This window comes from Shewanella sp. 10N.286.52.A9, from assembly GCF_041468985.1.
Taxonomy (GTDB): domain Bacteria; phylum Pseudomonadota; class Gammaproteobacteria; order Enterobacterales; family Shewanellaceae; genus Shewanella; species Shewanella japonica.
Window position 1 is genome coordinate 1 of the sequence record NZ_JBFRJQ010000025.1, and the last position, 97,237, is coordinate 97,237.

Consider the following 97,237-nt stretch of genomic DNA (forward strand, 5'->3'; position numbering starts at 1 on the left):
CCTATTTTAGGACTAGACAAATTTGAATCTACGTCTAGGGCAAAAGATAAATCCCTCGTCGCTTTAAGATAGGACTAGCTGGGCCAGTCTTTAATGTGCCGCTATGGATAAAATATCAAAAGTTCTGTAAGACGCATTTGAGCGCGCGTTTGCAAGATTTGAAAATGACGTGAGACAGGATGTGAAAGCCTCCTATCATCCCAAATAGGAGGCTTTAATTTGTCGTTTGACGCTACTTTTTTATGGATTAATGTATTTTTTAAAGGCTGGAGCTGGTTTAAAGCTAGGTTGATTAAAACCTGGGATTTCGATGCTTTCACCCGTTTGCGGGTTCCGTCCATTCTTAGCCAAATGATACCTTAATTCAAAGGTGCCAAATTGCGGTAAATACACTTTTTCGCCTTCTGCTAACGCTTTATGAAGTTGGATAAGAATTTGCTCTAACTGTGGCTTTAATTGAGATTGAGAAACGCCGATATCAGACGCCATGACTTGTAATAATTGCTTCTTGTTCATAAATGCTGCAGTGAATAAATATTGAAAAAATTTTTGCGGGGCATGTTTATAACAGTTCTTATAATCCTTTCCTAGTTTCTTTAGTTCAATTAGCTGCTTAGTAGTCAGCGGTTAAGTTTTTTGTTCTATTTTTATCCTTCTTTCGTAGTAACTTGTAACTGAACGTCACAGTCTGTAACACAAGGTTGATATTTTTTTGCCATACTTAATTGTCTATGGCGTTAAGACGGGAGAGAAATGAATGAGAATTTTGTATTATCTACGTGTCTCTTTCACTTTTATTAGTTTGTTATCAATTGCTTTTGCAGGCCAAACTCATGCAGTGCAGTCTCAAAGGCTGTCACAAGATCAAATTCAGCCAGCAACATACAAAACACTTGCTCAGCATGTGACTTTACTTTCATTAGTGGAATCTTCCGTTATTTGGCAAGATTACTTAACTATCTTGCAAAAGGGCAGTGAGGCGGAAAAACTCGAGTACATAGACAAAATTCAACAAGAGATCGCTCGCTTCTGGCATGATCGAAATGTACGCTTGCCTTATGATTCGCTGACTTCTTCTATGTCCGAAAAACGACAGGTTTATGCCTTAGAGCCTGCGGTTGAAGACTATCTTAGTGTTCAAAATCACATTAGGCGCTTATTGTGGCTGAATCAACGCCATGAATGGCCTCAAATACAACCTGGTGGCTTATTAAGGCCAGGTGACAGCCATAAGACCATCAGTTTGATTTCTCAAAGACTCTGGTTATTGGGAGATTTATCTTCTCGATCTGAAACCCAATACACTTATGACAATACAATTGCGATGGCGGTGGCGAGATTTCAGCAGCGTCATGGTTTGAAAGCTGATTCTGTTATTGGCCCCAAAACGTTACATTGGATTAATCAAACGCCACTGCAACGCGCTGAATTATTAGCCAGCAATTTTGTTGAAAAAACCAGTTATTTGTCTGACTTAGGTGAGCGCTACTTGTTAGTGAATATACCTGCATTTGAAATGGTATTAGTTAATGAAAGCCAAATCGCATTGAGCTCTAGAGTGATCGTAGGCAAAGCCTACAGACGAACACCTGTGATGCAGGGGCAAATCTCTAACATCGTCATCAACCCTACTTGGACCGTTCCTAAAAAACTAATGCGACGAGATATTCTGCCAAAGGTTGCCCAAGATGGACATTACATTACTGACAGACAGTTTGATGTGTTTGATATCACTGGCACTAAAGTGAATAAAACAGCTTCAGAGTGGCAAGATATTGTTTCAACAGGCCCGTTTCCTTATCGGTTAGTGCAGAGGCCTGGTAAGATAAATGCGCTTGGACGCTACAAATTTCACTTTAAAAATGATCTCAATATCTATTTACATGACACGCCAGATAAAGCCTTGTTTGATGAAGATGACCGAGCATTATCATCTGGCTGCATTCGAATCGAAAAAGTACAAGAACTAGCGGAGTGGTTTGCCGAAAATGTGGTGATTGATAAACGCACTTGGCATCGAATGCAGGAGCAAGGCGAGCAAACGCAATGGTTTTCACTTTCTCAAACAGTGCCAGTCCACCTGGTTTACTGGAATGCGTGGGTTGATGAAACTAACCTCGCTCAGTTTCGTAATGACATTTATCATTTAAATAACATTAAACAAACCGAAGTGGCCAATAATGCAGCAACTTCGTTACAAGTGTCTTCTCGTTAAGTTATTGACCAGATTAACACTTGCCGTTTTGTTCATAATTTAAGCTGATTTTATCGGCTTGAATGCTTGCTATTGTCTCACTTTCCGTTTAACTTCGCTTTCAATTGTGCAAAAAATGCACATGTTTTTGATTATTTGAAAGTGGTGAGTGAATGTCTTTAGTGTGTCCTGCCCGTCGGCAATTAGTGTTAGGTTTAAGTGGTGTTGCTGTCGCTTCAATGTTTTCCAATCCAGTTCAAGCAAGCCGTTCTACTCAAGGTGTTAGAGAACTCAGTTTTTACAATCGTCATACCGGAGAGCGTCAAAAAGGCCAGTTTTGGGCTGAAGGTGAGTATGATCAAGATACTTTGTCATTATTTAGCGAAGTACTACGTGATCATCGTCAGAACCAATCAGCGCCTATGGATAAGCGTTTATACGAATTTGTTTATCAGCTACAACAGGCTTTAGGTAATACTGATGAAGTTCATGTCATTTCCGGTTACCGCTCACCAAAAACTAACAATATGTTAGCTGCTAAGAGTAATGGAGTCGCAAAGAAAAGCTACCACATGAAAGGAATGGCGATGGATCTTGCAATCCCTGGCGTTGAGCTTAAAAGCCTTCGTGATGCTGCAAAGTCATTAAAATTGGGTGGCGTAGGTTATTATCCACGTTCGGGTTTTATTCATGTGGATTGTGGCCCTGTAAGAAGTTGGTAGTGTTTTCATATTGACACTATTAATGATGTGACTGCTTGATACTATCTTGAGAAGCATGAGTGAATGGTATGATTTTTACTTAATAACTTGTTGAGTCAAGGTGGCTATGATAGAATCCGCGCGCTTTGTTAAAGAACAAGCACGAGTTGTTATTGGTCGAAAATAACAACATCAATTTATTTTTTATAAGTGAGAAACACATGTCTTACACTATTCAAGCTGAAATCCGTACTGAAATCGGGAAAGGTTCGAGCCGCCGCCTACGTCATGCGAATTTAGTTCCTGCTGTTATCTACGGTCCAGGTAAAGAGCCAATGTCAATCAAAATGGCTCAAAAAGATATCGTAAACATTCAATTGAATGATGACTTCTACAACACTGACTTAACACTAGTTATCGACGGTAAAGAAGTTAAAGTACGTGTACAAGCAATGCAACGTCACGCGTACAAAACGCTAATTGAACACATTGATTTCAAATTTGCTTAATTGCTAGTTTGAGTGAAAAAAGCGCCTTAATGGCGCTTTTTTTGTGTCTGTAAATTGGCGGTATTGAAGTAACGGTAGTTCACTGTGAAATGACAAGCTGTATTAGGTTTATAGCAATAGCGGTTGCTATCGTTTTAGCGGATTAATCGACGTTAAAACTATAGTAAATATCAAGAGACTGATTGATCGTCCCTGAGACGGTTTCTAAATATAACTGTGACAAAATATAGTATCGAACTGTCATCTCATATCCTGGGTTAAATACACCAATACCGTATTTCACCATTAAGTCTTCGCCAATGTAGCCACTAATGGCAAATCGTCCTTCATCGTTCGCATCAAGCTGGACGTTAGAAAAACCAAATTTTTCAATCAATCCTGTGGCTGTTGAGCCAATATTATTGATTGCTCCACCACCTAATTGCGAGCCTAAGCTTAATGCGGCTCCCATCATTAAGGCATTATTTTGCTCGTTGCTGGAGTTACTAAATCCTGCGCCAGTAATAATATAAGAGAGAATTTCTGCTTGCTCTTTTGCTGGACTTGAAAACAAGGTGACCTCAGGTTGCATTGCTGTACCTGTCACTCGTACGCCTGCAGTTAAGTCTTCATCTTTAATTTCTCTGACTGCTTCAATATTTAGATTAGGGACTTCGGTAGGGCCGGAGAATTGTACTTCGCCCGTACTAATCGTCAGTGTTTGTCCCATGAATTTATAAGAGCCATTAGTGACCTTAATATCACCAAATAGTAGCGGAGGCTTGAATGCTTGTTGTTGCAGCAAAAGGGTGCCACGTAATTTTCCACTAAGGCCCATACCGTCAATCAGTAACTCATTACCAACTTTAATATTTAAATCCGAGACCACGGCGTAAGGGCTTGTTTGTTGTTCTTTTTCAGAAATAGAATCGTTAAATACGACATCTGAGGAAACGGCAACGCCGCCTTCTGCAAGCTGAACAACTGTAATTTCACCCGTTGGAATGTCGACATTGCCTTTTATCGCCAGTTGCGTTGTGTCGAAAGTAATATTGATGTCGGGAGAGATATCTAATATCGCAATTGGAGGTTGAATAAATGCGAGCTTGTCGCCCAGAATATCAATATCACCGCTAAATCGACCATCAGGCCAAGCCAACGTACCCGCAACACTAGCTTTACCATCTCCCATTGCTAACGTGCCATCAACTTTTGCCTGTTGACCTTTTAACTGCATTGCTAGAGTAATATCGTCAATTAACGTTGGGTTGTTCGTTGTGGCTAAAGCCCCGTTTTCTAGGCTTAAGCTTCCTTGCACCTCAGGCTGAGTTAGGTTACCTAATATACTCAGGTCCGCTGCGAACAAGCCTTCTAATGTTGCGAGTTTAGGGAAAAAGCCCCTTAGAGGCCCTATATTAATCGTATCGGCTTTGATAAAGCCTGTTAATGCGCGTTCTTCATCATTACTAATACTGATTTGACTGTTAATTTCTGCAATATTCTCAGCGCTAACAATAAGGCTGCTTTTGAGCTGTGTTTCATCAATCACAGCATCCAGCTTGATGGTATCGTAGTGTAGGTTGATTCGATCGTTTTCAGTGCGGCGTAATGCTATATCCCCACCATTAAGCAATAGTGCAATGTTGGCTTTAAGTTTGTCAGTTTCTGACCACTGAGCTGTTGCTTCTAAGTCGGACTCACCAGTCCAGTTTAGACGAGGAGGTAGCAGCGGCTGTAACAAGTTACCTGGTTGGCCATTGATACTTAGCGAAAGATCGCCTTGAGTACCAAATCGACCTTGCTGGTTTAAGCACAGACTACTATGGGTTTGAATTAAGCAAAAAGGCGTAATCTGTCCATCTTGATTGAGCTGATCCCATTGGATATTAACAGGGTTATTTATTTGCCAAGCACCTAATAAATTTGAAATAACAAGTGAGTTAATGTCGGTATTAAAGGTTTGCTTTTGTTCATTAAACTGATTATTGATTTGAGTGTTTAATGCGATGTCACCTTGCGTATTGAGTTTAATTTTTTGTTCAGCAAGGGTTCCTTCGGCGCTAAGCGTTAATTCTGTTAAATCAATCTGTTGCCATGAAAGCTGGTTATTATTGATGTTAAGCGTAAATTGATGTTCATTTAACGGTAGGTAATGGCCTTTAAGAGTTAACTGTTCAATATCAATATCAGCAAATTTAACATTACTCACTCGGCCACTTACGTCAACTATTGGTTGCGTATCATCCCCTGTCACATCAATTTTTGCATAAATCTCGCCTTTAGCATTAGGTAACCACTGGCTAACATCAGGTACGGAGAGCTCAGCATCGACATCCCAAAAACGGCTAGCTTGACCATTAATTAATAGTTCTGCTCCTAAAGCACTTGCCTGTAAATTGTCGGCATTGATGGCGAACTTATCATTGAAATCGATATTCCCTTTCACCGTTAACGGAAAATCATTTAATGTGCCACTGAGATCGGCATCTTCTACGGTTATTTGCCATTGTTCATCATCAATAACGCCAGCGGATAGCAGTGAACCATCAATATTGCTTGCAAGTTCCGTTAATTCATAAAGATAGGGGATTTTGTCTAGTTGAAGCGAAGATGTCGCTAATTGTGCTGACCAACTGACCTTATCATCAAAGTTGAGGTTGCCGTCTGCTACTAGGTTTCCAGCTTCTGACTCGACATCAAGATGCGAGATAATGAGCTCATTTTGACTAAGCTCAATATTGGCATCAAGCACTAAAAGAGGGTGATACGGGCTTAAAAACTCACCACTAAAAATGGCAGACTGTTGATGTATGTTTCCTTTACTGGTGAGCTTACTTAATCTCGCGGTGTAATCGGGCTTATCAAGTGGCCAGTTAATATTTGCTTGAGCAATTTCAATTTGATAATCCATTTCTGGCTTACTTAACTCAATAATTGCTTCAAAGTCGATGTCTACATCGCCAGTTGCAGACACTAATAACGATAAATTGTCGAAACCATTTTCGGCCTCAATCGCTATTTTTTGTTGAGTTAACTCAGGTACTTCAGTCACCTTACTAAGGTTAAACTTGGCATCAATATTCATTGGATAGTCATGATTAAGACTAATATCACCAACGAGAGAAGCCTCGCCATAATCATGAGAGACCGATAATGCTTGCACATCAATTAAGTATTCAACATAGCTACCAGTTAGTGAAATATGAGAAAAATTATCAGTTCTATTTCCTAATGTCATTACGCTGTCATGGGTAATGAGCTCATCAACATAAATAGGAAAAGTCATGTAAACGGCAGGCAAGTTGGCCATGGCCCAGGTTTCTAATTCTGATGATGAAACGTTTTTATCTTGATTATCTGGGCTTGAGGTTGCTTGCGCATCGGCTGTATCTTGTTGGGAAGATTCACCTAATGGTATATCGACTAATAAGCCTTCACTATGTAAGTAATTTACTCTGAGTCCACTCTTATTCCATAACGCTTTACCTTGCAGGCGACCTGCGTTGTAACGCATGTCATTCACTGTGACTTTTACGCCGTTCAGATCTAATTGATTGAGTCCAATAGTGACGGGTAAAATCAACGGTGAAGGGGATTGCTGCTCAGCGGCATCCTCATTATTGGTGTCTTTAGCGTTGTCATTTTCTGATGGCTTAGAAGGTTCATCATCTGCAAACTGATCGGTTTGTACTATGACAGTAACATCATCAGCAAATAAGTTATCAACACAAATCTGTTTGTTAAAAAGACAAGTTGGAACCCATGATAGGCTTAGGCCTTCAACCTCTACAGCGACGCCGTCCATTGACCAACGAGCGGTAGTAAATTCAAGTTGATTGTTTATAGTGCCTGATTTTAAGTTTAACGCTAAGTTAGGAACAAATTGGTTGGCTAGCATCACACTGATTTGGGCACCAATCGGAGTGCCAATCAGTATTGCTATCAGCATCAATAACAGTAAAGGGATATAAATAGCAGTACGAGTACAGAGTTTAAACGCTTGCCAACAACGACCTAAAAATGATTTTGGTGGTTTTGATGCAGGTATATGCGCTAACGATGAACTGTCGTGTTGATTGCTATCTTCTGTTTTAGGGGGCATAGAATCAGTCATTATAAGTCTGTCCCCATGGTTAAATGAATTCGCCAAGAACGGTCAATGGTTTCAGTTTCTTTTAGGCCTACACCTAAGTCAAACTTAATAGGACCAATAGGTGAAATCCAATGAATACCGCCGCCAACAGAGACTACAGGCTCAAATTGTTCAGTATCAAAAGCATTACCAGCATCGACAAAAGTGGCGACTCGCCAAGTGTCAGTGAGATAATATTGATACTCTAAACTACCAACGACTAAATAGCGTCCACCGACAACCTGCCTCGATAAGCCGCCTTCAGAGTTAACATACTCGATATAAGGGCCTAACTCTTGAAAGCCGTAACCACGAATCGATTGATCGCCACCGGCAAAATAACGAAGTGAAGGCGAGATTTGATCAATTTGATCACTATCGGCAATATTTGCGCCTAAATCCAGACGTGATACAAAACGATGACGTTCAAAAAAAGTATCAATCCATTTTAATTTTGCTTCGATTTTCGTTAAGCGAATTTCAGAGCCTAAATTAGGATCGCCATACTCGAGACTGTAAGTTTGTCTAAAGCCTGACTTAGGGTCTAAGGTGTTGTCTCCACGCGTTGTTTTACTTAATCCAAAACCAGCCAATACAAATTGCGGGTCATAGTCAGTATCAGATTGATTATAAAACTCATGGTTATATTCTAAGGAGTAGCCAAATAACCAACCGCTGTCTAATCGTTGTTGCCTGATTATCCCAATCAAGCGTTTTTCAGATTCCAGTTGCCCCGTATAATCGTAGTTTCTGTCATCTTCATTGTAATCTTGCGTCACCCCGTATTTATCACGTAATAAACCAACCCTAAATTTAAGCTGATCATCAAGAGGATGAGTTAACGGAATGGTATAAGTGGTTAAAAACTTCGGTCTGTCAGGCGACCATTCCATTGTGGTTTCTTGGGTATGACCATAACTGTTAATTTCTGGCATACGCCAAGTAAGCCGAACTCTTGGCTCAACGGTTTTTTCTGCATTGGTTCCAATATCGGCGCCCAAACCCACTTCAAAAGAGTGAGTGGGTCTTGGGGCTAAATCAACTTTAATCGGTACTTTAGTCTCAGACATGTTATCAATTTGAGGTAACACTTTAATATTACTGAAATAACCGGTATCAATTAAATTCCGATTAAGCCGATTTAGCCGTTGGGTTGAGTAATTCGCATTTGGGTCAAATGGAATGAGTTTTTCAAGCAAATCATCATTTATGGTCTGGCCTGAAAACGTGACATCACCCATTTTGTATCGTCTTCCAGATTCAAAATAGAGGTGGATTTTAGCGGTATTTAAATCACGATTTATTTCAATTTCAGAGCGAGTAAAAGCCCCATCAAAATAGCCTCTGGCCAGTGCTAGTGTTACTAGATTTGATTTTAATTCTGAATAAACACCATGGTTAAGGGTATCACCTGGTTTAATTGTTAACTGATCCATCCAGCGATTAAAACTATTATCATCGAGCATTTCATCACTGAATTTGATGTCAATCCATTGAATGATAGTCGGTTCGCCTTCATCAATATTAATAGTGAGTTTCCAAGGGGAGTTTTTGGACTCGGTAACATTAATATCCACTTTTGCGTGATATCGGCCCATTGATTCAAGTGCAGCAGTAACATTATCTTCTACGGTAAACAAAAATGCGCGGCGCTGAACTTGAGAAGTGGGTGATTCACCTAAGTGAGCACGTACGTTTTTGGCCAAACTGCCAGAAACACCCTGCAGTTCAATCGTTAGCCATTCATCTTTTTTAGCCCAAGCAAAATTTGATGCCAATGAAACAAGGGCAACGCAAATGACTAGGCAATATTGTAAAGACTTGGATAACAATGACTGAATGCTTATCAACAAATAAAGATGGTTTACCTATTGTCGCCAGATTACCGCAATCAGGCAAGGTTATGATTGAAATTACCGCCTGAAATGGTTACAAAGATACAAACTGATCAAGGACTTGCTTAAAATGAAAACAATAACACTAGCACTGATAGCATCAATGGCTTTATTTTCTGGTTTAGCGAACGCAAAAACTAAACCTTTTGCGATAGCCATTCATGGTGGAGCAGGGACCATTCAGCAAAGTAGCTTTACCCCTGAGCAAGAAAAAGCCTATCGAGCGAAGCTAAAAGAAGCGGTAGATGCAGGCTATGCTGTTTTAGATAAAGGCGGCTCTAGTTTAAGTGCCGTAACCACTGCAATTAATGTATTAGAAAACTCACCGTATTTTAATGCAGGTAAAGGTGCGGTATACACTCATAATGAACAGCATGAAATGGATGCATCTATTATGGATGGCAATACCATGAACGCAGGTGCGGTTGCTGGCGTTAAACACATTAAAAATCCGATTGATTTAGCGCGCTTGGTAATGGATGAGTCTGTCCATGTCATGCTTTATGGAGAAGGGGCTGAAGAGTTTGCTTTAACTCAGGGGATCCAATTGGTGGCTAACGAAACCTTTAATACCCAAAAACGTTATCAAGGTTTACAGCGTGCAAAAGCAAAAATGGCTGAAGCGAAAACCAGTGCAGATTACCAAGCTGCGCACCAACAGTTAGACACAGAATATAAAGTTGGTACCGTTGGCGCTGTTGCATTAGATAAACAAGGTAATATTAGTGCAGGTACCTCAACCGGCGGAATGACGAATAAACGCTATGGTCGTATTGGCGATGCGCCCGTTATTGGTGCTGGAACTTATGCTGAGAATGGAGTGTGCGCAGTGTCAGCGACTGGACATGGTGAATATTTTATTCGCTACCAAGTCGCAGGTGATATTTGCGCAAAGGTGAAATACCAAAGTAAATCTATCATCCAGGCTGCGGATGAGGTGATTAATCAAAGATTGATTACCGCTGGTGGTACAGGTGGCGTGATAGCAATTGATCATCGCGGCAATATTGCGACCCCATTTAATACAGAAGGGATGTACCGCGCAACCCGTAAGAGTGGGGAAGAAGCACAAGTGATGATTTGGCGTGATAAGTAAGCCTTAACTTTCCTTGTTATTGTTATCAATCACGATTGAGATTTAAAAAAGCATCAAGTATTCGCTTGGTGCTTTTTTAGTTCAGCCTATGTTGAGTTTGAGGTTGTAGCTTATTTGTGTTCCAAACCTTGTTTACTATTTTGAAAACTCTACGTCTTGGTACTTAGTTAATATCAGTTATAGACATATGGATTTCGCACTGGATTTCCAAACCCCGTTTGGATTAACGTCGTGGCGCTTCATCCACATCAGAGTAAGAAGGGTGAAACTGCTCACCCCTCTTGATTCTTTATAAACCATAGTCCCAGCAGCTCCGGCGAAATTTAAACAGCAAAATTTCCAACGGAGAATCATCCAGCTTTAAACTTCGTTTGTAGTTCTAACGTTTTTGTGCCCCAAAACGAGTTAGAACGATAATACGCCTCATTCTGCTTGTCGGTTTTTTTCATACTAAAAATAATGGACAAGCAAAAGATCTGCCCGACCTGCGCTTTTTTGATGAATCCCTATGAACACACCTTTTTCTATTCAATAGATTCATTAACAGGTTTATAGTTGTCGGATTACCATTCTGTTTTGTTAGGAAATTTGCAAACATGTCAATTGAATTAGTTAAAGAGCAAGTACGAAGGTTCCTTTCCACCGATACTCCCGAAGTACTTGCTATCAAAGGTGATTGGGGGGTCGGTAAAACTTATAGTTGGGAGCAGTACATCGAAGAGTTCAAAATAGAATGCGCTTTAAAATCATATTCCTACGTTTCATTGTTTGGGATTAATTCTATTGCTGAGCTAAGGCAAACTACGTTCTTAAACATGATTGATACCAAGAGAATTGGAGAAGCGCCAAACATCAAAGGCTATTCAAAGAAAGTTGCTGACTTGGTGAAGGATACAAAGATTCCCTATGTTAGTAAGTATGTCGGGGGTATTGGCAGTCTTATTAATTCAGTTTCTCAGCTGGCGATGAACAAGACAATAATTTGCTTTGATGATTTAGAGCGTCATAGCAAGGGAATCACTATCAAAGACTTCATGGGGTTAGTTTCTTTCTTCAAGGAACAAAAAGGTTGCAAGGTTGTCTTGTTGCTTAATGAGGAAGCTGGTGATGATACTTTCAAAGATTACAGGAAATACAAAGAGAAAATCGTAGATAGGCAACTTCATTTCGAACCAACCGCTGAACAGTGCTTCGATATTATGTTTGCTGAAGATTTCGAGTTTAGAGACTATGTTCGTGATTGCTGTATTGGATTGAACATCAAAAACAAACGAGTCATCAGAAAGATAGTCGAGCACACAAATGAGTTTTTGGAGCTTGTTGATGGCTTCGATGAAAGTATCAAGAAGCAAGTTATTCACTCCACTATAGTGCTCAGCTGGTGTTACTACTGCCATGGTGCTGATGAGGTGCACATTCCAGAGTTTGCGTTTGTAAACCAATCAGGGAGTAGAAAGGAAAACGAAGAATCGGGATGGACGAAAGAAATAACCATTCGTTGGAATATGACGTTAAATCGATATGGTTACGGATATACCGACGAAATCGACTTGGCTGTTGCTCGTGGTATTGAGCAAGGTTTTCTTGACAAAGAAAAGTTGATTCCTCTTTGTAGGCATAAGCAGAGAGAGGTTGAAATTCAACATGCTAGTGCTAAATGGGATGAGGCTTGGAAATTGTTTCATGGTTCGTTCGATGCAAATGAAGTAGAAGTTGCAAGGGCAATGGAGTACGGGATGAGGGATATAGCTGATTCAACCTCTTGCTCACAATACTCCAGTGGATTGAAGGTGTTACGGGGGGTAGGTCAAGACCAGAAAGCCGATGAGTTGATTGATGTTTTTGTTGAAGCAAGGAAAGGGAATCCAGAGATCTTTAATGTAGACAGCATTACAGCTAACCCTCTCAGTATCGATGATGAAAAGTTCAAAGAGAAGTTAAGGGAGGCTTATTTAGAGTTTAAGCCTAAACCTACGGTGGAGGCCATTCTTAAAAAGAGAGAAGGGTCTAACTCTTACAATATGTCTGAGGTTGAGATTTTAAATGAGTTATCAACAGATCAAATTGAAGAAATGTTCAGAGACTTTAAGGGAGAAGAACTTACTTCTAACATAAGGACGTTCATGCTGTTGTCTTCGAGTAATGCAGATCTTGGAAAGAAAGTTGGTGAAGCGTTAGATAGAATCGCTTCAACTGAGTTGAACAAATCTCGAATGGCAAAATTTAGAAATTGACATGTGGTTCTGCATTATTAAATAGATCGTTATTACTGTTTCTAGGACACGTGTGATATAAGATGCTTGAAAAGCGATTGACTTACTAGACACACCGAAACAGCTTTTTCAGTTTAATCTGCCCAAGCTCAGCTTGTTCTGCACAACTAATACAGGACACTTAATTTAATAATTTTAGATATTTGTAGTTATCCTTGAACTGCTAATTTAGAAAAAATCACTGATACAAAAATGTCCGAAATGGGTTAGGGCTAAAAATCCATTGATGCCCTAGACGTGTTAAAGTCGACACATAGTTTAATAATACTTCCAACCAAGTGACCAACTTTAGTCAAGCACTACAATCCCTAGATTTAGCATGGAGTTTGAGACTTTTAATAGGTTATACATGGCATGTACAATTGCCAATTTAAGGGAGAAAATGTTAACAATTTAACAAATCTAACTAAGAATCTTTAATGATAAAGTTTACACGTTGTAATGGTAGTTGGAGTTACTTATTTTGAAATGATAATTAAAAAATAGTAACGTATTTATCTGTTAATAATTGGTTATGATTATAATTAGTTTCTTCTTTCCCTAAAATATTCCATGTTCAATATTTAGGGTGAGTTAATATTGCCCTGCAATGACCTGTAGTATGTCAAGTTTATAATTTAAAATCAGTAAGTAACTTTAAGGCCATGATTATCTTTTAACATTTGAACAAAAGGGTTCATTAATTTGCCATTCAAACTAATCTGTGGCTCTTTACCTTTATTGTTAAGAGGTTTGTGAAGACCTTTTTTGACATTCCAGTTGTCAGTTTTTCTGGGGATGTAATATGGGCGATTCAACCATATTTGCCACTGAGATGTTGATAACCTTTTTTGTATTTTAAAATTTAAAATAGAACGTTCTTCAGGCAATAATCGGTAATTAAGCAGTCTAACAATCTCTTGTATTGTGCAAGAATACAACTCTTTACAGTATCCTCGTTTACCTTCAAAGTATCGATGTACATTGAACTTTTGTAATGAACAAGCTAACTGCGTTTCTATAATCCCAGTAATATTTTCCCCTAAATTTACTTCAGCTAAATATTGCCAATCCGAACTTCCGTCAGGTTTGTGAATGTTTAATGCTTTTATTCTTTCAGATATGTGTTTAGTAATTCCTATTTTAAACAAATGAGAAGTAGGTGAGTAAGCAATGTAAAGATGAGTTGCTTCTCGGTACGCTATTGAAAAGCTTTCATTAGAGTTTCTTTTATTCATAATTTGGCCTCTTATCGCTCTGGTTATTTAGAATACTTCCTTAACAACATCAGAAGTTATCATTTAGTGCCAAATTATATTTTTTAATTGCTAATTCTATATGTGGGTAGCTTTCCCTTTCAGAATCTTCAAAATAAGTGGTGTCGGAGTAAACTTAATTATTAGTTAGCAATGCTCGTAATATCCTTCTACTACCTCACCCACTACTCGCTTATGAGTGGTAGCAAAAGTGTGCCAAAAAACTTGAAACCTACTCTATTAAGCGGGTATCAATTGAGGATATGTGGGGTCAGTGTAAACTTTATTTGAGCCCCATAAATTTATTAATCCCAACAACCACTTTTAGACCTTTTGCACTAACAAACTTCTGTCCGTAAATGAGCTCGGTATGTTCTAAAGTAGTGGCCAGACTCCTTACTACTACAAATGTTCATTTTTAGATTTAATTACTTTCTATCAAACGCTTATGTTCCAAGGCTAATTAAAAACTTGATTCCTCTTGGTTAGGATTAATAAATAACCGCGCCGAATCCCTATTTACTTACTTATACTAAACCTCCACGCTTTTTCCTTAATGCTTACGAAAATTCACACTATTCAAAAGTATAATCAATGCATATTTACAATTTAGGTGCACATTTTCTTATGTTTAAGGGAAAAATGAAAAAAATATTATCCGCAACCTTATTTGTTGGAATATCGTTAACGTTAGCAGCGTGTGATTGGGAAACGATATTACTTGAGGAAAGTAGTGACTCTAGTTCAATGGGCTACTATCAATTTGTTAATTTAGTCGCGCAATCACCAGCCATTGAGATTATGGTTGAAGATGAGTCTATAGGTGAACTCGCGTTCGGTGATGCAAGCAGTATCGAACAAGTCAGTAATGACAGCTACGACTTAGAATTTAATCAAATTTTACCTAACTCCACGAATGACGAATTTACAAGTGGCGATAGTATTAGTGTATCCAAAAATAAAACGAGCACATATATTATTTATGGTGATACAGATGCGCCGTCATCGTTAACATTGACGACTGACATTTCGGATTTATACGATGAAGATTTTGATGAAGACTATGATGCAATCATTCAATTTATCAATCTATCGAACTCAGCCGCTGATATTGACGTTTACTGGTTAAACGAAGGTGAAGATTTATTAAATAAAGTCGCCGATTATACATTGGCATATGAAGCGTCAAGTGATGAAATAGAAATTGAATCAGGTAGTTACAAACTGGTACTGACTGAATCTGGCACAGATATCATTATTGCATCGACAGACGGCATAACGATAGCAGACGGGGATGCTCAAATATTTGCATTCACTAGCTATCAGATTGCTGGTTCAGACGATCAAGTCAATACCATCGTCAACATTGAATCTGATGGTGGCCGTAAACTCACCAATGAAGCACAAGCGGCAAACGTGCGCTTTTTACATGGTATTTCTGCGCCTGATTACTTAGACGTTTATCTTGATATTTATTTAACTGATGCCAATAACGATGACGAAGCTAGCTTAATCGCCATCGCCCTAGAATTTGGTACTTTGTCTGACTCAGTTGATATTGACATAGAAAATATTGATTCGGGTGATACTCGAAATTTTTACTTACTGGATAATACGACTGAAGATAAAATTGATACATTTAGTGTTGATATGCAACCAAGTAGTCGTACTCTTATCTTAACGTCTGGTGACACATCATCAGCTATTACTGTCAATGATAATGAAGAAGATCTGCGCGTTATAGATACTCATGCGAAAATTTTAGTTAGTCACAATATTAGCGACATAAAAAGTGATGCGATTGACGTTTTAATTTTAAATGAAGGCGCTAACCCTGATTCTTATTCTGCTCAAGTCGAACTAAGTTATATGAATAATGAAGATTATGAATTGGAAAGTGGTGATTACGATATTTATATCTACAACGCATCGACTAATGAGTTAATCATTGAAACATCATTACGCGGTATTGAAAAAGGTGATGTGATTAATTTAATTGCAACTGACTATACCTACGGTGGCACGCCTTACGAACTGCAAACACATATCAACAATTAAGCGTGAACGTGGTGTTTTTATGCTTTATTACTTTTTGAGTAAATAAGACCAGTAGCGAATCTGGATGGGGCTATCAACCCCATCTAGATCTAGCGTTAGCCTTGTTTGGTACTTAAATATGTAGCGGGGATAAATAAGTGACGACAGAATAAACGCCATTATTTTCTATCAAATGCTTATGTGCCAAGGTTTAACCTTTAACTCCTAACTCCTAACTCCTAACTTCTAGCTTCTTTTGTCTATTGGCGATAGGACATTAACTCATTTATTTTAGGTGCATTTTTTAGGTGCATTTTTGCCACCGAAAGCGCTGCCAAGTTACTCCTTTTTTAGCCGCTCTAGCTCTTGAATTTGTTTTACAATGTTTTCAGCTTCTGCGGTTATCATTGAATAAGATTTTATATCGCCATTTCTTTGTGCATACATGGCTTGTTCAAGTTTAGCTTCATAAGCTTTATTGAGTTTTTTGATGGGGTCTTGCTTGAATATAGAAAACATACCAATCACTTTTAAATAGCTTTTGTATTAGTACGTTTGTAAACAGGTTTTAGTTTTTATATTTTTCAATTAATTACTATGAAGAGTTTAACTGTTGGCTTTTTAATCAGTCCCCGTTGCTTGTGTCTTGCTGCTAATGTTCTGAATTCAGCGAGCATGCTGGTTTCACGCATGTCGAGCTTGAGCACTAACAGTACCAATATTAACGGCTGCTGATATGTTATTGGCCTTTATTTGATGCAGATGAATAACGGCTACAAATATGTAAGCGGTTATGACTCATCTTTATGAGGCAAGTCTGTTACTCATCACTCTTTTTTCCATCCCCTAAAACTCAGTTACGACAATCGAGTTATTCAATCAACGTATTTTGCTAAATTTGACTACACTAATATTAGTACAACTATTAGTACAATTATTAGTACGGTTATTAGCACGATAATTAAACCAAAGATGAGATGTCGTCGATACTGAAAATTTAGAGTATTGATTTTTAATGACTAAACATTAATCGTCGATTGAACACGAGCGCTGACGTTAAAATTAAAGGGGTAATATATGGATTCAATTCAAATTTCAGAATATATGGACCGCCAACCTGTGTTGTTAAAAGCCAATATGTCGTTAGCAACGGCTGTAGAGCATTTACTAACGAAGAATAAAGCAGGTGCCGCTGTGATTGATAATGACGGTCAGCTGGTGGGTTTTTTATCTCAACAGGATTGCTTATCTGTGATGCTAAAAAGCAGTTATCACTGCGATATGACAGAAACCGTTAAAGACTGCATGAAAACGGATGTACTGACAGCAACACCTGATGGCAGTATCTTACAGTTGGCTGAACAGATGTTAGGGGCAAAACCTAAAATTTATCCAGTAGTAGAAGGCAGTAAAGTTGTTGGTACGATTAATCGAACTGATGTGCTAAAGGCAATGAATATCTATATGCAGCAATGTTATTTAACGCCAGCCTAAGTTGCCAGCAAAGCTGTTTATCAAAGAGAATTTTGGCCTGAGTCAACGAGGGCTTTTTGTTTTGATTCCTTTAAACTAATACCATTCAGTCTAGTTCCTTGCTAGGATCGCAGTTTTTGAAATACTTGCTAGGAATTAGATTTGAATTCGGACCAACACCCGCTCTCTAAAGCATACCTAAACTCTTGTTATCAAACCGATGCGGCAAGAATTCGTCGTCGTTTGTATCAATTAAACAAAGAGCCGCAGTCTGAAAAGAAAGTTCAAGTCTTAGCCAAGTTAGCTGAACAAGCCACTCAAGCCTATGAAAAGGCTCAACTAAGGCTAAAAAATAGCCCTAAAGTCACTTATCCAGATGCCTTACCTGTCTCTCAAAAACGCGATGACATAGCCTCAGCTATTGCGAATAACCAGGTCGTCATTGTTGCGGGTGAAACAGGATCTGGTAAAACAACCCAGCTACCCAAGATATGTTTAGAGCTAGGCCTTGGTACACGTGGTTTAATTGGCCACACTCAACCAAGGCGTCTTGCAGCAAGAAGCGTTGCTAATCGCGTTGCTGAAGAAATTAACAGCCCGCTAGGCGAGGTTGTTGGTTTTAAAGTGCGTTTTGCAGATGCCATAAGTCCAGACAGTTACGTTAAATTAATGACTGATGGTATTTTACTGGCAGAATTAACCTCTGATAAATTTTTAAATCAATACGATGCCATCATTATTGATGAGGCGCATGAGCGTAGCCTAAACATTGATTTCATCTTAGGTTACCTCAAGCAGGTGCTGAAAAAGCGACCTGATTTAAAAGTGATCATTACTTCGGCAACCATTGATGTTGAGCGATTCTCTAAGCATTTTAATAATGCGCCAGTCATTGAAGTATCGGGTCGAACCTTCCCTGTAGAAACGCGTTATCGACCATTAGTCCGTGATACCGATGCAGACTTAGATGTGAGTGATGGTATTTTCTCCGCTGTTGATGAGCTAATGGCTGAAGGGCCTGGCGATATTTTGATTTTCATGAATGGCGAACGTGAAATTCGTGATACCGCAGAAATGCTTCGCAAGCAAAAGTACCGTGATACAGAAGTGCTGCCTTTGTACGCGCGTCTATCATATGGCGAACAATCTAAAGTCTTCAAAAGTCATATCGGTCGTCGCATTGTGTTAGCAACCAATGTGGCCGAGACGTCATTAACTGTACCTGGGATCCGCTATGTGATTGACCCAGGTACCGCTCGAATTAGCCGTTATAGTTACCGTACTAAAGTACAACGTTTGCCGATTGAACCTATTTCTCAAGCCAGCGCAAATCAGCGTCAAGGCCGCTGTGGACGTGTCGGTCCAGGTATTTGTATTCGTTTATATGATGAAACTGATTTTATTCAGCGTCCTGAGTTTACCGATCCTGAAATCTTACGTACCAATCTTGCCTCGGTAATTTTGCAGATGTTAGCCATTGGGCTAGGCGATATTGCGGGTTTCCCATTTATACAGCCTCCTGAGCAAAAACATATTCGCGATGGCTTCTTACTGCTAGAAGAGCTGCAAGCCGTTAAACAAAAACGTAAAGAGTTAGTGCTGACCAACCTTGGGCGTAACTTAGCAAAAATCCCACTCGATCCTCGTCTTGCTCGTATGGTACTTGAAGCGAAAGATATGAGTTGTTTGCATGAAGTCATGGTTATTGCTTCAGGTTTATCTATTCAAGATCCTCGTGAAAGACCGATTGAAAAAAAACAAGCTGCAGATGAGTGCCATCGTCGCTATGCCGATAAAGACTCTGATTTTGTTAGCTGGGTTAATTTATGGAATTACTTAAAAGATCAAAAAAGCGAATTGTCAGCAAGCCAGTTCAGAAAGCAATGTCGTGAAGAATACTTAGCGTATTTGCGTGTACGTGAGTGGCAAGATTTATATACCCAGATTAAACAAGCGGTACACGATTTAAAATGGCGTTTAAATGACACACCAGCCAGTTACGATAATTTACATAAAGCGTTGTTATCAGGCTTGTTAAGCCACATTGGTTTTAAAGATGCGAATAATGAATATCTTGGTGCCCGCAACCGTAAGTTTTTTGTATTTCCTGGCTCGCCTTTAGCGAAAAAAGGCCCGAAATGGATAATGGCGGCTGAGCTCACTGAAACTTCTCGTTTATTTGCCAGATGCTGCGCCAAAATTCAACCAGAGTGGTTAGAGCCTTTAGCTGCTCATTTGATTAAGAAAAATCATCTAGAGCCACATTTTGAAGCGAAGCCTGCCAGTGTCATCGCATTTGAAAATCAGGTGCTATATGGCCTAACAGTGGTTAATCGCCGTAGAGTGCAATATGGGCCTATTGATCCTGTTGAAGCTCGTGAAATCTTTATTCGCAGCGCGTTAGCTGAAGGGCAGTTACACACAAAAGAGCCTTTCTTTATTAAAAATCAGCAACTGCTGAATGATATTGAATCGTTAGAACATAAATCTCGACGCCGTGATATTTTAGTGGATGAGCAGGTGCTGGTGGACTTTTATGATCCGCTTATTCCGCAAGGTATTTATAATGCGCCACTATTCTTTAAATGGTGGAAACAGGCACGTAAAGAAACGCCAGAGCTACTGGACTTTAATCAAGACTTATTGATGCAGCGAAGTGCAGATCATATTTCAGCGTTAGATTTCCCTGAAGTATGGCAAAAAGCTAACTTGGGTTTACAAGTGAGTTATCACTTCGAACCTGCCGCTGTTGATGATGGGGTGTCGGTGCACATTCCTGTGGCGTTGATAAACCAAGTTGATACTGAAGATTTTGATTGGTTAGTACCAGGACTTCGTGAAGAAAAAGTCGTGGCGCTGATTAAGTCATTGCCTAAAAATCTTCGCCGTAATTTTGTGCCTGCGCCAGATTATGCTCGCGCCTGTGTACAAGCTATGGAGCCTTTTTCAATGCCGCTGCTTGATGCAATGTGTAAGCAGTTACTTCGCATGACAGGTACACGTATAAGTGGTGATGATTTTGACTTAACTCAGTTAAGTGCTCATTTAACAATTAACTTTAAAATTGAAGATGATAAGCACCGCCTAGTGGATCAGGGGCGTGATTTAGATTCTTTAAAAGATAAGTTGCAAGGTGTGGTGGCAAAAGCCATTCGTAATGTGGCGGAAGAGGGAATTGAAAAGAAAGACATCACAACATGGTCATTTGGGGATTTACCAAAGCAATATCAAAAACGTAAAGGTAATTACGAAGTTAAAGCTTATCCAGCGTTAATTGATGAGAAAGATCAAGTCTCTATTAAATTGTTTGATGATGAATTTGAGGCCGAGCGTCAGCACCGAGCAGGTTTACGTCGTTTATTGCTCATTAATATTCCTTCGCCTGTTAAGCATCTTCAAAAAGCCCTGCCAAATAAAGCAAAATTGGCGATGTACTTTAATCCATTTGGTCAAGTTCAATTATTAATTGACGATATTATTTCTGCATCAGTTCAACAACTGTTGGATGAGAAAAAGTTAGATGTGCGTAATGAGGCGCAATTTGAGCAAGCTAAAGATTGGGTGAGGCAGGAGTTAAATGATTATGCTGAGCAAATCTCGTTGCAAGTTGAGCAAATTCTGACGATATATCAACGTATTAAAAAGCGCTTAAAAGGTAAAATCAGTTTAGATATTGCTTTTGCGATGAGTGATATTAATACCCAGTTAGATAAATTGGTGTTTAAAGGTTTTGTTGAGCACTGTGGCTGGAGTCGCCTTACTGATGTGGCGAGGTATTTAAAAGCGATTGAAAACCGTTTGGATAAATTACCGGTTGATCCGACTCGTGATCGGCTTCATATGCAGAGTATTAGTAAAGTACAAGACTTGTTAAATGCGCAATTAGCCAAAGTGCCTAAAACTCAGCCTGTACCTGAAGTATTAGTTGAAGCACGTTGGATGATCGAAGAATTCCGTGTTTCATGTTTTGCGCAAGTCTTAGGTACAGCGTATCCCATTTCTGAAAAACGCATTGCGGTACAAATCAGTCAAGTGTAATACTTGTCATGCGTGATTAAGCTGTTAAACGCCCAGTACAATTCGTATTGGGCGTTTTTGTATATAGCTTTATTCTTTCATCGTGTTTATCTGGTATTGGTTGAAAAGTAGCAAGTGTTAAAGCATATTGTGTCGATTGTTACTTTAAATTAGCGAAAAACACTGAAAGCGTGATCCGTTATGTAACACTTTCAGTTTTACCTATCAAAAAAGCCACTTTAAATGAGTATTTTACAAAACGAACATACATTTCTGAAAGTTTTTCGTAATTTTTGTAGGATTGGTGGTGTTAGATTGCTATAATCCGTTTCAAGAAGTAAAGATGGCTACAGCTTCTCTGTAAAGGTAAATGTCACCCCCTATATAATAGACATGCCTTACCCCCTACAAAACGGCCTAAGATTGATAGGAGTTACTATGGAAGTTCATGAATACGAAAACGCTTATTATCAAGTAAAAGATGACGTTCTAGAGTCACTACCTACTGAAGAAGAATAAGCTGATTGAACTAATATTATTAGCTCTTTCACAAGCATAAAAAAAACAGCCTAGGCTGTTTTTTTTATGCTTGTGAATCTGAAGATAAGAAATTATCCTTCAATTCGGCCTTTTTCTGTTAGCACTTCCACAATAATCCAACTCTTACCATTTTTGACTAACTTGATTGTGCGGTCATCGACCCATGGGCTACCACCACGTAAACCTTCCATTTTCACTTTAACATCAACTTCATCAGTAAATTTACGGAAAAAGTCGATATCAATATCATCAATTGACATGTTCACATCTGTCATTGAAAGCCCAAGTACATGACGCTGGACTGCCGATGCAATATGGTAATGAGACATGATGTCTTTGAGTTCTTGATTGACAAACACTTTCGCTTTATTGACATCTTTATCAACATATATAGCACGGAAAAAACCTAAAGAAACTTCTTCAGGTGACAATGCTTTTTCAAGGCGACCTTGTTGTCTTTCTTCAGAGGGTGTACACGCAGCGAAGAAAAATAGGCTAATAAGAACAAAAATTTTATGCATATTAATCAGGAATTATTGTTATGTAGTATTAGTATCGCTATTTCAATGCGACGATACAAGTTACCTATGATCAAAGCATTAAAATTGAATAAATTCTTGACTCATCAATCAACACATGTCATACCTTAAGTAACTTCAATATACACCTGTGGTAACAACTCGGTGTATAACTTAATGTTATCCACAGAATCTGTGGACAACTATGTTGAATACTATTAGCCTTAGTTGCAAGGTTATGAAATTCAACATTTTTTAACGCTGGTTAAAAAATAACACCTCAATTTTTCCTGTGCTAAACTATTCATTTTATCCCCTAAAATATGTTTCTTTATGCAATTTATTGCTTGCTATTTAAAAATATTTCGCTCAAGAAACGTTAGATTAAGCAAAATTAATCAATTTCAAATAGCACTGTTTTTGGCTTGATGTAATTAACAAAATAGATCGCAGAACCGTCAGAAAACCGATTTCTCGGCTATTGATTATCGCTAAGATAAACATATAAACGAGATTTAACACTTACAAAAAAATGAATGATATTTGCGTCTTTTTATTCTTTATTGCGTCTAGGGTATTGAGTAACGTTTTTTATCGAGTTGAGATTAACTTTATATGATATCTGAATGGCAAAACCATAAAACACAGCTACGAGGTTATGTAAGTCAACGCATTGATGACGACAGTGCGGTTGATGATATTTTGCAAGAGGTTTACATCAAAGCCAGTGGTAATTTACATCAGTTAAAATCCAGAGGCAGCCTCAAAAGCTGGTTATATCGTATTGCACATAATACGATTATGGACTTTTATCGAGAGCGGCAACAATTTGAATCTTTGCCAGATGATTTAATGGCTGAAGAGCTCGATACAGGTAAAGAAGCAAGAGAGGAGCTCGCCCAATGTTTAGGGCCTTTAATTGACGAGTTGCCAGAAAAATATGCTAAGCCATTGCGCCTCGCTGAGCTTGAGGGGGTTTCTCAACAAAGGATTGCAGAACAACTTGGTTTATCTTTATCTGGAGCGAAGAGTCGAATCCAAAGAGGCCGAGTTAAATTTAGGCAACAAATGATGGCATGTTGTGACTTCGAAGTCGGCCAAGGCGGGATTACGGGCTACACCCCCAAAGACGCAAAGCACAGAAAAAAATGTAAATCACCATAATGGGTTTACTGATAACACCTTGAATCGTATTGACTCATTTATCAGGACTTCGTCTTAACTGACATAGAGAGCCCTAACTGCCTCATCTAGCGTTCGGAAACGTTACTCCCGTATTCCAACATGCTCCTTTTTAACATCACGTGGCTAATACTCGTGTAGGAGCTTTATTGCTTTTTTAGGAGAAACTATGAAGTCACTGTTCCAGCCAAGAGCATTAACGCAATCAAAGCCAACAATTTCTCAGCAAATGCTAAATGAAGCCAGTGAATGGGCGATTATGCATGGGGTGGCATTTCGCCGAGATGATAATACTGCAAGGCACTGTCCGTTTAGTATTGCGCCGATGACAATGCAGCGGCCCGTGTTTGAGCACTTAACCAAAGTCACTCCACTATTGACTAAGTTAATCGATAGGGTCTCTGAAGATCATGATTTCTTGCAAACACAACTTGCGGATGTGGCTAAAGCCGATCCTTTTTTTGAGCGGTTACTGTCTTTGCATCATCAAGTGCATGGCAGTAAAAATCAACGTTTAACGCCAGCACGTAAACCCCTACTACTTATGCGAACGGACTATATGGATGATCGTGAGCATGGCGCCAAAGTGATAGAGTTTAATGGCATTGCTGCAGGTATGGCACCATTTGGGCAACGTGCTACAGAGCTACATGATTTCTTACGCCTGCAATGGCCACAAGAATTTGAGGGCTTTTTAGAGCATAAGCAATCAGTTAGCGCTGACAATAAAGGCCTGACACAACTTGCCTCTGGTATTGCCCAAGCAGCTCAAAAAGTTGCTGCTGATTTTGCTGTTAAGTTCAGCGGAGGAAATGCACAAACTCAAACAGTACCGACTTTTTTAATGGTTGTGCAAGAAAATGAAGATAATGTTTATGATCAACATCTATTGGAAGTGGCATTACAGCAACGTGGTATTCGCACTGTAAGAAGGACGTTTGAGCAGTTAAGTTCGCAACTTTCTACAGGAGATCATCAGCGCTTAATTCTAGAGGGCATTGGCGGGATTGATGTTGTTTATCTTAGAGCGGGTTACCAATATGCCGACTATTACTCGCCACAACGAGATGAAGCCATTTGTTGTGAAGCATTAAGTCAAACAAGATTGTTCATTGAACAGCATCATGTCGCAGTGAATGCGACTTTCAGTCAACAGCTAGCTACCAGTAAAACGGTGCAAATGCTGTTGACCATAATGCCTGCTGAAGCTTATTCACGCTGGGGCCTGACATTAGAGGAAGCTCACTTAGTAAAAAGTGTTTTAGCAGAGATGAAACCGATTAATACAGACACCATTAATTGGTTTAATCGTCATCCAAATAAACAAGAGTGGGTGCTAAAAAATCAAGGAGAAGGTGGGGGACATTGTGTATTCGGTAAAGATATTAGTGCTAAATTAAATTCTCTGACACTGAAAGAGTACGATGCTTGGGCGTTAATGCAGCGTTTGTTTCCTCATGAACGAGAAGTCGCTACCATTGCCGTGCGAGATAGTGAACAAACGTGGGTGAACGATCTTGTCAGTGAAATAGGCTTATTTACGGCATATTTTGACGGACAACCCGTGACAGCGTTAAATGGGTATGCGGGATACCTTATTCGCAGTAAACCAGCTAGTGAAAATGAAGGCGGAATACACAGTGGTCAAGGGATATTAGACTCATTGGTTTTAGTGGATTGAGTCTAAATAATCTCAATATTTAGAATTATTTTGCATCCTTATTGAGTTTTTTACGTCTTAAAGGCAATGAAGTAAAAACAACTTAATATTCCAAAGAGATACAGAAATGATCAAACCTTTTAAAAACAGTAAGAATATCGTCAATAGCCAAGTGTTTACCCCAAGTCCTGAGCGCCAAGATATTAGTGACAAATTTATTAAGCACGACAGCAATATGCTCAATCAAATTTATGGTACTACTGATGTAAAACCATATTGGATTGCTGATATGGACTTCCCGATAGCTTCGCCAATCACTCAAGCAATGCAGCAATTAGTTAGTCGTGAGACTTATTCTTATGAGTTTGACTCTACAACCGTGTTCGAATCCATTTCCGCTTGGAATAAAGACCGTCATAACCTTGAATTAACTCCTGAACACTTTGTTCAAGTACCAGGTGTGCTGAGTGCGATTGCTATGTTAATTCGAGACTTTACTCAAGAAGGTGAAGGGGTGTTAATACAAACTCCTGTCTATCATCAATTTCGTAGGTTGATTGAGTCGGCTGGACGCACAGTTGTAGATAACACGCTTAAGATTGAGAACGGGCGATATGTTTTTGATTTTAATGATTTTGAACAGAAGTTAAGTCGCGGTAATGTGGGGATGGTGCTGTTATGCAATCCACATAACCCAGTCGGACGAGTATGGAGCAAGTCAGAATTACAGCAGTTAACGACGATTGCCAAAAAATATCATGTGCTGATTGTGAGTGATGAAGTCCATGCAGATATTGTATTTGAAGGTTCACAATTTACGAGTATGGCCTCATTAGCCTATGAAAATAGCTTAACAATTATTGGTTCACCCGCTAAAAACTTTGGCTTAAATAGTATTTCCAACGGATATATTTATAGTGATAATCCGTCGTTACGTGAAATAATTAAAGCAACATCAGCTTCAATGTCTCTTGATCATGGCAATGCGTTTACCACCCACGCGACGATTGCAGCTTATCAGCATGGCAAGGATTGGTTTGATGCTTTTCTTACTTATACACAAACGACCCGTAATTGGATTGTTGATTTTATGGCCACAGAGCTGCCGCAAGTTATCACCTTTGTGCCAGAAGGCACTAACCAGATTTGGTTCGATTTTACCGGGTTAAATCTAACTGCTGAGCAATTAAAAGCGTTATTGACTAAACAAGCTAAAATGGCACTAACCCCTGGCACTTGGTTTGGTGAAAAGGATGAAAACTTTTATCGAATGAATTTTGCCTCGCCATTAGAGCAAGTACAGGCTTCATTTGAGCAGCTTAAAAAAGGTATAGCAGATAGTAAACCTGCTAAATGATTAAAACCTAAAGAGTTAATCTACAAAAAAAGCACTGCCTAAGCAGTGCTTTTTTTGTTTAAGCATTAACACAATCTGTGTTTACTGCTCATTCTGCGCCGCTTGTATAGCTGTTAAAGCAATGGTGTAGACAATATCATCAACGAGAGCGCCACGAGATAAATCGTTGACTGGCTTGCGCATACCTTGAAGCATTGGGCCAATACTGATTAAGTCTGCACTACGTTGAACTGCTTTATATGTCGTGTTACCTGTGTTCAAGTCTGGGAATACGAATACTGTCGCTTTACCGGCAACAGGGCTATCTGGTGCTTTAGAGCGTGCTACATTTTCCATGACTGCAGCATCGTATTGCAGTGGTCCATCAATCACCAGATCTGGGCGTTTTTCTTTGGCGATTTTGGTCGCTTCACGCACTTTATCAACATCGGAACCTGTACCAGATGTACCTGTTGAGTAACTGATCATAGCGACACGAGGCTCGATACCAAAAGCTGCAGCAGATTCAGCTGATTGAATGGCAATATCTGCCAATTGTTCAGGATTTGGATCTGGGTTAATCGCACAATCACCGTAGACTAAAACCTGATCTGGCATCAACATAAAGAAGATAGAAGATACTAAGCTTGACCCTGGCGCTGTCTTAATTAACTGCAGTGGAGGACGAATGGTGTTAGCTGTTGTATTGACTGCACCAGATACAATGCCATCAACTTCATCTTGAGCAAGCATCATGGTACCTAATACCATATTGTCTTCAAGTTGCTCTTTAGCTACGACTTCAGTCAGCCCTTTGTGGCGACGTAAATCTAGCATGCCTTCAACATAGCGCTCACGAGCTTGCAGAGGATCAATAATTTGAACACCTTCGCCCAATACCACATCTTGTGATGAAGCAATACGCAGAATTTCTTCTTCGTTGCCTAAGAGTACGCAGCGAGCAATACCACGTTCAGCACAAATGGCGGCAGCTTTAATGGTTCTTGGCTCTTCACCTTCAGGCAGTACGATGGTTTTCTTAGCAGCACGAGCAAGTTCAGTTAATTTGTATCTAAATGCTGGTGGCGATAAACGATGCTCACGAGGTGAGTTTTGCGTTACGCTTTCAATCCAGCTTTGATCGATATGACTGGCGACATACTCTTGTACTCGGTCAATTCGTACAGCATCATCAACAGGGACTTCATGGTCAAAACGTTGAATATTTAACGAGGTTTGCCATGTATTTGTATTAATCAAAAATACTGGCAAGCCTGTTTCAAAAGCACGTTCACACAGTGCCATGATTTCAGGTTCTGGCTCGTATCCACCCGTCAGCAATAGGGCACCAATCTTGACCCCATTCATTGCCGCTAAACAAGCAGACACAATCACATCAGAGCGATCGCCCGATGTCACTAGCAATGAGTTGGTTCGGATATGAGTAACCATGTTAGGAATACTGCGGGCACAGAAAGTGACTTTACGTAAGCGTCGCGTATTCATTTCACCAGCATTAATGATTTTAGCATTGAGGTGTTTTGCTAAATCAGAAGCTCGAGGTGAAACAAGGTCTAAGTTATATGGCACACTACCTAAGATGCGCAGCGGGCTTTTACCCGGTAGCTGGAACATTGCTGAGGTATCAGTTGTTGATACTTCTGCATGGTCAAAGACTTCAGATAAATCAGGGCGTGCACGACCTTCATCGTCCACTGGAGCGCCAATTTTATTGATGATTGAGCCAATAAGACGTTTGTTTTTAATGCCGCCCCAAGAATTATAAGCAATCTCTAGGCGATTCATTAAGCCATTGGGTGTGTCATTTCCTGGTGTTGCAATGAAAATCACATCAGCATCTAATGCTTTAGCAATTTCAAAGTTAATGTCATCAGAAAATGGGTGATTACGAGTTGGTACTAGACCTTCAATCACGATCGTTTCGGTATTGTCGGCACATTCGCTGGCTCGAGCAATAATTTGCTCCATAAGCACATCGATTTGTTCTGAACGAATTAAGTTTTCAGCATGTTCCATAGTGAATGGTTCAAGCGGATTAACAGTCGGCGAATGACTTAAAATAGTGGTTGAACGTTCAGGACCATTGTCGCCATTACGGATTTGTGCAATTGGCTTGAAGAATTGAACTTTAACACCTTTGCGCTCTAGCGCACGAACCATCCCAAGGCTTAGCGACGTTAGACCTACACCTGTACCAATCGGGATTAACATAATATTACGAGACATATTTACCTCTAAACTGAGCGTGAATAAAGCCTGAGTTAACAGGCTTTATGTCGGGCAAGGGGATTAAGCGCTAATGAGTTTGATAGCGTCTTCTGCGATGACCCACTCTTCGTTAGTCGGGATAACCATTGCCACAGTGCTGTTTTCTTCGGTAATGATGCCATCTTTACCAAAACGCGCGGCTAGGTTTTTCTCTTCGTTTACTTTGAAATTAAAGATAGCCAGCATTTCAAGCACTTTTGCTCGGATAATATCTGAGTTTTCACCGATACCACCAGTAAATACAACGGCATCTAAACGGCCTAATGGCACAGTGTAAGAGGCAATGTATTTCGCTAAACGGTAGCAGAAAATTTCCAGTGCTAAGGTTGCGCCTTTATGGCCATCTTTGTAACCGTCTTCAATGCCACGACAATCGTTGGTTAACTCAGAAATACCTAATAAGCCGCTTTGCTTATTCAATAAGTTATTGACTTCATCAATGGTATAACCAAGTTGGTTAACTAAATGGTAAATGATTGATGGGTCCATATCTCCGCAACGTGTGCCCATAACTAAACCTTCTAGTGGTGTTAATCCCATTGAAGTGTCGACACTTTTGCCGCCTTTTATGGCTGTAACTGAAGCGCCGTTACCTAAATGTGCAACAATCACATTCGTATCAGTGGTGTCTTTATTTAACACTTTTGCAGCTTCACGGCTTACAAATAAGTGGCTGGTGCCATGCATGCCGTAGCGGCGAATACCATGTTCACGATACAACTTATAAGGAAGGGCATAGATATAAGCTTGCTCAGGCATGGTTTGGTGGAATGCGGTATCAAAAACAGCGACTTGTGGCAGAGCAGGGAATGAAGCCATAGCAGCTCGGATACCAATTAAATGCGCTGGGTTATGAAGTGGCGCTAGTGAAGCACAATCTTCAATACCACTGATCACATCTTCATTAATGATCACTGAGCGAGAATATTTTTCGCCACCATGAACGATACGATGACCGATAGCTTGAATTTGAGCTGCAAGCTCTGGCTGATCAGCAAGGATATTATTAACGATAAATTCAACTGCTTCACGGTGAGCAGTAAATGCGCCCAATTTAGCTTCATTTTTAGCGCCGTTAACTTTCCACTTTATGCGTGAATCTTCTAAACCGAAGCATTCAGCAAGTCCTGATATGTGATCATCACCTGAAACAGCATCAATAACAGCAAATTTTAAAGAAGAGCTACCGCAGTTGAGTACCAGTACGAGTTTTTCTGACATGTTGAGACCTTATTAGTCTGATCGAGCAAAATTAAAATTGATGTGAAATGTGTTATTTCAACTATCAATCATAGTTAATGATTTACTAAACAGCCGATAAATTTACCGTAAATTTGGGGCTCAATATCGCTGTGTGCTATGGTGCATATTTATTTCTAACTTGTAGGGCATACCGTTGAACGTAAACGTGTTCAAAATCATAGGTGACGGTCGACGTTACATGAAGACGTGGCCTATGGTTCGGCAACTTGGGTTTTATTTCCCTGAATATCGTGTTGTCAGAGCAACCCATCTTGGCATTTTATTGATGCCGTTATTTGCTATCTTGGCTGCTTGTAGCCAAGTGTATGTTAATGGCTGGGCGTTTTTACCCCAAGCTATTGCCTTAATGCTATTTTTTATCAGTTTGCCTATCCAAGGTTTACTCTGGCTGGGCTGGCGTGCTCGTCATCCTTTGCCGATAACCTTATTTGATTGGACAAATCAGTTAACCGCCAAAATGAGTTCAATGGGCATATCTTGCCAACCCCTTGGGGCTAAAGCGTGTTATTTAGATATGGCGCTGATACTCAAAATGGCATTTGAACGTTTAGATAAAAGTTATTGGGAGCAACTGTAAGTTTTTGCTCGCCAACGATTAATAATCTGCTTTAATTCCACGCTCAGTAAAGACAGCTTTTATGGCTTCCATAGTCTCTTTGCTGGGTGGCTTAATGTCTGTTAACGAATAGCTTTCACCAAATGCTTCCCACTTGTGCGTGCCAAGTTGGTGATAAGGCAATAATTCTACTTTTTCAACATTTTCCATAGGCTGTATGAAGTCTGCCAAAGCTTTCGCTGAGTCAATATCCTCAGTAAAACCATCAACTACTACATATCTCACCCAGGTTTTTTGATTGCGCTTCGCTAAATGTTTTGCAAACTGTAATGTTCGTTGATTACTCACCTTGGTTAAATCGATGTGCTTAGCATCATCCATTTGTTTTATATCAAGTAACACTAAGTCGGTATTGTCGAGTAATTCATCAATGACGGGCGTGTATTTACGCACAAAACCATTGGTATCAAGACAGGTATGCAGATCATTAGCTTTGCATGCTTTGAAAAGTTCGTTAACGAATTCAGCTTGAAGGATAGCTTCACCACCAGTGGCAGTTACTCCACCAGATTGTAGGAAAGGTTTGTAACTAATGATTTGGCTCATTAGTTCATCAACAGTGACTTCTTTGCCGCCGTCTAAATCCCACGTATCGCGATTGTGGCAGTATTGGCATTTCATTAGGCAGCCTTGCATAAAGGCGACATAACGAATGCCTGGACCATCAACGGTACCAAATGATTCTATAGAGTGGATACGACCTGTGGTCATGATGTCTCCAAACAAGCAAAAAAAGAGGTTGTACTCGTTTTTATTAATGAAACACTAATAAAGTTAAGTACAACCAATTTTAAGAATTATTACAAGCCTTTAGTGAAAGTACGTGTAATTACATCTTGCTGTTGTTCAGGTGTTAGAGCGTTAAAGCGAACAGCGTAACCTGAAACTCGAATGGTTAATTGAGGGTATTTCTCAGGGTTAACGATGGCATCTTCTAACATTTCACGGTTCATCACGTTAACGTTTAAATGCTGACCACCTTCGCTATTGGCGTTACTCATAAAGTAGCCGTCCATTAATGATGCTAAGTTGGCGCGGCGACCTAATTCATCTTTACCTAACGCATTTGGTACGATAGAGAAAGTATAAGAAATACCGTCTTGTGCATGAGCAAAAGGCAGTTTCGCTACAGATGTAAGTGACGCAATCGCACCGTTTTCATCACGGCCATGCATAGGGTTCGCACCTGGAGCAAATGGCGCGCCAGCTGGACGTCCATCAGGTGTCGTACCTGTTTTTTTACCATAAACCACGTTAGAGGTAATGGTTAAGATTGATTGCGTTGGAATAGCGTTACGGTACATTTTCTTAGTACGGATTTTCGCCATGAAACGTTCAACTAAATCACAAGCTATGTCATCTACGCGTGGGTCGTTGTTACCAAACTTCGGATATTCACCAGAAATATCAAAGTCAATAGCAATACCATCTTCATCACGAATAGGCTTAACAGTGCCAAACTTAATTGCAGATAAAGAATCCGCTGCAATAGAAAGACCTGCAATACCACATGCCATAGTACGACGTACATCACGGTCATGAAGCGCCATTAATGCAGACTCGTAAGAGTATTTGTCGTGCATGTAATGTATAGAATTAAGCGCTGTCACGTATTGTGTTGCTAACCAATCCATTAAGCCGTCTAAACGGTTCATTACATCATCAAAGTCAAGTACATCTGAAGTGATGGCATCTGCTTTAGGTGCGACTTGGATTTTTAACTTTTCATCCACACCGCCATTGATGGCGTAAAGCATGGTTTTTGCTAAGTTAGCGCGAGCACCAAAGAACTGCATGTGTTTACCCACAATCATCGGGCTAACACAACATGCAATAGCATAATCGTCAGATTCAAAATCTGGACGCATTAGGTCGTCATTTTCGTACTGGATAGAGCTAGTATCGATAGATACTTTTGCACAGTAGTTTTTAAATCCTTGTGGTAACGCATTCGACCATAAAACAGTAATGTTTGGTTCAGGGCTTGGGCCCATGTTGTATAGGGTATGTAAGAAACGGAAGCTGTTCTTAGTGACTAAAGTGCGGCCGTCTAGACCCATACCTGCAACTGATTCAGTTGCCCAAATTGGGTCGCCTGAGAATAATTCATCATATTCTGGAGTACGTAAGAAACGCACCATACGCAACTTCATCACAAAATGGTCAACCATTTCTTGCGCTTGTTCTTCAGTTAATACACCGTTAGCAATATCGCGCTCAATGAAGATATCGAGGAATGAAGAAGTACGGCCTAAAGACATTGCAGCGCCATTTTGGCTTTTCACTGCGGCAAGGTAACCAAAGTAAGTCCATTGGATGGCCTCTTTAGCATTGGTCGCAGGTAATGAAATATCACAGCCGTATTTTGCAGCCATTTTTTTCATTTGGCCTAAGGCGCGGTGTTGCTCAGCAATTTCTTCACGTAATTGCATCGTGTTTGATAAATCCTCACCCGCTTCAAAACCAGCTTGAAGTGAAGAGAATTGAGCAAACTTATCTTGCATTAGGTAGTCGATACCGTAAAGCGCGATACGACGGTAGTCACCAATGATACGACCACGGCCGTATGCATCAGGTAAGCCAGTCAATACACCTGATTTACGACATGCCATGATTTCTGGCGTGTAAATATCGAAAACACCTTGGTTATGTGTTTTACGTAGTTCTGAATAGGTGTACTTGATGTCTTCGTTTAATACGCGGTCATAAGCTTTGCAAGAACCTTCAACCATACGAATACCACCGTTAGGTAGCATGGCACGCTTTAAAGGAGCATCAGTTTGCAAACCAACAATGGTTTCTAACTCTTTGTTAATGTAACCAGCGTCATGAGAGGTAATGGTTGATACCATTTCAGTATCGAAATCAACAGGGGCATGTGTGCTATTCTCTTGCTTTATCCCTTCCATCACTTTGTCCCAAAGTGTGGTAGTTGCTTGAGTAGCACCAGCTAGAAAAGACTCGTCGCCTTCATAAGGAGTGTAGTTTTTCTGAATAAAATCGCGAACGTTAACTTCAGTTTTCCAATCACCAGCTTCAAAACCTTGCCAAGCGTTTGCAAATAATTCTGTTTTATCGGTCATGGTATTTTACCTTCTCGTCAATTAACTGTTGATCTGCCATTTAATGGTAATGGATAACTGTTACAACCAAGCTGGCAGTTCAAAAAATTGAGACCCCTATTAATGGATAATTGCAAGGGCATCTAATCTGTGTGCTAGCACCATAATATTTTTACAATGTCAGCGAAAATTTGTTAAATCATAAATTGGTAAGACCAATTTACCTGATGAATATTATCATAGCTTCTATGCAACATCACTTAATTAAATCAAAATTGAGTAAGATATCGACAAAAATGTTAGCTGGGTAACACTTTTTGAGCAAACAGTTTTCTATTTAGCCAAGAGTGACTACCCTTGCGACACTCCAAATGCACACTTTGTCATGCTTTCTTGTTGTGATGATGATTTGCTATACTGATATATAGCATTTTTTAGATAAGCTGATAGTTTATTAGCGATGTTTAATTGTAAATTTGTCAAAAGTGATTGAGTTTTGATACTGGTAATCTTGGTCTTACCAATTTACTTTTGTGAGTCTTGATAAGAGTGATGCGTGTTTATTTTGGGTTTCAATAATGGTTATCACAACACTCGTTGCATGATATTGATACGCCTAAAATGTGCATGGTAAGTGTTGTTTATTTTTAAAAAGCGATTTGAGGTTTTTATGCAAAAATTAACTGGGCAAGATCAACAGCAAGACGCTGAAATTGCCGATGAGATAACCCCAACATCGCATGAGCAGGTTAATTGCCCGCCGAAAACAGTGAATACCTCCCCAGCGCCATCAAATTCGACCTATCAGCAAGCTGAATCATTTGGCTTAGCCAAAATAGCCAAAAGCCCTTGGCAATCTTTTACTTTATCGATTTTTGCTGGTGCTTTTATTGCCATTGCCTTTGTATTTTATGTCACGGTGACGACAGGAAGCACCAGTGATTGGGGAATGACTCGTTTTATTGGCGGTCTGGCTTTCAGCTTAGGGCTAATTTTAGTAGTGGTATGTGGAGCTGAGTTGTTCACCAGTACGGTATTAACCTCAATCCCTTGGGCACAAAAACAAGTGAAAACATCAACCCAATTGCAATGCTGGGCGAGAGTTTATGCAGGCAACTTAGTTGGCGCCTTATTGATGGTGCTTCTGATTATGATGTCACGCATGTTCGAGTTAAATGGCGGGCAATGGGGGCTAAATGCACTTAATATTGCCCAACATAAAATACACCATACTTGGGTACAAGCTTTCACTTTAGGCATTTTATGTAACATGCTTGTATGTCTAGCGGTTTGGATGACTTTTGCGACAAAAGATTTACTGACCAAATCATTATTAATGATGCTGCCAGTTGCAATGTTTGTCAGTAGTGGTTTTGAACATAGCATTGCGAATATGTTTATGGTGCCATTAGGGGTTGCGATTCATGCTTTTGCTCCTGAAAGTTTTTATGTTGCGCTTAATATCAACCCAGAACAATATGCTGACTTAACTTTATTAAGCTTTGTGTTTAATAACCTTATCCCTGTGACATTAGGTAATATTGTTGGTGGTGGGGTCTTTATTGGACTTGGTTTTTGGTTAGTACAACAAGGGCAGTTAACTATTGGTTCGCAGGGTGCGAGTCATGGGTCCTTAGTGACTAAAGCGGAACAAAAAGATTCGCTAAGATAAACGTTATCAAATTACCCTCTTTTAAAAAGCCCAGCAAATGCTGGGCTTTTTGTATTGATTCATTCAAAACCAATTTAAATCAGCTAAGAGTGATCGATGTTAGCATCGCCAGTTACAACGCTATTTACAGCTAAGTGATTTACATTTAGACATTTTATAATTAGGCGATCTACCATCAATCCTCTTACAAACTTATGGCACATTAATTAATCGCTTGCTGCTTTACTGCCTGTTTAACAGTGCTTTTTAGATGATGCATAAAGTTTTTAAAATGTGGCATAAACTCGGCGAATAGTGGATGCTTGCGGTTTTGCATCATTATCGGGCCCAATAATCTTAATCCCAATGCCACTTTAGTGGCTTCTTGAGGCTCAAGGCCGCTGCCTTTTTGCAGTTTTTCAACGACATTCAGTACATCTTCTCTATCTTGAAATTCAAAATCTAACGTTTGACCGGTTTGGTTATCAGCTAGATTGATTTCTTCAATCGTAATACGGTACTGATGACCTTTGCGTAAAATCGTATTCATAATTAATACCTTTATATGTAGTGTGATACTGGATTTATCACGATAAAAAATGACTGATGATGTTTTGAATAACCAGGCTAAAATCAAGGTTAGCTTTTAAGAATGGCTTCGACTTTAGGCTTTATCGTTAATGAAACGGTTATCATCATGACAAGAGCAACGGGTATGGCTGCCAGCACGGTTTGCGACCATGCAGAAAGCAGGACAGACATATCATTGATTCCGATACTGTTAATGACAGTTGATAAGGCAATGCCCGATTCCATAAGACAGGCCATCGTGAGACCGATTAATACATTGCGTACTTTTTCACTTGTATGAGGCAGGTATTTCTCGGTGAGTTTGGTCAGTACCACCATTAATGTAAAACCGATTGGCATGATAGTGACCGCAGCTAAAGCAAAAGCAGAAAACCAGTCTGCAAAAAAGGTGTCACTCAAGCCAAGATTTATATAAGTCATGAAGCCTGTTAATGTGCCGCCCATGAGTGACATCATTCCCATAACTGTGAGTATTTTTACGATAATCGAGGCTTTTTGTTGACTCACTTTAGGCTCATTAACTTGTTCAATTTGCGAAGAGGTCATTACGGCTTGTGGATTCATTGTTATCCTCCTGTCTTGTGATTTGGTTTAATTTGGTTGATAATGTCAACTATATTCTTTTTTGGTTGATAATGTCAACTAGTTTTTGGTGGAGGTGAATTATGCAAGATCGAAAATCCTTAGAAGGTTTGTTTCAATTAGTACATGTATTGAAAAGGCAACTGCATGATAATATTGAACAACTTGATATAGATGTGGCGCCAATGCATGTCAGAGTGCTTAAAATAATTAATAAAAAATCACCGTGTACAGCGATAGACATTGCTAACTTCTTAAATCGAGATAAAGCCCAGGTAACAAGGTTACTGAACACGTTAATCACTCAGGGCTTGATTGTGAAAGAGCCGAACCCAGAAGATAAGCGCAGTCAATGTTTGCGTTTAACCGAAGAAAGTCAGCTTATCATGGGTAAGATTAATCAGATTGATAAACAGATATACCAACAAATGACGCAAGGGCTAGCTGATGATGAATTAACTCTTTTTCAAACTGTGGCGCAAAAAATGGTGGTTAATTTAAATACAAAGTGAATTTGAATCGCTGCTTAAATCTCACTGAAAATCAGATTGTCATTAATTAACTCAATTACGGTTTATTTTCGGTGCGATTTCAAAGCATATGGGAATTTTTTATTAGCTATTGTAGTATGCCAGTGTCGTAAAAATGCCTAATGTGTTGGCATTAATCCATATAACAATAACTTAAAAATGGACTGTAAATGAATTCGCCACATCAAGAACCAGTAACTTCCGACTCATCCCAAGGCTATTCGCCTCAAGCACATTCCACCAATTTGACGGGTAACACCACAAAGCAGATGCCAGATACCTTGGTGATTATCTTTTTTGTTGCTCTTGCTGCTGCGTTGCTGACTTATATTATCCCTATCGGTTCTTTTTCTACTCTAGATGCTCATTATGTTATCGACGGAGCAGAGAAAACACGCACGGTAATCGACCCTAATTCGTTTCAATATGCTTTAGATGACGCTGGCGAGCCTAAAGTTGAGCCTATCTCGTTGTTTAAAGGTCATGGCGAGGTTGGTTTTTTTAATTTTGCCTTTGAAGGTATGGTGTCTGGCTCTAAATGGGGCAGCGCCATCGGGGTGATTATGTTCATGCTCGTCATTGGAGGCTCCTTTGGCGTCGTGATGGCAACGGGCACCATAGATAACGGTATTTTGCGGTTAATTGATAAAACTCAAGGCAATGAAAAACTCTTTATTCCGGTGATATTCAGTTTGTTTTCATTGGGCGGCGCAGTATTTGGAATGGGCGAGGAGGCAATTGCATTTGCGATTATTATTTGCCCGTTAATGATTCGATTAGGTTACGACTCCATCTGCACTGTGATGGTGACTTATGTTGCAACTCAAATTGGTTTTGCCAGCTCTTGGATGAACCCATTTAGTGTGGCAATTGCACAAGGCATTGCTGGGGTGCCTGTACTTTCTGGTGCAGGTGTTCGTGCCATAATGTGGTTTGGTTTCACGCTAATTGGTATTGCTTTTACTATGCGTTATGCCAGTAAAATCCAACAAACGCCAACAGCATCTTTTAGTTACGAGTCGGATCAATTTTTCCGTGATAACCAGCAAGGTCATGTCAAAGACAGTCGTTTTAATCTTGGTGATATTTTAGTGCTACTGACTATAGTAGGCACAATTGCCTGGGTGATATGGGGCGTGATTGCACATGCTTGGTTTATTCCAGAAATTGCTAGCCAGTTCTTTACGATGGGAATTATCGTGGGGGTGATTGGGGTTGTATTTAACCTAAATGGTTTAAATATGAATAAGGTTGCAGTGAGTTTTAAGCAAGGTGCAGGCACGATGCTTGAGCCTGCAGTATTGGTAGGTTGTGCTTCTGGCATCTTGTTATTACTCGGCGGTGCTGGCGCTGCTGAACCGAGTGTTCTGAACACTATTTTGCACAGTGCAGGGAATGTCATTGGCCAATTACCTACAGCACTTTCAGCTTGGTTTATGTTGTTGTTTCAGTCGGTGTTTAATTTCTTTGTGACTTCAGGCTCTGGTCAAGCTGCGTTAACTATGCCCTTAATGGCGCCTCTTGCTGATCTTGTCGGAGTGACCCGTCAAGTTGCGGTGTTAGCGTTTCAGTTAGGTGATGGCTTTACCAATGTATTGGTGCCAACGTCTGCTTCTTTAATGGCGACGTTAGGGGTATGTCGTGTTGATTGGGGCAATTGGTTTAAGTTTATTTGGCGCTTTATGGTGGGCTTATTTGTACTATCTAGTATGACGGTTGTTGCTGCTCATTACTTTGGGTTTAGTTAATCAAAGCCATAAAAAAACGGCATCAGATACTTTTGATGCCGTTAGAGTCGGGAGACACTTAAAGTTGTATTACATTAACGCTAGAACTTAACTTCACCTTCAACAAACCATTCACGTCCGCGAGCGTTGTAGACGCTACGAGGGTAGTGAGGCCATGATGTGTTAGTTGGGTCAAAGTTAGGACCTACGTCAAATAGGTTGACGATACCAGCCGTTAACTTCATGTTATCTGTGAAGTTATAAGCCGATGTTAGATTCCATTTAGTCTGTGATGCGACTTCTAAATCTTCTTCGCTGAACTCGTCATCATCAATGAATGAGCTGTAAGACACACCGTGCATACGTGCTGTATGGTAAGCACCTAGCGTGGTTTCAAAGTCATTAATGAAGTAAGTGAAGATCATGTTGGCACGGTACTGAGGTAATCCGCCGTCTTCAATGTCGTCATCAACATCTGAAGTTGGGTTTAACTGACCTTCAGATAACAAAATGTAAGTACCATTAAAGTTAACTCGTAATTCCCCCATATCATTGAAGTCCCAGCTGTAACCAGCTGTTAAATCAATACCACGCACTTTTTGATACGCTAAGTTTTGAGCCACAGTGTTGATGTGAGTGATTGTGCCACTTGCATCACGAGTGATCATATCTTCATAGGTGTCGTATTCTTGAGCGGCAGTCGAAGCGCTAATATCGCTTACCATGTCGTCAAGTTTCCATTCCCATAAGTCAATCGATGCTTCTAAGCTATCGCCACCCCAAACTGCACCGATGTTAGCTGTGTAGCCTGTTTCTGCTTCTAGATCTTTGTTTGCACCAGTTGTGGTGTCAATGTGAAGCTCATTACAAATTTCATTGATGGTTGGATCAGGGTTAGTAACACCAGGCTGTCCGCCCATTGCTTGACACTGTTTAAAGTCGATAACTGTAGTGAAGCCGTTTGTCGCATCGCCGTATACACGGTGCATATCAGGGGCACGGAATACGCTACTCCAAGAACCACGAACCAATAACTCGTCAACAGGACGGTATTCTACGGTTACTTGTGGTGATAAATTACCACCAAAGTCGCTGTAGTGATCGTAACGAAGCGCCGCAGCGATTGTTAATTCGTCCATTAATGGGACACTTAATTCTGCATAAGTTGCCCAGAAATCACGTTCGCCAGCACCAGATGAACCACCTGTTGTTAGCACTGAACCATTTTGGGTTTCAGAATCAGATTCTGTTTCATAGTCTTGTTCTGTGTATTCAGCACCAAATGCAAACATCGCATCGCCATCAGGCATTTCAAACGCCATACCTGTGATGTTTGCTTGAACGTTCTTTTGAGTAGACTGAGCACGCTCAAATGGAGAGTAAGACGCTGCTTCAACATCTTCGTCAGACATGTTTTCAAGTAATGAATTACCGTTTTCACCTGCTGTGATGTAATCGAACATGCCACCAACAGTTGCAAAACCGCTGCGATAAACATCGACGTTGGTACGACCGTAGTTTACAGACATATCCCAATCGTACTCATCAGCTAAAACGCCTTGAAGACCTGCTGAGAAAAAGTAGTTATTGGTGTTCGTTTCGCCACTACGGTTATCAAATTCGTGTAGACGTCGAACATAGTAGTAATCGCCATCAGTGGCATTAGCGAAGTCACCACCAAGCCCGGTTGATTTGCTGAATGTCTTGCTCATCAAATCGCCGTAGCTCACGGTTAAGTCATCACCTGAAACATTGATATCGTAATCATCAATTGCCATTGGTTCAAAGTTGGTGGTTGATTTAGCGTTAGCAAAATCAAGACGACCTAAGAAAGTGATATCGTCAGATAGTTCATAGTTAAAGTTAGTCGTACTGATAAAGCGATAGCTTTCTGGCTCTAAGTCACGCCATTCTGAACGGTCAAAACCACAAATGCTGCGTGCATCATCCCAGAAAAAGCCGCCATCAGTACATTCTTGAGGCGACAGTGAACGAGCCCCTGTGCCTGTACCGGCAATACGCGCACCATAAGAGCTGTATTGTGAGTAGTCACTGTGTGGCACTTTATCAGTGTGTAGGCCGAAGTTTTCACGATCTGTGGCTTGTAATGCTTCATTGCTACTGAACTCAATGAAGGTTGATACGTTGCCTTTCTCGTTTGAAGAACCTAATGAAAGCGCGATACGGTCATTCATTCCGCCGCCTTCCATAGTATCGCCATGACGATATTTAAGGGCTGCACCGTCAAAATCTTTTTTCAAGATGATGTTAATCACACCGCCAACAGCATCTGCACCGTAAACTGCAGAACCACCAGATTGAAGAACCTCAATTCTTTCAACTGCTTCCATTGGTAAATTAGCTGTATCTACGAAGTTATCCGTTCCGCCTGCTGGTTTTGGGTACTGATTTAAGCGCTTACCATCAATAAGCGTTAATGTACGGCTTGCACCTGCGTTACGTAAACTGATTGAAGATGCTGCAGGAGTGAAACCATGGACTTCTTGAGTTGTCATGGCTCCTGTGGTCGACGTTAAGTTTTGCAGTGCATCTTGGATAGTGGTAAAGCCTTGCTTTGCCATATCGTCTGCACTAAGAACAGTGACAGGTGTCGCTGTTTCTAAGTCGGTACGTTTAATACGTGAACCAGTAATTTGAATGCGTTCTACATCTGCACCTTCTTCAGCAGCTAGCACTACTGGAGAACTTATCGCTGCGGTGAATGCTCCGCCAACCAATGCTATGCGAATTGCATTGGCTACTTTTGAATTAAGCTGCATCTCATCTCTTCCTATATTGATTTTATCAAAGCCGCGTTTTTAATTAGTAAATCTCTTTGTTGACTTGTAAATGGGGTTAACAGGTCTTTGCGGAAGATGGATAAAATCATACTTAAATAACATTGGCAACATGGCTGTTACAGGGTTAAGTTGTTATTTTTGTTATAATTATGTCTTGTTTTTGTTTTTAAAGTTAACATAGACTTTTGGTGTCACATATTGTTACGAACGCTAAGAGGGTGTAACTGAATAGGTAAAGCTTGGGCGGGTTGTTTTTTGAGCGCAAATGTGGATTTTTTGTGTAACTACGGTAAAGAAATGTCGTGCATGATTAGCTTCAACTAAAGTGCTGACGTTTGAAGATGTTGCAAAATGTATTAGCAAAAAGGCGTTAATTTTAATGTTGCTAAATTGATTTTGTGAGGTTAATCACGATTTAACAAGTGCTGTATGGCAGATGTTTACTGGATTTGTAGGCAATACCGCTTGAATGTAAATGTTAAATTTAATTCAAGCGCTTGCCAATATGGAGAGATTTTAACGTAATTACTCAATGGTGTTACAGTTTGATAAGTGTAAACAATGAGGAGTTTTAGCTTATGGTTTTACCTTACAGCGTAATAAGGTGTGCCCTAAGCCAATATTGTCGATGTCTTCATCAACGTAAAGACCTGCTTCACTGATCATCTTTAACATATCTTTACTGTGATACATACGGCTATAGCCATTCGCTATTGCGGTAAAATAAAGTGATGTGGCGTTTACGCAATATGCTCCCGCCTCGTAAGGTTGCCTGTCCCAGTAGGTTTCTAAAATACACAGTTCACTGTTAGGTTTCATTGCGGCAACTGTGCGTTTTAAAATGGTGATAATTTGCTGCTTTGAAAAACAGTCCAAGAACTGACTCATCCAGTATAAATCACCGCCTTCAAAAAATGGTTTGTTTGGGTCTAATAGGTCTGTTTCAAATGGAAACACTCTATCATCGACCATATTGTTACGTGCGTTTTCCATCGCTACGGCTAGTTGCCCTGGTAGATCCATGATGGTGACGTTGACGTTTGTATCATAGCCAGTACAAGCGAATGCCCATTTACCAGTATTGCCACCGACATCGACTATATGTTGTGGCTGAGATTTGAAAATCATCGGCAGTAAACTGTCAAATGCGTGGTCTGAATAATAATGGTCAAATTCAAACCAACTACGTTTTGTCTGTTCTGGCAGTTGGCTTAATCCTGGGTAAATGGTGTCCCAGTCTCCTAAGTGTTTTAATCCCGCTGCGTTGCCTTGTTTAAGCGATGCTTCTAGCTCAAATAAACCTTGATAACAAACATCATGGATAAAGTTTAGGTTCTTGGATGCCATATCGTCATGCAGTAAGAAATATCCTGTTTTATCTAACCGATATAACTCATTTTTACACCAAAATATCCCCATGCTTAATCCCATATCCAGTAACACGTGAATGGCGTATTCAGAAAGGTCATTGTTGTTAGTTAATTCTGTAAGGCTGATACCCGTTTCTCCAGCATGATCGATTTGTGCAAGTAAGCCAAACTGGCTTAAACAACGGGCCACTTGGAAACTAACAGGAGCGAAGGCAATTTTTTGGGCTTCAAACTTAGCGTCATAAGCGGATATAGATTTAGGAGATTGGTAAAAAGACATATAGGGATGTTGGGATGATTAGAAAATTTCGGCGATAGTATCAGACACAACAAAAGCAAATTTTGATCTAGCTCTACAGTTATAAAAAATATCGATACGACAGCGAATTAATCTTGGTTATCAATGTTTAGTATAGGAGTTGATAGCGACAATCAGAAGTGTTCTTCAATGTCGGTGTGCTAAGAATGCGACGGACAAATTGTTGTAATGAACAGTGTTCGTCGTTTTTGAAACAGGTTAAGTGATGCTTGTGAAATGTTATAGATATTAAAAAGCCCAGCAATTGCTGGGCTTTTATTAAAACAATCTTTGATTGTTTATTATTGTACGTTTTCGCTGTCACCAAATGCGCCAGCAAATAGTGCAGATGAAAGGTAACGTTCTGCTGCAGATGGCAGGATTACAACAATGTTCTTACCTGCAAATTCTGGCTTTTCAGCAATGCGGTTTGCAGCTACAACTGCAGCACCTGAAGAAATACCCACTAAGATACCTTCTTCTTCCATTAGGCGACGAGCCATAGCAATAGCATCTTCGTTGCTGACGGCTTCTACTAAATCAACCATCTCTAAATCTAGGTTACCAGGGATAAAACCTGCGCCAATACCTTGGATTTTATGTGGTCCAGGTTGAAGTGGTTGGCCTGCTTTTGCTTGTGCAATAACAGGAGAGTCAACAGGCTCTACTGCAACAGAAACAATATCTTTGTTCTGTGCTTTAAGGTAACGACTTACACCTGTAATAGTACCACCAGTACCAACACCTGCTACAAATGCTGCAACGTCACCGTCAGTATCGTTCCAGATCTCTGGACCCGTTGTTTTCTCGTGGATCTCAGGGTTAGCTGGGTTACTGAATTGACCAAGAATTAAGTACTTAGCAGGATCTGATTGACGAATTTCTTCGGCTTTATCAATAGCACCTTTCATACCTTTAGCGCCTTCAGTTAACACAAGGTTAGCACCAAGTGCTTTAAGCAACTTACGACGCTCAAGGCTCATTGTGTTTGGCATAGTAAGGGTAAGTTTGTAACCACGAGCAGCTGCAACATATGCAAGTGCAATACCTGTGTTACCAGAAGTTGGCTCTACTAATTCTACTTCTTTTGTTAGGGTGCCTTTTTTCTCAGCATCCCAAATCATGTTCGCACCAATACGGCACTTAACACTGAAACTTGGATTACGTGCTTCAACTTTGGCTAACACTTTACCATTGCTTACTCGATTAAGGCGCACTAGTGGGGTATTACCTAGCGTATATGAATTGTCTTCGTAAATGTTGCTCATGGTTTGCTCCTATGTTGGCATTGTCTAATGATAATCGGTTTAAGAGGCTTTAACAGTGATACTTTGTTATTCGTTATTCCTTTTAGTTATTAAAGTTAACTCAATTATAATAATAAAGCATCTGCTTATATAACAATGTCTTAGTTAAGCACGCTTCAATGAGCTCGATGGTCTGACCATCGCTAAATCAGCATTTTGTGCTTAGCGATTACTAAAGATAGTAATAGACTGACATTACAAAAGCGCAATTCATCCTTTCTTATTGGGTGTAATGAACAAAGTCATTATTTGTTCAACACGTAAGCTTCAGCTCAAGATTCAACACCGAGATGAATTGTTGTTTTCACCAAATTGATACGGCAGATCTAATATGAACAAAGTGGTTATTTCAGGTAGCGGCCTTTACACACCGCCATTTAGCGTAAGTAACGAAGAGTTAGTGTTAAGTTTTAATACCTATGTAGACGAATTTAATGCGCAGCACAGTACCGAAATTGAATCTGGTGAGCTTGCCGCTTTATCGCATTCTTCAGCTGAGTTTATTGAAAAAGCATCAGGGATTAAAAGCCGGTATGTGATGGTCAAAGATGGGATTTTAGATCCTAAAGTGATGATGCCATTAATTGCCGATAAACCATCAGATGCGCTTTCAATGCAGGCTGAAATTGGCATTAAAGCCGCTCAACAAGCATTAGAGCAAGCTCAGCTTAATGCAGAAGATATTGACTTGGTGATTGTAGCATGTGCTTACACGCAACGTTCTTATCCTGCTATTGCGATTGAAATTCAACAAGCAATGGGCACTAAAGGTTTTGCCTATGACATGCTGGTGGCGTGTTCATCAGCGACCTTTGCGATTGTTAATGCTGTAAATGCAGTCCAATCAGGTACTGCATCAAGAGTATTAGTCATTAATCCTGAGATTTGCTCACCGCAAGTGAATTATCGGGATAGGGACAGCCACTTCATTTTTGGCGACGTGGCAACAGCTGTTGTGGTTGAACGTGCATCGCTTGCTCAATCTGAACATGCATTTAATGTACTTTCTAGCCAATGTTTTACCGATTTTTCTAATAATATCCGCAGTAATTTTGGCCATATTAACCGCTGCGATCCGAACAATGCTGAAAAACCTGATAAATTTTTCCATCAGCAAGGTCGAAAAGTATTCAAAGAATTATTGCCAATGATCTACCAACATTTAGATAAACAGCTGGCAGAAGAGCAGATCCAAGCCAATGAATTTAAGAGGTTATGGCTCCACCAAGCAAATATTAATATGAATATGTTTGTAGTTCGTAAACTTCTCGGTGATAATGTTACAAAATTGAAAGCCCCAGTGGTGTTGGATGAATATGCTAATACTGCTTCAGCCGGGTCGATTATTGCATTTCATAATTATAATCAAGATTTTACGACTGGTGATTTAGGGCTGCTTTGTTCATTTGGTGCTGGCTATTCTATTGGGAGCATCATTTTAGAAAAGACCTAATAATAAATAGGTGAATTAATTGCGTATATTGATTGTTGAAGATAACGAAGCTGTATCTAAAGTACTTCGGCATTTGTTAATGCAAGAGCTGCATTGTGAAGTTGATATTGCGGCAGATGTTTCATCAGCGAATGCCTTACTAGAACAACATTCCTATTTTGTTGTGGTTGCCGAATTGAACCTACCAGATGCACCAGATGGCGAAATTGCCCAGCTGGTGCTGATGTCTTACCAAACTCCTTGTATTGTTTTATCTTCAAATCTTGATGCTCGTCAGCGTAAAAAATTGCTTAAATTGGGTATTGCTGACTACGTGTTAAAAGAAAATCGATTCAGTTATGAGTATGTGGTTAAGCTTGTGGCGAGGTTGGATCAAAATCAACATGTCAAAGTGTTGGTGGCAGACGACTCAGTAGTGAGTCGTAAGTTCGTTAAGGTTTTACTTGAGCAGCAACTTTTTACTGTGCTCGAAGCCTGTGATGGCGCAGAGGCAATAACGGTATTAAATGAAACTCCTGATATTCAATTGCTGATCACTGATTACAACATGCCTAATGTTGATGGCTTCGAGTTAATTCTAAAAGTACGCGAAAAGTTTAGCCGTGAAGATTTAGCCATTATTGGTCTTTCAAATGACACGGATGAAAGTCTGTCTGCACGTTTCATCAAGAATGGCGCTAATGACTTTTTGCAAAAGCCGTTTGTCCACGAAGAGTTTCATTGCCGTGTGTTAAATACGCTTGACTCATTAGACATGATCCGCAGTTTATGGGAACAAGCTAACCGAGATTATTTAACTAAAGCCTATACTCGACGTTACTTTTTTACCCAACATGAAAAAGATGTCTCTGATGCTGGTCAATTTGCATTGGGCTTAATTGATATCGACTTTTTTAAAAAGGTCAATGACACTCACGGACATGATGTGGGCGATCAAGTGTTGTTTGAGTTTGCTAAACGACTTAAAAATGCTTTCGGACAACACTTTACTGTTGCAAGGTTTGGCGGTGAAGAGTTTGTCGTGGCTTTTAAAGGACTTGATGGTGACCGTGCATTCACAGTGATGGATAAATTTAGACAGCAAGTTAATTCTCAGCCTTTTATCACTGACGCGGGTGAGCTAACGATTAGCTTTAGTTGCGGTATTGCCAAAGCGGAGTCGACCGATACTAACTTAGATACTTTATTACATCGTGCTGATTTGTGTTTGTATGAAGCAAAAGAAGCTGGACGAAATAAAGTGGTGTTATAAGCTCGCTTTATTGTTTATATAGTTATAAAAAAGGACTGCTTCGGCAGTCCTTTTTGATTCATTAACCTAAGGTTTGACTAGAGCAACCAAGCGTAACTGACTTTCATAAAGTAGGTTTTATCTTTTTGAGTTAATGAGTCAATGTCATCGGTAGAAATTAATCCATCAGAGTAGCCTAAATAGAATACCGACTGAGGATTGAGTTTATAGCCGTATAAAATCTCGTTGCCTAAATTTTGATATTGTTCATTGGGTGATTGATATTGATATAAGTCTGGGTCGCGCTCAATATCAGTATAAACACTCGATAAACGTAAGAAACTGTTTAAGGTTATTTGCCAATTTAAGCGTAAATCAGTTAGATTAGCGGTAAATAATCGACCTTCATCCACATCAAGCGCTTGGTATTTATGGTCTATATCTAAAATAATTGAATCGGTAATTTTCCATTCAAACGCAGGGTTAAACATCGTCACTGTCGCAGGGCGATCATTGGCGTAATCAATATCGTCACCATAGTTGCTATCGAACTCGATTTTTAACGAGTCGAATGGCACAAAGTTAGTGTAAAACCACATTAGGTCGATGGTATACATGCTTGTATTGCCATCAATAGCAAGTGAAGAACTATCAAGACGACGACCAACACGATCTTTGTGGACAATACCTGTAGCAATATAACTTTGCCAGCCACCTTCAAAGCTCACTGATAGTTCGGCTTCTTGTTCAATTTTTTCATTATTTTGATTATGAGTAATATCCCAATCACCACCAAACTGGATCTTGCTAAAGAAGTTGTCCGTTGGGTACCAATAGTAATTACCACCAGCAACAAACTTACTGGCGTCAATGCGTTCAATAAAACCTAAGTCTGCTCGAAAGTCTTCGCCAGTGGATTCATAGCGTGAAAATGCCCGCCAATTTCGGCGTTCATGGTCATAACTGATGCGATACATGCTGTCAGAAAAGTTACCTTGCTTTTTGGTTCGCAGTACTCGTTCGTTATAATCACAATTGCCGATTTCACAGCCTTGTGGGGGAGTTGAGCAGTCATCGCCGTTACAAAACTGCTGAAAGAAATCTTCAGGATATTCGGTATCAGAAAAGACATATTGTGCAGTAAATGTATCTTGTTTTGTCGGTTGCCATTTGGTGTCAACACTGGCGACATAGTTATGGTAGTTATCTGATTGTTTTGCGGTAACTAAGCCACCAAAAGAAAGCTCACTGCTTGGGTCAAAGCGATATCGTGCTGCAAGGTTATAGCTTTCTTCATCTATGGTGGCGACGTCTGAGCTTAAGTTTCCTGGTACTAGAAACTGGGTTTGTTCATCGTTTGCCGCTAATACAGCAATGGTATGGTCGTCAGTTTTACTCGTTAATTTAAGTCCATAATCTGGCGAACTAATATTTCGAGTGTGTAATAGGCTTAATTGAGTATCGAAATAGTCTTTGTTATCTAAAAAAAATGCCCGTTTTTCAGGGTAAAACAATGCGAAATTATTATTCACATCGAGTTGACCTGAATCTGCCTCGACTTGAGAAAAATCAGGATTAATTGTGGCATTAAGCAAGGTTGTCGGGGTAATACCCCAACGTAAATCTAATCCAACCTCAATATCATCTTCATCTTGCCATGGCTGATTTGGATTCAATTCTCGTTGGCTATTTCTCGCTGCAACAATAGATGGGGTAATTTGAATATCTTGGCCTTGCTGCGCGCCAGCTAATCCTGTTGCAGTGCCTAATTGACATAGTTGACATGATACGTTTCTATCAATTTTGTTGGTTGATAAACGGTGAGTTTCATTGCGAGGGTAAAATCTGACTAGTTCTATCCCCCAAGTTTGAATGTCTTTCTTATCATCAAAGTTAAATAATCTAAGAGGCAGTTCGATTTCTACTTGGTAGCCTTGCTCGGTTAATTTACCCGCGCTATACCAAATCCCATCCCATGCATCACTTTCTTGGCCAGTGAGCTCATTTTCAATAGAGTCATTTTGAACGCCATAAGGGTTGACGAAAAATTGATAAGCCAGACGGGCATTATTGAATGTATCTAACTTAATGCCGACTTGATCATCACCCCACGAATTATCACGATCACGCAAATTAGCGCGAATTTGGGAAGGGTTATTGTCATGGGCTGTAAAGGCAACAAATAGGCTGGTTTCAGTTGCGAATATTTTGGCATCTGTTGTTACTAATGCGGCAATGTTCTCACCCGGAGAGGTTTCGTATTTTAGTTGAATATTGGCGGCTTGTTGCCACTGTGGCTCATTGAATTCACCATCTATCTCAGCGTGTTGAGTTAATGTCGGAATCGTGACATTGAATTGCTGAGGATCGCCAGCATTTACTGGGGTACTTAAACTGAGGGATGTGGCAAAGAAGCCTGATAAAAGAGTATGAAAATAAACAGTTTTATTCACAATATACGTAAGAATTATGATGAGTTTGAGCAATTGTCGCAAAATCCATCGATAAGATCGTTAACTATTTGTGTTTAAATGGTTTCAAATTGTAACCAATTTGTTTTGCTTGAGTGTGAGGTCGTTGTCGCGTTGCTAGATTAGGCAAGTTTTAGCGTTGTTTGTTTTGTATCGACTCGTTTGTTTAAGGGGGATTAATCAAGCTTAGACTTTAGACCTGTATATATTAGTTCTGTAAAAAAATGCCCTAAGCAAGCTTGGGCATTTTTATTAGGATAGGGGGCGTATAGGTTATTCGGGAGCGATTTCTGGATGTTTATACGCTTCACGGTATTTATCGACCCACATGGCTGTTGCACCACAAACCGCCACAGGCATCACGATAAAGTTAACGATAGGTATCATTGAAAATAAAGTCACCGCTGCGCCAAAACTGTAGCTGGTGCCTTTAGTTTGAGCTAAAGCAAATTTCATATCATTAAAAGGGACTTTGTGATTATCAAAAGGAAAATCACAATATTGAATCGCCATCATCCAAGCACTAAACAAGAACCAAAGGATAGGCGCTGCAGTTTGACCAACAACAGGTACAATAAATAGCACTAAAAAAAGTAATGCTCTTGGTAGATAGTATTTAAGCTTAATCCACTCTCGTCCTAGGATCCGCGGTAAGTCTTTTATAAGATCAACTGTAGTCCCAGAATTGAGTGGTTTACCCGTTAGATGCATTTCAACTTTTTCGGCAAGCAGTCCATTGAAAGGGGCTGCAATCCAGTTCATCACAGAGCTAAATACAAATGACATCACCACTAATAAGCTGACGATTGCGAGCGGCCACAAGAAAAAGTTAAGCCAAGTCAGGTATTCAGGTATTTGGCTGTTCATCCAACCAAAGAGTTCATCGAGTTTGCCGACAGCAAAATAAATTGCTGTTGAAAATAAGACTAAGTTGACCATTAAGGGAATAAACACAAAAGTACGTAGCCCTGGCTGTTTTATCAGCTTAAAGCCATCAATAAAATAATTTACACCACTTTTAACGGGTTTGATTGCCATTCATTACATCCTTGAAAAAACTACTTATTACTGATTGTGGTGACGCATTGCTCGGAAAACAAGCCTTAAAGTGTGTTTAAGTCATAAAAATCGTTACAAAATGCAGCGCGATTGGTAAAGTTAGCTGTATATCTGATTCATACTTTTATATCACTTACTTATCCTAACGGAACGACGACTTAAGCAACATGCGATTAAAACAAATAAAACTTGCTGGCTTTAAGTCGTTCGTTGACGCAACCAAAATTCCCTTTAATCAACCATTGACTGCCATTATTGGTCCAAACGGCTGTGGTAAATCCAATGTGATTGATGCTGTACGCTGGGTGTTGGGTGAAAGTAGCGCCAAGCATTTACGTGGCGACTCGATGATGGACGTTATATTTAACGGTTCAAGCGCCCGTAAACCTGTATCAGTGGCCAGTATTGAGCTGAGTTTTGAAAATATAGATGGCCGACTTGCAGGTCAATATGCCAGTTATCAAGAGATCACTGTTAAACGTCAGGTGAGCCGTGATGGCGACTCTAATTATTTCCTTAATGGTCAAAAGTGTCGCCGTAAAGATATTACTGACTTATTTATGGGGACAGGTCTTGGTCCCCGCAGTTACGCTATTATTGAGCAAGGCACCATTTCACGGCTTATTGAATCAAAACCCCAAGAGCTTAGAGTATTTATTGAAGAAGCGGCGGGAATATCTCGTTACAAAGAGCGTCGCCGTGAAACTGAAAATCGGATCCGCCATACCCGTGAAAATCTTGAACGGCTGAGCGATATTCGCTTAGAGCTTGGCACTCAGTTAGAAAAACTTGACCAACAGGCTCAAGCGGCCAAGCAATATCGTGAACTTAAGCAGCAGGAGCGTGACTTTCATGCTCAATTGCTGGTGATGCGATATCAAGAACTGCAAAGCCAAAGTGATAATATTGCGACTGAAATTAATCAGCTTGAGTTATCTATTGCGGCAGAAAAAGCCCAAGGTGAAACCACCGAACTTACACTAACTCAGCTAAAGGCCCAACTCACTGACTTATCAGATAGTGAACAAAAGCTCGTTGAGCAGTATTATCAAGCGGGGACAGAAATTGCCAAGCTTGAGCAGCAATTGAAGCATCAACAGCAACAAGACACCCAGCTTGAGCAGCAATTAGCTGATGTGACGAAACAACATCAAGAAGCCAGCAATGAGTTGCAAACATTATCAGTACAAGAACAGCAACTGACGTCAGAAATTGAGTCTTTAACGCCACAGCTTAGTAGTGCAAATGAAGAATTAGCTATCATTGATGAACAACTGCAAGAAGTTGATGAAAAAGCTGCAGGGCTGCAACAGCACCTGAGTATTCTGTCTGATACGGTGTCAAATGCCAAAATGGAAGCGGCGTTAACTCAAAACAAATTGCAGCATCAGCAGCAAAGTTTATCTGTGTTGCAGCAACAGCTAATTACGTTAAAAGCTGAGCAACAACACAACACTGATGAAAATAATCATGCAGAGCTAGCGGCGTTAGATGAACAGATTACATCACTAACCCAAGAGTTAGCACTAGAAGATGACATCAAACATCAGTTAACTGAACAGATAGAAGATAAGCAACAATCACTGCAGCAAGTATCTGAACAGTATCAGCAAAATAAGCAACATTTAACCTCACTAACTGCCCGCCATGAGTTGATTGATCAATGGTTGAGTAACAATCAGCCTGAGCATCAACAAGCCTTATGGCAGGTGATTAATGTCAGTCCAGGTTGGGAGCAAGCAGTAGACTTGCTTTTACAGGGCATTTTACAGACAGAAGTCAACGCTTTTGATAATTGGGATGAACGAGGGTTTGTCAGCTGTGATAAAGGTTGGAGTCAGGCTCAAATTCAAGCGCCGGTGAATCTTGCACCTTGGCTTGAACAGGTGGTTTGGGTTGATTCCATTACCGAGGCAAAATTAATACTCGAACACCCAAATGCTAATACTGAGTTTGGTGACAACTCTTTATCTCGTGGCAATTCTGTATCTCGTGAGAATAGAATGTCCCGTAACACCATTATTGCTACCAAAGACGGCTATCTCGTCGGTCAAGGTTTTGTCATTAGTAAATCAGAAGGTCAGCAATCTGAGCTTGCACTTAAAAATGAAGCTGTGCAACTCGACGCAGAAATAACTAAACTGCAGCAAACGCTGCTCGCTGAACAAATTGCAGTGAGCGAGCTTACTCAGCAAGTGGCGGATGTTCACGGACAAATGGCAGCGTCTCAAGCTAAGTGCCATCAGTTGCAGCTTAATTGCAGTAAATTTGAGGCACAGAGTCTCAGCTTACAAAAACAGCAAAAAGAAACACAGCGACGCAAAAGCAATTTAGATCAGCAAGTCGTCAATTGTCAGCAACAAATAGAGCAAGGGCAGTTAACTGTCGCACAGCTATCCAGTGAAGTTGAACAGTTAACCGGTCAGCACCAACAGCAGTTGACGCATCAGCAACAAGCAAATCAAGACTGGCAGACAGCGAATCATCAATTGCGTGAATGCAAATCGAAACGTAGCCAGCAGGAACGTGAAGTTAATCAGTTACAACAAAAGTCACAGACGTTACAAACTCAATCAGCGGTGACTTCTGCGCAATTAAGCAAGCAACAGCAAGTTTGCCAAGGACTTGCTGAAAAAACGGAACAGTTGCGATTGCTGCAAAAACAAACAAATGAAACCTTGGGCGATCAGCAGTTAGCCCAGTTACAAAATCAACTATCGCAGCAATTAGATAGCCAACAAACAAAGCAACAATTGTTAAATTCCAACAGGACGCAACAAGCTGAGTTGCAAACACGTGTCGATAGTGCGGTATTGATTCAAAAACAACAGCTTGGTGCACTTCAAAACTTGACTCAATCGCTCAGCGGGTTAAAGTTACGGCGTGAAGGTTTAAAAGGTCAAGCTAACGGTCAATACCAATTACTCGAAGAGCAACAAATTACTATTCAGGCGGTACTCAAAGAGATACCTGAAGGGGCTAAAGTTGGCGCTTGGCAAAAGAGTTTAGATAAAGTCAGGGCGCGAATAAGTCACTTAGGGGCAATTAACTTAGCCGCTATTGAAGAGTTTGAGCAGCAAAGCGAGCGAAAAGCCTACTTAGATAATCAAGATAATGATTTAAACAAAGGCTTAGCCAGTCTTGAAGAAGCAATAAGAAAAATTGATAAAGAAACACGTAGTCGTTTTAAAGTGACATTTGATGCGGTAAATGCGGACTTATCGAGGTTGTTTCCTAAAGTTTTTGGTGGTGGTAAAGCGTATTTAGCATTGACCGACGACGACTTACTTGAAACTGGAGTGACCATTATGGCGCAACCTCCAGGTAAGAAGAATAGTACGATTCACCTTCTTAGTGGTGGAGAAAAAGCGTTAACCGCTTTATCATTAGTATTTGCCATATTTAGACTTAATCCTGCACCATTTTGTATGCTCGATGAAGTCGATGCACCACTTGATGACGCCAATGTTGAGCGATTTTGTCGTTTACTCAAAGAGATGTCACAGAGTGTGCAGTTTGTTTATATCAGTCATAATAAAATAACCATGGAAATGGCTGATCAATTAATAGGTGTCACTATGCATGAACCGGGAGTTTCACGTATAGTCGCAGTAGATATCGATGAAGCGGTGGCACTAGCCGACGCGGATTAAACAGGATTACAGGGTTACCAATGGAAGATTTTCAACTGGTTTTGTTTGTACTGGGTGCAATAGCGATAATTGCAGTACTGGTTCATGGTTTTTGGTCTATTCGTAAACAACAACCAAAAAGCCTAAAAGACAACCCAATGACGGGTTTTTATAAAGACCAAGCTCAGCAGCGAGATTCTCAAGGGTTTGATGCTGACGGTATTGGCGAAGTTCGTCGAGTTAAAGTGGACAGTGATACAAGTGAAGGCGCTAAAGTAGAACCAAGCCCAATCCCTACACCTTCAGGCCATCAACCCGACAATAATGATGTTGAAATCAATGAAGTGGGATCTAAAAAAGGCATTGGTTTACAAAATCAATCTGCGGTTAATACTCAAGCGCCAAGTTATCATCCTGAGCGTAAAGAGCCTGTACTGAAAGTAAGCGAGCCAGTTCAAGAAACTATTGCAGAAATTCAACCTGCAGTTGAAGAGCATGTGCCAACTCAGCAAGCGTTGTTTGCAGAAGACTCTTATTCTCAACCACAATCGAGCCAAGTGGAAACCATGACGACCGCTGACGTTGAGCCTGCAGAGAGTAAGCAAGAAGCGAGTGTCGCTCAAGCGGCAGTAAATGAGACAGTTAAACCAACATTGCAAGAGACGACTTCGCAAGATGCTGTGATAGACACAGCAGAACCAGAAGAGCCGTTAGGTGAGCCTCAAGATGTATTAGTGCTTCATGTGGTTGCTCGTGAAGGTGAACAAATGCATGGTGCTGAGCTATTACCAAGCTTGCTGTCATTAAACTTCAAATTTGGCGACATGGATATTTTCCACCGTCACTTAGATAATGCTGGCAACGGCAAAGTACTATTCTCGATGGCAAACATGCTTAAACCGGGCGTATTTGACCCAGATAACATGGAGCAATTTGTCACCCAAGGTGTGGTGTTGTTTATGACTCTGCCTTGTCACGGTGATCCATTAATGAACTTCTCAATCATGCTTAATTCTGCTCAGCAGTTGGCTGATGATTTAGGTGCAGAAGTCTTAGATGGCCAACGTCAACCTTGGACGGATAGCACCAAACAAGAGTATTTAGGCCGTATCAGAGTTGTAGCGTAAGCGGTGACAATTTAATATTAAATGATAATAGAATGAGGCCGCACTTGCGGCCTTATTTGTCTTTAGATGAGTGATTTTTATGCAAGACATTAAAACAGAAATTCAGCAAATTAGCAGTGAACTGCATAGCCATAATATTCGTTATTACGTTGACGATGCTCCTAGTATTCCAGATGCTGAGTATGACCGTTTAATGCAACGTCTTATCGCACTTGAAACAGCTCACCCTGAACTAATGAGTGCGGACTCTCCGACGCAACGTGTAGGCGGCGCTCCTCTGGCCAAATTTGATCAAATTACCCATTTAAAGCCAATGTTGAGCCTTGATAATGCTTTTGAACAAGCTGATTTTGAGGCATTTAATAAACGTATTAGCGATAAAGTCGATACGGTTCATTATTGTTGTGAGCCTAAATTAGATGGTCTAGCTGTCAGTATTCTATACCGTAACGGTATATTAGAACGGGCTGCAACACGTGGTGACGGAGCGGTGGGCGAAGATATTACCGATAATGTTAAAACCATTAAGTCAGTGCCACTCAAATTACGTGGAGAACACTTTCCAGAGCTATTAGAGGTGCGTGGTGAAGTCATCATGCCAAAAGCGGCTTTTGATGCGTTAAATGAACGTCAATTGAGTAAAAGCGAAAAGGTCTTTGTTAATCCACGTAATGCGGCCGCAGGTAGTTTAAGACAGCTAGATAGTAAAATTACTGCAACACGTGCACTAGGCTTCTATGCCTATGCATTAGGGGTAGTCGAAGGTGAAGTGACTCCTCTAGCTGATACCCATTTTGGGCAACTAAACCAGCTTAAAGAATGGGGGCTACCGTTAAGCCAAGAAGTGAAAGTCTGCGAGTCTTTACCAGAAGTGTTCGCTTATTATGCCGATATTATGGCTCGCAGAAGTGAGTTATCTTATGAAATTGATGGCGTCGTCATAAAAGTTAACGATATTGCTAAACAACAAGTGCTTGGTTTTGTTGCGCGTGCACCGCGCTGGGCTATCGCGTATAAGTTTCCAGCTCAAGAAGAAATGACCTTACTAGAAGATGTGGATTTTCAAGTCGGTCGTACAGGTGCGGTAACGCCAGTTGCACGTTTAAAACCTGTCTTCGTTGGCGGCGTTACTGTATCAAATGCCACGTTACACAATGCCGATGAAATCGCGCGTTTAGGCGTCAAAGTAGGTGATACAGTAATTATTCGCCGCGCGGGTGATGTTATTCCACAAATCGTGGCCATTGTGCCAGAAAAACGCCCTGATAATGCAACTGAGATTACTTTCCCGTCAGAGTGTCCCGTATGTCAAAGTTTAGTGGAACGTCTAGAGGGCGAAGCGGTTGCTCGATGCAGCGGTGGTTTGTTTTGTGAGGCTCAACGTAAAGAAGCGATTAAGCATTTTGCTTCACGAAAAGCGTTAAATATTGATGGTATGGGCGATAAAGTCGTTGAGCAGCTGATTGACAAGGAGCTTGTACAAAGCCCTGCTGAACTGTTTACTTTAACTGCATCAATGGTGACCATGCTTGAACGTATGGCAATGAAGTCAGCGACAAAGTTAATTGCTGCGATAGATGATGCCAAGAGCACGACGTTAGCTCGTTTCATTTATGCCTTGGGGATCCGTGAAGTGGGCGAGGCAACAGCCGCTAACTTAGCAAGTCACTATAAAACGCTGGATGCAATTAAAGCGGCAGATATTGATGCCTTAATTGAAGTGGATGATGTCGGGACAATTGTGGCAAAGCATATTGCGCACTTTTTTGCTCAACCTCATAACCTTGAAGTCATTGATAAGTTGATTGAAGCAGGCGTGAATTGGCCTGCGATTGAAGCGGTTGATGAGGCTGAATTAAGTCTTAAAGGCCAAACGTGGGTGTTAACAGGCACCTTAACTCAGCTAAATCGAAATGATGCTAAAGCTCAATTACAAGCCTTGGGAGCGAAAGTAGCGGGGAGTGTATCAAAAAATACTGACTGCTTAGTGGCGGGTGAGGCCGCTGGTTCTAAACTGGCTAAAGCGCAGGATTTAGGCGTTAAAGTGATTAATGAAGACGAGCTATTAGCTTTATTAAAGGCATAACCCATACACACAAATCAGTTTGCAGATAAGAATGTATCACTTGGGTGCTTGTTTTATGAGATTTAACCCTTATCTCTTTAACAAGCACTGCTTTACACTGATGTTGTCGGTTTAAACAGTAAAGCAGGTTAACCAAGTTGATATAGGTTCAACTATAAGCATGTTGATAGGTAAGTTGTGAATTTCAGTAATATCACTTGGCTCGATGAAAAAGGGCACATAAAACCCCCCATTTTTTTATATCTAATACTGGTCTTTCTGGCTCGTGGTTGGTGTGTTTTTATCGCATCACTCACTCAGTTTAATGATCGTGCTGGTTTAGTACGATTATTTTATCCCGAGAAATCTGACTTCCTAATGGCATTAATGGCTGGCGTCGGCGCTGTTATTATATACGGGTTGATTATAGCGGAAAGAAAACGGGCGCCTCAGCTCGCAAGGCCTTTTTTTAATAAGATTAAATATGGACTTTGGTTATTATTGATTGTCGATGCCATCATATTGAATCAGCGACTTGTTCATGATGACTTTTTGTTTCGTGTGAGCTTTGCGCTTGATGCGTTATTTATTTTCTGGTCTGCAATTTATTTATTAAAATCAAAACGGTTACATTACTATTTTAAAGATTGGCAAAATGAAACTGACTATCTTAATGCTGAGCAACATCATCAAAAAGACAGTAATACCGAATTGATTGAAAAGACGCTCGATGCGCATCAAGCAAAACAATATAATCGACCGAAAAATCCGTCCGCAATTGAGCAAACTCACGAAAAAAACTAGCGGTTTTATCAACTTATTAGATAAGCTGCAATATTTTTGACGTTATTTATAGTATATTTGATGCAATACGTTACATTTATCATAATGTGAATTAACGATTATTGAATTTCGCATTAATATGAACTGTATGGATTTCAAAGGTAGCTAATAGTGTCAAAAACGAAACCTATCAATATTCCCTTGTCGCAAATTGTTGTCGGGCTAACGGTAAAGCTGCCTTTGTCGTGGTTTAACAATCCATTTTTTCGCAACAAAGTTCCTGTTACCTCGCAAGCTGAAATCGAATTAATTAACAGTTTGGATATTAGTTACGTTACCGTTATTAGCGGGATGCATTTATTAGCTGATGATGAGCCTGAAGAAGTGGTTGAGGCTATCGAGCCTGTCGTTGAGTTTGATATTCAGGGCGCCATTAGAAAATCAATACGTTCAAGCCAACAGCGCTTTAATAAAGCCGCCAGCGATTTGAGACCCGCTTTCAGTAAAGTCGTCAGTGACGCCGAAGTGTCTTATCGTGAATCTGCGTCTGTGGTTGAACAGTTAATGACGCACCTTACAGAAACTCAGCATCCTGAGTTTGTGCTTGTAACCAGTGTGGATAAAGAGCCTAGTATGACCCAGCACAGCGTATCTGTTGCTGTATTGTCTATGATGATGGCAAAAAGTCTTGGGCTAACACCTACTGAGCTTAGAGATATTGCATTGGGTTGTGTGTTTCATGATATAGGCAAATTAAAAATCCCTGATGCAATTCGACGTAAGCGCACGGATCTAACTTCTGTAGAAATAAATTACCAAAAAACGCACCCTAATTTGGGTTATGAGATGCTCAATCGCAGTGGGTTATTTCCTGCGCCTATGCTGAATATTGTTTTGCATCATCACGAATTCATTGATGGTAGCGGTTACCCTGACAAATTGTCTGGGAAAAATATTCCAGCATTAACTCAAATTGTTGCGCTTGCTAATGATTATGCAGGGTTATTACTGAAAACGGGTTCGCCTCAAGTGGCATTAGGAACCTTGTTCAAAACCCGAGTCGGTAAGCATGCAAAGGAATACATTGAAATATTGGTCAAAGTGTTAGGCATTTATCCACCAGGCTCTGTCGTAAAGTTATCTGATGGCCATTTTGCAAAAGTTATCATGACATCTCGCCAATCAAAATTACCCCAAGTTTATAGCTGTAATGAACGAGGAGGCCAATCTGCCATCCGCTGTTTAACAGATGAAGGTGTGAGCATCGTTGAAACTGTTAAGATAGATACATTACCTGAAAAAGTCATCGATACGCTTCAAGCTAAAAGTCCTGTGTGTTTTTATGTGAGCCATATTGAAGATTAAACAAGTCACAAGTTTATTCAGTAACTGCAGTATTCTTATCACTTAACTCATCGCCAAAACCGAAACTGAGTAAGCCCTAATAGGATTGTTTTAACATTGCATAAATTGTTGAAAGCCCTGTTCAATATTACTAAACACGCTTTATACTCGCTCATTCTATAAGTTAATCTCCCACCTAAGAATCATTGAATACGGAAGTGAAAGTATGAACGATATTGCGATTGTTGGTTGCGGCTGGTTCGGATTACCTCTGGCAAAACTACTTGTCGAGCAAGGCTTTAATGTTTCAGGAACAAAGCGGACTGCTGAAGGATGTGCGTCGCTGTTATCGCATAAAATTAATCCTTTTGAACTCGATTTAAGTACCATCAATGATAATGAACTCGAGTCAAAGGCAATGACGTATGCGGGGCTTTTCGATGCAGACATGTTAATCGTGAATATTCCGCCGGGACTCAGACGTGGAGAAAGTCAGTACCTGACCCATGTTCAGCGATTAATTTCATTGATTGGTGAGCGTCAGTACCAGCGTGTAATCTTTATTAGTACCACTGGGGTTTATCCTACCATTGATAAAGATATGACAGAAAATGATGCACAGGTTTATGATGATAAAAGTGCCATATTACTTAAGGCTGAATCGCAATTTGCCGCTATGAACAACAGCTGTATTCTTCGTTTCTCTGGTTTAATTGGTCCCCAAAGGCATCCTGGTAAGTTCTTTGCTGGTAGAGAGAATATTGCAGGTGGTAATGTTGCGGTAAACCTAGTTCACCTTGATGATTGTATTCAAGCGGTGACGTCAATTGTGAAGGCAACAAGCGCTCACCAAGCTGTAAATGAGACCTATAACCTTGCCGCGCCTAAGCATCCGACTCGCAGCGAATTTTATCGGTATGCAGCTAAGCATTTGGGATTAGCCGAGCCAAGCTTTAATGACGATAAACAACCCAGCAAAGTGATTGTTGGTGATTTAATTTGCCAGCAACTAGCATTCAACTACATTCATAGCGACCCGATGTTGATGCTAGATGCATGCTAAGGCTTTAATGATGACAAGCAACGCAGTAAGCTTGCATGATTCAATGCGTTTTAAGATTGGTATTAATCCCTGATCAGGTATAATACGCAGTATATTTATGATTAAAGGCCAATATTGAATGAGCAGCGACGTTGCAGAGTTTCCACTATTGAGTGGCGATGAGTTTGTAGAGTTATATAAAGTATTAAAAGTACAAGGTTTAGTAGATGGCGGCGGCGCAGCTAAGCACGTTATCTCTGAGGGTCTTGTAAAAGTAAACAACGACGTTGATACCCGCAAACGCAAGAAGTGTGTGGTTGGAGACGTAATCGAGTTTAATGGTGAACGTATTAAAATCGTTGCCAGCGTATAAGGATACAATCATGCAATTCCCTGATGATGATAATGGTAAAATGCTTGCGGCGATGGCCGAATCAGGTATTGATTTAAGCGTTGCACTAGATGTTGATTTCTTTTTGATTTTTGATGATCAACGTGATGCTGAATCAGCGCTTGAAGCGTTAGCGCAAACGGATCTAAAAGGTGAGCTTGAGCTTAACTTTAGTGAAGAGATTGAAAAGTGGGAGCTGATTGTTTGTCTGAATATGGTTCCGGCATATGAAACTTTAGTCGCAAAAGAAATTGAGCTAAATGATTTTGCTCAAGAGTTTGATGGCATGACAGATGGTTGGGGCGTGATGCAACACCAAGAGGGTGATGACGAATTTGCTGACGATGACCATGAATGTGATGATAACTGCTCGCATTCTCACTAGTCAGACATCACGTTAACGCTGTTAGCTCGATGAGCTCGCATTCATTGCTAATTATGGCTTGCTAAACCTAGATGAACTATGTCTTATCTCAGTGAGCAGTAAGCAAAAATAATATGATGTAATGACTGTTAATATTATGAAAACAAAAACCACCTTTATGGTGGTTTTTTTGTGCCTTTCTATTATAGGATGTAGCCACATGCAGAAATAATAATTATTAGTGGAGTCGCATTCTCAATGGCAAGACATATTAGCTTTGGTACCCCAGTTAACGACGCCGAACGTTGGGCATTCTCTTTATTATCAGACGAACTTCCTGAAGATTATTTACTTCTCACAAACGTTGAAATTCCAACTCATACCGGCCAAGCCATGGAAGTTGATGCCTTAGTTGTGGGTGAATTTGGCGTTTATGTTGTCGATGTAAAAGGCTACATCGGTCGATTGAATGCAGGTCTCCATGCTTGGTCACTCGATGGACGCCATGTTGATAATAGCTTGTCTAAAGCTAACTATGTTGCTCGAGTCCTTGCGGGTAAGCTTAAAAATAAAATTCCAGTGGGGGTTTACGCTCCTTGGTGTCAAGGCATGGTGTTTGTTACTGGCCGAAAAGGGGAAGAAATTCTGGTCGAGAAAGACACCGGAAAACTAAGTATTTATACCCCAGCGAAAATCATTGAAGCATTGACAAAAGAGTGGGGCTTGACGGCGCCTCATATCCACCCTGTAACTGAAACGCAAAAAGAAATGGTGTTGGATACGATTGGCCAAGTGGCGTTAGTTGAGCAGCGTAATAATAAGATCCAAGATTTTATTAAGCTTAAATGTCTCTTTTTACAACAAGGTTTAGAGGTTTGGCAATCTGAGTACAATCCAGGTGGTTGGACAGCCCCTTGGCTGTTAAAAATTCTCGTGACAAGCCAGTTTGAGCACAGTATTGATGCAACTAACCATGAGCAAAAACTTAGAGATGAATTTAAGCGTATTCAGTCATTATCAGGCTGCAGTTGTGTTCCTTTTTGCGCGCCGTTAATTCAAGATGGTGAGCAAGTTGTGCTACCGATAAGAATGCCACGTGGTGTGCCGCTTAATATTTTTGAAGTAGATAAACAAACCACCTATCAACTACTTGAAATTCTAAGACGCAGCGTGACAGGGCTTCAACAGATCCATCGTCGAGGTTATACCATCGGTGGCTGGGCCGACAATTGTATCTTTATCTCAGAAGATGCTGATGTTGAATTTATTGATATTAAAGATTCACTTAACACCAGCGAAGATATTAAAGCCTATGCGCAAGCGTTTTTATCTTTAGCTGAAAAAACACTGCAGCCTCGAATTTACCAATGGTACCGCGCTGCAGCCAATGGCAGCACGATAGATTTAGATGCCATTCGCTGTGATTTATCGGCGTTAATTGACTTGGGTGTATGTGATACCCTGCCGCAGAAGGTTGAAATTGAAAAAGGTGCTGTTATTGACCATCACTATCGGTTAGATCATTTTATCTCGGCCACTTCACGTAGTCAGTTGTGGCGAGCATTGCATATCCAAGGTAACTACCCTTGCTGTGTCAGTGTCTATCAAGATGTTGACAATCAATGGCACACGTTAAGTAATATGTATCGTAGTTTAGCGAAGATTTATCATCCTCATGTAGAACGAGTATTAGCGTTTGGACAGTTACCTCAATCTGATGACTTGTTTATCGCACGTGATTGGGTTCAGGGTGTTGGACTTGATGAAGTGCAAACTATCGAGGTAGGCCAACCTAGATTATGGTTTGTGCAACTGTTAACTGCGCTGCAATATTTACATAGTCTAGATATACACCATGGAGCCATTTGCCCTAAAAACATCATTTGTCGTGATGAAAAAGCCACATTAGTGAACTTTGGTATTGGTTCTGATATTGCGGCAACTCATTATGCCGCGCAATATGCCGATCCGACACTTTGGTCGGTCGAAGGTGATGCAGAAAAAGACTTGTACGGTTTAGTAGCAAGTTTTATTGATGCGATGGCACCTGAGTCGATTAAACAGGGCTCTTCTGCAGATGCGATGCTGCGAGCACTAGAGCAATATGATAAGCAATGGCTTGGTGAAGCATTTTACGATGCTTGCTATAAAATTTTAAAATTTGAAATGCGCATAGTGCCTAATGTGAGTTACGCTAAGCAATTAGGTCTTGATGAACAAGAGCTTGAAAATTCAGGCTTATAAACAGTATTTTACAAGGGTGCAATTAAGGATGTTTGCACCCAATACTTGCTTTACCAGCAATAATAAATGAGGGAAATAATGATAATAAACCGTGTCACAATGTCAGACATTGACGATATCTTGCCGCTCTTTTCGCAATATATGTTTTTTTATGGTGTTGAGTTACCAAAAAATCAATATATCGAGTATTTAACCGCGCGTTTGCGTGAGCAAGAAGCTTTCATTTTTGCAGCGTACGACGAAGCAAGTAATCCCGTTGGTTTCGTATTAAATTATCAAAGCTTTTCAACAGTTGAGCTAGGTAAGATTTTGGTGCTTAACGATTTGTTCGTTGATCCTGACGCTCGAAATCAAGGCGTTGCCAATCGATTAATACAGTGCTCTATTGAGTTAGCAAGAGGCATGAATGCGGTAAGAGTTGATTTAGGGACTGCAAAGGTTAACTTTCCAGCCCAATCGGTTTATGAAAAAATAGGCTTTGTTAAAGACACGCGATTTTTCTCTTACAGTTTATCTATTAACGACCATCAAGCTGTTTGTTAAGCTGCATTCGGTAATAAACCTGTTGGCATTAACGGATTATCTCAATCAGCAGGTTTACGCTTTTTACTGAGCAAAAAATAATAAATATAAAAGTAGGTCCTATATGCAACAAAGCGAAATGTATCACATTGGCCGTAAGGGTCAGAAGTGGACTGATGAAGATAAGCAGCAATGGTTTTCGCTGCAACAAATTAAACGCAGTTATCAGCAAGAGGTTGTGAGTAAAATAGAAGCATTAGCAAAGTCTTTTACTGTTACTCAATATGGTGCGCTATCGTACGATGAAGCTAAATATCCTTTATTTCTTATCAAAGGTGAGTGGGATGCCAATAAGCCTGTTGTGCTTGTGACTGGTGGCGTTCATGGCTATGAAACCAGTGGTGTTCAAGGGGCGATTCGTTTTGTCGAAACTAAAGCCAAAGCCTACGCAGAACATTTCAATTTAGTCATAGCACCATGTGTTAGCCCATGGGGTTATGAGACGATCAACCGTTGGAACCCTAACGCAGTCGATCCTAATCGCTCGTTTTACCCTAATAGCCCAGCTGAAGAGTCTGCTTCATTGCTTAACGCTGTGTCAGATTTAGGTGTCGATTTTCTTGCTCATATTGATCTGCATGAAACCACAGATACTGATAATTCAGAATTTAGACCTGCGCTTGCCGCTAGAGAGGGCACAGTTAATCATAACTGGAATATTCCAGATGGTTTCTATTTAGTTGGTGATTCTGAAAACCCACAGGATGAATTTCAAACGGCGATTATAAAAGGCGTTGCTGCAGTGACGCACATCGCGCCTGCAGATGATGATGGCAAATTGATTGGTGTTGAATTGTCACAGTTTGGAGTGATTAACTATCCGTGCAGTGAACTTGGCTTATGTGCAGGGTTAACCCAAGCTCAATACAAAACCACGACGGAAGTTTATCCGGACAGTCCGCTATCAGATGACGAAAATTGTATTTTGGCTCAAGTGGCAGCGATTTGCAGTGGTCTAGATTATTTGCTGGCAAAGCGTTAGCAACATAAGTTGCTTGTTTATTGGCTAGCTAGCCAGTTGATATCACCAGCTTTTCGTTTTTAAAGATAAAACCTACCTATTGGTAGGTTTTTTTATGGTGTTTTCCGGTGATGCTGTGGCGATCTTGATCACGGAATCCGCCATAAGCATGCACTAAGCAGACTGTGATTTTTTTTGTTAGACACTGATCACACTTTTGGTTGCTCATAAACATTCTTTTTTAAGCGGTCTAGAACATAAAATGCGATAAATGAAACTTTATTACCACACATCGCTCATGGTTATTGTTCGTTGTAATCACAAAAAAGGTATTTGGTGAGCTGTTTGTCACATTGTTAACTTGTTAGGGTGTAATTAATTAACCATAAAACAAAGCTTTATCTTCTTTATGAGTGTGATCTACATTGTCCACATTAAAAAATAAGGGAGGGCGCTTCAATGGAAAACATACCCAATAAGTCACCTACAGAAGTGACTAATAAACGACATTTTATTATTTTGTTTAGCAACATCGCACTATTTGCGTTGTTGTATAACTTTCTGCCATTTGAACAAGGCATTAATACAGGACTATCACTGCTTATTTTTGCTGCGATTTTGTGGCTGACTGAAGCGATTCATATCAGTATTACGGCAATATTAATACCTATTTTGGCCGTGTTCTTGGGCGTATTTGATACCCAAACAGCAATGAGCAATTTTGCTAACCCTATTATTTATTTGTTCTTTGGTGGCTTTGTATTAGCTGCAGCATTAAATCATCAGGGTATTGATCGTTTAATTGCCCAAAAAGTGTTGTTGTTCTCTAAAGGTAAGTTAGGTATCGCGTGTCTATTGTTGTTTGTGGTTACTGCAGTATTGTCGATGTGGATCAGTAACACTGCCACCGCAGCTATGATGCTACCTCTAGCGCTTGGTATATTGCATCAATTAGACTTTAAAGAGCATAAAACCACTTATTTGTTTGTTTTACTTGGCATTGCTTATTCAGCAAACATTGGCGGTATTGGTACATTAGTCGGCAGCCCGCCAAATGCTATTGCTGCAGCGCAAGTTGGTTTAACGTTTAGTGACTGGTTAGCGTTCGGGTTACCGACAGTCGCGTTAATGCTACCTGCGATGCTGGTGGCGTTATATATCTTTCTGAAACCTGATTTATCAGCAAGGTGTGAACTGAAAGCTGAAGATACGTCACTTTCATTAAGTGGCAAGCTGACCTTAGTGATATTTCTTGCGACAGTTTGTTGTTGGATATTCAGTAAGCCGATTTCTCAGGCCTTAGGTGGAATTAGCAAATTCGACACGATTGTCGCTTTAGGTGCTGTCGTGGTGCTTGCGAGCTTAAAACTGGTTGATTGGAAGAAAATTGAATCAACGACAGATTGGGGCGTACTGATTTTATTCGGAGGTGGGTTAACCTTGAGTGCGGTGCTTAAAGCAACAGGCACCAGTGTATTCTTAGCACATTTTGTGACTGATATTTTCGGTAACGCGCACATGGCATTGTTTATTATTGCAGTGATTGCTTTTGTGGTCATGCTGACAGAGTTCGCCAGTAATACCGCAAGCGCCGCGTTATTAGTTCCAGTTTTTGCCGCAATTGCAGAACCATTAGGCTTGTCACCTGTAATGATTTCGGTGGTGATTGGTATAGCGGCTTCTTGTGCGTTTATGTTGCCTGTAGCAACTCCGCCTAACGCGATTGTGTTTGGTTCGGGCTATATTAAACAATCAGAAATGATGAGAGCAGGTGTCATTATTAACTTTATCAGTATGTTTGTGCTCTTTATGATCACTAACTTCTTTTGGGGTTTTTAAGCCATAGACAAAAATAGCGTTAACCAAAAAGCAGCTTAGGCTGCTTTTTTGCTATTTGCAGTTTAATTAACCGCCAAAAATGTTAATGAATTCTTGCAATTAGTTTTGTAAATTTACCAATTTTACGTTTGTAACAGATAGCTTTTGAATTTTGTATTTAAAGCAGGTCTAATGGCCTATTAATAATAATTTAAGATCAATTTCATGTTCGAACTCACCCTACAGATCGCAGTCATTTTATTCTTTGTTGCCATTTTAGCAGGCTTTATTGATGCCATTGCTGGTGGCGGTGGTTTACTGACTATTCCTGCATTAATGTGGGCAGGTTTACCTCCTGCAGCGGCGCTTGGTACCAATAAACTACAAGCCTGTGGTGGTAGTTTTTTTGCCAGTTTGTATTTTATACGCAAAGGCATGGTTGATTTAAAGCAAGCTAAGTTGTCCATCGTCTGTGCTTTTGCTGGCGCAGCAGTGGGAACTATCATAGTTCAAATGATTGATGTGTCCGTGCTTGAGTTAGTCTTGCCATTTTTGATTCTGGCTATCGGTTGTTATTTTCTATTTTCTAAAAAAATATCCGAAAACGATAAGCAGCAAGTATTAACACCGACTGTATTCGCCTTTACAGCAGCGTTAGGGGTAGGGTTTTATGATGGTTTCTTTGGGCCTGGAACGGGCAGTTTTTTTGCATTAGCATTTGTTTCGTTAGCGGGCTATGGCCTTGCTAAAGCAACTGCTCACGCCAAAATCCTAAACTTTGCTACCAACATTTCATCATTGATTTTCTTCTTGATTGGTGGTCAAGTTGCGATTGTACTTGGTCTGATTATGTTGGTAGGCCAAGCCATTGGGGCAACGTTAGGCTCACGACTTGTGATGACGAAAGGGGTAAAAATTATTAAACCTTTAGTGGTTACTATGTCATTTTTGATGAGCTTTAAGTTACTGTGGTCTCAATACGGTTAGGCGTATCCTAACACTAAGGTATTCGCTTTCAGGTATATCCTGTTACTACACATTCAACAGTTATTGAAATAGGTTTTCATGCGCATTATTCACACTTCAGATTGGCACCTTGGGCAAAATTTTTATGGTAAAAGTCGTGCACATGAACATCAATTATTTATGCAGTGGCTGCTTGAGCAGATTGGTGAACATGATGTCGATGCGCTAATTGTAGCGGGTGATATTTTTGATACTGGCACACCACCAAGTTATGCCCGCAGTTTATATAATCAGTTTATTGTCGATATACAAAAAACTGGCTGCCAGCTTATTGTATTAGGCGGTAATCACGACTCAGTGGCAACACTTGGTGAATCAAAACAATTATTGGCTTGTCTCAATGCAAGTGTTATCCCCGGCGCGTTAGATGATGTTCGCGAACATGTATTGTTAGTGAAGGATAAAAGCCAGCAACCTTGTGCCATTGTTTGCGCTTTACCTTATTTGCGCCCTAGAGATATGGTATTAAGTCAATCAGGTGAATCTAGCTCAGATAAACAGCGCAAACTAGGTAACGAAATTGCTACGCTTTATCAATCCTGCTTTGAATACGCACAAACATTGAATAATGAACAATCACAAGCTTTACCTATCATTGCGACCGGCCACCTCACCACAGTTGGGGCAAGTACGAGTGAATCAGTACGAGATATCTATATCGGCAGTTTAGATGCGTTTAATGCATCGTTATTCCCAGCAGCCGATTATATTGCGCTTGGACACATTCATCGACCTCAAAAAATTGCCAAAACGGAGCATATTCGTTATAGCGGTTCTCCGATCCCATTAAGTTTTGATGAACTTGCAGGTCAAAAGAGTGTGTTTTTAGTGGATTTTGACAAGGATAAATTAGCTCAGGTTACACCACTTGAAGTGCCTCGCTTTCAACCTATGGCAAATATTAAAGGTAGCTTGACTGAAATTGAGCAGCAATTGTCTGAGTTTTCGCTAAAACCAACAGATGGTTGTCATCAGGATATTGAGTTAACTTGGCTTAGCATTGAGGTGGCGCAACAAGACTTCTTGAGTGATTTACAAACACGTATTGCGGATATTACCGAGCCTTTAGCGGTTGAAGTTCTGCAATTAAAGCGTGCAAGGCAGCAACGTCATCAACAAATTGAGCAACTGGATAATGAAACCTTATCAGAGTTGTCCGTGAATGATGTATTTGAGCGACGTTTAGCACAAGAGGACTTTACTGAGGCTGAGCAACAACTGCGGCTTGAAAGAGTGAAGTCACAGTTTGCCCTAGTGGTATCTCAAGTTGCCGAGCAATCAACGCTGGAGGATAAATAATGAAAATCCTCAGCCTGAGATTTAAAAATATAAACTCATTAAAAAATGAATGGAAAATTGATTTTACTCAATCGCCATTTAAAGAAAATGGACTGTTTGCGATTACAGGGCCGACAGGTTCGGGTAAAACCACGATTTTAGATGCCATTTGCTTAGCGTTATATCATCGCACCCCCAGATTAAAAGTGATTTCAAAATCCACGAATGAATTGATGACCCGAGGTACCAGTGAGTGTTTAGCGGAGGTTGAGTTTGAAGTGAAAGGGAAAGGTTATCGCGCCTTTTGGAGTCAACGCCGCTCACGTGGTCAAATTGATGGCAATTTACAAGATGCACAGGTGGAATTAGCTGAACTTGATTCTGGTAAAATTATCGCTAGTCAGGTTAAGCAAAAGACCGAGCTAACTGAAGCTATAACCGGATTAGATTTTGCTCGCTTTACCAAGTCGATGATGTTATCGCAAGGTCAGTTTGCCGCATTTTTAAATGCGGATGCTAATGATAGGGCTGAGTTACTCGAAGAGTTAACGGGAACTGAAATTTATGGTCAGATTTCAGAGCAAGTGCATGTTAATTATACACAAGCGAAACAAGCCTTAACCTTACTTGAAGCCAAAACTGATAATGTAGAACTGTTATCAGATGTGGATATTGCTGAAAAAAACGAACAGCTAAGCGAAGGTGAGCTGCAATCTGCTAAGTTACAAAGCCTGTTAAATCAGCAACAGCAGCAACTTAATTGGGCAAAACAGCTTGAACAAAACACCGCAAAACTGACAGAAAGCGAACGTGAACTGGACGTTGCACAAAGCGAATTGACCGCCCAAGCAGAGTCACTCGCTAAACTAGAAGCAAGTGAGCCGGCTCAGATGCTTGCTCCATTATTTGAAAGCTTAACCAAACTCGAACAGCAGCAAACTCAACTGCAAACAGAGCAACTGACACTATCCCAAGCGCAGCAACAGTCGCAATTATCCCTTGAAGTCGCTAAGACAGAACATCTAAAACGACAAGAGCACTTTGATTCAGTAAAGCTGCAACACACTGAGTTGCTCACCTTGATTGAGGAGCAAGTTCAACCGCTTGATAATAAAATTGAGCAACTGAATTTTCAATGCGATCAACAGTCGAAAAATAAGCATCAACAAACAATTCAACAGCAAAAAATAACAGAGTCTCAGCTTGAGCTAACTCAAAACTTAAATCAGTTAAACCAGTCACTTTCAGATAATGACAAAGTGATTGCTCTGTATCCTCAAGGACAATTAATTCAAAGCAATATTGCAGCTTGGCAGCAGCAAGCAATTAATTTGTCAGGATTACGGCTGAAAGAAAATGAATTATCGCAGTTAATTTCAACGCTATCTCAGCAAGACATGCTTAACCAACAGCAGTTGGGGCAGCAAAATGAGGCTTTAGCGTCACTTAACGCTGAATTACAGACAAAGCAGTTAGCATTAACACATAGTGAGCAGCAATTAACTCAGTGTTTAGGCACAAGCTCAGAAGCGGATTTACAAGCTCAGTACCAAAATTTGATTGAACAGCAAGTCTCCCGTACTAGATTACAGCAATTACAAGTTGCACATACTGACTTAGTGACGCAAAGTCATAACGCGACTAATGAAAATCTGCATTTTGCAGCGCAGATCTCGGCGATTGCTCAAGAATTACAGCAAGTACGTAGTGCTTGGAGTGAAAAAAATCAGCAAGTTAAAGATTTACAAATGCTGCTTAAACAAGAGCAGCAAATCGTTAATTTAACCCAAGAGCGAGCTAAACTCATTCAAGGTGAGCCTTGTGCCCTGTGTGGTTCCAAAGAGCACCCTTTAGTTGAGCATTACCAAGCGCTTGATGTTTCTGATACCGAGGTACGCTTTGAAGCCAAGTCCGAAGAACTTGAATCAATTAAGCGTCAAGGTGAGCAATTAAAGCTGCAGCAAAGTAAGTTACAGCATCAACTTGAACTGTGCGCAGATAAACAATCGATGTTACATCAGCAGATTCAAGATTGTTTGATTGAGTATCAGCAATTAGCTGAGCAATTATCTAAGCCAGAACTGATCGCCACAAAAGCTGAAATTGATGGCGCACTATTGACTCATTTTGTTGAACAATCGGCTAGTCGCCAGCAGTATTTACATCAGCAATTAACTGATATTCGAGAACTTACTCAGGTTAAACAATCCTGTGCTGAGCAATATCAGCAAACACTGACTTTACTAGAGCAGCAGCAACATCAATTACAACTTTTCACTCAGCAGCAGGAAAATCAGCAACAGCAATTAACTGAGTCAAAGCAGCAGCTTAGCCAAATACAGCAAAACATTATTGAGCTCGAATCTAGCTGTCAGCAACAATTTTATCAAGCTGGATTAGCTTTAGATGACTTTTCACAACTGGAAACCTGGTTAGCTGATTTACAAACCGATGTCGGTCAATGGGCTGTGGCAGTTGAGCAGCAAGGAAAATTAACTCAGCAGCAACAGTTATTAATGCAACAAGCTCAAACACTCACTCAGCAGCAGGATGAGTTAACTCATCAAATATCACAACTCGATGAGTTATTGCAGAGCACGGTTCTTGAGTTAACGAGTGTAAAGCAGCAACGATTCGCTGTTTTTGGCGATAAACAAATCAGTCAAGAAAAGCAGCTTAGTCAGCAAGCGTTGCAGCAATCAGAGTTGCAATTCACTCAGCAGGCTCAAGTGCAAAGCAAACTACAGCAAGAGTTCGATAAACTCGCTGCACAAGAGCAGGCCGTCACACAGCAGCTAGAACGCACAGTCAATGACGTATCCGAAGCTAGAAACACTTTTACCTTGGCTTTATCAACCAGTCCATTTGCTGATCAAACTGAATTTGAACAAGCGTTGATGCCTGTGGCGCAAAGACAAGCACTACAGCAACTTAAGCAAGGGCTAGATACTCGTATTTTGAAAGCTAGTACGGTTGTTGAGCAAACAAGGGCTCAACAGGCTGAGTTAGTTAAGTTGGGTGATGAATCTGAATATCATCAGGCAGATATTGCTGATGTTGCCATCATGCATGAGCAAACAGAAGCCCGTCTTTCAGCCATGAAAGAGCAGGTTTGGCAGTTAAAACACTTATTAAGTGAAGATGAGAAAAAGCGCACCACTCAACAAACCTTGGTGGCTGAGCTTACTCAAGCTAAACAGGACTTTGATGATATAGCTTATTTACACTCATTGATTGGATCGCAAAAGGGTGACAAATTCCGTAAGTTTGCTCAGGGACTCACTCTTGATCACCTTGTGGTGTTGGCGAATCGACAATTAGATAGGCTACAAGGTCGTTATTTATTAGAAAGAAAACAATCAGAAGCACTCGAGCTACAGGTACTGGATACTTGGCAGGGTGATGCTGTGCGCGATACGCGTACTTTGTCTGGCGGTGAAAGCTTTCTTGTAAGTCTTGCACTTGCGTTGGCATTATCAGATTTAGTCAGCCATAAAACCAGCATTGACTCGTTATTTTTAGATGAAGGTTTTGGTACGCTTGATAGTCAAACACTAGATACTGCCCTAGATGCGCTCGATAACCTGAATGCTTCTGGCAAAATGATTGGGGTTATCAGTCATATTGAGGCGATGAAAGAGCGGATAAGTGTGCAAATTAAAGTAAATAAGATGAATGGTCTTGGGGTGAGTCGATTACAGGCTGACTATAAGTTCGATTCAGCTGAGACATAATTTGTAGCTCAAGCACGATTTATTATTACAAATGATTAGCCATTACGGCGAAAGCAAATCTCTCACTTACTGAAATATTCGTGCTGATTTCAGTAAGTTGAGGGTAATAATTCTACTTAGATTTCATTAATCGTCATTAAATATGCACGACTTATGCAGTCTTGATATGGTTGCAAACTTCTAGTAACAGTCCCTTCCCATGCCATTTACTTTCGCTTTAGAAGTGTTCATTTGAACTGTGCAGAGTTCAAATTTATGCAGTTCAAACGACAGTTTATATTTTTATTCGTAACTATTTTTGATATAACAGTTCGCTAATATATCTTCTAGTGCTTAAGTACCCATTTTTAATATTCTATCGGTTTAGCTAAAAGGTATTATTTTTTATTCAGTATTAAGGCGGATGCAAGATTGCTTTCAGCAAATAAAAGCAGGGGCCAAGCTCGATTTAATAAGGTGCAAGGCTTACCTGCAATACACAGAAAATTATTACTTGCCAGCGTATTCGTAGTGGCAGCAGCTTTGTTGTGGCCAACACCGCAAGAGTTCTCTTCTCAACGCACTCCTGTGGCTTTAGACATCGAATCATTGATCCCGAATTTATCTGATTCTGCACCAATAGATGTTATTGAGCCTGAAAAACCGAGTTTCGAACGTATTATTGAAAATGGCGACACATTAGGTCATTTATTCGAGCTTGCGGGCATTGGTCAGCAAACCATGTATAAAGTGCTTGAAGCTGATTTGAATGTACTTGCGTTAGATACCTTAGCAGTAGGTAATCGGATACAATTTTTTCAAGATGAACAGCAACAACTGACTAAGTTAAAACTTTATTTTAATCCTGCTTATCAGGTTGTTTTTACTCGTTTTGACGATGGTAGTTTTGGTGTTGAAGAAATCAATATCGAAGGTATTTGGCAAAATAGGATTATTAGTGGTGAAATCAATGGCTCATTTTACCTCTCCGCTCAACGTGCGGGGTTAAATGCTCGTGAAATTCAAACCATTGAAAACCTATTGTCGAGCAAATTAGACTTCTCCCGTGATCTGCGTGCAGGAGACACCTTTAATGTACTAATGAATGATCAATACATCGAAGGTGAGTCAACAGGTGCGACACAATTACAAGCTGTAAGAATTAACACTCGTCGTAATAATGTGAATGCGTTTCAGAACGTGGATGGAAATTATTATGATGAACGTGGACAAGGGTTAGCGAGTGCTTTCCAACGTATTCCATTAGAGCGTCAATACCGTTTATCTTCCCGCTTTAATCCGACGCGTAAACACCCAGTCACTGGGCGTGTTTCGCCTCATAACGGTACAGACTTTGCCACCCCAATTGGAACTCGAGTCGTCGCTCCAGGTGATGGTGTTGTGTCTATGGTCACCAATCATAGATTTGCTGGAAAATATATCGTTATCGAGCATGATAACAATGTGAGAACCCGCTACTTACATTTATCTAAGTTTCTTGTGCGCAAAGGTCAGCGGGTTAAACGCGGTCAAGTTATTGGTTTAACAGGTAATACAGGGCGAGTGACAGGACCACATTTACATTACGAGTTTCACGTGAACGGTCGACCAGCAGATCCAATGCGAGTGAGTATTGTTGAAGCTTCGGTACTGCCTAAAAATCAAATGGACCAATTTAAACAATTGGTCAGCAGTAAAAAAATGATGATGGATCTAGGTTAATCTTTACAGGGTTAAGACCTCTGTATTAATCAAATATAAACCACTTTTAATTCGATATTAAAAGTGGTTTTTTTTATGTTCTCCAGTCTGTTTCAAACTTGTCGGATTTACCTGTAGTACAGTGCTCGCAAAGAATTTGTAGGTTGTTTATGTCTAATTCGAGTTCTGGATGCTTTGCTCGAGGTTTAATATGGTCTACATGCATAATGACATTATGTTCAGGAGAGCGGCCGCAACAGGCACATTTATTTCCGTATCGCTCAAAAGCCTCAGCTTTTAAGTCATTCCATTTTTTGCTGTTATAAAACGAAAGTATTTTGGGTTCATCAAATGGTATCACTTCCCACTCATGGTATTCAGTTGGGGAAATGTCAGGCCCCATTAACCCGACAGAATACCCCTGTTGACTATGTTTTTTTAACCAGGAACGGATAGACTTTAGTGCAGCCTTTTCTGATTTATAATGCTTGGTTCTGCGCCCTTCACCTCTATAGGTTGCTACATACATGATAACGCACCAATACTTTATTATTTAATCAGATTAATACGGTGACTTGCCTAACTCAATACATGTCAATAATAATCGTAAATCTAACTCAAGTTGATGATAATCCGCTGTCATATATTCACAGAGTTGGTAAAAGGCTTTGTTGTGCTCTTTTTCTCTTAGGTGTGCAAGTTCATGCACGACCACCATTCTCAATAATGGCTCAGGGATAAACTTAAGTTTTGATGAAATCCGAATTTCATTTTTAGCTTTAACTTTACTGCCCTGTACACGGTTAGCATAGGTATGAAGGCCTAACGCTTGATGGCTTAAACTGATTTTTTCATCAAAAATGACCTTTGACAAAGGATCTGATTGTTTTAGATAAGCCTGTTTATATCCCATCGCATAGTCATATAACGCTTTATCAGTGCGAATATCATGGATCCTTGGGTAGCGATTTAGTAAAAGCCTGCCGAGGGTATCGTTGGCAATATGATGTTTAACTTGTTCAATCGTGTTCGCTGAGTAGCCTTTGATGTATTTAAGCTGCCCCTCTTGTTGCTGTTTGGCTTTTACATCTTTACTGGTAACTAAGCTTGCCAGGGTATCTCTTGCGGCTGCCACTTTTGCAGAACTTACCTTAACGGGCATTTGGGGAGGTGCTTTTCGAGGCGATTTAGCAGGTTTGTTTGAGCTCATTGAGTTAGCTCGCTTGATAGGGGTGAATAGGGTGTTCTAATTATGAAGCCTACCCATTGATAATTAACGTGTTTGTTAAGTTAACAGGTAGGCTCGCAAATTTGTCTAGAGCTTAGACTTTACCGTACATACGACGATTTTGCTGTGCGTAAGCGGCTTCAAATGCTGGCAGCTGAACACGCTTTAGACCTAAAGTATCTAAATCTGCTTGAGGCGGATTACGCTTAAGCTCTTCTTTGATAATAACAGGGCTAATTATGCCAACAGGCAAGTCAGTGATTTGAATTGCGGTTTCGAGTTTAAAACTGGTCGCAGAGCCGGCAAACTTACCTTTTTGCTCTCGTTCAATGATGACAATTTCATCTACTTTGTAATCTTCCATTAATTTGTGGAAAGCAAAGTGAAACTCACGGATTGATTCTGTTTCAGCTGATTTTGAAATGCTGAAAGAAATTTGACGACACTCAGGTACATTGAATGTTTCCACTTCGTAAGTTAATAAGCTAATGATGGCTTCACCACCTTTTAATTCCACACCACAAATTTTCATGTTTCACCTTACTGTTAATCTGGTTTAAATCTTTATCATGCCGATTTACTGTTAAAACAGCATGATGTTTTAATGAGGTTTACTCTTCGCCAAGCTCGTGTTCATTGTCTTCAACAATGCTGTTGTCGTTTTCAACAATTTTGGCTGGCTTAGCTTTACGACGCATTGGCGCATCACCAATATCGACGCCAGTAATAAAGCGTTTATCGCGTTTAGGTGCAATTTTAGGCTTTTTAGCTGTGTTACGCTTTTTATTGGCAGCTTTAGGGTCATTGGCCTTGGTATTTTTGTTACCCGTTTTTGGCTTATCTTTTAAGCCTTTAAATTTTCCTTCAAGACCTTCTATGGTCGAAAAGTCGAAATTCTTGCGTAAAAATACTTGGATTTTCTTAAAGCTGTCCCAGTCTTTAGGACCGACTAAAGAAATCGCATCACCTTTTGCGCCTGCTCGACCTGTACGGCCAATGCGATGGACGTATTCTTCGGCAAATTTTGGCATGTCAAAGTTAATCACTAATGACACGTTTAATAAATCTAGGCCACGAGAGGCGACATCCGTTGTAACTAATATTTTCTGCTGACCACGGCTAAATTTGTCCATGATCTGATTACGAGCTGATTGGTTTAAGTCACCACTTAATGCGGCAGTTTCCAATCCTTGCTCAGCAAGTAATTTAGCTAATCGGTCGGTATCAGCACGCGTCGCTGTAAATATGATGACCTGTTTATGCTGCTCGGTTTTGAGAATGTGCTGCAATAGGGCTTGCTTGTGATCTAAGTGGTCAACTAAATACACACGTTGCTGAATGTCTTTATGCTCGTTATGAGATGCCCCAATGGCGACATGGCTCGGCGTTTTAAGTAATGTGGCAGCAATATCATTAATATGGTCATGATCTAACGTGGCTGAAAACATTAATGTTTGTCGACGTTTGTGATCTGCAGCTTCGTTAATGGCTTTTAATTGCGGCGCAAAACCTAAATCAAGCATTCGGTCGGCTTCATCAAGAATAAGGAGCTCTAACCCATTTAAGTAAAGATGACGTTGCTCTAAGTGATCAGCGATACGCCCGGGTGTAGCCACAATAAAGTGAGGATCACGAGATAACGATTTAGCTTGATCATTAAAGTTTTCCCCTCCTAAAATACTGACCGCTTTATACTGGGTATTTGCCACTAATAAACGTAATTGACCGTATACTTGCTGAGCCAATTCCCTTGTCGGTAGTAATATCAACACACGAGGGTCTTTTTTAGAAAGCGCTTTTGTTGAAATAACACGCTGAAGTGCGGGTAACAAAAACGCCAAGGTTTTACCTGAACCGGTTTTTGAAGATGCCATTAAATCTTTACCTGCTAAGGCAATTGGCAGGGCTTGCTGCTGAATTTCGGTTGGCTCAGAAATGCCCATATGCTTTAGACTTTCAAGTAAGCGTTTGTCTAAAGAAAAATCGGTAAATAACAAAGGTAAATCCCCTAAAAAATGATAGCCAGATATTATAACGTGTATGCTAGGCGATAGCCAACAGCTAAAGGCTCAGTTATGCTGAGTTTATAAGATTAATTGAGTCAAATTAAGCTACAAGGGATGTAAAAGATGTCGGAGCATGAAAATGAGCCTGCGGTGAATAAACCATTAAGAGTCGGTGTGGCACTGGGTAGTGGCGCAGCTAAAGGTTGGGCCCATATCGGTGTGTTGAAAGAACTGGCTGAAATGGGAATACATCCAGATAAAATTGCAGGATGTTCAGTTGGTGCATTGGTAGGTGCAGCGTATGCCAATGATCATCTTGATGAGCTAGAAGCGTGGGTGCGTGGTTTTTCCAGTTGGGATGTTTTAGGTCTGATGGATTTAAGCTGGCGTAAAGGCGGGCTGATAAGCGGTGAAAAAGTTTTTGATGTGCTGGCTGGCCGAATTGGTGAGCTAAAAATTGAACAACTGAAAAAACCATTCTCAGCGGTGGCAACAGATTTATACTCCGGACAAGAAATTTGGTTTAAAGAAGGGGATTTACGACACGCTGTTAGAGCATCATGTTCAATGCCAGGGTTTTTACCACCTGTTCAACTAGAAGACAGATGGCTAGTCGACGGCGCTGTGGTGAATCCTGTTCCAGTATCAATGTGCCGCGCGATGGGAGTTGATGTGGTCATTGCTGTTGATTTAAACGGCCATCGCCGTAACAGTATGCATATGTTGCCACAACAGATGAAAAGCCGTGCTCCTACAGCGTTAGAAAAACAACAACAAGAAGCCAAAGAGCCAGACTCTGCTTTTATGGATATTCTGGGTAAAGGTAAAGAGTACATTGCTAGCTTTTCAGAGAAGTTTTCGATGTCGACTAAATCCCATCCAGGCATGATTGCAGTGATGTCTCAGTCAATGGATATTCTGGAGCAGCGCCATAAACGTGCAAGACTGATGGGCGATCCACCTGATGTTTGCTTAGTTCCACAGCTTGCTGATATTGGCACCATGGAGTTTCATCGTGCGGCAGAAGCCATTGAAGCTGGCAGGCAGTCTGTGCGTCAAACTGCTCATTTAATCAACTCTGCTTTAGGGCGATAACGTTTTTCAATTACTCGGTCAAGCTCTGTTTTGCCAAATAGTGCAGAGCTTGGCAGTAATATTTTTCATTTCACTTCCCCTCATCAAACTATGATCCAGATCATAGATTTCTAGTCTTCGTTATAGCTTAATACACCATATCTAGTGTTTATTGGTTTCTTGTTGTGGATATATAGTGTTTATATCCTGTGCATAAATGGAGTAAAAGTAATGCCTGTAGTAATTAAAAGGGACGGTTGTCGGACTGTATTTGATGAGTCTAGAATTAGGGATGCCATCGTTGCTGCTATGGCGACGGCTACAGGTCATGCTGATGTTGATTACGCCGCTACCATTGCGGGTGTAATCCGAAATCAAGTCGCGAACGAAGAAGAAGTACAAATTCACCATTTACAAGATTTAGTGGAAAATCTATTAATGGAAGGGCCTCATAAAGAGGTTGCACGTCATTATATTGAATACCGTCACGATCGTGATATTTGCCGTGAAGCAAAAAGTAAACTTAACTGTGAAATTCGTGGGTTAGTTGAGCAAAGTGATAGCTCAATTCTGAACGAAAATGCCAATAAAGACGCTAAAGTTATTCCTACACAACGCGACTTACTCGCGGGTATTGTAGCCAAGCATTATGCTAAATCACACTTGTTACCAAAAGACATTGTAGCTGCTCATGAATCGGGTCAACTGCATTATCATGATTTAGATTATGCGCCTTTCTTCCCGATGTTTAACTGCATGTTAATTGATTTAGCAGGCATGATGACCCATGGCTTTAAAATGGGTAATGCCGAAATTGATACACCAAAATCAATTTCAACTGCCACAGCGGTCACTGCACAGATTATTGCCCAAGTTGCTAGCCATATTTACGGCGGCACAACGATTAACCGTATCGATGAAGTGTTAGCGGAATTTGTGCAAAAGAGTTACCAGAAACAACTGGTGATTGGTAAAGAGTGGGGCGTGAGCGATGTGGAAGCATTTGCTATGGCGCAAACTGAAAAAGAATGTCATGACGCATTCCAGTCATTAGAATATGAAGTGAACACTCTGCACACTGCTAATGGACAGACTCCGTTTGTGACGTTTGGTTTTGGTCTAGGTACCAGCTGGGAGTCACGCTTAATTCAAAAGTCGATACTAACAGTACGTATGGCAGGCCTTGGTAAAAACCGTAAAACCGCGGTGTTCCCAAAACTTGTATTTGCTATTCGTGATGGCGTTAACCATAAAGCGGCTGACAGTAATTACGATATTAAAAAGTTGGCTTTAGAATGTGCCACGATGCGCATGTACCCTGATATTTTAAATTACGAGCAAGTTGAACGTGTTACTGGTTCGTTTAAAACGCCAATGGGCTGTCGCTCTTTCTTAGGTACATATGAAGAGAATGGCGAGTTAATTCATGAAGGCCGTAATAATTTAGGTGTGGTTAGCCTTAACTTACCTAGAATCGCAATCGAAGCTAAAGGCGATGAAAAAGCCTTCTTTGCATTACTTGATGAGAGAATGACTTTAGCACGTAAAGCGTTAGATACTCGTATTGCTCGTCTTGTCGGTGTTAAAGCCCGCGTAGCGCCAATCTTATATATGGAAGGCGCATGTGGTGTTCGTTTAAAAGCTGATGATGATATTTCTGAAATCTTCAAAAATGGTCGTGCGTCTATTTCATTAGGTTATATCGGACTTCATGAGACAATTAATGCTCTTTACGGCACAGAAGAGCATGTATTTGATAGTGAGCTACTGCGTACTAAAGCCGTTGAAATTATTAATGTTATGAAGCGTGCCACGGAGTCGTGGAAGGCTGAAACAGGTTATGGCTTTAGTTTATACAGCACGCCAAGCGAAAATCTATGCAGCCGTTTTTGCCAGTTGGATGCAAAACAGTTTGGTGTGGTTGAAGGTGTGACAGATAAAGGCTATTACACCAATAGTTTCCATTTAGATGTGGAAAAGAAAGTAAACCCATACGATAAAATTGACTTTGAATTGCCATATCCTGAGCTAACAAACGGTGGATTTATTTGTTATGGCGAGTTCCCTAACATGCAACATAACGTTGAAGCATTAGAAAACGTTTGGGATTACAGCTATAGCCGAGTGCCATACTACGGTACCAATACACCTATTGATGAATGTTATGATTGTGGCTTTGTTGGTGAGTTTAACTGTACAAGTAAAGGCTTTGTCTGTCCTAAATGTGGCAACCATGAGCCAAGTAGAGTGTCAGTAACTCGTCGAGTATGTGGTTACTTAGGTAGCCCAGATGCCAGACCGTTTAACCATGGTAAGCAAGAAGAAGTAAAACGCCGCGTTAAACATATCTAGTACTCGTTCTATGTCATATCAAAAACAATAAGGCGCTGAATAGCGCCTTATCTTTTGAGTGGCTAAAGTTTTAAAAGGTCGAGATCAAATAAGGCGAGTTGAAATAGGACTGCTAGGAATAAGTCACTAAGTGCTAGATATGGTATTAAACAGCATATTTTAAGACAGTTGACTACAGTGCATTAGCTTTTTAAAGGGTTAAAGTTATGAATTTTCATCAGTATTACTCAGTCGATGTGGTAAATGGACCTGGTACGCGTTGTACCTTATTCGTAGCTGGATGTGAGCACCAATGTCGTGGCTGTTATAACCAATCAACTTGGGACCCACGCTCAGGTAATGAATTTACTCAAGCGATGGAAGATCAAGTGATTGCAGATTTACAAGATACACGGATTAAACGTCGTGGTTTGTCTTTATCTGGTGGTGATCCTTTATTTGCGGATAATTTGCCTGCCATGTTAGCGCTAGTAAAAAGAGTGAAGCGTGAGTGCCCAGATAAAGATATCTGGTTGTGGAGTGGCTACCAATTAGCGGAAATGTCTTTAAAGCAGCAACAAGTACTCGCTTACGTAGATGTGTTAATTGATGGCAAATTTGAGCAAGATCTTGCCGACCCTAGCCTTAAATGGAAAGGTAGCGCTAATCAAGTGGTTCACGATTTGAGTCAGTTGATTGTGCTAAGTTAGTCGGCATATTTAACAACCGGTAATCGTTTCACCGATAATGACATTATTGTCTGTTCTGTCAAATACATAGTAAGCAAAGCATTGGTCACTTACGCTGTAAGAAGGGTAATAAACTGCGACAGAGTTACCGGGGATATAGGCAACTCCAATGCTAGTGGGCCCACTGGAGCCTTCAAATAGCATGAAGCAAAAATCACTATTGGTAACACATTCTTTATCAGGTTGATTCTGGCCTTCATCTTGTAAGCTCGCATCAAGTAAATAAGTCAATGCATCTTGATTATATAACCAAGGGTGGCCAAATATGGTTTGGACAAATTCACCTGTTTCTAAATAAAATCCACCTTGGCTGTCAGTAGAGCTTGAATTACTATTTCGATCATTTTTCTCGATCCCTAATATGGCAGACTTGGCAAAAACTAATTCATCAAAGCCTTCAAAAGCGCCAGATACACCTTGTATTCCTGATGCGTGAGCTTCATCAGCAACGGATAAAAACCTCGGTGCAGCAATAACAGCAATGATCCCCAATATAATGATGACCACAACCAACTCTATTAAAGTAAAACCTGCATGATGCTGGGTTTGATTAGATAGATTTTGATGTAAATTATTATTGTTATGCATATTAAAGAATATCCCAAAAGGAAAATTGAGTCCGTTAATCACTTGGCCACAGATCCATCAGGCTCAATTAATGATAGTGCATTTAACACCTTATTGAACTTAAAGGTCAATTTAGCTGCAGTAATGCACAAAATTATGCACTGTAACAAGTTTTGAAGTTAGCTTATTCAGCCGCTTTAGGTATATAATTTGCGTTCGAAAAAGTGTTGTTCGATAACAAAACAACTTTTTGCTATCGATAGCATGAAAGAATTTAAGGTAAAGAAATGAATTTAAAACAAGAACTGCAAACATTAAATGATAAAGCAGAGAAGTTTCGTCGTAAGCTTGCTGCCGCTGAAGCTCGTGAAGACAAAGCCGTTATCATGCAGTTTAAGAAAGAAATTGCGACAGTGACTAAACGTATTGCCAGTTTGAAAAATCAGCAGTCTCGTTTATTGAACAAGCAAGGCCAAGATATCAAAGGTTTGAAATTTAGCCGTGAGCTCACCAAAGCTGAACAAGCTGACATGGGTAAATTAAAAAAATCGGTAAAAGGTCTAGTGGTTGTTCATCCTATGACGGCTGTAGGCCGTGAAATGAATATCAAAGTTGTTACTGGTTTTGCTCCTGCAAAATTCTAATCCAGTATTCGAAGTTTTCATGACATAACGTCAGTTCAAGGATGATCAGTCTCAAGGATTGAGCGTTGTCTTAAAGGTTTATCCATGTCGATTAAATATATCGCCACTTCTAAGTTACCTACGCCTTGGGGCGTATTTGCTATGCATGGTTTTGAAGATACAGAAACTGGTAAAGAACATGTGGCGTTAACTTATGGCGAACTTACCTCAACTGAAGCCATGTTAGGCCGCATTCACTCTGAATGCCTGACGGGTGATGCGCTATTTAGTTTACGTTGTGATTGCGGGTTCCAGTTACAAACAGCAATGCAAAATATTGCTGAAAAAGGCCAAGGCTTTATTTTATATTTGCGTCAAGAAGGGCGTGGTATAGGCTTGCTGAATAAAATTCGCGCCTATGAATTACAAGATCAAGGCGCGAATACCGTCGAAGCTAATGAACGTTTAGGTTTTGAAGCTGATATGCGTAAATACGACATGATCGAGCCAATGCTGAAACAAATTGGGGTCAGTAAGGTTAAGTTGATGACTAACAACCCTCGCAAAGTGAAAGCGATGCAAGCCGTTGGCATCGAAGTTGTTGAAAGAGTGCCTTTGCAAGTGGGTAAAAACCGCTACAATGAGGATTACTTGAAAACAAAATCTACTGAGCTGGGTCATATGATGACTGAGCACCATTTTATCGATGATGAAAAATGAGAGTAGATAATCATTCTGGACATCATCGTTAACCCATGGTTTTTACAAAATTGAAATCTACCTGTTCAGACACATCAAGAAGCGTTGCAAAAGCATTTGCAGCGCTTTTTATTGGTTTGTCGGTTTGTGTAACGTGTTATGCCGCTGACTCGAATAACCCAGATGTGAACCATTATGCGTTTGCTAACTACATAGGTAGCGGTATATACCGAGCCTCTGGGCAAAATGCTGCAGTAGTCAATATTCCCTTTGCATTTGATATTGAAGAATCAGAAGACCATGTTTTAACGTTAAGGTTACCTATTTCGTTAGGCTTTTTTGATTATTCTTTCAGCGATCTTCCTGAAGGTGAATTACCTGACAATGTTGGTACCATGACCATTACGCCAGGTATTGAGTATAAATGGTTTTATGATGAGCAACTAACCTTAGAGTCATACCTTGATTTAGGCTATGGCCACAATTTTTCTAATTCCAGTAATGTTGGCATATTCTCAACAGGTATATCGGCTTTATATGAAGTCGCCGAACCCAAGTACACGCCTATTTGGGTAAATCGTGTTTACTACGCCGGCTATAAAAGCAGTATCAACGATAGCTCAGAAAGTTATTCAGTGCTTCAAACTGGTCTAGATTTTGGTGTAGGGCAACATTGGGATTGGGGCGAGTATACCGTTGAACCACGGTTATTTGTTGCGGGCCGCTGGTACTTCAATAAGCTAAAATTTATAACGCCATTAGATGATGATTTACAAACATCAAGCACTTACGAAATCGGTGCGACATTGGCTCTGTCTAAGCCGCTAGGTTGGGGCTGGTTTAGTACAGATAGATTTGGGGTAAGTTACCAAACGGATGGTGAGCTACAAGTCTGGCGTTTAATATTCGAATTTCCGATGTAATGGTGAGTGCTGTGGTGCTTTCTGGGTTACGCTTTTATTGGTGGCGATATTCACAGCGTATCCGCTGTGAATATAATGCAAATGAGTCATCGTGAACCGTACCGGGCTTATTTGAATGCGATAGCATTAATCACTTTCAACGAATATCACTTCGTACCTTATAGGCCACTTAGCCGCTCCAAGTAAATTTAGCGCCAAATATTGAAAACAGTGCGGTACGTCTTAGGCTCGCTGTTACTTTCCCCAGATGTCTGCATTCACGCCAGCAGTGCTCTTATTAGTGTGTGTCGCGTTTGTTGCGGGTTTATTGTCACTTTTTTCGACATAAGGTTTAGGTGCGGGTAAAGGCAACTTATTCGTTTTAAGCCACAGGTATTCAACTTTATCGCGAGCCCATTGTGTTTTACGTAAAAACTTTAGGCTAGACTTGATACTCGGGTTATCGTTAAAGCAGCGGATATTGATACGGCTGCCTAGTTCTTCCCACCCATACTTATCGACAAGCTCAGTGACGATAGTTTCAAGTTTTATACCATGAAGTGGATTGTTAGCTTGTGTCATGACTCAGAGTTCACTCAGATTAAAATCTTAAAATTAGCCTAATGATACCATTAACTCGATAACTTTACTTAGGCACAAGTGAGGTATATGAGAGTCGAAAGGGAGGTTTTCATTGAGTTCATTTAGGTTGTCTTTTGTTGCACTTATAGTTAAGGCATAAAACAAATAATATTAAATGCATAAAACAATGAGATTAAACGCTTAAAACTCAAAATTATTATCAGGTGGAATAGCAAATAACTCTTTCGCGATTGCACGAATTTCTTGAGCCGCTTTTCCTTCAGGGTCAACTTCAAGCACTGAGGCACCACTTTCTTCGCTGTCATCATAGATATTACGGTTAAAGGTAATGGCATCAAGGGCTGTTAAGCCAAATGATTTAACCACGTCTTTAGCTTCTAAAATACGCTTAAATTGTGAGGGTAGAGAAGGGCATTGACTGATAACAATAGTGGCGACCATTTTCGGGTTGACCATTTTACAGGTGCTTAGCATATCTTCCATATGCGGTAAGGTTTTTAAATCGCGGCGTTTAGGTCTTAATGGGATGACAACGTAGGTTGCAACAGACATTGCTGCTCGCATCGCTAGGTTATCTTGGCCGCCACAATCGACAATGACATAATCAAAGCGCTCGCCGAGACTAAGTAAATCATTGCGGATTTTACCGTAAAGCTGAATGCAATTAATGGGTTTCAGTTCGGCTTTGGTATTACGGGCTTGTATCCAATCTGATGTGGTGCGTTGAGGGTCACAATCCACCATTAACACGTTAGCGTTAAATGTCTCTGTTACATAGACGGCTAGGTTTTGTGCTAAACAACTTTTTCCACTACCGCCTTTTTCTCCACCAACGAGTATTATCATAACCTTGCCTTTATTAAGATGATGGTTAACGTCTTCTTTATCTAAGGATAGTTCAATAATTACTTTTTAAATCATCAGTTTTATATTTATTGCGCAATTTTAATCAACATCAATTTAAAGCAATTGCATCGCAATATGATAACTATGTTCAGACGCTTGAGTGCATCGACAAACTTGCCCCTTAATGGTGTTTTGCTTGTCAGTTTGATGATTGAAGGTAATTGCGATTAAATCGCCTAATGAGAATGCAGTTTTATAGTCGATGAGAATGCCTTTTCGGGCTAAATCGATACATACACCAAAGTCTTCATGTGACTGACCATTTGCATCAATCCAATGCAGTAAAATACGCTCTGCTTCCATGTCGACGCGTAAAGATTGACGTTTTTCTTCAAATCCAGTGTGTTCGTTAGACATGAGATTGCAACTCCGTTTTATGTTTGCTCTGTGTTATTCAGTTTGTAGCTAATTCATACTAATCAACATCGACAAAAAAAGCGATAAGTTAGTCACTTATCGCTTTTAAGGTTACGCTTTATCTGGTGTCATTCTAATGATCTAAATCTTTATTTTTGGGGTAAGGTAACTTCAACTGTCCCCAACGTATGACAATAACGGTACAAGCAAGAACAATGGTTGATACTGAGATTGCCAATATTCGCCAGTCCTCCATGCCTTTCATATCAAGAATCAAGTAACGAGCTAGAGCAACAATCGCAATATAAATTGGCATTCGAATAGGTAACTTACCTGACTCGAGGTAGTTAACGACCATGGCTAATACTTCAAGATAGATAAATAACAGCAGTAAGTCAGCTAGTTCTACAGTTCTTATCTCGAACATGTGCATGATTTCTTCGCCGATAGCAAATACCGTAGCGACAGAAATAATGAACAAAACGACATGTTCGACACTTTTCAAACTTTTGATGCCGATTTGGCGAAGGATAGGGAGCGGCATAATAATGGATATCTCTTATTAGAATCTAATTGATAATTCAGTATATTCTGCTAGGCGAGACTTTGCTCAGTGATCCAGATCATAAAAGGTAAATTTATCTGAAGTTGTCGATACAATTGAGGCAAATTACAGGCATAAAAAAACCGCCAATTACGGATGTAAGGCGGTTTTTAAAAAAGGGATAACGACTAGCGTTTTAGACCTTCATTTAATAAAGGACGCATAATTTTAACCAGTTCAGAAGTCACTTTTGGTGAACCTGCAACAACGTTGCCTGAAGCTAAGTAATTATGGTTACCGGTAAAGTCAGTAACAGTACCGCCTGACTCACGACAAATTAAGTCGCCAGCTGCGATGTCCCATGGCTTTAGACCAATTTCAAAGAAGCCATCTAAACGACCAGCAGCAACATACGCAAGGTCTAGTGCTGCAGAACCCGCACGGCGGATATCAGCACATACAGGGAATACTTCACCTAGGATGTTCATGTAAGTTTCGGTGTGTTGACGAGACTTGAACGGGAAACCTGTACCAATAACGGTATTAGTTAGCTCATTAACGCCAGTTACGCGTAAACGGAATTCGTTTAATTTAGCACCTTGGCCACGAACTGCAGAGAATAATTCTTCACGAACAGGATCATAAATAACGGCAACTTCAATTTTGCCTTTATATTGAACTGCGATAGATACTGCGAAATGTGGGATACCACGAACGAAGTTGTTGGTACCATCCAAAGGATCGACTATCCATACATAATCTTTATTAGTGCCGCGATTTTCACCGGCCTCTTCACCAACAATCGTATGATCTGGGTAAGATTTACGAATCTGGTATGTAATGGTAGCTTCTGCTTCCTTGTCTACACTTGTTACAAAGTCATTTAGACCTTTTGAATCAACTTCAACTTTGTCGAGTTCAGTATAGGCGCGCATAATAGTTTGGCCCGCAGCGCGTGCAGCGCGCGTGGCAATAGTCAGCATCGGATGCATAGCAATCCCCTGGATGTTAAAGAACGAATAAATCAGCCGCGCAATTATACGCATTTTAGCAGGTTTATCAAATGCAGATTTTCATATAAGGAATTATTTGCAGCTTGTGTTACTATCCGCAAAGTGTTTTTTTGAATGAAAAAGTAGTTTGATGTTAAGTAATATTCGCGTTGTTTTAGTTGGGACCTCTCATCCCGGAAATATCGGCTCTACAGCAAGAGCTATGAAAACCATGGGCTTATCTAACTTATATTTAGCTGAGCCACGAGTTCAACCTGATGGTCAGTCAATTGCACTTGCTGCAGGTGCAGCTGACTTGATAAAAGATATCACCATTGTTGACTCGTTAACTGAGGCGATTAAAGACTGTAGCTTGGTTATTGCGACCAGTGCACGTAGTCGCACCCTTGATTGGCCAATGCTTGTTCCAAAAGAAGCTGGTGAAAAATTAGCATTGGAAAGCGCTAAAGGGCCGGTAGCAATCGTATTTGGTCGTGAGAACCATGGTCTGAGCAATGAAGAACTGCAAGAGTGTACTTATCATGTGTCTATTCCTGCTAATCCTGAGTACAGTTCATTAAACTTGGCTCAAGCCGTACAAATTATTTGTTACGAAACCCGTATGGCGCATTTAGCATTAGATGAGCAAGAAACGATTGAAGAAGAATATCCACTTTCTGAGGATCTACAGCGCTTTTATGTTCATTTAGAGTCTACCCTGACGAAAACAAATTTTATTATCAAAAATCATCCAGGCCAAATCATGACTAAATTAAAGCGTTTATTCAGTCGTGCTCGAATTGAAACCGCTGAGATGAATATTTTACGTGGCATTTTGACTTCTATTGATAAAAAAATGCCACAAGAAAAAAGCAAAGACGATAAAGCTTCATAAGCCATTGTTAACTTAAATTTGACGTACAACTGAGTGGTAAAAGAAGGACTGTAACATGGGCGTGATAGCGCGATTAAAGGAAGATATCGAATCTATTTATCACCGCGATCCTGCGGCGAACAGTAGTTTTGAAATTTTAGTAAACTATCCTGGCATGCATGCGATATGGATCCATCGCATTAGTAATAAGCTATGGAATGCAAAGTGGCATTTATTGGCACGATGTTTATCGACCTTTTCGCGTTGGTTAACTGGCGTTGAAATACATCCTGGTGCAACCATAGGGAGACGCTTTTTTATCGATCATGGCATGGGTGTTGTGATTGGAGAAACGGCAGAAATTGGCGATGATTGCACTTTATATCATGGTGTCACCTTAGGTGGGACAACTTGGCAAGCAGGTAAACGTCACCCAACATTAGAGAACAATGTAGTTATTGGTGCAGGGGCACAAATACTGGGTCCAATTACTATGCACGACGGCGCAAGGGTTGGTTCAAACTCAGTTGTTGTTAAAGACGTGGCCAAAGATACCACCGTGGTGGGGATCCCTGGTCGGGTTGTAGCTTCGCCTTCGGCACAGTCAAAAGAGCAAACTGAGCGTCGCAGTGCGATGGCGAAGAAGTATGGGTTTGATGCCTATGCGGTATCACCAGATAACCCAGATCCTGTAGCGAGTGCAATTGGCCAAATGCTTGATCATATGCATTTGATGGACTCAAAAGTGCAAGAAATCTGTCAAGCGGTGCAAACCATGGGCGGTGAAGTTTGCACTGAAAAATTGCCGGAGTTGAATGTTGATGACTTTACAGAAGCAGAACAAGAAGCGGCTGAAAAACGTAAACAAGAGATAGACAAATTTGACCCAATTATCTAGGTCATTTTTTGAATTATCTGGCAATTTATTTTTGTTTGTTTATTCTTTTTGAAGCTTGAAAACGATAAAGCCGATCCCCATATTTTGGGTATCGGCTTTATTATTTGAGCAGATAAATAAGATCAATGTAAATTTTTATGACACAGCGCCGTTTTATCACATTATCGCCTAATAAATGAGTAACTGGCATTGAATCTTGCACTATAAAAAGGTTAAATAGCCGTGCAAATTTTTAGACCTAAAATTGTTAGACGCGAACGAGAGGAAATACTTGAGTAATTTAGTGGGTTAAATACTTGACTAAAATACTCAGGTATGATGAAATTGCCCTATAGTTTATGGGAGCAAAATACGTTATGAAACTGACATCAAAAGGTCGCTACGCAGTGACAGCTATGCTGGACGTTGCTATTCACTCAGCCACCGGGCCAGTTCCCTTAGCGGATATTTCTGAAAGGCAGGGAATATCGCTTTCCTACCTTGAGCAACTCTTCGCTAAACTTCGTAAACATGGTCTCGTATCTAGTGTTCGTGGTCCAGGTGGCGGTTATCGCCTAGGGCAAGAAGCGAATGATATCTCTGTTGGCATGGTCGTGCATGCTGTAGACGAGTCAGTTGATGCAACTCGTTGTCAGGGAAAAGGGAATTGCCAAAGTGGCTCCCGCTGTCTCACTCACTCTTTGTGGGGAGATTTAAGTAAACAGATTTCAGAATTTTTAGATGGCATTACCCTTGCTGGATTAATGGATAAACGCGATGTGCAATTTATCTCACTAAAGCAAGACGAAATGCAGAATGAGCATAGAGTTACTTTGTAATTTTGTGTTGATGTATCGATAACAATTATATGTACGTTGTAAGTGGTCGCACAGATGACCGCTCAGTACGGAGTGTATGATGAAGCTTCCTATCTATTTAGATTATGCCGCAACAACCCCTGTCGACAAACGTGTTGCCGACAAAATGGTTCAATTTATGACAATGGACGGTGTGTTTGGTAACCCAGCATCTCGTTCTCACCGTTATGGTTGGCAAGCCGAAGAAGCAGTTGATATTGCTCGTAACCAAGTAGCTGATTTAATCAATGCTGATCACCGTGAAATCGTTTTCACTTCTGGTGCGACTGAATCAAGCAACCTAGCAATCAAAGGTATTGCACATTTCTATAATAAGAAAGGCAAGCACATCATCACCAGTAAGACAGAGCATAAAGCAACACTTGATGCTTGTCGTCAACTTGAGCGTGAAGGTTTTGAAGTTACGTATTTAGAGCCAAGTGACAATGGAATTATCCCAATGTCTGTGCTTGAAGGTGCAATGCGTGACGACACTATTTTAGTGAGCATCATGCACGTGAACAACGAAATTGGTGTCATTCAAGACATCAATGCGATTGGTGAACTATGTCGCTCTAAAGGTATTTTCTTCCATATGGATGCTGCGCAAAGTGCAGGTAAATTACCGATTGATGTTAAAACAGTTAAAGTTGATCTGATTTCTATTTCTGGCCATAAAATGTATGGACCTAAAGGTATCGGTGCACTTTACGTACGCCGTAAACCACGTATTCGTTTAGAGTCTCAAATGCATGGCGGTGGTCATGAACGTGGTATGCGAAGTGGTACATTAGCAACTCACCAAATTGTTGGTTTAGGTGAAGCCGCTGCTATCGCTAAGCAAGATATGATTGAAGATAATGCGCGCATTTTGCGTCTACGTGACAAGTTATGGAATGGCATTAAACATATCGAAGAAACTTATATTAATGGCGATATGGAACAGCGCTACAGCGGCATCTTTAATGTGAGCTTCAACTTTGTTGAAGGTGAATCATTAATGATGGCCCTTAAAGATTTAGCCGTATCGTCTGGTTCAGCTTGTACTTCTGCAAGTTTGGAGCCTAGCTATGTACTACGTGCATTAGGCTTAAATGATGAAATGGCGCACAGCTCAATTCGTTTCTCAATTGGTCGCTTTACGACTGATGAAGAAATCGAGCATGCAATTAAAGTAATTGATGATTCTATCGGTAAGTTACGTGAAATGTCTCCACTTTGGGAGATGTTTAAAGATGGTATCGATCTGGACCAAGTTCAGTGGGCACATCACTAATACATTATTATCGATAGCGATAAACGGAGCAGAATTGTTATGGCTTACAGCGAAAAAGTAATCGAACATTATGAAAATCCACGTAACGTTGGTTCATTTGATAAAAATGACCCTTCAGTGGTAACAGGTATGGTTGGTGCACCAGCATGTGGTGACGTGATGAAGCTTCAACTTAAAATTGGCGAAAACGGCATCATTGAAGACGCTAAATTCAAAACTTATGGTTGTGGTAGTGCAATCGCGTCAAGTTCGCTCGTAACTGAGTGGGTTAAAGGCAAAAGTGTTGATGAAGCAGCAACAATTAAGAATGCTGATATCGCAGAAGAGCTTGCTTTACCTCCTGTTAAAATCCATTGCTCTATTTTAGCGGAAGACGCTATTAAAGCAGCATTAGATGAGTACAAATCAAAGCAAGACAAGTAATACCGGAGTTAAGATGGCAATTACAATGACCCCAGCTGCGGCTGAACGAGTGAAATCTTTCCTAGTTAATCGAGGAAAAGGCTTGGGTTTACGCCTAGGGTTAAGAACATCTGGCTGTTCTGGTATGGCTTATGTGCTTGAGTTTGTTGATGAAGCAAACGACGATGATGAGATTTACGAAATAGAAGGCGTTAATATCATCATCGATGCCAAGAGTTTTATTTATTTACAAGGCATTGAATTAGACTTTGTTAAAGAAGGCCTGAACGAAGGTTTCCAATTTAACAACCCTAATGCCAAAGGTGAATGTGGTTGTGGTGAAAGCTTTACTGTGTAATCTAATACACATAAAGCTTTACTGTCATTTACCCAAAAAGAGCATGATATCTGCCAATGAATTACTTTGAATTATTTCAAATAACACCTTCCTTTGATATCGACACCGCCAACCTTGCAGAGCGCTATCGCGAGCTGCAAAGGGCGGTTCATCCTGATAAATTTGCCAGCGAGTCTGAACAACAAAAACTGTTATCAGTGCAACGCACTGCGCAAGTTAACGACGGATACCAAACGCTTAAAAACCCATTAAAGCGCGCTGAACATATGTTAAGTCTTCGTGGTGTTGATATTAGCCATGAAACTACAACAGTGAAAGATACTGCTTTCTTAATGCAGCAAATGGAATGGCGTGAAGCGTTAGAAGATATTAAAGATAGCCAGCAAGCTGATGACTTAATCGAAGATTTATATCAATCATTTGCTGACTACGAGAAAACCCTATCGCAATCCCTTGCCCAATTATTAGCCACTAATGCAGAAAATGATGATTTATCTGCAGCTGATCAGATCAGAAAGCTGAAATTTATGGCAAAATTGCAAGATGAATTAGCAAGAGTTGAAGATTCATTGCTAGATTAACGCTGAGCTCTGTCAATTACAGAGCTTTTTGCTATCTACAATTAATGGTTCTTTTTCCCTCAAAATAACTGGATTAATATGGCCCTTTTTCAAATTGCAGAGCCCGGCCAAAGCGCCGCACCTCACCAGCACAGACTTGCAGTTGGCATCGATTTAGGTACAACTAACTCTTTGGTTGCAGCTGTTAGAAGTGGTGAAGCGTCAACCTTGCCAGATAATGACAATCAACACTCACTTCCTTCTGTGGTTCATTACGGCTCTGATAGTGTCGAAACGGGTTACGCGGCACAAGTTAAGTCTGCACAAGATCCAAAAAATACCATTGTCTCAGTCAAACGTTTTATGGGGCGCAGCTTAAAAGACATTCAGTCTGCAGAGCAAAACTTGCCATATGATTTTACCGCAAGTGAAAACGGGCTACCTGTATTTAACACGGCGCAAGGCGCAGTGAATCCAGTCCAAGTTTCAGCTGAAATTTTAAAGCCGTTAATCTCAAGAGCCGAAAAAACCCTTGGCGGTGACTTAGAAGGTGTTGTCATTACAGTACCTGCTTATTTCGATGACGCGCAGCGTCAAGGCACTAAAGATGCAGCAGAGCTTCTGGGAGTTAAAGTTTTACGTTTATTAAATGAACCCACGGCTGCTGCTATTGCTTACGGTTTAGACACTAAACAAGAAGGCGTTATTGCCATCTATGATTTAGGTGGGGGAACCTTCGATATTTCTATTCTTCGTTTGAATAGAGGTGTGTTTGAAGTATTAGCTACTGGCGGCGACTCAGCGCTTGGCGGTGATGACTTTGATCATCTGTTGCGTAATCACTTGCAAAGCGCAATGGGGTTGACTGAATTAACTGCTTCATTAAATAGACAGTTATTGATTGAATCTAGACGAGTCAAAGAGCAGCTAACTAATGATGAAACCAGCACAGCGAGTATTACGTTAGAAAACGGTGATGTATTAACTGCTGATGTTTCTAAAGCTGAATTTGAAGGGCTTATCGGTTCACTTGTTAAGAAAACGATTGCCAGTTGCCGTAGAACATTACGTGACGCTGAAGTCACCACTGATGAAATCATTGAAACGGTTATGGTTGGTGGTTCTACTCGTGTACCTTTAGTACGTGAACAAGTCGAACGTTTCTTTGGTAAAACGCCATTAACATCAATTGATCCCGATCGTGTTGTGGCTATTGGTGCAGCGATTCAAGCTGACATTTTAGTGGGCAATAAACCTGAATCAGATTTATTATTGCTTGATGTTATTCCACTGTCGTTAGGCATTGAGACTATGGGGGGACTGATTGAGAAAGTCGTAACCCGTAATACCACTATACCTGTTGCACGAGCTCAAGAGTTTACCACATTTAAAGATGGCCAAACTGCCATGGCTTTCCATGTGGTCCAAGGTGAACGTGAGTTAGTGGATGACTGTCGTTCATTAGCACGTTTCACTTTAAATGGTATTCCTGCACTAGCGGCAGGTGCTGCGCACATTCGTGTCACATTCCAAGTCGATGCTGATGGTTTACTGAGTGTCACAGCGATGGAAAAGTCAACGGAAGTTAAGTCAACGATTCAAGTAAAACCTTCATTTGGTTTATCTGATACTGAAATAGCGACTATGCTGAAAGATTCAATGAAGCATGCTAAAGATGACATCACGCGCAGAATGCTGGCAGAACAACAAGTTGAAGCTTCAAGAGTGGTTGAAACTTTATCTGCTGCATTAGCAAAAGACGCAGATTTACTTAATACCGAAGAACAAGCACAAATTCATGCTGCCATTGAACAGTTACAAATAACCGCTCAAGGTGATGATACCGATGCTATTGAAAAAGCGATTGAAGCACTAGATGAACAAACCCAAGAGTTTGCTTCACGTCGTATGGATAATTCTATTCGAGCAGCACTGAAAGGTCAGTCTGTCGATAATATATAGGTGATAAAATGCCGCAGTTAGTTTTTTTACCCCATGAAGAGCTGTGCCCAGACGGTGCTGTGTTAGAAGCTGAAGTAGGTGAAACTATTTTAGATGTTGCACTTAAAAACGGTATCCATATTGAACATGCTTGCGAAAAGTCATGTGCATGTACTACATGTCACTGTATTGTTCGTGAAGGCTTTGATGAGCTTGAAGAAAGTGATGAGCTAGAAGACGATATGCTTGATAAAGCATGGGGGTTAGAGCCAGAAAGCCGTTTATCTTGCCAGGCTAAAGTTGTTGACTGTGATATGGTGATTGATATCCCTAAGTACACCATTAATATGGTAAGTGAAGGGTAATCCTCAGTCGGCTACAGTGATTCATTATAGTTAATAATAAATCAACTAAGGAAGTCATAATGCTTCCTGTTAAAACCATAAAGCAATGACATGTGTCGTTGCTTTTTTTTTGTGACTAATGCTTATGCGTTGCTTTTTGAGATTGGCTTGGCGATCAGGGCATCAAGATTATCGTTGGTGCTAAATCTTATATGTTAGAGTTTTTGCATCATAAATTGTATGATGCAAAATAGTCTATCAACCTCTGTTTTTTTCAATGGAAATATGAATGTCAGCACCAGATTTACGCCCTAAACAAAAACGTAGCCAAGTCACGCATGACAAGTTTTTACAGTCTTTGCAACGGGCATTGAAGGTCAAGTACTTTGAACACATCAGCATAAAGGAACTGGCTGAAGGGGCAGGGGTTTCGGTTGGAACGTTTTATCGTCGCTTTGAAAATAAAGAGGCGCTATTGCCATTGTTATATGATGATTTTGGCCAGGAGCTTGGCAACTTTATCACAGAGCTCGAATGCCACGACTGTGATGGGTTAGAACAACAAGTAACACATCTTTGTCAGGCAACATTCCACTTTTTAGATGAAAGAAAAAGCGTTTTTAGAACGATACACCTTAACGCTAGGCTTCACCCTGATACCATTTTCACTAATCCTTCATTAGATAGAAATGAGGCTTACCAGCGCCTATCACAATTGCTACTTAATTTTATGGCGTCGGATGGCAAGGCGACCAAAGTGCAACAAAAAGCCGCTGATATGGTCATTTTTATGCTGATAAACAGTCTGCTTGATAAAATATTATATCCTTCTCTTACTCCTGCGATTGCTTGTTCAATGCCCAAAGATGAATTTGTTAAAGCTCTTGGGGTCATGCTGGGGAGCTATTTACAGTCTCAATTACACTTTGGTTGAGCAAAGTTGGTTAAACAAAGCTGTTAGCCTAGCTACTCACTGCAACCTTTGAGTTATAGTCGTGGCTTTAATTAGCTTTAATTA

Annotated in this window: 75 protein-coding genes and 1 pseudogene; 49 read left to right on the forward strand and 27 right to left on the reverse strand. The window is 40.4% G+C overall.

Annotated features, from left to right (window positions below; all coding sequences use genetic code 11):
- Window positions 1–240 precede the first annotated feature (240 nt).
- Window positions 241–624 (reverse strand): HU family DNA-binding protein, encoded by a 384-nt coding sequence (locus AB4128_RS15770; RefSeq protein WP_282098423.1) that lies wholly within the window; start codon window positions 622–624, stop codon window positions 241–243.
- 133 nt (window positions 625–757) lie between these two features.
- Between AB4128_RS15770 and AB4128_RS15775 the strand changes: the two genes are divergently transcribed.
- The 3 genes from AB4128_RS15775 (at window position 758) to rplY (ending at window position 3,404) form a co-directional block, all read left to right on the forward strand.
- The gene (locus AB4128_RS15775; RefSeq protein WP_372038237.1) at window positions 758–2,215 is read left to right on the forward strand and encodes a murein L,D-transpeptidase; all 1,458 of its coding nucleotides are present in this window, start codon (window positions 758–760) and stop codon (window positions 2,213–2,215) included.
- A 152-nt stretch (window positions 2,216–2,367) separates the two neighbouring features.
- Entirely contained in the window at window positions 2,368–2,916 is a 549-nt protein-coding gene (locus AB4128_RS15780) for a DUF882 domain-containing protein (protein ID WP_055024730.1), read from the forward strand.
- Window positions 2,917–3,116: 200 nt separating this feature from the next.
- On the forward strand, window positions 3,117–3,404 hold the full coding sequence (gene rplY, locus AB4128_RS15785; RefSeq protein ID WP_055024729.1) for a 50S ribosomal protein L25: 288 nt from the start codon (window positions 3,117–3,119) through the stop codon (window positions 3,402–3,404).
- 142 nt (window positions 3,405–3,546) lie between these two features.
- Here the strand turns inward: rplY and AB4128_RS15790 are convergent, their stop codons facing one another.
- Both AB4128_RS15790 and AB4128_RS15795 read right to left on the reverse strand, forming a co-directional pair.
- Entirely contained in the window at window positions 3,547–7,497 is a 3,951-nt protein-coding gene (locus AB4128_RS15790) for a translocation/assembly module TamB domain-containing protein (protein ID WP_372038238.1), read from the reverse strand.
- Window positions 7,497–9,347, reverse strand: coding sequence for an autotransporter assembly complex family protein (locus AB4128_RS15795; protein ID WP_372038239.1), 1,851 nt, complete (start codon window positions 9,345–9,347; stop codon window positions 7,497–7,499). Before AB4128_RS15795 ends, AB4128_RS15790 begins: the two co-directional genes overlap by 1 nt.
- Window positions 9,348–9,480: 133 nt before the next feature.
- Between AB4128_RS15795 and AB4128_RS15800 the strand changes: the two genes are divergently transcribed.
- Together AB4128_RS15800 and AB4128_RS15805 are read left to right on the forward strand one after the other, a co-directional pair.
- Window positions 9,481–10,506 (forward strand): isoaspartyl peptidase/L-asparaginase family protein, encoded by a 1,026-nt coding sequence (locus AB4128_RS15800; RefSeq protein WP_372038241.1) that lies wholly within the window; start codon window positions 9,481–9,483, stop codon window positions 10,504–10,506.
- A 596-nt stretch (window positions 10,507–11,102) separates the two neighbouring features.
- Entirely contained in the window at window positions 11,103–12,740 is a 1,638-nt protein-coding gene (locus AB4128_RS15805; protein WP_372038242.1) for a hypothetical protein, read from the forward strand.
- Between the two features lie 662 nt (window positions 12,741–13,402).
- On the opposite strand, the gene AB4128_RS15810 is transcribed toward AB4128_RS15805, so the two are convergent.
- Window positions 13,403–13,996 carry a hypothetical protein gene (locus tag AB4128_RS15810; protein WP_372038243.1) on the reverse strand — a complete coding sequence of 198 codons (594 nt, stop codon included), beginning with the start codon at window positions 13,994–13,996 and terminating at the stop codon, window positions 13,403–13,405.
- A 660-nt stretch (window positions 13,997–14,656) separates the two neighbouring features.
- Here AB4128_RS15810 and AB4128_RS15815 point away from each other — a divergent pair.
- Entirely contained in the window at window positions 14,657–16,072 is a 1,416-nt protein-coding gene (locus tag AB4128_RS15815; RefSeq protein WP_372038245.1) for a DUF4397 domain-containing protein, read from the forward strand.
- 318 nt (window positions 16,073–16,390) lie between these two features.
- Here AB4128_RS15815 and AB4128_RS15820 read toward each other — a convergent pair whose 3' ends face one another.
- Entirely contained in the window at window positions 16,391–16,570 is a 180-nt protein-coding gene (locus AB4128_RS15820; RefSeq protein ID WP_055024723.1) for a DUF6435 family protein, read from the reverse strand.
- Between the two features lie 558 nt (window positions 16,571–17,128).
- Here AB4128_RS15820 and AB4128_RS15825 point away from each other — a divergent pair.
- Together AB4128_RS15825 and hrpA are read left to right on the forward strand one after the other, a co-directional pair.
- Window positions 17,129–17,545, forward strand: coding sequence for a CBS domain-containing protein (locus AB4128_RS15825; protein WP_055024722.1), 417 nt, complete (start codon window positions 17,129–17,131; stop codon window positions 17,543–17,545).
- Between the two features lie 141 nt (window positions 17,546–17,686).
- Window positions 17,687–21,562: an ATP-dependent RNA helicase HrpA gene (hrpA, locus tag AB4128_RS15830; RefSeq protein ID WP_372038247.1), complete on the forward strand. Its 3,876-nt coding sequence runs from the start codon at window positions 17,687–17,689 to the stop codon at window positions 21,560–21,562.
- 590 nt (window positions 21,563–22,152) lie between these two features.
- Here hrpA and AB4128_RS15835 read toward each other — a convergent pair.
- Entirely contained in the window at window positions 22,153–22,602 is a 450-nt protein-coding gene (locus tag AB4128_RS15835; protein WP_055024720.1) for a hypothetical protein, read from the reverse strand.
- A 612-nt stretch (window positions 22,603–23,214) separates the two neighbouring features.
- Between AB4128_RS15835 and sigZ the strand changes: the two genes are divergently transcribed.
- From sigZ to AB4128_RS15850, 3 genes are all read left to right on the forward strand, one after another.
- Complete coding sequence (sigZ, locus tag AB4128_RS15840; RefSeq protein WP_372038249.1) at window positions 23,215–23,763, forward strand: RNA polymerase sigma factor SigZ; 549 nt, start codon at window positions 23,215–23,217, stop codon at window positions 23,761–23,763.
- A 247-nt stretch (window positions 23,764–24,010) separates the two neighbouring features.
- A complete protein-coding gene (locus AB4128_RS15845) occupies window positions 24,011–25,462 on the forward strand; it encodes a glutathione synthase (protein ID WP_372038312.1) in 1,452 nt (483 codons plus the stop codon).
- 106 nt (window positions 25,463–25,568) lie between these two features.
- Complete coding sequence (locus AB4128_RS15850) at window positions 25,569–26,798, forward strand: MalY/PatB family protein (RefSeq protein ID WP_231919236.1); 1,230 nt, start codon at window positions 25,569–25,571, stop codon at window positions 26,796–26,798.
- 81 nt (window positions 26,799–26,879) lie between these two features.
- Here the strand turns inward: AB4128_RS15850 and pta are convergent, their stop codons facing one another.
- The gene (pta, locus tag AB4128_RS15855; RefSeq protein WP_372038251.1) at window positions 26,880–29,024 is read right to left on the reverse strand and encodes a phosphate acetyltransferase; all 2,145 of its coding nucleotides are present in this window, start codon (window positions 29,022–29,024) and stop codon (window positions 26,880–26,882) included.
- A 63-nt stretch (window positions 29,025–29,087) separates the two neighbouring features.
- Window positions 29,088–30,287, reverse strand: coding sequence for an acetate kinase (gene ackA, locus AB4128_RS15860; protein WP_065110606.1), 1,200 nt, complete (start codon window positions 30,285–30,287; stop codon window positions 29,088–29,090).
- A gap of 175 nt (window positions 30,288–30,462) precedes the next feature.
- On the opposite strand from ackA, the gene yfbV reads away from it, so the two are divergent.
- Window positions 30,463–30,906, forward strand: coding sequence for a terminus macrodomain insulation protein YfbV (gene yfbV / locus AB4128_RS15865; RefSeq protein ID WP_055024715.1), 444 nt, complete (start codon window positions 30,463–30,465; stop codon window positions 30,904–30,906).
- Between the two features lie 18 nt (window positions 30,907–30,924).
- On the opposite strand, the gene pflA is transcribed toward yfbV, so the two are convergent.
- Both pflA and pflB read right to left on the reverse strand, forming a co-directional pair.
- On the reverse strand, window positions 30,925–31,659 hold the full coding sequence (gene pflA / locus AB4128_RS15870) for a pyruvate formate lyase 1-activating protein (protein WP_119969429.1): 735 nt from the start codon (window positions 31,657–31,659) through the stop codon (window positions 30,925–30,927).
- 86 nt (window positions 31,660–31,745) lie between these two features.
- Window positions 31,746–34,028, reverse strand: coding sequence for a formate C-acetyltransferase (gene pflB / locus AB4128_RS15875; RefSeq protein WP_055024713.1), 2,283 nt, complete (start codon window positions 34,026–34,028; stop codon window positions 31,746–31,748).
- Between the two features lie 649 nt (window positions 34,029–34,677).
- On the opposite strand from pflB, the gene focA reads away from it, so the two are divergent.
- Window positions 34,678–35,679, forward strand: a complete 1,002-nt coding sequence (focA, locus tag AB4128_RS15880) for a formate transporter FocA (RefSeq protein ID WP_080916077.1) — start codon at window positions 34,678–34,680, stop codon at window positions 35,677–35,679.
- Between the two features lie 202 nt (window positions 35,680–35,881).
- On the opposite strand, the gene AB4128_RS15885 is transcribed toward focA, so the two are convergent.
- Window positions 35,882–36,208, reverse strand: a complete 327-nt coding sequence (locus AB4128_RS15885) for a DUF3861 domain-containing protein (RefSeq protein ID WP_055024711.1) — start codon at window positions 36,206–36,208, stop codon at window positions 35,882–35,884.
- Between the two features lie 89 nt (window positions 36,209–36,297).
- Window positions 36,298–36,813 (reverse strand): DUF2798 domain-containing protein, encoded by a 516-nt coding sequence (locus AB4128_RS15890; RefSeq protein WP_372038253.1) that lies wholly within the window; start codon window positions 36,811–36,813, stop codon window positions 36,298–36,300.
- A 101-nt stretch (window positions 36,814–36,914) separates the two neighbouring features.
- Here AB4128_RS15890 and AB4128_RS15895 point away from each other — a divergent pair, with 101 nt between their 5' ends.
- Window positions 36,915–37,343, forward strand: a complete 429-nt coding sequence (locus AB4128_RS15895) for a MarR family winged helix-turn-helix transcriptional regulator (protein WP_065110603.1) — start codon at window positions 36,915–36,917, stop codon at window positions 37,341–37,343.
- A 287-nt stretch (window positions 37,344–37,630) separates the two neighbouring features.
- A complete protein-coding gene (gene yfcC, locus AB4128_RS15900) occupies window positions 37,631–39,109 on the forward strand; it encodes a putative basic amino acid antiporter YfcC (protein WP_211031251.1) in 1,479 nt (492 codons plus the stop codon).
- 80 nt (window positions 39,110–39,189) lie between these two features.
- Here yfcC and AB4128_RS15905 read toward each other — a convergent pair whose 3' ends face one another.
- The 3 genes from AB4128_RS15905 to cysK all read right to left on the reverse strand — a co-directional run bounded on the left by AB4128_RS15905 (window position 39,190) and on the right by cysK (window position 44,825).
- Complete coding sequence (locus AB4128_RS15905; RefSeq protein WP_055024708.1) at window positions 39,190–41,868, reverse strand: TonB-dependent receptor; 2,679 nt, start codon at window positions 41,866–41,868, stop codon at window positions 39,190–39,192.
- Window positions 41,869–42,465: 597 nt separating this feature from the next.
- Window positions 42,466–43,539, reverse strand: a complete 1,074-nt coding sequence (locus AB4128_RS15910; RefSeq protein WP_372038254.1) for a methyltransferase — start codon at window positions 43,537–43,539, stop codon at window positions 42,466–42,468.
- Window positions 43,540–43,859: 320 nt separating this feature from the next.
- Window positions 43,860–44,825: a cysteine synthase A gene (cysK, locus tag AB4128_RS15915; RefSeq protein ID WP_055024706.1), complete on the reverse strand. Its 966-nt coding sequence runs from the start codon at window positions 44,823–44,825 to the stop codon at window positions 43,860–43,862.
- 370 nt (window positions 44,826–45,195) lie between these two features.
- Here cysK and AB4128_RS15920 point away from each other — a divergent pair, with 370 nt between their 5' ends.
- Together AB4128_RS15920 and AB4128_RS15925 are read left to right on the forward strand one after the other, a co-directional pair.
- Window positions 45,196–46,317: a beta-ketoacyl-ACP synthase III gene (locus AB4128_RS15920; protein WP_372038256.1), complete on the forward strand. Its 1,122-nt coding sequence runs from the start codon at window positions 45,196–45,198 to the stop codon at window positions 46,315–46,317.
- A 19-nt stretch (window positions 46,318–46,336) separates the two neighbouring features.
- Entirely contained in the window at window positions 46,337–47,569 is a 1,233-nt protein-coding gene (locus tag AB4128_RS15925; RefSeq protein ID WP_055024704.1) for a response regulator, read from the forward strand.
- A 77-nt stretch (window positions 47,570–47,646) separates the two neighbouring features.
- Here AB4128_RS15925 and AB4128_RS15930 read toward each other — a convergent pair whose 3' ends face one another.
- Both AB4128_RS15930 and cysZ read right to left on the reverse strand, forming a co-directional pair.
- Window positions 47,647–50,001, reverse strand: coding sequence for a DUF5916 domain-containing protein (locus tag AB4128_RS15930; RefSeq protein ID WP_372038257.1), 2,355 nt, complete (start codon window positions 49,999–50,001; stop codon window positions 47,647–47,649).
- 291 nt (window positions 50,002–50,292) lie between these two features.
- Window positions 50,293–51,057 carry a sulfate transporter CysZ gene (gene cysZ, locus AB4128_RS15935; protein WP_372038258.1) on the reverse strand — a complete coding sequence of 255 codons (765 nt, stop codon included), beginning with the start codon at window positions 51,055–51,057 and terminating at the stop codon, window positions 50,293–50,295.
- Between the two features lie 188 nt (window positions 51,058–51,245).
- Between cysZ and smc the strand changes: the two genes are divergently transcribed.
- The 16 genes and pseudogenes from smc to AB4128_RS16015 all read left to right on the forward strand — a co-directional run bounded on the left by smc (window position 51,246) and on the right by AB4128_RS16015 (window position 75,170).
- The gene (smc, locus tag AB4128_RS15940; RefSeq protein ID WP_372038259.1) at window positions 51,246–54,731 is read left to right on the forward strand and encodes a chromosome segregation protein SMC; all 3,486 of its coding nucleotides are present in this window, start codon (window positions 51,246–51,248) and stop codon (window positions 54,729–54,731) included.
- 20 nt (window positions 54,732–54,751) lie between these two features.
- Complete coding sequence (gene zipA, locus AB4128_RS15945; RefSeq protein WP_372038260.1) at window positions 54,752–55,837, forward strand: cell division protein ZipA; 1,086 nt, start codon at window positions 54,752–54,754, stop codon at window positions 55,835–55,837.
- Window positions 55,838–55,916: 79 nt separating this feature from the next.
- Window positions 55,917–57,923 carry an NAD-dependent DNA ligase LigA gene (gene ligA, locus AB4128_RS15950; protein WP_372038261.1) on the forward strand — a complete coding sequence of 669 codons (2,007 nt, stop codon included), beginning with the start codon at window positions 55,917–55,919 and terminating at the stop codon, window positions 57,921–57,923.
- Window positions 57,924–58,100: 177 nt separating this feature from the next.
- A pseudogene (locus AB4128_RS15955) lies at window positions 58,101–58,562 on the forward strand (DUF2919 domain-containing protein); the annotation flags it as partial.
- Between the two features lie 294 nt (window positions 58,563–58,856).
- Complete coding sequence (locus AB4128_RS15960) at window positions 58,857–60,050, forward strand: HD-GYP domain-containing protein (protein ID WP_372038262.1); 1,194 nt, start codon at window positions 58,857–58,859, stop codon at window positions 60,048–60,050.
- Window positions 60,051–60,255: 205 nt separating this feature from the next.
- Window positions 60,256–61,092: an SDR family oxidoreductase gene (locus AB4128_RS15965; RefSeq protein ID WP_372038263.1), complete on the forward strand. Its 837-nt coding sequence runs from the start codon at window positions 60,256–60,258 to the stop codon at window positions 61,090–61,092.
- Window positions 61,093–61,210: 118 nt separating this feature from the next.
- Complete coding sequence (locus AB4128_RS15970; RefSeq protein WP_055024696.1) at window positions 61,211–61,444, forward strand: RNA-binding S4 domain-containing protein; 234 nt, start codon at window positions 61,211–61,213, stop codon at window positions 61,442–61,444.
- Window positions 61,445–61,454: 10 nt separating this feature from the next.
- Window positions 61,455–61,847: a ribonuclease E inhibitor RraB gene (locus tag AB4128_RS15975; RefSeq protein WP_080916064.1), complete on the forward strand. Its 393-nt coding sequence runs from the start codon at window positions 61,455–61,457 to the stop codon at window positions 61,845–61,847.
- Window positions 61,848–62,084: 237 nt separating this feature from the next.
- The gene (locus AB4128_RS15980; protein ID WP_055024694.1) at window positions 62,085–64,070 is read left to right on the forward strand and encodes an NERD domain-containing protein kinase family protein; all 1,986 of its coding nucleotides are present in this window, start codon (window positions 62,085–62,087) and stop codon (window positions 64,068–64,070) included.
- Between the two features lie 78 nt (window positions 64,071–64,148).
- Complete coding sequence (locus AB4128_RS15985; RefSeq protein ID WP_372038265.1) at window positions 64,149–64,613, forward strand: GNAT family N-acetyltransferase; 465 nt, start codon at window positions 64,149–64,151, stop codon at window positions 64,611–64,613.
- A 103-nt stretch (window positions 64,614–64,716) separates the two neighbouring features.
- Window positions 64,717–65,634 carry a M14 family metallocarboxypeptidase gene (locus AB4128_RS15990; RefSeq protein WP_119969390.1) on the forward strand — a complete coding sequence of 306 codons (918 nt, stop codon included), beginning with the start codon at window positions 64,717–64,719 and terminating at the stop codon, window positions 65,632–65,634.
- Between the two features lie 438 nt (window positions 65,635–66,072).
- A complete protein-coding gene (locus AB4128_RS15995; RefSeq protein WP_055024691.1) occupies window positions 66,073–67,452 on the forward strand; it encodes a DASS family sodium-coupled anion symporter in 1,380 nt (459 codons plus the stop codon).
- A gap of 204 nt (window positions 67,453–67,656) precedes the next feature.
- Window positions 67,657–68,418: a TSUP family transporter gene (locus AB4128_RS16000; RefSeq protein ID WP_055024690.1), complete on the forward strand. Its 762-nt coding sequence runs from the start codon at window positions 67,657–67,659 to the stop codon at window positions 68,416–68,418.
- A 78-nt stretch (window positions 68,419–68,496) separates the two neighbouring features.
- Entirely contained in the window at window positions 68,497–69,756 is a 1,260-nt protein-coding gene (gene sbcD, locus AB4128_RS16005) for an exonuclease subunit SbcD (protein WP_372038266.1), read from the forward strand.
- Window positions 69,756–73,469 (forward strand): AAA family ATPase, encoded by a 3,714-nt coding sequence (locus tag AB4128_RS16010; protein ID WP_372038267.1) that lies wholly within the window; start codon window positions 69,756–69,758, stop codon window positions 73,467–73,469. Before sbcD ends, AB4128_RS16010 begins: the two co-directional genes overlap by 1 nt.
- Window positions 73,470–73,880: 411 nt before the next feature.
- Entirely contained in the window at window positions 73,881–75,170 is a 1,290-nt protein-coding gene (locus tag AB4128_RS16015; protein ID WP_372038268.1) for a peptidoglycan DD-metalloendopeptidase family protein, read from the forward strand.
- 73 nt (window positions 75,171–75,243) lie between these two features.
- On the opposite strand, the gene AB4128_RS16020 is transcribed toward AB4128_RS16015, so the two are convergent.
- The 4 genes from AB4128_RS16020 to AB4128_RS16035 all read right to left on the reverse strand — a co-directional run bounded on the left by AB4128_RS16020 (window position 75,244) and on the right by AB4128_RS16035 (window position 78,374).
- The gene (locus tag AB4128_RS16020; protein ID WP_372038269.1) at window positions 75,244–75,678 is read right to left on the reverse strand and encodes an HNH endonuclease; all 435 of its coding nucleotides are present in this window, start codon (window positions 75,676–75,678) and stop codon (window positions 75,244–75,246) included.
- 33 nt (window positions 75,679–75,711) lie between these two features.
- A complete protein-coding gene (locus AB4128_RS16025) occupies window positions 75,712–76,311 on the reverse strand; it encodes a YgjP-like metallopeptidase domain-containing protein (protein ID WP_372038313.1) in 600 nt (199 codons plus the stop codon).
- Between the two features lie 160 nt (window positions 76,312–76,471).
- Window positions 76,472–76,909, reverse strand: a complete 438-nt coding sequence (locus AB4128_RS16030) for a DUF3010 family protein (RefSeq protein WP_055024685.1) — start codon at window positions 76,907–76,909, stop codon at window positions 76,472–76,474.
- Window positions 76,910–76,988: 79 nt separating this feature from the next.
- Entirely contained in the window at window positions 76,989–78,374 is a 1,386-nt protein-coding gene (locus AB4128_RS16035; protein WP_055024684.1) for a DEAD/DEAH box helicase, read from the reverse strand.
- A gap of 132 nt (window positions 78,375–78,506) precedes the next feature.
- Between AB4128_RS16035 and rssA the strand changes: the two genes are divergently transcribed.
- The 3 genes from rssA to nrdG all read left to right on the forward strand — a co-directional run bounded on the left by rssA (window position 78,507) and on the right by nrdG (window position 82,498).
- On the forward strand, window positions 78,507–79,478 hold the full coding sequence (rssA, locus tag AB4128_RS16040; RefSeq protein WP_065110588.1) for a patatin-like phospholipase RssA: 972 nt from the start codon (window positions 78,507–78,509) through the stop codon (window positions 79,476–79,478).
- A 210-nt stretch (window positions 79,479–79,688) separates the two neighbouring features.
- The gene (gene nrdD, locus AB4128_RS16045; protein WP_055024682.1) at window positions 79,689–81,809 is read left to right on the forward strand and encodes an anaerobic ribonucleoside-triphosphate reductase; all 2,121 of its coding nucleotides are present in this window, start codon (window positions 79,689–79,691) and stop codon (window positions 81,807–81,809) included.
- Window positions 81,810–82,015: 206 nt separating this feature from the next.
- Window positions 82,016–82,498, forward strand: coding sequence for an anaerobic ribonucleoside-triphosphate reductase-activating protein (gene nrdG / locus AB4128_RS16050; protein ID WP_372038270.1), 483 nt, complete (start codon window positions 82,016–82,018; stop codon window positions 82,496–82,498).
- Between the two features lie 9 nt (window positions 82,499–82,507).
- On the opposite strand, the gene AB4128_RS16055 is transcribed toward nrdG, so the two are convergent.
- Window positions 82,508–83,125 (reverse strand): prepilin-type N-terminal cleavage/methylation domain-containing protein, encoded by a 618-nt coding sequence (locus AB4128_RS16055; RefSeq protein WP_372038271.1) that lies wholly within the window; start codon window positions 83,123–83,125, stop codon window positions 82,508–82,510.
- Window positions 83,126–83,391: 266 nt separating this feature from the next.
- Between AB4128_RS16055 and AB4128_RS16060 the strand changes: the two genes are divergently transcribed.
- The 3 genes from AB4128_RS16060 to AB4128_RS16070 all read left to right on the forward strand — a co-directional run bounded on the left by AB4128_RS16060 (window position 83,392) and on the right by AB4128_RS16070 (window position 85,349).
- Window positions 83,392–83,748, forward strand: coding sequence for a YibL family ribosome-associated protein (locus tag AB4128_RS16060; RefSeq protein WP_055024679.1), 357 nt, complete (start codon window positions 83,392–83,394; stop codon window positions 83,746–83,748).
- A gap of 84 nt (window positions 83,749–83,832) precedes the next feature.
- The gene (ribA, locus tag AB4128_RS16065; RefSeq protein WP_055024678.1) at window positions 83,833–84,447 is read left to right on the forward strand and encodes a GTP cyclohydrolase II; all 615 of its coding nucleotides are present in this window, start codon (window positions 83,833–83,835) and stop codon (window positions 84,445–84,447) included.
- A gap of 50 nt (window positions 84,448–84,497) precedes the next feature.
- A complete protein-coding gene (locus tag AB4128_RS16070; RefSeq protein WP_192022932.1) occupies window positions 84,498–85,349 on the forward strand; it encodes a hypothetical protein in 852 nt (283 codons plus the stop codon).
- 234 nt (window positions 85,350–85,583) lie between these two features.
- Here AB4128_RS16070 and AB4128_RS16075 read toward each other — a convergent pair whose 3' ends face one another.
- The 5 genes from AB4128_RS16075 to suhB all read right to left on the reverse strand — a co-directional run bounded on the left by AB4128_RS16075 (window position 85,584) and on the right by suhB (window position 88,730).
- The gene (locus AB4128_RS16075) at window positions 85,584–85,910 is read right to left on the reverse strand and encodes a VF530 family DNA-binding protein (protein WP_372038272.1); all 327 of its coding nucleotides are present in this window, start codon (window positions 85,908–85,910) and stop codon (window positions 85,584–85,586) included.
- A 201-nt stretch (window positions 85,911–86,111) separates the two neighbouring features.
- Window positions 86,112–86,777, reverse strand: coding sequence for an AAA family ATPase (locus AB4128_RS16080; protein ID WP_055024675.1), 666 nt, complete (start codon window positions 86,775–86,777; stop codon window positions 86,112–86,114).
- Between the two features lie 114 nt (window positions 86,778–86,891).
- Window positions 86,892–87,194 (reverse strand): PilZ domain-containing protein, encoded by a 303-nt coding sequence (locus tag AB4128_RS16085; protein ID WP_080916054.1) that lies wholly within the window; start codon window positions 87,192–87,194, stop codon window positions 86,892–86,894.
- Between the two features lie 133 nt (window positions 87,195–87,327).
- Window positions 87,328–87,738 carry a phosphate-starvation-inducible protein PsiE gene (locus AB4128_RS16090; protein ID WP_372038273.1) on the reverse strand — a complete coding sequence of 137 codons (411 nt, stop codon included), beginning with the start codon at window positions 87,736–87,738 and terminating at the stop codon, window positions 87,328–87,330.
- A gap of 188 nt (window positions 87,739–87,926) precedes the next feature.
- Window positions 87,927–88,730, reverse strand: coding sequence for an inositol-1-monophosphatase (gene suhB, locus AB4128_RS16095; RefSeq protein ID WP_055024672.1), 804 nt, complete (start codon window positions 88,728–88,730; stop codon window positions 87,927–87,929).
- Window positions 88,731–88,881: 151 nt separating this feature from the next.
- On the opposite strand from suhB, the gene trmJ reads away from it, so the two are divergent.
- From trmJ to AB4128_RS16145, 10 genes are all read left to right on the forward strand, one after another.
- Window positions 88,882–89,625, forward strand: coding sequence for a tRNA (cytosine(32)/uridine(32)-2'-O)-methyltransferase TrmJ (gene trmJ / locus AB4128_RS16100; RefSeq protein WP_055024671.1), 744 nt, complete (start codon window positions 88,882–88,884; stop codon window positions 89,623–89,625).
- 55 nt (window positions 89,626–89,680) lie between these two features.
- Window positions 89,681–90,502: a serine O-acetyltransferase gene (cysE, locus tag AB4128_RS16105; protein ID WP_055024670.1), complete on the forward strand. Its 822-nt coding sequence runs from the start codon at window positions 89,681–89,683 to the stop codon at window positions 90,500–90,502.
- 356 nt (window positions 90,503–90,858) lie between these two features.
- Window positions 90,859–91,320, forward strand: a complete 462-nt coding sequence (iscR, locus tag AB4128_RS16110; RefSeq protein WP_055024669.1) for a Fe-S cluster assembly transcriptional regulator IscR — start codon at window positions 90,859–90,861, stop codon at window positions 91,318–91,320.
- A 79-nt stretch (window positions 91,321–91,399) separates the two neighbouring features.
- Window positions 91,400–92,614, forward strand: a complete 1,215-nt coding sequence (locus AB4128_RS16115; protein ID WP_055024668.1) for an IscS subfamily cysteine desulfurase — start codon at window positions 91,400–91,402, stop codon at window positions 92,612–92,614.
- Between the two features lie 39 nt (window positions 92,615–92,653).
- Complete coding sequence (iscU, locus tag AB4128_RS16120; protein WP_055024667.1) at window positions 92,654–93,037, forward strand: Fe-S cluster assembly scaffold IscU; 384 nt, start codon at window positions 92,654–92,656, stop codon at window positions 93,035–93,037.
- A 13-nt stretch (window positions 93,038–93,050) separates the two neighbouring features.
- Window positions 93,051–93,374: an iron-sulfur cluster assembly protein IscA gene (gene iscA / locus AB4128_RS16125; RefSeq protein WP_055024666.1), complete on the forward strand. Its 324-nt coding sequence runs from the start codon at window positions 93,051–93,053 to the stop codon at window positions 93,372–93,374.
- Window positions 93,375–93,430: 56 nt separating this feature from the next.
- On the forward strand, window positions 93,431–93,955 hold the full coding sequence (gene hscB / locus AB4128_RS16130) for a co-chaperone HscB (protein ID WP_055024665.1): 525 nt from the start codon (window positions 93,431–93,433) through the stop codon (window positions 93,953–93,955).
- A gap of 78 nt (window positions 93,956–94,033) precedes the next feature.
- Window positions 94,034–95,896 (forward strand): Fe-S protein assembly chaperone HscA, encoded by a 1,863-nt coding sequence (hscA, locus tag AB4128_RS16135; protein ID WP_055024664.1) that lies wholly within the window; start codon window positions 94,034–94,036, stop codon window positions 95,894–95,896.
- A gap of 8 nt (window positions 95,897–95,904) precedes the next feature.
- Entirely contained in the window at window positions 95,905–96,240 is a 336-nt protein-coding gene (fdx, locus tag AB4128_RS16140) for an ISC system 2Fe-2S type ferredoxin (RefSeq protein WP_055024663.1), read from the forward strand.
- 268 nt (window positions 96,241–96,508) lie between these two features.
- Window positions 96,509–97,153, forward strand: coding sequence for a TetR/AcrR family transcriptional regulator (locus AB4128_RS16145; RefSeq protein WP_119969403.1), 645 nt, complete (start codon window positions 96,509–96,511; stop codon window positions 97,151–97,153).
- Window positions 97,154–97,237: the final 84 nt, after the last annotated feature.

Excerpts from the sequence above, each read along its gene's own strand:
- AB4128_RS15775 (WP_372038237.1), top strand. The coding sequence starts at position 758 with ATGAGAATTTTGTATTATCTACGTGTCTCTTTCACTTTTATTAGTTTG.
- AB4128_RS15780 (WP_055024730.1), top strand. The coding sequence starts at position 2,368 with ATGTCTTTAGTGTGTCCTGCCCGTCGGCAATTAGTGTTAGGTTTAAGT.
- rplY (WP_055024729.1), top strand. The coding sequence starts at position 3,117 with ATGTCTTACACTATTCAAGCTGAAATCCGTACTGAAATCGGGAAAGGT.
- AB4128_RS15790 (WP_372038238.1), bottom strand. The coding sequence starts at position 7,497 with ATGACTGATTCTATGCCCCCTAAAACAGAAGATAGCAATCAACACGAC.
- AB4128_RS15800 (WP_372038241.1), top strand. The coding sequence starts at position 9,481 with ATGAAAACAATAACACTAGCACTGATAGCATCAATGGCTTTATTTTCT.
- AB4128_RS15805 (WP_372038242.1), top strand. The coding sequence starts at position 11,103 with ATGTCAATTGAATTAGTTAAAGAGCAAGTACGAAGGTTCCTTTCCACC.
- AB4128_RS15810 (WP_372038243.1), bottom strand. The coding sequence starts at position 13,996 with ATGAATAAAAGAAACTCTAATGAAAGCTTTTCAATAGCGTACCGAGAA.
- AB4128_RS15815 (WP_372038245.1), top strand. The coding sequence starts at position 14,657 with ATGAAAAAAATATTATCCGCAACCTTATTTGTTGGAATATCGTTAACG.
- AB4128_RS15820 (WP_055024723.1), bottom strand. The coding sequence starts at position 16,570 with ATGTTTTCTATATTCAAGCAAGACCCCATCAAAAAACTCAATAAAGCT.
- AB4128_RS15825 (WP_055024722.1), top strand. The coding sequence starts at position 17,129 with ATGGATTCAATTCAAATTTCAGAATATATGGACCGCCAACCTGTGTTG.
- AB4128_RS15835 (WP_055024720.1), bottom strand. The coding sequence starts at position 22,602 with ATGCATAAAATTTTTGTTCTTATTAGCCTATTTTTCTTCGCTGCGTGT.
- sigZ (WP_372038249.1), top strand. The coding sequence starts at position 23,215 with ATGATATCTGAATGGCAAAACCATAAAACACAGCTACGAGGTTATGTA.
- AB4128_RS15845 (WP_372038312.1), top strand. The coding sequence starts at position 24,011 with ATGCTAAATGAAGCCAGTGAATGGGCGATTATGCATGGGGTGGCATTT.
- AB4128_RS15850 (WP_231919236.1), top strand. The coding sequence starts at position 25,569 with ATGATCAAACCTTTTAAAAACAGTAAGAATATCGTCAATAGCCAAGTG.
- pta (WP_372038251.1), bottom strand. The coding sequence starts at position 29,024 with ATGTCTCGTAATATTATGTTAATCCCGATTGGTACAGGTGTAGGTCTA.
- ackA (WP_065110606.1), bottom strand. The coding sequence starts at position 30,287 with ATGTCAGAAAAACTCGTACTGGTACTCAACTGCGGTAGCTCTTCTTTA.
- pflB (WP_055024713.1), bottom strand. The coding sequence starts at position 34,028 with ATGACCGATAAAACAGAATTATTTGCAAACGCTTGGCAAGGTTTTGAA.
- focA (WP_080916077.1), top strand. The coding sequence starts at position 34,678 with ATGCAAAAATTAACTGGGCAAGATCAACAGCAAGACGCTGAAATTGCC.
- AB4128_RS15885 (WP_055024711.1), bottom strand. The coding sequence starts at position 36,208 with ATGAATACGATTTTACGCAAAGGTCATCAGTACCGTATTACGATTGAA.
- AB4128_RS15890 (WP_372038253.1), bottom strand. The coding sequence starts at position 36,813 with ATGAATCCACAAGCCGTAATGACCTCTTCGCAAATTGAACAAGTTAAT.
- AB4128_RS15895 (WP_065110603.1), top strand. The coding sequence starts at position 36,915 with ATGCAAGATCGAAAATCCTTAGAAGGTTTGTTTCAATTAGTACATGTA.
- yfcC (WP_211031251.1), top strand. The coding sequence starts at position 37,631 with ATGCCAGATACCTTGGTGATTATCTTTTTTGTTGCTCTTGCTGCTGCG.
- AB4128_RS15905 (WP_055024708.1), bottom strand. The coding sequence starts at position 41,868 with ATGCAGCTTAATTCAAAAGTAGCCAATGCAATTCGCATAGCATTGGTT.
- AB4128_RS15910 (WP_372038254.1), bottom strand. The coding sequence starts at position 43,539 with ATGTCTTTTTACCAATCTCCTAAATCTATATCCGCTTATGACGCTAAG.
- cysK (WP_055024706.1), bottom strand. The coding sequence starts at position 44,825 with ATGAGCAACATTTACGAAGACAATTCATATACGCTAGGTAATACCCCA.
- AB4128_RS15920 (WP_372038256.1), top strand. The coding sequence starts at position 45,196 with ATGAACAAAGTGGTTATTTCAGGTAGCGGCCTTTACACACCGCCATTT.
- cysZ (WP_372038258.1), bottom strand. The coding sequence starts at position 51,057 with ATGGCAATCAAACCCGTTAAAAGTGGTGTAAATTATTTTATTGATGGC.
- smc (WP_372038259.1), top strand. The coding sequence starts at position 51,246 with ATGCGATTAAAACAAATAAAACTTGCTGGCTTTAAGTCGTTCGTTGAC.
- zipA (WP_372038260.1), top strand. The coding sequence starts at position 54,752 with ATGGAAGATTTTCAACTGGTTTTGTTTGTACTGGGTGCAATAGCGATA.
- ligA (WP_372038261.1), top strand. The coding sequence starts at position 55,917 with ATGCAAGACATTAAAACAGAAATTCAGCAAATTAGCAGTGAACTGCAT.
- AB4128_RS15965 (WP_372038263.1), top strand. The coding sequence starts at position 60,256 with ATGAACGATATTGCGATTGTTGGTTGCGGCTGGTTCGGATTACCTCTG.
- AB4128_RS15970 (WP_055024696.1), top strand. The coding sequence starts at position 61,211 with ATGAGCAGCGACGTTGCAGAGTTTCCACTATTGAGTGGCGATGAGTTT.
- AB4128_RS15975 (WP_080916064.1), top strand. The coding sequence starts at position 61,455 with ATGCAATTCCCTGATGATGATAATGGTAAAATGCTTGCGGCGATGGCC.
- AB4128_RS15980 (WP_055024694.1), top strand. The coding sequence starts at position 62,085 with ATGGCAAGACATATTAGCTTTGGTACCCCAGTTAACGACGCCGAACGT.
- AB4128_RS15985 (WP_372038265.1), top strand. The coding sequence starts at position 64,149 with ATGATAATAAACCGTGTCACAATGTCAGACATTGACGATATCTTGCCG.
- AB4128_RS15990 (WP_119969390.1), top strand. The coding sequence starts at position 64,717 with ATGCAACAAAGCGAAATGTATCACATTGGCCGTAAGGGTCAGAAGTGG.
- AB4128_RS15995 (WP_055024691.1), top strand. The coding sequence starts at position 66,073 with ATGGAAAACATACCCAATAAGTCACCTACAGAAGTGACTAATAAACGA.
- AB4128_RS16000 (WP_055024690.1), top strand. The coding sequence starts at position 67,657 with ATGTTCGAACTCACCCTACAGATCGCAGTCATTTTATTCTTTGTTGCC.
- sbcD (WP_372038266.1), top strand. The coding sequence starts at position 68,497 with ATGCGCATTATTCACACTTCAGATTGGCACCTTGGGCAAAATTTTTAT.
- AB4128_RS16010 (WP_372038267.1), top strand. The coding sequence starts at position 69,756 with ATGAAAATCCTCAGCCTGAGATTTAAAAATATAAACTCATTAAAAAAT.
- AB4128_RS16020 (WP_372038269.1), bottom strand. The coding sequence starts at position 75,678 with ATGTATGTAGCAACCTATAGAGGTGAAGGGCGCAGAACCAAGCATTAT.
- AB4128_RS16025 (WP_372038313.1), bottom strand. The coding sequence starts at position 76,311 with ATGCCCGTTAAGGTAAGTTCTGCAAAAGTGGCAGCCGCAAGAGATACC.
- AB4128_RS16030 (WP_055024685.1), bottom strand. The coding sequence starts at position 76,909 with ATGAAAATTTGTGGTGTGGAATTAAAAGGTGGTGAAGCCATCATTAGC.
- rssA (WP_065110588.1), top strand. The coding sequence starts at position 78,507 with ATGTCGGAGCATGAAAATGAGCCTGCGGTGAATAAACCATTAAGAGTC.
- nrdD (WP_055024682.1), top strand. The coding sequence starts at position 79,689 with ATGCCTGTAGTAATTAAAAGGGACGGTTGTCGGACTGTATTTGATGAG.
- nrdG (WP_372038270.1), top strand. The coding sequence starts at position 82,016 with ATGAATTTTCATCAGTATTACTCAGTCGATGTGGTAAATGGACCTGGT.
- AB4128_RS16055 (WP_372038271.1), bottom strand. The coding sequence starts at position 83,125 with ATGCATAACAATAATAATTTACATCAAAATCTATCTAATCAAACCCAG.
- AB4128_RS16060 (WP_055024679.1), top strand. The coding sequence starts at position 83,392 with ATGAATTTAAAACAAGAACTGCAAACATTAAATGATAAAGCAGAGAAG.
- ribA (WP_055024678.1), top strand. The coding sequence starts at position 83,833 with ATGTCGATTAAATATATCGCCACTTCTAAGTTACCTACGCCTTGGGGC.
- AB4128_RS16075 (WP_372038272.1), bottom strand. The coding sequence starts at position 85,910 with ATGACACAAGCTAACAATCCACTTCATGGTATAAAACTTGAAACTATC.
- AB4128_RS16080 (WP_055024675.1), bottom strand. The coding sequence starts at position 86,777 with ATGATAATACTCGTTGGTGGAGAAAAAGGCGGTAGTGGAAAAAGTTGT.
- AB4128_RS16085 (WP_080916054.1), bottom strand. The coding sequence starts at position 87,194 with ATGTCTAACGAACACACTGGATTTGAAGAAAAACGTCAATCTTTACGC.
- AB4128_RS16090 (WP_372038273.1), bottom strand. The coding sequence starts at position 87,738 with ATGCCGCTCCCTATCCTTCGCCAAATCGGCATCAAAAGTTTGAAAAGT.
- suhB (WP_055024672.1), bottom strand. The coding sequence starts at position 88,730 with ATGCATCCGATGCTGACTATTGCCACGCGCGCTGCACGCGCTGCGGGC.
- trmJ (WP_055024671.1), top strand. The coding sequence starts at position 88,882 with ATGTTAAGTAATATTCGCGTTGTTTTAGTTGGGACCTCTCATCCCGGA.
- cysE (WP_055024670.1), top strand. The coding sequence starts at position 89,681 with ATGGGCGTGATAGCGCGATTAAAGGAAGATATCGAATCTATTTATCAC.
- iscR (WP_055024669.1), top strand. The coding sequence starts at position 90,859 with ATGAAACTGACATCAAAAGGTCGCTACGCAGTGACAGCTATGCTGGAC.
- AB4128_RS16115 (WP_055024668.1), top strand. The coding sequence starts at position 91,400 with ATGAAGCTTCCTATCTATTTAGATTATGCCGCAACAACCCCTGTCGAC.
- iscU (WP_055024667.1), top strand. The coding sequence starts at position 92,654 with ATGGCTTACAGCGAAAAAGTAATCGAACATTATGAAAATCCACGTAAC.
- iscA (WP_055024666.1), top strand. The coding sequence starts at position 93,051 with ATGGCAATTACAATGACCCCAGCTGCGGCTGAACGAGTGAAATCTTTC.
- hscB (WP_055024665.1), top strand. The coding sequence starts at position 93,431 with ATGAATTACTTTGAATTATTTCAAATAACACCTTCCTTTGATATCGAC.
- hscA (WP_055024664.1), top strand. The coding sequence starts at position 94,034 with ATGGCCCTTTTTCAAATTGCAGAGCCCGGCCAAAGCGCCGCACCTCAC.
- fdx (WP_055024663.1), top strand. The coding sequence starts at position 95,905 with ATGCCGCAGTTAGTTTTTTTACCCCATGAAGAGCTGTGCCCAGACGGT.
- AB4128_RS16145 (WP_119969403.1), top strand. The coding sequence starts at position 96,509 with ATGTCAGCACCAGATTTACGCCCTAAACAAAAACGTAGCCAAGTCACG.